Here is a 115,343-nt window from a genome sequence, read left to right on the forward strand (position 1 = left end):
TCTAATATTTCCCCGATCCCGTTTTTTTAATTATAAACAAAAGTACCCTATAGAGTAGACTTTTTTTAAGTGTCTATTCTATAGGGTACATTTTACTCGTGCTGTACTTTTTTTGTATTTATGAAAAAATAAGTTTTATGGTAAAATAAGAAATAGTATGCTTATCGCGAAATAAGTAGGGTAGTTGAAAGGAGCTTTATTTTGAAATCGACTCGCTTTATTACCGAGGGTGCAGTACTTTTAGCTATTTACTCAGTACTACTGTTAATATTTAGATTTGTACCGTTTCTCTCAATATTTATGGCATTCCTTATGCCGCTGCCGTTTATTATTCTAAGTATTAAATACTCAATTAAAGAATCACTTTTACTTTGCTGTGTTGCGCTGGGATTAACGATTGTGATAACCTCATTTAATTTACTTCCAGTTACTTTAATGTACTCAACAGTTGGTATAGCATTTGGTTATCTATTGAAAAATGAGCGAAGTAAAGGCGAGATATTACTTACTAGTACTTTCTTATATTTAATACATACAGTACTATCGTACATACTATTCAAAGCTGTTTTTCATATTGATTTCGTTAAAGAGAATATAGACTTGGCAACTGAGGCTATAGAAAAAAGTAAGGAACTAAGTGCCAGTCTTGGTACAAACGCCAATGAAAAGGCATTAGATAGTCTTACAGATGCTATTAAATTAATCCCTACATTAATTCCTTCATTATTGTTAATGGTTAGTTTTATACTTGCTTTTATAACACAACTAGTAACTTTTCCATTAATAAGGAGATTAGGTTATAAAACTCCGAAATTTAAGCCATTTAGAGAGTTTAGACTCCCATTAGGATTCATGTGGTTCTTTTTAATTGTAATGCTCTTTTCATTCTTCAATTTGAAACAAAATAGTTTCCTAAGTACAGCAGTGATTAACTTAACATATGTACTTCAAATTTTACTGCTCGTTCAAGGTTACGCATCGATCTTTTATTTTAGTTATTTAAAACATTTTTCTAAAGCGGTACCAATTATTATATTGATCGCAAGTTTTATCATTCAACCATTAATTTATATTGTTTTACTAATTGGAATTGTCTCGATTGGAATATTTAATAGAAGAAAAATTTAAACTTAAAAACATATTTGTTACTAATTTGTTTAGAAAAAGTGAATAAACTTTAATATGTAAGTTAGATTTTATTTGGCTTAGGGGTTGAACATATGCAAGATTTTCATAAGAAACAGATGTTTCTTATACCCGTCTATCTTTTAACTGCTCTTTCAGTGTTTCTGATCGGAACTGTGGTCTATATTCAACCTAAAATAGGGGTAATTTTTATCGTTATCTTTTTATGCGTTATTTTTCTAGTTGTAAAGTTAGAAATTAAGTATCGCTATGTTTTAGATATGTATATAGAATCAGTTATGTCGAGAGTGAAGAATTTAAGTAACGAAGCAATTACAGAAATGCCAATTGGAGTATTACTTTATGATAGAGAGTACCATATTGAATGGGGCAATCAATATATTTTAAATATTTTAGACGATCGTTCATTAATTGGTAAACACATATATGACCTATCTGAAGGGTTAATGGCTTTAATTTCGAAAAAAGAGAAAAAAGAAGATGTATTGAATATAAGTAAAAGAACATATCGCGTAGTTATTAAAAGGGAAGAGCGATACATTTATTTATTTGATGTGACAGAACAGGCACAATTAGAGAAGTTATACGAAGATCAAAGAACAGTAATCGGAACTATTTTATTAGATAATTACGATGAAATGACACAGGGCTTAGATGACCAGGAGCGTTCTAGTGTAAATGGTGCAGTAACAACCATGTTAAATAGTTGGGCTAATAGCCATGGTATGTTCTTGAAACGTGTTTCATCCGATCGATATAGTGTAGTTTTAAATGAAGGAATTCTGGCAGCATTAGAAAATAACAAATTCTCTATACTAGACCAAGTAAGGGAAGAGACTACAAAGCGTAATTTACCTCTTACTCTAAGCGTTGGTGTCGGAGTAGGCAGTTTGAATTTAACCGAACTTGGCCAACTAGCACAATCTGGTTTAGATTTAGCACTAGGGCGTGGGGGAGATCAAGTAACTGTTAAAAATATTAACGGTAAAGTGAAGTTTTTTGGTGGAAAAACAAACCCTGTAGAAAAAAGGACGAGAGTTAGAGCGAGGGTAATCTCGCATGCATTAAGAGATTTAATGAAGAGTAGCACCAATGTTATGATAATGGGTCATAAGTTACCTGACATGGATGCTCTTGGTTCAGCAGTCGGTATCTTAAAAATGGTAATGCATAATGAAGTGGATGGTTATGTAGTAATTGAAAAAGATGAAGTAGATAAAAGTGTTAATCGTTTGATGAGGGAAATGTCTAAAAATGAACAATTTATGTCTTGTTTTATTACACCCGACAAAGCAAAAGAACTTATTTCTGAAGATACATTAATAATTGTAGTAGATACTCATAGACCTACAATGGTTGAAGAAGAGTCACTTTTAAATGAGACAGATAAAATTGTTGTGATAGACCATCATCGAAGAGGAGAGGACTTCATTAAGGATGCAATTCTCGTTTATATGGAGCCGTACGCTTCCTCTACTGCAGAATTAGTAACTGAGTTATTGGAGTACCAACCTAAGAAAATAAAATTAAGCATGCTTGAGGCAACAGCCTTACTTGCAGGTATCATTGTTGATACAAAGAGTTTTACTTTCCGAACAGGAGCACGAACTTTTGACGCAGCGTCTTACTTGCGTTCTAACGGCGCAGATACGATCCTCGTTCAAAATTTACTAAAACAAGATATGAATGAATATATTCGCAAAGCAGAATTGATAGAGGAAGCCTATATGTACAAAGAGGGCTTTGCGATTAGCTTTGGGAAAGACAATGTAAACTATGATCAAGTTTTAATCGCCAAGGCTGCAGATACATTATTAACGATGACTGATGTTATTGCATCTTTTGTTATTGCGAAAAGGTCAGATAATGTTGTTAGCATCAGCAGTCGTTCATTAGGGAATATAAATGTTCAATTAATAATGGAAGAGCTTGGCGGTGGCGGTCACTTAACAAATGCTGCTGCGCAAATTGAATCTTCTTCAATTAGAGAAGTTGAACAACATTTATTAAGAATAATCGATGAATATATTGAAGGGAGAACAAACAAATGAAAGTAATTTTCTTAAAAGATGTAAAAGGAAAAGGTAAAAAAGGAGAAACTAAAAATATCGCAGATGGCTATGCAAGCTTCTTAATCAAAAATGGAGATGCTATTGAAGCTACTGCAGGTAATATGAAAACTCTTGAAGCGAAAAAAAATAAAGAATTAAAAGATGCACAAATCGAATTAGAAAACTGTAAAAAGCTAAAAGAAACAATTGAAACTTTAACAGTAGAACTAAAAGCTAAATCAGGTGAGGGCGGTCGTCTTTTCGGGTCAATCACAAGCAAGCAAATTGCAGATGAGCTTAATAAAGTACATGGTATTAAACTAGATAAGCGTAAATTCGAAATGAATGATGCGATTAGAGGACTAGGTGTAACAAATATTAAAGTAAAATTGCATCCTGAAGTAAGTGCAACTTTAAAAGTACACGTTAAAGAACAATAAGAAAAACAAGCATCTGGAGGACTAGAAATGAGTGATTTGCTAAATGATCGTACTCCACCACAGAATATAGAAGCTGAACAGGCTGTATTAGGAGCCATACTGTTAGATTCAGAGGCGCTGATATCAACTTCAGAACGGCTTTTACCAGATGACTTTTATCGAGCTGCCCATCAAAAATTATTTGAAGCAATGCTTAAGATTGCTTCAAGGAATGAGCCTCTGGATGTTATCACGCTAACTTCTGAACTAGCTAATCAAGGAGTGTTAGAAGAAGTAGGAGGAGTATCATACTTAAATGATTTGCTGGCTTCAGTACCAACGGCATCTAACGTTGAATACTATGCGAAGAGCGTTGAAGAAAAATCTACTTTAAGAAGATTAATAAGAACCGCTACAAATATTGTAACGGAAAGCTATGCACCAGATACTCCAGTGGATGTTGTACTAAACGAGGCTGAAAAAAGTATCTTAAAAGTAGCTCAGCGCACAAACGTTTCTGGTTTTCAAAGTATTAAAGATGTAGTATTTACTACATTTAGTAAAATTGAGACTTTATTTAATCAACGTGGCGAAATCACAGGTGTACCGACAGGATTTACTGATTTAGATCGTATGACAGCGGGATTTCAGCCCAATGATTTAATTATAGTAGCTGCCCGTCCTTCAGTAGGTAAAACAGCTTTTGCGTTGAATATCGCACAAAACGTAGCGACTAAGACAGATGAAAACGTAGCAATTTTCAGTCTCGAGATGGGATCAGATCAGCTTGTTATGCGTATGCTTTGTGCAGAAGGGAATATTAACGCACAGGCACTACGTACAGGTAATCTTGAACAAGAGGATTGGAATAAGCTTACGATGGCTGCTAGTAGCTTAGCTGGTACAGGTATATATATAGATGATACACCTGGTATTAGAGTAAATGATATACGTGCTAAGTGTAGAAGGCTGAAGCAAGAGCATGGCTTAGGAATGATCCTAATTGATTACTTGCAGCTTATTCAAGGTAACGGTAAAAGTGGAGAAAATCGTCAACAAGAAGTATCGGAAATTTCACGATCTCTTAAAGGATTAGCGAGGGAATTAAAAGTACCTCTAATAGCCTTATCTCAGCTATCACGAAGCGTTGAGTCAAGACAGGATAAACGTCCAATGATGTCTGATATACGTGAATCAGGAAGTATTGAGCAAGATGCGGATATTGTTGCGTTCTTATACCGAGACGATTACTATGATAAAGAATCAGAGAATAAAAATATTATTGAAATCATTATTGCTAAACAAAGGAATGGTCCAGTAGGTACTGTTTCATTAGCATTCGTAAAAGAATATAACAAGTTCGTAAACTTAGAACGAAGGTTTGATGAGCAAGCACCAGGTGCTTAAAAATAGTTTGGAATAAGACAGGCGCAAATATCTTCAATCGTCTGATTGGGATCTCATCTAAAAAATAATCACATAGTGAATCTATGTGATTATTTTTTTTTGTTAGGGCAAACTATTTTTATCAAATTCTTTAGTTTGTATTTACGAACAAAAAAAACTTAGAATGGAATTATTTAAAGAGATTTATTGACAAATTCCGTAAGTTTGATATACTAGTTTTGGTTTTAGTTCGGAAATAGCGTAATTTAATCGGAGGTGCAGTACATTGTCATCAGTAGTAGTAGTTGGTTCTCAATGGGGAGACGAAGGAAAAGGAAAAATTACTGACTTTTTATCACAACAGGCAGAAGTAGTTGCTAGATATCAAGGTGGTAACAATGCAGGTCATACAATCGTATTTAATGGTGAAAAGTACAAACTTCATTTAATTCCATCAGGTATTTTCTTCTCAGATAAAATTTGTGTTATTGGAAATGGTATGGTTGTAGATCCTAAAGCTTTAGTTCAAGAGCTAGCATACCTACATGATAAAGGTGTTTCAACTGACAACTTACGTATTAGTAACCGTGCTCATGTTATCTTACCTTATCATTTAAAACAAGATGAGTTAGAAGAAGAGCGTAAAGGTGATAATAAGATTGGTACTACTAAAAAAGGTATTGGACCAGCTTATATGGACAAAGCTGCACGTGTCGGAATCCGTATGGCAGACCTTTTAGATAAAGAAGAGTTTTACGAAAAATTAAAACGTAATCTTGAAGAGAAAAATAATTTATTTGAAAAAATGTATGATTCAAATTCATTAAATATCGAAGAGATTTTTGAAGAATATTATGAGTTCGGACAACAAATTAAAAAATATGTGTGTGATACTTCTGTTGTATTAAATGATGCAATTGATGGTGGAAGACGCGTATTATTTGAAGGTGCACAAGGTGTAATGTTAGACATTGACCAAGGTACATACCCATTCGTTACTTCTTCTAACCCAGTTGCAGGTGGAGTAACAATTGGATCTGGCGTTGGTCCGACAAAAATTAATCACGTTGTTGGTGTATGTAAAGCTTATACTACTCGTGTTGGTGAAGGTGCATTCCCAACTGAGCTTTTCGACGAAATTGGAAATACAATTCGTGAAGTAGGTCGTGAGTACGGTACAACTACTGGAAGACCAAGACGTGTAGGTTGGTTTGATAGTGTAGTAGTTCGCCACGCTCGTCGCGTTAGTGGTATCACTGATTTATCACTTAATTCAATTGACGTATTAACAGGTCTAGAGACTGTAAAAATTTGCGTTGCTTATAAATTCCGTGGAGAAACAATTACTGAATTCCCTGCTAGCTTAAAACAACTTGCAGAATGTGAGCCAGTTTATGAAGAACTTCCAGGTTGGACAGAAGATATTACAGGAGTAAAAACTCTTAATGAACTACCAGTTAATGCAAGACATTATGTAGAACGTGTGTCTCAATTAGTCGGTATTCCGTTATCTGTATTCTCAGTAGGTCCAGATCGTAACCAAACAAATATCGTACGTAACGTTTACGGAGCTTAATATAATAAGGCCCTTAAATAAAAATTTAGGGGCTTTTATTATTTTTTTAAATAACTATTGCCAAATTATTAGAAAGTATGATAAGATGAATCTTGTCGTCATAACTAGTACATAGCTTATGAAGTTAATCATTTTATGAAGCTAATCATATTATGAGCCATTAGCTCAGTAGGTAGAGCATCTGACTTTTAATCAGAGGGTCGAAGGTTCGAATCCTTCATGGCTCATCTTTTCTTAAATTAATGTGGCCCGTTGGTCAAGCGGTTAAGACACCGCCCTTTCACGGCGGTAACACGGGTTCGAGTCCCGTACGGGTCATCCTTTTTTAATAAAATTATCTTGGTCCCGTGGTGTAGCGGTTAACATGCCTGCCTGTCACGCAGGAGATCGCCGGTTCGATCCCGGTCGGGACCGCCATATAATGGCTCGGTAGCTCAGTCGGTAGAGCAGAGGACTGAAAATCCTCGTGTCGGCGGTTCGATTCCGTCCCGAGCCATCATAAAAACTACTGTATATACAGTAGTTTTTTATTTTATATCAACCTTATTGAAAATAGAATTAAACAGTTCGATTTTACAAAAAAACCTACTTAATTTAAAATAGAAGTAAGTGGAGTAGACCTCTAGCAACAAGCTAGAGGTTTTTTTCAAAAATCTAGTGTTTGTATACAAAAAAAATAACACGTCAGATCGTATTCGTATTATATTTAGAGAGATAGTCCACAAAACGAAATTACTATGATAAGTTTATTTGTTGCCTAATTTAATATGAAATTGCAAAAGATATGTATAGAATTGACGGTAGCAAAAACTGACTAGAAAAGGAGTGCGGGGAATGAATAAAAAAATATTAATAGTCGATGATGAAAAACCAATTGCTGATATATTGAAGTTTAATTTAGAAAAAGAAGGTTTTGATATTGTTTGCGCGTATGATGGAGAGGAAGCATTACAAAAAGTAGATGAGTTTCTTCCTGACCTAGTTTTATTAGATATTATGTTACCAATTAGAGATGGTTTAGAAGTTTGTAGAGAAATTAGAAAGAACCATGATATGCCGATCATTATGATTACAGCAAAAGACTCAGAATTAGATAAAGTACTAGGTTTAGAAATGGGAGCAGATGACTACGTAACAAAACCATTTAGTACACGTGAGTTACTTGCCAGAGTAAAAGCAAATTTACGTAGACACCAAACAGGAGCTCCATCTGAAAAAGAGGAGTCAGTTGAAGTTATTATTGGCTCGCTGGTTATCAATCCAAACGCTTATATCGTAACAAAACGTGGCGAGAAGATCGAATTAACTCACCGCGAATTTGAACTACTATATTATTTAGCGAAGCATATCGGACAGGTTATGACGAGAGAGCATTTACTCCAAACGGTTTGGGGTTATGATTACTTTGGGGATGTACGAACTGTCGATGTAACAATTCGAAGACTTCGAGAAAAAATTGAGGACAATCCAAGTTATCCACTATTCATTGTAACAAGAAGGGGAGTAGGATATTACCTGCGTGATCCGGAGCAAGATTAATGGCAGCTTATAATAAAGTTGGTTTATTTAAATCAATTGTATTTAAATTTGTACTTGTTTATATTTTACTCATCTTGGTAGCTATGCAAATTATTAGTGTTTATTTTTCAAGAGAGCTTGAAAAGCAGCTCGTAAACAGTTTTACAGTTGCGATAAACGAACGTGCTAAACTACTGGCTTATAATATAAAAATAGAGTATGAAAAAAAGAAAACTCTGGACGACCCAGAAGTAAAAGCTAATATCCAAAAAATAGTTTCAGACTTCGGAAAGAATATTGGAATATCAGACGTAAGTGTTATTAACCAAAATAGTGAAGTCATTGCTACTTCGGATTCTAGTAATCGGTCTATTGTTGGTAAAAGAACTACTAATATTTTAGTAAAAAGAGCTCTTTTAGTAGGTACTAGAACTGAGAAAGTGTTAATTGATCCTAAAAATGGTCATCGAATGAAAACGATTGTTATCCCAGTAATGGAAGGTGACGAAATTGTTTCAGCCATTTACACAAGTGCTTCAATGGAAAGCACTTATGAAAGAATGGAATTAATTAACCGTATTTTTTCAACTGGTACACTTATAGCAGTCGCGATTACATCCATTTTAGGTATATTGTTGGCTAAAGCAATTACGAAGCCAATCTCTGAAATAAGAAGACAGGCCCAAGAAATGGCGAAAGGAAACTTCTCTCGCAAATTAAAGGCCTATAGTGAAGATGAGATTGGTGAATTAACGATATCATTTAATAATCTATCACGTAATCTACAGCAAGCCAGAGCTTCAACGGATGGAGAAAGAAGAAAGCTTCAATCAGTACTAGAACATATGTCAGATGGGGTTATTGCGACTGACCGTAGAGGGAAAATTATTCTCTTAAACGATCCGGCTGAAACGATGCTTAATGTTTCACGTGAAACAGTATTAAATAAATCGATCTTAGAAGTATTGGGAATCGAAAAGATTAATACTTTAGATGATTTATACGATGAGCCAGATTCAATCATGTTAGATTATAGTAATAATAAGAGACCAATGATTATACGAGCTAGTCTTTCAACTATTCAAAAAGAATCCGGTAAAGTTAACGGCCTAATCGCTGTCCTTTATGATGTAACTGAACAGGAAAAAATAGAGCAAGAACGTAGAGATTTTGTCTCAAATGTATCACATGAATTAAGAACGCCGTTAACAACAATGAGAAGCTATCTAGAAGCATTATCAGATGGAGCTTGGGAGAATAAAGAAATTGCACCTAAGTTTTTACAAGTAACTCAAGATGAAACAGAACGAATGATTCGATTAGTAAATGACTTATTACAATTATCTAAGTTAGATAGTACAGAATATCGTTTAATGAAAGATTGGGTTAACTTTACAGAGTTATTTAATCGTATAATTGATCGACATGAAATGAGTAAGTCACAAGAAGTATCGTTCAAACGCGAGTTCATAAGTAAGACAAGATTTGTATTTATAGATGAAGATAAAATTACACAAGTGTTAGATAATATTATTTCAAATGCACTAAAGTATTCACCAGAGGGTGGGACTGTAACTTATCGTATTAAAGAGTCTAGAGATCAAATATTAGTTAGTATTACTGACGAAGGTATGGGAATACCAAAAGAAAATCTATCAAAGATATTTGATCGTTTCTATCGAGTAGATAAAGCTAGATCGAGACAAGTTGGGGGCACTGGACTAGGGCTTGCTTTGGCAAAAGAAATGATTTATGCGCACGATGGTCATATATGGGCTAAGAGTGAAGAAGGAAAGGGTACAACAGTCTATTTCACACTTCCAGTGGCTGATGACCAAGAGGATGAGTGGGAATGAGAAGAGAACATATAAAATCAGTTATATTAACTACTCTTGTTATAGTAAGCTTAGTACTTTCATATAGCTTATGGTCATATCAACCAACATACGATGTACTTCAAAATCAAGACTATGTCCAAAAAGTTTCGATTGGTGCAAAGAGAGACTTTAAGGACATAGTAATTCCGAATTTATTAGTTGTGCATGAATCAAATAAAAATTATGAAACAACTAAACAGGGGAATATATCACCAATTTATAGATCATTGCAGAAATCTGAAATCACAAATTTTGAAAACCTGACAAATAAAACATCTGAAGTTGCCTATCAATCAATTACAAAAGGAAAAAATAAATTAGAAATTATTTTTCCAACTGTAGTACCAGTAGAGACATTAGGTAAAGTTCTTAATCTAGATGCAAAACGATTACAAAATGTTTTATTTGACCGAATAATCATCAATTTATCTACTAAACAGGATTCTTCAGCAAGGATCTATTTTTCAAATGAAGCACAAAATATTCTCTATGGAGCAACCTTTGATAACTCTTCAATTATTGCTTCAGTTGAAAAGATTAGAGACAATTACGAAAGCTTTACTGAAAGCTTAAGATATAAGCTAGATTCAGGTAAAATAATTTATTTACCTAAAAAACCAATTAAATTAACTACGATGGAGTTTCTTACAACGGATATAGATGTTGATAAATTAAAAGATGCAATATTTAGTGATCCTTCAAATGTCCGAAAAGAAAGTACTGATTCAGGAGATACATTCACAGACGGTACTAGATTAATGTCAGTTTCACCATTAAATCGTTCGATTTCCTTTGTTAACCCGACAACACCTGAAAACAATAATAATCAAAGTCCTAATTTATTAGTCCAAAGAAGTGTTGATTTTATTAATGCTCATGGTGGTTGGACTGATGGATATATTTTGTCTGGGGTTAAACCTGAGAATAATGAAGTTTCATTTAGACTTTTTGTAAATAATTTACCTGTGTTTAATAATTCAACAATTACGACGAGTTGGGGAGTAGACGATATAGAAACCTTTAAACGTCCATTGTATAAATTTAGAATTCAGGTGGACAAGAAGGAAAGTGAAATGGAACTAATGGCTGGTCCTCAAATTATGGAGATCATCTCTAATAATAAGTCGATTAATAAATCCCTTATTAAGGATATTAGCTTAGGGTACGAGACGATATTTGATGAAGATAAATCAACCATCAATCAGCCGTACTATAATAGAGCAATCCAGCTAAAACCTGTTTGGATTATAAATTACGATGACACATATAAAAAGATTGATCAAGATTTGCTAAGTAGAACTGGGGTGAATATTGTTGGATTGGAGTAGGATCAAAACAATATTTATTTTAACTTTCTTAGTATTAGATTTATTTTTAGCGATTCAATATTATCAAAAGCGAAGTAGCGATCAGTTTGATACAATGGCAGAATCGAGTATTGAGGAGCAATTAAAGGAAAATGATATCACGTATGTGACATTACCTAAAAATTCTTTAAAGGAATCTTATATATCAGGTAATAGTAAGGATTTCTCCAAGAAAACTATTGCTGATAGAAAAGGACAGAATATACAAATCTACAAAGATGTATTACAAAGTCAATTGAAAAAACCAGTTCCAATTGCAGAGACAAATAAAATACTCTTCTTAGAAAACTTTGTGAAGGAGTATGTTTGGAATGGTGGTAACTATCGTTATTGTCAAATTGATCCAACATCAAAAACGATATACTTCTGTCAAACCTATAAAGATCGCCTAATTTATAATATCGAAAGCTCAGTAGTTGAAATAAAGTATAACGATAATAATGAGATTTACGGGTATCGCCAAAGATATTTAGAAAACTTAAAAGAAATGATCGATAAAAAGAATGTGCAAGAAGCTTTACCGGCAATTAAAGCCATTGAAAATTTATTTGTAAAAGATGAATTAAAACCGAGTGATCGTATTACAAAAGTTGATTTTGGCTATTATACAGTAATCCCGTTATCGAATGGAGTTAAATTCATAGCACCAGCGTGGCATATCGTTGTCAATGAACAGCAGGATTACTTTGTTAATGCCATTGAGGGACAAATAATTAAGATAGATAATGAACAATGGAGTGAATAGCGATGAGTCTGCATTTTAGTGTACTTGCAAGTGGAAGTACCGGAAATGCGTTATACGTTGGGACGGAGAAAACTAAGCTTTTAGTTGATACAGGACTAAGCGGTAAAGCGATGGAGTCTTTATTTAAAGAAATCAACAGGGATATAAAAGAAGTTTCCGGTATTCTAGTCACGCATGAGCATAGTGATCATATTAAAGGACTTGGAGTTCTTGCCAGAAGATATCAAATCCCAATTTACGCGAATGAAAAAACATGGAAAGCAATGAACCATTTAATTGGAGAAATTCCAACAGAGCAAAAGTTCATTTTTAACATGGAAACGACGATTCAGTTTGGGGATATACAAGTTGAATCATTTGGTGTATCACATGATGCTGCTGAACCAATGTTTTACGTATTTCATCATAATGAGAAAAAATTTGTTACAATTACGGATACAGGCTATGTAAGTGACCGAATGAAGGGGATCATTTCTAACGCAGATATGTACATTTTTGAAAGTAACCATGATGTCGAAATGCTACGCATGGGTAGATATCCATGGAGCATTAAACGCCGTATTTTAAGCGATGTTGGTCACGTATCAAATGAAGATGCTGCACTTGCAATGTCAGATGTAATTGGAGATAAAACAAAACGTATTTATCTTGCTCATTTAAGCCAAGATAATAATATGAAAGAGCTTGCCAGAATGTCTGTTACACAAACATTAGAGGGAAAAGGATTTGAAGTTGGGATGCAATTTGAAATTCATGATACGGACCCTCAAAAACCAACAGATATAGTGTATGTATAAAACAAAGCGCATACTTAAGGGGAGAGTTTACTTTCTCCTCTTTTTTTTTACGTTAAAACATGATAATTTGGGCAGCAGAGAGTGGTACTCGACGTAGTCGCCAATTTTAGGAATTAAGTATAAGTGCAACTACGCCTCTGACTTCGCCTAAAAGGCTCGTCAATCGACGAGTTTTCTTTATGTGCTAAAAAAAGGAGCTGTGTATAAGTGGAAAAAATAATTTTAAGCTGTGATGAGCATATAGAATGGGCTCTTGACGATTTTGTGGATAAGTATAGTGAAACACCCCTGTTGAATAAAGTCGAAAAAACACATAATATATCCACAACCTGTGAATATTGTCAAAATGATGCCATATATATTGTGTCGAACATAGATTCCCCCACTAAATGTGGATAGAAAATGTGGATATGTGGATAACTTTTGTGCATAACTTGTTCGTAAAGTGAGGATATAGTGTGAATATCTCAATTATCAGTGTTGGAAAGTTAAAAGAGAAGTATTTAAAGATGGGAATCGATGAATACATAAAGCGATTATCTAGTTATGCAAAAATGGATATGATTGAAGTCCCAGATGAAAAGGCACCAGAGAATTTAAGCGATGCAGACATGCTAATTGTAAAGGAAAAAGAAGGCGAAAGAATTTTAAGTAAAATAGCAGAAGATGCTTATGTAATTGCATTAGCAATTAAGGGGAAAGAACATACATCTGAATCACTAGCCAAAAAAATAGATCAACTTGCCACATATGGAAACAGCAAAGTAGCATTTGTGATTGGTGGATCATTAGGTCTAAGTGATGCGGTAATGAAAAGAGCGGATGATACATTGTCATTTTCAAAAATGACTTTTCCACATCAATTAATGAAATTGGTTTTAGTTGAGCAAATCTATCGTTCATTTAGAATTAATAGGAATGAACCGTATCATAAATAGAGATAGTTTATTTTAAAATAGAAAAGGGAATGTGCTACCAAAAGTTTTTTGGATCACATTCCCTTTTCTATGTATTTAGTCTAATTTCCCATCATAAGTGAAGAAACTATTCTCTGGACTTAATTTGTAGGACCGTTGTCAATGCTAGCTTCGATGGCGTTTTGAACGTTTGCCGGCACCGATGATAGGAAGTCATAACCGGTCATAGACTCAATTGAATCTACACTTACCCTATAATAGCTCCAAGCATGGCTAGAAGTTGTTTGATCATTTGGTAGAACTACTGCTATTACCCTCGTAGAAGTTGTAACACGACTTATATCATTATTCCCATTAGGTAGTACTACAATTACTTTCCATGTTTTTGCTGGTACGACAACGCCATTCCCAACAGTAGTTTTATATCCATTAGACCCAGTGCCCCCGGATCCATAGCCCCCAGATATTACATATAATTCGTTTCCAGCTGATACAAGTGAACGACTATATTCCTCTAAATTTGCCCAAGTAATTTCGTTGTTATTTGGAGCTTGAGGAATCATATTGCTCATTAGAAAAGTTGCTGAATTATTAGCAACAGTAGATGTACGATCAGCGGATGGACACATGTGACCTCGATCAAATCCGCTTCCTGAAAATTCACTAGCAGTACCTTGATACCACCCTGATGGCAATGTAGTATCAGCACGGAAGTCATCTTGACGAGCCGTACTTCCAAGATCAGATGAACCTACATGCCAGCTAACCCAGTTAGGCTCGTGTTTGCTATTATTGTAAGATAAATCGTACTGAGGTTTAACCATGAAATAATTATTAGAATTAGAGATATTATTTGTAGCATCACTTGGATTTCCCAATCCGATATGATCATTATCAGTGCCCGTCTGTGTTTCTGTTGAAGGTTCCGCTGTAGAAGACAAATTTTGAGGAACTAGGCTGCTCGTAATCACAAAGTCATTAGCATTATTATTCGTGTCCCAACCATTGCCTTGGCCTTGGGCAGTTCCACCATTGTTATCCTTACGTTCTACACTTGTCGTAGCAGAAAGAGTACCTACTGGTGTAGTTTCAGAATCATTTGCAGAGCCGAAACCAACAAAATCTACCACATTTGCATTTGTTGAACCTGATACCGCTGTAGTCACTTTCGCTAGTGCAACTTTTCCACTGCTTGCACTTAAATTTATTGTACCTGTAACATCTGTAGTCGGTAGATCAACAGTTCCTCCACCACCACTTGCTTCTTTAATTAAATAATACTGGTGTGCCCCAATACTACCTGTCAAATTTGTAATGCTACTGAACGTACCAGTTGAAGAAGCATATTGGACAGACCATCCAGAAAGACCAACACTTGTATCTGTAGGATTATAAAGTTCAATATAGTCATTTTTGTAGGAAGTACCACTATTACCTCCACCACCATAGACTTCACTGATCACAACATGAGTTCCAACAGCAGCCTGTGCAGGTTTCGTAAATAAGTTTCCTAAAGCACTACTAAAAAAAACTAAACTAGAACAAACGAGGTAGGCTGTCTTTCTTTTTAAATTTTTCTTATTTTTTTCAGAAAATATTGTGTTTTGTTCCATTCGACTTTCTAACATAAAATAAAAACCTCCTACTAAGTTTTGAAAAAACATTGATAGAGTAATTGAAACAACCCAAAAATAAGAACTTGATCCATTCATCGTGTATGCTTGGGGGGAAATAAAATAGTAGGTGTCCTAAAGATAGTGTACTGGTTGAGGATTCTTGTGGTACCGTGGACCCTGGATTATAGAGAAAATGGGCTAATATGATAATTTGTACAGAAAAATAAAAAAACATGTTTATTAGAGCAAAAAAACTATTACTTAATCTAGACTAGAGTGTTTACATAAAAATACCAATAAAAACGTTAGGCACCTCCTAATAGTATCTTCCACGAATTCAATTGATCAAAGGCAGATGGGCCAACTATTTCGTATTCACATAAAACACCAAGAATGACTTTTAAGAAGGGTGGAGTTTTAAACATTTTGGTTGGCCAAGGTTCGGATGGGGATTATAACGGGAATAGTAGCGAACTTTATCAATCAGAAGATAAAGGGCAAACCTGGAAATTTATAAAAGAGGTTAAAAAATAGGTACTCATAGTCAAACAGTTGATTCTATAAAGAAGATAAAGAAAGATCTCTCGAATTTTTTGAGAGGTCTTTCTTTGTCTTCTTTACTTGAGTTATTAGGTTAAGAATTTCTAATTTATCCCAAAAAATTAAAATCGTTAAAATTTATGGAATGACAAACTGCAAATTCCCCCAAGTCCATTTCTATAAAATACCCATATAAAACAATGAAAAAAGGAAGATTACTCCAAATATATAACAAAATATGACAAATTTCTTTCTGCATCTTACGCTAAAATTCCCCAATTTACTGTCCCTATAACCCAACTTATAATGAAGAATGGCGACTTAATTGTCGTAAAATTTTTAACAATAATAAAATTCTGTCATTAAAGGGGGAAAATGGTTAGGGGGGAATAGAGCTTTTGTTCTATCTATTAAATTAAAGAAGGGAAATGAGAAAGGTATGGGCCATCGTAAAATGAAAAAGATGGTCATGTCAACGTTTCTTGCAACTTCAACACTGCTAGGCTACACAGCTCAGGCTTTTGCCATGACAGGTGGAACATCTGCAAGTAATAGCCAACCTGTTCAGTTAGACAGTAATAGCAAACTTGACTTGACTCAAGCACAACAATTGCAAAATTTATATTTAGAGAAGCTTCAATTTAATCCAAAGCTATTAAATTCTTCGGACCAACTAGATTTAATTATTCAATTTAATGTTGATCCAGCCGCAATTCAAATGCAAAATCAACAGAAGAATGCATCTTCTGGAAAACTTTCTGTTAATCAAGAAAGCACACCGTCTATTACGTTAGAAAGTGCTCAAACAGAAGTAAATCAAACACACAGTGCTTTTAAGAGCTTCATTAGCAACGAGTCTAAAAAATTAAAAGCTACAGGCGAATCTTCTAGCTCTATTCATATAGGAAGAGAGTATACTCAAGTATTTAACGGTTTAGCTGTCAAAATTCCGAAAAGTTCACTTAATGATCTATTGGCATTACCTTACGTAAAGAGTGTTTATCAAAACGTTAAATATGCTCCAATTCCAGCTTCTCAGTCAATCGATGTCCCAGCAGAGGTAACAGGTGACGGAAAGGTTTCTGATCAAAAAACAAATCCAAATGTATTACCTACTATTCGTTCAAATCGTTCTAACACACAATCAGCAAGTAGTACTTTAGATAGCTCTTCCGTATCAGAAAAAGCAGTTAATACGCAGTCTGGAACAGTTCCACCTCCGGGTCCAGAAGGCCCGCAATCTGGTGAAACAGCAGTTCTCGACTGGTTGAAAATACATGATCTACAAAATGAAAACATCACAGGTAAAGGCGTAAAAGTTGGTGTTATTGACACAGGTCTTGACTATAATCATCCAGATCTTGCTGGAGAATATCAAGGCGGTAAGGATTTTGTAGACAATGACAATGATCCAATGGAAACGGTCTATTCTGATTGGTTGGCTGCAAAGAATGCTAATGATTCACTTCCATCTAATCAGCAAGATCCAAACTTTCCAACAGATTACCATAATTACATTACATCACATGGAACTCACGTAGCTGGAACAATTGCAGGACAATCAAGAAATAATTCTCCATATGCAGTTAGAGGAGTTGCTCCTGAAGTTGAGTTGTATGCTTACCGTGTATTAGGTCCTCATGGTGGTACAGATGAGGCAGTAATAGCAGGGATTGAGCAATCTTATAAGGATGGGTGTAAAGTAATTAACTTATCACTTGGTGCACCTTCTAATGATTCATTGTCTCCTAATGCTGTTGCAATTAACAATATTTCTGACCTTGGAGTAACTGCAGTTATTGCTGCTGGTAATTCTGGTCCGGGGGCTGGAACAGTGGGAACACCGGGGGCTGCAGCAAAGGCAATAACTGTCGGCGCAATCGCTACACCTACCCAAGTTCCAACGTTTGACATCCATTCATATGGAGCATCAGGGGAAGATTCATTTGCGATTACAAATACTCGTTTAATCGGAAAGGATTTCACGGAATCGGATTCAAAGCTTAGTGGATCGACTCAGTATGATTTCGTAGATGCTGGATACGGCACACCTGCTTGGTACGATGATCTTCGTAATAAAAATATTGATGTGAAAGATAAGGTTGTTCTTATCAAGCGCGGTGCTGCATCTATGGACCAGCTAATGATGTACGCGACTAATGAACATGCTAAGGCATTGATTGTGTGGAACCCATCAGACAATGCTAATCTTCTATTTGATGATCAAGGGTATTATCCATTTTATTTTGGTTCTAAGGGTAGTACAGTTTACACTTTGCAAATAAGCAAGAATGATGGAACAAAATTCTATAATGCTTTTAAGGCCGGTACGATTAAGAAAATATCTGTATCGAATGCTGGAAATTTCACAATGCCAGGGAATTCACTTGCTAGTTTTAGTTCTACTGGTCCTGTTACAGGTTCATTAGCAATTAAACCTGATGTTGTTGCCCCAGGTGTAGATATTTTCTCAACAGCTCCTTATGATATATGGGAGCCAAATAACAAAGATTATTCTTATACTTACCAATCAATGTCAGGTACATCAATGGCTACTCCTCATGTTGCTGGTATGGCAGCATTGATTTTATCAGCTCATCCAAACTATAAGCCTGAGGACGTCAAAGTAGCATTGATGCAAACTGCTGATCCGATAGACTCACAAAAAAGTTTATTCCAAATCGGCTCTGGTAAAGCCGATCCATATCAAGCAGTCCATTCTGATATGCAATTTAAGGTAAAAGATTTTATTCAATCACGTTCTTCAACTGATGATTCATCAAGTTCAAATATCATTAATATTGCAAATACAACAGGTTCATTTTCGTTTGGTTATACAGCTCGTTCAGTAGATGGATCAATTACGAAAACAGGAGATTTATATATTACGAATAATGGGAATGCTGCTAAGACTTTTGACGCATCGAGCGCTTTCTTTAAGGATGCGTTCATGACAAATGGACAAGCTGGGGTAGAACAAGGAGCTAAAATTAGCATAAGTAATGCAACATCCCCTGATACTGAATTAAAGTCAATTACAGTTCCAGCAGGAGGAACAATTCATCTAACAGTAAAATTTACTGCTCCTGCTTCAGCTGCAAGTGGATATTACGAGGCATATATTAACTTTGTTAATTCAGCTAATCCTGATGAAACTTACCGTATGCCACTTGCTATTAACGTTCAAAGTAGAGGACTAGATTTTAGAATCCAAAGAAAAGCTTTTACGCTAAGTGGTAATAAAAACTTTAATCCTAATACATTCGCTGTTACTCCTCAATCTTGGGCAGAGGTTCGAGTGAAAAGCACACTGGATCCTTCATTTGGTTTTAAGCTTTATCTTATGGATGTAACAGGTAGTAAATATATAGGATATATTGCTACATTTAATCTTTCTGCTTTTACTCTTGGTAATTTAGTTTATGCACCGTTATTAATAAATGGTAGTTATTACCCTTATAAAGATCCTATTTCCAAGGATGACCCTAATTTATCAGTTAAACTGACACAACAACAATCAACTCAAAAGCAACTTGGAGAAGGCGGCTATACAATTCAAGCTCGTGCTTTAGATGCTTCTAGTGGTCAGTTATATGAAAAAAATAGCACAGTTTATGTTGATAACACTCCACCTACAGTGCAAATGGATGAAGGAAGTAAACCAGGTATTTATGAGATTGATCCAAACGGTCCTATGACTGATGGAGCGCTAAAGTGGTTCTCAGGTAAAGCTTACGATTCAAATGTTGATTATATGAAAAACGTTGGCCATGAAACGCAAGTTCCTGCACCGCCGAACTATGGTAATGATACAGATGTAAGTCAATCTTTAGGTAGAATCGACGGAATGCTTGGTGATTCAAACTCTGCACCGTACGTCAACTATTTCCTTACCCCTAGTGGTGATGGACAATTTAAATTTGGTATTAGTAAAGAAGACCTTGTGAATACTGATGCTGACCCACTAAAAGAAAATTACGGTACACAGTTCAGAATATATCCTGAAGATTATTCATTTGCAGGTAATCTTGAAACACAAGGACAATTTTATTATTTTGTTAAAAAAGGTAATGAGTATGTAGTTAATCGCTTTGCGCGACTAGATTCGCCTGGTTCGACTACATTAAATGGAGTAGATCCTAACTTCCTTACTGATAAAACATTAGTCTCTAAAGGAGATAATTTTAAATCAACATTATCTATTAAGTATCCGAAAAAACTTGTAGGAGCAAAGTTCTATATTGATAGTCTTTATTTTGCTGATATTCAGGATATTGATTTTAGTACAGAATACAAAGCATTCTTAACATCAAAAGGAATTACAGCTGATAAGTCTTGGATTCATCAAGACACAGATGTAAATGGAGATTTTATATTCAATTTCAATCTTCCAAAAGATGTACAAGCTCAAGGTGTATTAAATACAGCAGACACAATGAGCGGGGGTGTTGCCCAAGAAATGCCTCTTCTTGATATTAAATACAATGTGACAAATGATGCTGGATTAGATACATTATGGCTTCAAGGATCTGCGAATATCCCGGAAATCACAACATATGACGGTGGGGAAAATGGGATGGATCGAGTCCCTACATTCCTAGATAAAAAACTTTACATTAAAGGCTCAGCATATATTAGTGGAAGTATTAGACCGGAAGGATTCCAAAACTATGCGACCTCTAATACATTCGGTAGATCAACGCCAATTACAGCTGATGGTTCTGGTATCGAGGTTAAGTTTGAAGATCCTAATACGGGTGGTATCACGTCTAAATTGCCAATTGCTCAAGATACTACAGCTGGCGCATCAAGTGAAAATCCAGGGATTACTCAGAATGGTTTATTCACAACTGACCTTCCAATGCAAGCAGGAGATAAACCATACAATTTTGAAATGAAAATGCCAGGTCATTTAACATACTATGGTACATTAGCTGTTAATACTGCGGGACAATATAATTACGCAGCAGGAGGAAATTATTCTGTTCCAAATGCAATCATGCTTGCAGGTGACGTGAATGGTGACGATGTAATCGATATGAAAGACATTGAGGCTGAAAGCACAGCTTACAATAGCTTTGTTGACACATCTTCAACTTACACAAGAAATGCTGATTTTAACTTCGACGGTACAATTGATTATAGTGACTTTGAATACATCATCAAAAACATTGGAAAATACAATACGACTGCTCAAAATGCATCAACTTTAGCAGGAAAAATCGTTTTAACCACAAGTAAAGCTATAACGATTACTGGATTTGGCACAGTACCAAGCGGTTCGGATCTTACTGCCTTTAATACGGTTATTAAACCAGTGCCATTTATTAAAACAAGTGATATCAACGCCTTTGTATATTATGGAAAAGTCAATCCGTTTCAATTGTTTTCTGTAGGCTATAAAACACCAGACGTTGTAAATGGCGCTACAACACTTACACAAATTGAAGATACAACTTGGAGAGCTGCTGTAGACGGAGCTGGTGGACAAATTCTGATTGATGGAGTCGACCGAAAAGCAGCAACGAATATATATAATGGCGTTTCAACAAATTCGATTATTGAAAAAGTAGTATCTAACAAAGGACAATATGAATTTGATCCGTCAGTATTCAAAAAAGCGGGAGTCCACACAATCGTGTTCAAGGCTCCAGGTTATATGGATCGCTCATTAAAATTTAAAATGCAAAATGGTGGAGGAACTGGCTTTTCACTTTTATCACCAAACAACGTTGCAACAATTGGAAAAGCGTTGACATACACTCGATCAGATACGACAGGCTCAACGGCTGCGCACTATCGTGATATTTGGCAGCCAAATATTAATTCAATAACAGTAACTAACCCAAATAATAGTGTTGTTAAAAACTATACAGGGGACGAATTAGCAGGACTCTTTAACCAATTGACGCCGGCAAACGCAACAACATTTAACTTTACGATCCCAGCAGGTGTTTTCTCGACACCATCGTTGAATGGAACAGATTGGAAGATTACAATCTCAGCTGACAATTATGATTCGTACTCATTTACACAAAGAATTAGTGCGTTTCCGTCTCCAACATTGACTGCTGAAGCAAATCGATACTTTAATGATAGCAATCCAAACCCAATTTCAATTGGAGTTGGAGCTACAAACGATACACAAGCTTGGAGAGATGCGATTACAGCCGTACAAGTTGGCGGTACTACAATTAATAGAGCGGATTTTGAAGCTAATAAAATTACATTAGGTGCTCCTGGAACGCCAATTAAGATTGATGAAGCGCTAGTTCCAGCTCCAGGAAGTATAAAAATCAATATTATCGCATCAAATTACCAAACTGCGTCTGTTGATCAGCCTTTCTACAAACAAGGGGTAACACTTACAAGTCCGGCAGGTACGATTTATGCTGGAAAAGACCTTGTAATGACATTTAACCCAGGATCAGCTGCATCTGATTGGATATCTGTTATGAAGGCTAGCGGTGATGTTAAATTTGGTGGAAATTCAATCAAAACTAGAGCTGTGATTGATGAAACAGCAGGAACATTAACGATTCCATATGATTTAGTAAGAACAAATGGTGGTGCTGCAGTTTCAAGGAGCTTAGTTGTTTCAGCTCCGGGTTATGCTGACGTTAATGTAAATACAACTGTTACACCACAAACTGCACCTGTCATTACACTTTCGTCAACTACAGGAACACCTCAGTTTGGTGATACCGTTACTTACTCTATTAATGGAAATGATAATGCGTTATGGAGAAGTTCAATTTTACTTGCACCGACGTCAGATCAATCGATAGATAATGGCGATGTCACAATACAATTATCATCAGTTACATCAGTAAAACCTTATGTCATAACATCTGTAAAAAATGGTACAGGATCAGTAACGATTGACGGAAATGCAACACAATCTAATAGTGCTGCGGGTAATAAGAACGTTAAGTTTATATCGCCTTACTTTACGCCAATCACAATCGCTCAACCATTTGCTCAAAGAACGGCACCAACACCGAGCTTGACGCCAAGTGGAGTTAATAAACCAGTGATTATTACAGTACCTAATAATACTGAAAATATGAGATGGGCAAATGGAGCTAAGGCAGTTTCTGGTGATATTACAGTAGATGGAGTATCAGTTAAATCTGATGCGACAATCTCATCGGATAACAGTAATATCACAATTACACTTCCTGGAACAGCATTTACAACAACAGGCAATAAAGAAATAAAGTTTACAGCATATTGCTACCCAGACACGAAGGTTACTCAAGTAGTTAAGAGCAATGCACCAGTATTTGCTTCAAAAATTACTTATATTCAAGAAGATACACCAATCACTACTAGCTACAATCAAGATTCAAATTGGCTTGCAGCTTCACCAGTCGTTTCACTAAATGGCAAAGTAGTTGATTCTAGCAAGTACACTCTTACAGCTAATGAACTGACATTTGTTGATCGATCTTTATTTAAAGACCTAGGTGAATATAACTTTACAGTTTCTGCAACTGGTTATATGGACACTTCATTTACAATTATCATAAGTGATGATTTGTCACACTTGATTTCGGCAACAGCAGACAGCAACGGTAAAATTGATCCAGACGGCTTCACTTCAGTCAAACATGGATCTAATCTAACGTATAAAATTACGCCAAATACCGGTTTTGAGATTGGAAGCGTTAAGGTTGATGGCCAAGAAGTAACAGTAACAAACGGCGAGTACACTTTTACAAACGTAACGAAAAATCATTCGATCGATGTAACGTTCAAACAAATCGTTCACATCATTACTGCGACAGCTGGTACTAACGGAACGATTAGTCCGAATGGTAGAATTACTACGAATCACGGAACAAACCAAATATTTGCAGTCACACCTTATGAAGGTTTTGAGGTTGCAACGTTTAAAGTAGACGGAGTAGATGCACAGTTAACAAACAATACGTACACGTTTACGAATGTAACAAAAGATCATACGATTAATGTAACGTTTAAACAAATCGTACACACAATCGCAGCATCTGCTGGTAGCAATGGTACGATCAGTCCGAGCGGCAATGTAACTGTAAATCATGGAAAAGATCAAACGTTTACGGTTACACCGAATAAAGGTTATGAGGTTGCAACATTTACTGTTGATGGTGTGAATGCAAATCTTACAAATAACTCTTACACGTTTACGAATGTAACAAAAGACCACACGATTAACGTAACGTTCAAGAAGATTATTTACACAATCGTAGCATCAGCTGAAGGCAATGGAACGATTAGTCCGAGTGGTGTACTTTCAGTAGATGAAGGAGCAAATCAAACGTACAAGATTGCGCCTGATAAGGGTAATTATGAGGTTGAATCGTTTAAAGTAGACGGAGTAGAAACAAAGTTAACAAATAATACGTACACGTTTACGAATATAACAAAGAATCATACAATCAGTGTTACGTTTAAACATAAAGGTAACAGTGGAAAGTAATGAATCAGAAGTAATTGACAGAGAAAGTAAGACGTTCAAAAAATAAAATTCGTTATATATATAGAAAATATATTTTTTCGAATGAGGAATTAAAGGCTCACTTTGAGTCGAACTAGGCTGTTGGGACCTTCTCGACAGTCTCTTTTTTGTGTATAAATCATTTAAGTCAGAGTAATTTTAGACTAAAATTTGGTTCAATTAAATAATTTTAAAATAATAAGCAAATCTTTCCTTAAGTTATTTTATATTGTTCACGAGACAAACTTAAAATAAGCGCTTACTATATAAAGGTAGGGTACATTAAATTATAGTGGGTCAGAATTTATTTTTCTAAAATAAGGACCTTAATGATAGATTTTTAACTTTTGTACATTGTTTAAATAGTTTATAATTATCAGATAAAGAAAAAAATTTTTTTAGGGGTGTTAATAATAGAAGTACACTATTAATTGGATATAATTAAATAGTGATATACTATTATTAAAATGTAGTTTAAATGTGTTATACTATTAATAAGATATAATTGAGACAGAAAAGGTGTGTTCCTAGGTGGTGCCTTGCTTTTTGTGACACCTAAGCAGGAAAACCTACTTTTTTGCAAAAAAAGGGGAAAAGGAAGGTTATTATGAGCAACAGACAAACTAGAACAGACATTATCTTAATTGGTGCCGGAGTCATGAGTGCGACTTTGGGATCATTACTAAAAGAATTAGCACCGGAAATGGAAATTAAAGTATTTGAGAAATTAGAAAAAGCAGGAGAAGAAAGCTCTAATGAGTGGAATAATGCAGGTACGGGACATGCTGCATTATGTGAGCTTAACTATACATCAGAAAAAGCTGATGGATCAATTGATATTAGCAAAGCAATAAAAATTAATGAACAGTTTCAACTTTCAAGACAATTTTGGTCATATCTTGTAAACAACAACTTAATTGGTAATCCACAAGACTTTATCATGCCAATTCCTCATATGAGTTTAGTGCAAGGTAAAGAAAACGTGGAATTTTTGAATAAACGATTTGAAGCGCTTTCTAAAAATCCTCTATTTAAAGGGATGGAATACTCAGAAGACGCTAAAAAGTTGAAAGAATGGATCCCGCTAATCATGGAAGGACGCACATCTAATGAACCAATAGCGGCAACAAAAATAGACTCAGGAACAGACGTAAACTTTGGCGCTTTAACGCGTATGATGTTTGAGCACTTAGAGAGTAAAAATGTAGAGATAAACTATAGACATAGTGTTGAAGACATTAAACGCACTAGTGATGGCGAGTGGGAAGTAAAAGTGTATAATATGAGCACTGGTAATATCGATTCCCACATTGCTAAATTCGTTTTTATTGGAAGTGGAGGAGCTAGTCTACCTTTACTGCAAAAAACTGGTATCCCTGAGTCAAAACATATTGGTGGGTTCCCTGTAAGTGGACTATTCTTAGTATGTAAAAATCCAGAGGTTGCCAAGCAGCACCATGCAAAAGTATACGGAAAAGCCAAAGTTGGTGCACCACCAATGTCTGTTCCGCATCTTGATACAAGATATATCGATAACCAAAAGTCGTTATTATTTGGACCGTTTGCTGGGTTTTCACCAAAGTTCTTAAAAACAGGTTCAAATATGGATTTGATTAGTTCTGTAAAACCAAATAATGTTATGACTATGTTAGCAGCAGGCGTAAAAGAGATGTCATTAACTAAATATTTAATCCAACAAGTCTTATTATCAAATGAAAAGCGTATGGAAGAATTACGTGAATTTATTCCAAGTGCTAAGAGTGAAGATTGGGATATCGTAGTTGCTGGTCAACGTGTACAAGTTATTAAAGACACGCCAGCTGGAAAAGGAACGCTTCAATTCGGTACTGAAGTAGTAAGTGCAGCTGATGGCTCGATTGCGGCATTACTTGGAGCATCTCCAGGTGCTTCGACAGCTGTTCACGTAATGCTTGAAGTTTTAGAGAAATGCTTCCCCGGGCATATGATGGAGTGGGCTCCAAAAATTAGAGAAATGATCCCTTCATTTGGTTTATCTCTAGAAGAACACCCAGAACTTTTACAAGAAATTCAAGCTTCAACTTCAAATACGCTTGGATTAAACGAAAAAGAGCTAGCTTATAGTTAATTTTTTTCAAATAACATTAAAGTAAAGAACCTTCAGTTGAAATTGGATTGGAGGTTCTTTTTGTTATGGTAGGAAATAAGTTATTAGGGCTAAAAAACGAAGATCATGATGAATCATGTCGATTTAAATTTTTTGAAAAATTGAAAAAAAGTGTTCATGATTTAAAAAAGAGGTGATATACTACATACAACTGGTAATGACATCATTACTAATATGATTTTATAAAAGTTATAACTGGGGGTGAATGTTTTCTTAGAAATTAAACATTTTTGTAAGCCTTTTCAAATTAACTGGTAATAACATCATGACAACATGTTGATGGAGCACAATATTCCATATCATGACTTTTAGAGAAACTACTGGATTAACAGGCTATTAAACTTTTAAGAGAAAGAAGGGGAATGGGATGAAAAAGTGGCTTGTTTTGCTACTAACCTTGGCTTTAGGCTTACTAGGATTAGCTGGATGTGGCATCAGTGACACATCAGGGGATGCGAAAGATGGAAAGGTTGAAATTACTTACGGTTTTTGGGATAAGAAGCAAGTTCCCGCAGTTGATGAAATTATAAAATTATTTAATGAAAAGTACCCTAATATAAAAGTGAAAACTGAGCTTACTCCATATGCACAGTATTTCCAAAAGCTAGAAACGGCTGCAACTGGGGGAGCGTTACCGGACGTTTTATGGATGAATGGTCCACATATAGTTCAGTACGCGGAAGGTAAGGTAATTGTTCCACTTAGTGACTTAGCAGCAAAGGACAATTATAGCCTAGACAATTATCCTAAGTCATTGGTCGATCTTTATACAGTAGATGGAAAGCTTTATGGTATTCCAAAAGACTTTGATACAACTGGACTTTGGTATAACAAAAAGATTTTTGATGAAGCAGGTGTACCTTATCCAGATAATACTTGGGATTGGAATAAGTTAAAAGAAGTAGCTAAGAAGCTGACAAATAAAGATAAGGGAGTTTATGGCTTTGCAGCTTTAATGGGTAACCAAGGCGGATATTATGATTTCATTTGGCAAAATGGTGGTCATATTATTTCCGAAGATGGCAAATCAGTCGGATTTGATCAACCTGAGGCAATTGAAGCACTTAAATATAATATTAGTTTTATAAAAGAAGGACTGTCTCCAACACAAGCTCAAATGACGGAAACAGCACCATCAGAGTTATTCTCTTCTGGAAAAATTGCAATGATGTTTGATGGACCTTGGATGGTTCCAGAATATAAGAAAAATCCAGATTTAAATGTAGCTGTTGTACCAAAAGGAAAACAACGAGCAGTTTCTATTCATGGATTAGCAAACGTGATTGCGGCAAACACGAAGCATAAAGATGCCGCTTGGAAGTTTGTTCAATTCCTAGGTTCTAAAGAAGCGGCAGAAGTATATGCGAAAACAGGCACGGTAATCCCTGCTTACAATGGTACACAAGATGCTTGGCTAAAAGCTGTTCCAAATTTAAATCTTCAAGCTTTTATTGATGGAGTTGATTATTCAGTTCCATTACCAAGTGTGAAAAATACCGGAGAAATTTGGCAGTATGAAACAGATATCTTGAAAAAGGCATGGAGCAATGAAGAAAGTGTTGAAGATGCTGCAAAAGAATTAACGAAAAAGGCAGACGAGGCACTAGCTAAGAACTAAAAAAATGAAGAGAAGAAGCTTTCTAAAGCTAAAATTACTTCTTCTCTTTATTTCCCTTAAAAGGAGTGAATATAGTGAAAGAAATGCCTCTACAAGTTGAAGTGAAACCAAAAAGTAAACTAAAAATACCAAGCTTATCAAAGACGAGAAAACGATCAGATTATTTTTGGGCGTATTGTATGATTGCACCAACAATGATTGGTTTAACTATTTTCTATTTGTGGCCAATCATTCAAACGATTTACTTCAGTTTTACAGAATGGGGAGCATTTGGACAATATGAATGGACAGGATTAGACAATTATAGACGAATGTTAGAAGACTCTAACTTATTACAGTCGTTTAAAAACACAGGCATTTATATCGTTTTTACGGTTCCGATTGGTATTTTTTTATCGATTCTTATAGCAGTTCTCTTAAACCAAAAAATTAAGGGCAAATCTGTTTATCGAACCTTGTATTTTTTACCTGTTATTACCATGCCAGCAGCAATCGCTATGGTTTGGAGATGGTTATATAATTCTGATTATGGGCTCCTAAATTATCTTTTATCCATCTTTGGAATAAAAGGTCCACAATGGGTAAGTGATCCAAAAATTGCACTGTATTCAATTATTGTAGTAGCAATTTGGAGTGGACTTGGTTACAACATGGTTATTTTTCTTTCAGGACTACAAGGGATTCCAAGATCATATTACGAAGCAGCGGAGATAGATGGTGCAGGGCCAGTCAAGGTCTTCTTTAAAATAACACTACCGTTACTTTCCCCAGTTATATTCTTCGTAACAATCATGTCCTTTATTGGAGCGTTCCAAGTGTTTGATTTAATATTTATGATGATTGGGAAAAGCAGTACAGCACTCGAAAATACGCAATCAATTGTGTACTTATTTTATCAGCATGCATTCGTGTTAAATGATAAAGGTTATGCTGCTGCAATTGCAGTTTTACTATTAATCATTATTTTAATTATTACAGCGATTCAAATGGTTTTACAAAAGAAATGGGTTCATTATGATTGAAGGAGGAGTAACCATTGGAGAAAGCAAGACATCATATTACAAGTAAAACAATCTTAATTCATTTAATTCTAATTGTCGGCGCCTTGGCGATGGTCTTCCCTTTTATATGGATGTTACTAACTTCATTAAAAACTTATGCTGAGTCGATTCATGTCCCACCTGTTATTGTTCCAAAACACTTCCAGTGGGTGAATTATAAAGATGTTTTTGCTTTACTACCGTTCTTTAAATTTATGTTTAATACGCTTATCATTACAGTGATTCGCACAATTGGACAATTATTATTATGTTCTTTAGCCGCGTATGCTTTTGCAAGAATCGAATTTCCAGGAAGAAACATTCTTTTTTTAATCGCATTATCGGTTTTAATGGTACCTGGGCAAGTCTTTTTATTGCCACAATATATGATCATGGTGAAATTAGGCTGGTTAAACACTTTACAAGCGGTAGTCGTTCCAGGTTTATTTAGCGCATTTGGTACATTCTTATTAAGACAATTTTTTATGGGGTTACCAAAGGAGTTAGAAGAAGCAGCTAGATTAGATGGCTGTAATCATTTCCAAATTTATTGGAAAATCATGCTTCCTTTAGCAAAGCCAGGTTTAGTTGCTTTAGGTATATTTACAACGCTTTGGAGCTGGAATGAATTAATGTGGCCAATGATTGTTAATAGCTCACCAGAATCAATGACGTTGTCTGTCGGTTTGTCATCATTACAGGGACAATATTTAACCAACTATCCAGTTTTAATGGCAGGATCATTTTTAGCCATTTTACCAATGCTTATTTTATTTATGATCTTACAAAAACAATTTATTGAAGGTATTGCAGTTACAGGAAGTAAATAAAAATATTACAATGCTTGGAGGAAACTAATTATGAAAGCAGCTTTAATAGGAGCGGGAAGTAGAGGATTTTATGCATACGGATCATATGCTTTACAGTATCCACACGAAATTCAATTCATTGCTGTAGCGGAACCAAATAAAGAAAAAAGAGAAAAGTTTGCGGAAGCTCACAATATCCCTGAGAATATGAGATTTGAAGACTGGACTGAGCTATTAGAAATAGAACAGCTATGTGAGGCTTTATTAATTTGTAGTCCAGACCGGAACCATTATAAGCCCGTTATGAAGGCAATTGAAAAAGGATATAGTATTTTATTAGAGAAACCGATGTCACCAGAACCAATTGAGACGTTAGAAATAGCGGAAGCGGCAGAAAAGCATAATACATTATTAACAGTTTGCCATGTTATGAGATATGCGCCATTTTATCAAGCATTAAAAGAAGTTGTTGATCGAAAAGTAATCGGCGACATCATATCGATCCAGTGGAATGAGAATGTAGGTTACTTTCATCAAGCTCATAGTTTTGTACGTGGTAACTGGCGTAATTCATCTGAATCTAGCTCAATGCTCTTACAAAAAAGCTGCCACGATATGGATATGCTTGCGTGGCTGATTGGTACAGAGTGCAAGAGTGTATCTTCATATGGAAGTTTAACTTACTTTAAAAAAGAAAATGCACCAGAAGGTTCAACACATCGCTGTTTGGATGGTTGTAAGGTAGAAAAGGAATGTCCTTATTCAGCAGCAAAATGGTATTTACATGATCGTGATGTTTGGCCAGCAAATGTTATTTCAGCAAGTTCAAGTCTTGATAGTAGACTTAAGGCAATTCAAGAGGGACCATATGGTCGCTGCGTATATCACTGTGACAATGATGTTGTTGACCATCAAGTAGTCAATTTATTATTTGAAAATGACGTAACAGTTGCATTTACGATGACAGCATTTACAAATGAAACATTCCGCAACTTCAAAATTATGGGAACAAAAGGCGAAATAATTGGAAATGATGCTAAAAATGAAATTGAAATTAATTATTTTTCAGGTAAGAAAGAGTTAATTAAGCCATCAACTGTAGATGGTGGGCATATGGGAGCCGACACAAGTATTATGGCCGATTTTATTCAACGTGTTACTAAGAAGGACAAAGGCAGCTTAACATCAGCTATCGTATCAGCTAAAAGTCATATGATCGCTTATGCTGCAGAAGAATCAAGAGTTTCAGGAACAATGGTTTCACTAGATGATTATGAGAAAAAATTAAGAATGACAGAAGAGAGAGTTTTGTAGTAAATTCCGTTGCGACATAAGGTGGTATCTTTTTCAATATTATGTATAATAGATGTATATTGAACTGGTTATGACAAAGATACCACTAAAGGAGCTAATCATGGTAGAAAAGGATTTCCGACTTCCTCTTTATTATCAATTAATGGATATTTTATTAGAAAAAATCGAATCAAGCGAACTTGCTGAAAACGATCAGCTACCATCTGAACGAGAATTATGTGACACGTATAAAGTTAGCCGTACAACGGTAAGACAGACGATGCAAGAGCTTGAAAAACAAGGCTATATTTATAAAGTTCATGGCAAGGGGACATATGTTTCTCCAAGAACGTATAACCAAAGTCTTGTAAAGTTCTATAGTTTTACGGAAGAAATGAAAAAAGCGGGGAAAATCCCAACGACAACGGTCGTTTCTTTTGAAAAAATCAATTGTGACAGTAAAGTAGCAAAGGTCATGGATCTATTAGTAGAAGAAGAGGTATTTAAGATTGTTCGGTTAAGACTTGCAGATCAAGAACCGATGTTATACGAAACCTCTTATGTACCTGTAAAGGATTTTAAAAATCTTTCGAGTGAAGAATTGCAACATACACCGATGTATGAAATCTTCAGAACTCAATATAATGTGAATATTTCTAGCGCTTTAGAAAGCTTTATGGCTGTTAGTGCAAATAAAGTGGAGTCAGAAATGTTAAACATAATCGAAGGTGCACCATGTCTAATGCTTAAACGAGTAACTTACGATCAAAGCAAAGTAATTGAATATACAATCTCTATTGCAAGAGGGGATAAATTTACTTATACAGTAGAGCTGAAGTAGACACTTCAGGCTGGCCGCCAAAGCTCGCTGGCAATCAGTCTGAAAACCAGCTTTTATGGTTTTTTCTACACCTAAAAATAGATACAGAAGTATCTATTTAATCCAACTGGTAATGATGACATTAACAGTTAAAAATAGGAGGAAATAGTATGGAGCTATTAAAATCGAGTGAATATGAAAGAATGAATGTTGGCGCGAGCCATACAGCAAAAGAAATAGCCCAGCAACCTAGATTATGGAACGAAACAAAGGATATTCTTTTATTTAATAGAGACCGAATTCTTACATTTTTAAAGAGCGTTGAAAATAAACACGATCAGCTACGAATTATTTTAACTGGTGCGGGTACATCTGCATTTGTTGGTGACACAGTCCTTCCTTATTTAAAACAAACCGTTAACAACAAAAAAATAGTAGTAGAGAGTATTGCTACGACAAATATTGTGTCAAATCCATATTCTTATTTAAGCAAGGAACATCCGACAATTATGATTTCATTTGCTCGTTCAGGAAATAGTCCAGAGAGCTTGGCTGCTATTCATTTAGGTGAACAAGTTATAGATGATTTTTATGGAATCGTTTTTACATGTAACCAAGATGGGCTACTGGCTCAAAAGAAGAAAAATGATCACAATCATTTAGTCATCTATATGCCAGAAGAAGCAAATGACCAAGGATTTGCAATGACGAGTAGTTTTACGACGATGCTTTTCTCAGCTTTACTGCTTTTCAATATTGATCAGATTCATACGTGGGAGAAGAAAGTTGATGAGCTTATACAAGCTGGCCATTCAATTATTAGCGGGAGCGAGCAAAGTATTAAACAGTTGGCGAATTCGTCTTTTCAAAAAGTAGTTTATTTAGGCTCAGGAGTTTTTGAAGGATTGGCACGAGAAGCATCATTAAAATTGTTGGAGTTAACAGGCGGGACAATACCTTCTACTTTTGATACTTCATTAGGTTTTAGACATGGCCCTAAGTCTATTTTAGATAAAGATACTGTTGTATTTGTATTTTTATCTTGTAACCCTTATACAAGACAGTACGATCTCGACATTTTAGAAGAGATTTACAAAGAAACCAATCGAGGGAAAGTAGTAGCAATTTCATCTTTAAAGGATCAGGTTGCTGAAGAATATAGTGATCTTTTCTATTATGTAGATCTTCCTAAAATTAGTGAGGATATTTTTCTAACCTTCCCTTTTATCTTATACGCACAAACTTTTGCTATGTATAAATCTATTAATCTCGGCTTTTCTCCAGATAACCCTTCTCCATTAGGGGTAGTTAACAGAGTTGTTAAAGGAGTTACGATTCACCCTTTTGCAAATGAGATGAAGAATGGAGGAGATTTATCTTGATTACATCAAGAAGTACGATTCTTTTAGATGCACAAACAAATGGCTACGCAGTTCCAGCATTTAATATTCATAACTTAGAAACAATGAAAACAGTTTTAGAAACAGCTCAGGAGCTGCGTTCACCGGTTTTGATCGCAGCTACACCAAGTACAGTTAGTTATATGGGGGAAGAGTTTCTAATTAGTATGATGGAGGCAACAAAGAAAAGATACGATATTCCAATTTGTTTTCATTTAGATCATCATGAAAAAGTTAAGGATATTAAAGCTTTAATTGATAGTGGAATTCACTCAGTCATGATTGATGCTTCTCACCATGACTTTGAAGAAAATATTCGAATCGTGCGTGAAGTAGTCGATTATGCTTCTTCATTTGGAGTTTCTGTGGAGGCGGAGCTTGGCCGACTAAGTGGCGTAGAAGATGATCTTGAAGTAGATGAAAAGGATCAAATTTACACAAATCCAGCGCAAGCTCAAGAGTTCGTTTCTAGAACAGGAATCGATTCGTTAGCTGTTGCCATTGGGACCGCCCATGGTCTCTATAAAGGAGAACCCAAACTAGATATTGAACGATTAAGTGCAATCCAAAAAGAGGTTGATATTCCACTAGTACTACATGGAGCTTCGGGCTTACCAGATGAATTAGTACAAAAAACGATTAAAAATGGCATATGTAAAGTAAATATTGCTACTGAATTAAAAATAGCTTTTGCTAATGGATTACGTGGTTACTTAAATGAACATCCAGATGCCAATGACCCTAGATATTATTTTAAAGATGCAGTAAGCGAAATGAAAATAGTCGTTGCTGATAAAATTAAAATGTGCGGTAGTGTGAATCGGGGTTAGAAAAATGATTGCTACAATTACATTAAACCCAGCTATTGATATTCGGTATAATCTTCCCGTCTTTCAATTAGATGGCGTAAATCGTGTTACAGCTATAGATAAAACAGCTGGTGGTAAAGGACTTAATGTTTCACGTGTATTATCTCAACTAGGGGCTAAGGTTACTTGTACCGGATTTTTAGGTGGAAAAAGTGGCGAGTGGATAGCTGGTCAACTCCAAAATTACAATTTAATTAATCGTTTTGTAGGAATAAAAGGAGAGACAAGATTTTGTATAGCAATTGAATCTAAAGAAGGTCATACAGAAATTCTTGAACAAGGGCCAGCGATATTGGAGAATGAAAGAGAAGAATTTTTGAAAAATTTTGATGCGATTCTAGAATCGAATAACTATATTGTAGGTTCTGGCAGCTTACCACATGGAATCAACTCTGATTTTTATAGAGACCTAATAGAAAAAACAAAACAAAAAGAGAAGTATTTTCTTTTAGATTCAAGTGGAGAATCACTAGCCCATGGCATAAAGGGTAAGCCTTTTTTAATTAAGCCGAACAGAGAAGAGTTTTGCAAGTTGATCGGGTTAAACCAATTATCAATAGAGGATATGATCTGGCACGCCCGAGAAATATGCCAAAAGGGTACCCAATACGTTTTACTTTCTTTAGGAAAAGAAGGTGCTCTTTTAATTAGCAAAAGCATCACACTGCAGGCGGTTATTCCAACTTTGACAGATGTGCACCAAGTTGGATCAGGAGATAGCATGCTTGCAGGCTTTGCCTTTGCTCATTCGAAAGGTTATTCAATTGAAGATATTTTAAAGTGGTCATGTGCTTGCGGAATATCTAATGCTGCCTCAGAGCGGACTGGATCAGTTGAATTAACAAAAGTTCAACATTATTTTAATCTAATTAAGGTGAAGGAGTTAACAGGGGGTGATTAAGGTGGAAAATATAGTTTGTTTTGATATCGGGGGTACATTTATCAAATTTGGACTAATAAATCGTAATGGGCAAATCGTTTACAAAGATAAAGTACCGACACCTAAATGTAATATACAAAAGCTGCTTCCTGAACTTTTAGCTGAGAAAATAAAAAAGCTCCAAAATGATTTTTTAATAGCAGGAATCGGAATCTCCTCATGTGGTCTTGTAAATCATGAAACAGGTGAAATTTTATTCTCCAACAATATACCCGACTATTCAGGAATGAAGCTGGGCGAAATACTTTTCAACTTATTTAAATTACCCGTTAGTGTAGAAAATGATGTGAAAAGTGCTTGTATCGGTGAAATGTGGAAAGGTGCAATTCAAGGGAAGAAAGATGTAGTTTTTCTGACATTAGGAACAGGTATTGGAAGCACCATTATCATTGATGGGAAGATTGTAAGCGGATCTCGTCATTTAGCTGGTGAACTAGGTCATATCGTCATCATTAATAACGGACGTACTTGTGGTTGCGGACGGAGAGGATGCTTTGAAAGATACGCTGCTACTTCAGCCTTAGTAAGTGATTTTATTGATGAAAAGAACAAAAATGGTGAGGCTATGGAGAAAATCTCTGGAGAAGAAATCTTGGCTCTAGTAGAAGAAGGAGATCCAATTGCTACTGGTGTATATAAAAAGTTTATCTATTATATAAGCATTGGTCTATCAAATATAGTCCATCTTCTGAACCCAGAGGCAATTATTATCGGGGGAGGAATAGCTGAGCAGGGAGACCGATTTATTCAAGACATCAACTCTGAGATTAAAAAGGAAACCATGCCGATTTATCATCAAGAAACAATCGTATTTCCTTCGATTCTTGGGAATGATGCCGGGCTGTATGGAGCATGTTATTTAACTTTAAAAAAATTAAACGACTTACACGTATAAGTTTTAAACAAACTGGCAGCATCCTATTTTGGTGTTGCCTATTGTTCTTTAAGAAAAAGTATTCCTGCGAACAATAGAGGGGGAAGAGTTATGAAAGCAATTAAGGTAGAAAAAGTTTATACACCCAATAAAGTAATTGAAGCTGGCTATATACTGATTAATAACGGAAAAATAAATGGAGTAACAACGAACAGACCTTCCTGCGAAATTTTGGACTATTCTAGTTTTGTAGCCATTCCAGGCATGATTGATTTACATATACATGGAATTGCTGGAAATGACACAATGGATGGTAGTATCCATTCATTACAAGAAATGTCTATGTCGCTTGCACGTCATGGAGTTACGGGATTTTTGCCAACTACACTGACTCATGATTTCGAAAAAATTAAAAAAGCTGTAATGACCGTAAGTGAGGCGATAGGACAGACAGAAGGAGCGGAGATCATTGGATCGTATGTTGAGGGCCCATATATTACAACTGAGCATCGTGGTGCTCATCCGGTCAAGTATATTCGTGAACTAAATACCGATGAGTTAATTGAACTCATAAAGGTTTCCAATAATACAGTTAAAATGATCACAATAGCTCCAGAAAAAGAACATGCAGTTGAAGTTATTAAATTGCTAACAGATAAAGGAATCCACGTGTCTATGGGGCATACAAATGCAGACTATGACACAACGAATAACGCAATTGAACATGGGGCAAGAATTTCTGTTCACACTTTTAACGGCATGAGAGGATTCAATCATCGTGATCCTGGGTGTCTTGGTGCCGTTCTAACAAATGATCAATGTTATTGTGAATGTATAGCAGATTTACAGCATGTCCACCCGGGAGCAATTAAGCTACTATACAAATCAAAAGGAACAGAACGGACATTTTTAATAAGTGATTCAATGGCAGCTGCTGATTTACCAGATGGATCCTATACGCTTGGTACATTAGATGTTAAAGTGGAAAATAAAATTGCTCGAACAGTAGAAACAGGCTCATTAGCTGGCAGCACGACTAATTTAATGGAGTGTTTAAAAAATGTAAAAGACGTTTTAGAGGAGCCTTTAGAAACTATTTTACCGATGGTCAGTCTTAATCAAGCAAAATTACTTAATATTGATCATGAAGTTGGAAGCATAGAGTGTGGAAAAAAAGCAAATATCGTCTTAATTGATCGTCAGTTTAATGTTCAAGCTACTATTGTGAATGGAGTATTTGTATTTAGGAATGTCCATAAATAATATGAGGTTTCTTAATAAAGAAGTAAAATTTAATAAAAGGTAACTAATTGAAGTATGTACAGAAGAAATTAATAAATAATAAGGATGACCTTACTATAAGTGATTAAATGATCATTTTTGGGTAGGTCATTTTGCTTTTTTGAGTATGCGAAAATTAGTAATTGAGATGAAATAATGATGTTTTCAAACGAGGACTATTGCCTAAAAGATAAAAACGTGGTAGATTAATACAGTATATATATTAGAAAAAACATAGAGGTCATATTTTCCCTACTTTAATTTTACTATACAAATCCTCTTGAGTCAACCCCCATTTTTATCTTTTAAAGGAGTGCATAAAATGAACAACGAACTTCAAAAAGAACAAGTAAGAGTAAATGCTGTACTAAATCTAATTACGGACAAAATTAGTAAATTAACTGACGAAACAGCCCAACGAAGAAATGAAGTCATCAATGTTCGTAAAAACTTTTGGGATGAGGTTAAAGTTAATACGGATAGCTTTGATGACTATTTAGAGACGGTTATTAGTTTAAGACAACAATCTCAACTTTTGGCGATCGGCCAAATTAATCATAAGCAATCTTCAAACCGATTATCAGCACTTCGTCGAATGAAAGAAGTCCCTTATTTTGGTCGCATTAACTTTACAGAAGAAGGTATGTCTGAAACGGAGCGTATTTATATTGGCGTTTCAACTCTAATGGATGAAACTGGAGAGAATATTTTAGTTTATGATTGGAGGGCCCCAGTTTCGAGCGTTTACTATGATTATCCACCAGGTCCTGCTGAGTATGATACACCTGGGGGAAAAGTGAGTGGCGTATTAGACCAAAAATGGCAATACATTATACGGAACGGTGTAATTGAATCAATGTTCGATACAAGTCTCACGATAGGTGATGAGATTCTGCAGCATGTGCTAGGCAAAGGTACAAATAAGCATATGAGAAGCATAGTAGCCAGCATTCAAAAAGAACAAAATCAGATTATTCGTTATGACAAAGGTAGATTACTGATTGTTCAAGGGGCGGCTGGTAGCGGAAAGACATCTGCAGCTTTACAAAGGATCGCATATTTGCTCTATAAATATAGAAATTGGATAAAAGCAGATCAAATTATCTTATTTTCTCCTAACGCAATGTTTAATAACTACGTATCGAGGGTTTTACCTGAACTAGGTGAAGAAAATATGCAACAAGTTACATTCCAAGAGTATTTAGTTCATAGGCTTAGTGATGCGTTCCAAGTTGAGGATAATTATGAGCAACTAGAATATGTGCTAACTGCTATAGATGATCCTTCCTATAAGACTAGGACTTCAAGCATTCGATTTAAAGCTTCAACTCATTTCTTTGAGACGATTAAGGCATACAGACAATCATTGGAATTATCCGGCATGGTTTTTAGGGGATTTAAATTTAGAGGCAAACCAGTCGTTACAGCTAAACAAATATATGAAAGATTTTATAGCACTGACACTTCTTTAAAATTTAACAACCGATTAGAGAAGTTGACGGAATGGTTAAACAAACAAATCAATGAAATGGAAAAGCAAGAATTGAAAAAAACATGGGTACAGGACGAAATCGAGTTACTCAGCAAAGATGATTATCAAAAAGCATATAAGTACTTACAGAAAAAACAATCTAAAGAGGACTCATTCGATGACTACGAACAAGAAACTAAAGTATTAGGTCGAATGGTCGTTCGTAAAAAACTAAAGCCACTACGTGAATGGGTTAGAGGATTGCGTTTCATTGACATAAAGGGTGTTTATAAACAGTTATTTTCCAATCCAACTCAAATTGAACAATGGATCGAAGGCGATACTCCTGAGAATTGGGAGGACATATGTCAGTTAACATTAAATATGTTAGATGAAGGTAAATTGTTTTATGAGGATGCTACACCGTATTTACTTTTAAAAGAATTGGTTCAAGGCTTCCAATCAAATGTTACGATTAAATTTGTACTCGTAGATGAAGCTCAAGATTATTCTCCTTTCCAATTTGAGTTTTTGAAGAGATTGTTTCCTTCTGCAAAGATGACTGTTTTAGGTGACTTTAATCAGGCGATCTTTGCGCATGCCAGTGAAATGGGAGATTTTAATGTCCTTAAAGGCCTATATGGGCCAGATGAAACAAAAGTGATTAATCTGACACGCAGTTACAGATCGACAAAACCAATTGTAGAGTTCACACGTAGACTCATACCTGGAGGTGATTTAATTACACCTTTTGAACGAGTTGGGGATAAGCCAGTGTTAACACAGTTATCTAATCGTGAAGATTTGCATAGTCATATTGCATCTAAAATCGAAGACTTAAAGAAAAGTGAATTTAATACAATTGCTGTCATTTGCAAATCTGCTGAAGAAAGTTTAGCGGCATATGAAGCATTGAAAGATGTAGAAGGAATCAAGCATGTGAAGAGAAACTCAGTTGAATATGAACAAGGTGTAGTCATTATTCCTGCGTATTTGGCAAAAGGAATTGAATTCGATGCAGTGATTATTTATGATGCATCAGCTCAAGTTTATGGAGATGAGCGTCTCCGAAGACTATTCTATACTGCATGTACAAGAGCAATGCATCAGTTACATTTATATAGCTTAGGCGAAGCGACTCCTTTTTTACATGATATAGATTCAGAGTTTCTACTATTAAATCAGACGATCGCTCACGATTAACTTTAAAAACTTCCCTTACGTAAATTAAGGGAAGTTTTTTGTTTTTTGAGTGAAGGCTAGTTTCTCTATCTTGTAACTATTCGTAAAGAAAATTTTTATTTAAAGTTCATACTTAATTCATAATTAGTCGATATATTCAACTTGTAATAAGTCGTAAAGGAGGAAGTAAATTGGAATATTTAAATAAAAAAATAATTACCCCAAATAACGGAGATTTAGCTGTTGAAGCGAGTGGTTTAGTGAAAATATTTGGTGAAAATCGTGCGGTTGATGGAGTGGATTTAAACGTTCGTGCAGGAAGTATTTACGGTGTACTTGGTCCAAATGGTGCAGGGAAAACAACGACAATTAGAATGCTAGCTACACTACTTAGACAAGATGCAGGTACTGCACGCATATTCGGACATGATGTTTTAAAAGAAGCTCAAATTGTGCGTCAATTAATTGGTGTTACTGGTCAGTACGCTTCCGTTGATGAGTCACTAAGTGCTACAGAGAATCTTATTATATTCTCCAGATTACTAGGTCTAAGTAGAGCGGAATCGCGAAAGAAAGCAGCAGATTTATTAGAGGAGTTTGGCTTAACGGAAGCAGCAAAGCGCCCATTAAAAAACTTCTCAGGTGGAATGCGTCGAAGATTAGATTTGGCTGCAAGTTTAATTGCTCAGCCACCACTTATCTTCTTAGATGAGCCGACAACTGGTTTAGACCCTCGTACTAGAAATCAAATGTGGGATACCATTCGTCGTTTAGTAAAAGAAGGTTCAACAGTTCTATTAACAACACAATATCTTCAAGAGGCGGATGAACTAGCTGATCGAATTGCAGTAATAGATCGCGGTCATGTAGTTGCGGAAGGTACTGTTGATGAATTGAAGGCTTCAGTCGGTAGTTCATCGTTACAATTAAAAATTCAAAATATAAAAGATGTTCAAAAGGCGCGTCAGACAGTAGAACATGTACTAAAAGTAAAATCCAATATCACATTAGTAGAAGGAAAGATTACTGCACCTATGGCGGATGCTGACCGAGTAACCGACCTACTAATCGCCTTACGTGATGAAGGGATTCATTTAGCTGAAATGAGTGTACAAAAGCCGACTCTTGATGAAGTATTCCTTACGATTACTGGTAACAGCGTAGATGATGATGGATCAAAGGAGTCAGCTAAAACAAAAGAAATGGAGGGAGTAAGGGTATGAGCACTTCAATAAAACGAGCTGCTTATCGTGAATTAAAAAATAAAACTAGCTTTAGTCAATCAGTAAAAAATTCATTTACGATGGCTTATCGTGGTCTACTAAAAATAAAACGTACACCAGAACAATTATTTGATGTTACGTTACAACCTATTATTTTTACACTTATGTTTACTTATATCTTTGGTGGAGCAATCTCTGGGGATGTTAAGAGTTATTTACCGGTAATCATACCAGGAATCTTAGTACAGACGGTCATTACTACTTCGATTGTTACAGGTGTCCAATTGCGTGAAGATATGGATAAAGGTGTATTCGATCGATTCAAGTCGCTGCCGATTGCACGAATTGCACCACTGGCTGGAGCCTTATTGGCGGATACGATACGTTATACGATTGCTACTGTTCTTACTTTCACTATGGGGTATATAATGGGATATCGCCCTGAAGGTGGCTTGGGCTTTGTCATCTTAGCTGGACTACTTGTAATTGTATGTTCATGGGCGATTAGCTGGATTTTTGCCTTTTTTGGAGTAATTGCACGTACAGCGTCAAGTGTACAAGGGATTTCTATGCTAGCACTATTTCCATTAACATTCCTTTCAAATGCCTTTGTACCAGTCGATACAATGCCAAATTGGCTTCAATGGTTTGTAAAAATAAACCCTATTTCACATCTGATTACTGCTGTAAGAAATCTTACGAACACAGGAACTGCAGGTTCAGATCTAATTATTTCGCTTATTGGAGCTGCTGTAATTGTAGCCATTTTTGCACCGCTAACTGTAAAAGCTTATATGCGTAGAACATAATAGAAGGTGTTCCATTAGTATTTTTCTAATGGAGCACCTTTTCCTAGCATTTTCTACTTGAAAATATTGAATAGCATGTGTAACATAATCAAGGTACAAATATATAAATAACTCATATAATCATGGGGATATGGCCCATAAGTTTCTACCGGACGACCAATATAATCGACCGACTATGAGTGAAAGCACATCTAGGGTTCCGCATTATTGTATAAGTAAAATGGCTGGTCCGAGCGATGTGGGCACTACACGTGCTACACCATTAGGGATAAAAACCCAGAAGGACAGGTTTCACTTGAGAGAAACATACTCAAGTGGAACCTGTCCTTTTTTGTTTTATAAAGAGGAATAACTGTACGTAATCAATTTAGATAAATTCAGCAATGACAAGGGAGAGAATCAGATTGTTAAGTAAACAAAAAGCATTTACATTAGGTTTTCAACACGTCATGGCTATGTATGCAGGTGCAGTTGTTGTACCTCTTATAATAGGTGGCGCGCTTAAACTTACGCCAACTCAGATCGCTTATCTAATAGCAGCAGATTTATTTACTTGCGGTATCGCAACAATCCTGCAAAGCATGGGGACTAAATACATTGGTAGCAGATTGCCAGTCGTTTTAGGATGTACCTTTACAGCGGTAGGTCCGATTATTGCAATTGCATCATCTTCAAACTTACCAACAGCATACGGTGCAATCATTATTTCTGGGATCTTTGTTGTATTAGCTGCTCCTTTTTATGGCAAACTTTTAAAATTTTTCCCTACAATTGTTACAGGATCAGTAGTAACGATAATTGGGCTTTCTCTAATTCCAGTAGCTATGAATAATGCAGCAGGTGGACAAGGGAGTCCAGACTTCGGGCAAATACACAATTTATTACTAGCCCTTCTTACACTTATCGTAATTTTAGTTGTTAACAGATGGGCTAAAGGATTTTTACGTACAATTTCCGTACTTGTTGGTTTGGTTGTAGGAACAGTTGCAGGTTATGCAATGGGAATCGTTCACTTTTCAAGCGTATCGGAAGCATCATGGTTTAGTATCGCTCAACCATTCTATTTCGGAGCACCAAAAATCAGTATTACAGCTATTATCACAATGATTATCGTATGTATCGTTAGTATGGTTGAGTCTACTGGAGTCTATTTCGCAGTCGGAAAAGCGACTAACCAAAAGGTTAAACAAGATCAGATCGTAAATGGGTTGCGTTCAGAAGGTCTTGCGATTATGCTTGGTGGTATTTTTAATGCATTTCCGTACACAGCGTTTTCACAAAATGTTGGTTTAATCTCACTTACAAAAGTTAAGTCTAGGGAAGTTATTTATGCTGCGGGAAGTATCATGGTTGTTCTTGGGTTATTACCTAAACTAGCAGCTTTAACGACTGTTATTCCAAATGCCGTTCTTGGAGGCGCAATGATTGTTATGTTCGGATCTGTCGCAGCTGCCGGGATATCAATTCTTTCAGAAGTCGATTTAGGTAAAGGCGAAAACCTATTAATCGCGGCTTGTAGTATAGCAGTAGGGTTAGGTTCAGCAACCCTTCCACAAATGTTCGACCAACTACCTGACTTTTTAAAAATGTTAATGCAAAATGGAATTGTGACAGGTTCATTAACTGCAATTATATTAAATTTATTCTTAACAAAACAAAATGTGGCAGTAGAAGTGCAAGTTACGAAAAAAATATCATAAGTTAACAAAAGAGACCCCTATCTGTCATAGGGGTCTCTTTAGTACTTATTACTAATAAACTTCGATTTTAAATAATGCAAAATCATGTACGAACTGACAACTAACCTTGCCGTGCTCCCATAAACGCTTATAAATTTGCCTTGAACTGCTGAAATCTCAATATTAAATTGCATACGTTTCGAATATCGATCCCAACACCCAAGCAGTATGACTGTGAGGAAGCCGATTTGTGGAGAGAACACTGGCTCATCAAATACCCCTGTAAACAAAATAATTGGTAGGCCGAGTAAAAAACTGTTGAAAAAACATTTTTTGCTGCGCTCAAAAAAGAATAAGTGAATGCATTTTATAATATTTATACTAATTAATGTTATAAAAGCCAATCCTCCTAATGTTCCGTATTCCGCAAACATACCCAGCAATAGATTATGTGCATGGGGGATAAAATGACCATATTGTATAACATATTCTTGACCAAATCCGATCGGTGTCACACCAAAGAATGGGTGATTCTGCCATATAGTATATGCGTTTTTCCAAATGTCCAACCTTTTATGCCCTGCTTGAATAACTGAATCGGCTCTTGGCATTATATAAAGCAACCATTTCAAAAAGAATAGTCCGATTATTGTACAAACAAAGAAAAAGATTCGATTAAGTCGGAAGATAAAAAGTAAGTAAATCAGAATCATCGTCGCAAAGCCAGCTCTTGAACCCGTAAGGTAAATTCCATAACTTAGTAGAAGTTGGATTGGAAGCTGCCATGCTAAGTTAATAAAGTGTTTTCTCTCTAAACTAGAAAGTAGACTGGCAAAGAGAAAGGAAATAGCGATTAATAAAATAAAAACAGTAAAATTGGGATTATATGCACAACCAATTAGACGGTTAAAATTCTTAGGTTCCACTTCACCAAAAAGCACTGTTCCTAATAAATAACCAACAATTCTAGGAAAAACAAACCATTTAGATATCCATCCAATTACACAACTATATACGCCTCCAAAGATTATGATCATGCGAAATCTCTGAAATAATTGACCTTTCTCAGTTACTAAAATCCTACAATAGATTCCCCAGTAACCAAGAATCATGATACCGACCAATAAAAATAATATATTTCTAAATAAAAGGGCAGCACCAATAGTAGATATAAATAGGCATAAGAAAAAGTACGAACTAAACGAATAAATAAACCGTTTATTAATAAACCATTGAGTATAGAGTGTGCGAAGTCCGATGATCAATAGCAATGAAATACCTACTGGAGGTAAGAGGAAGCAGAGAAGTGCGCTTTTCTCCACTAACGAGAAATTTTTATAAAACTGTATAAACTTTGTCATTGTATACACCTAGTTAAGTGACATAAATATCCTTAATCATACGGAGGATGTTGTCTTTTCATCTGTAAAATGAACTGTATTTTAGTTAAGTTGTCATCAAATTAACAAACATATTTTAAATACATAGGTTTAAAATACCACAATAGTTTATTAATTATGTTTTGAAATTGTAAATTGAGCTTAAACTTTTTTGCCAGACAAATTAATGTATAAATTATAGTTTTATGCTTCTTTAAAAGAAAAATTGTTAGTAATGGTTTTGTAAATATGTCGTCTATTTGAACAAAAATACGAATTAATAATATGAAATTTCTTCCTTATGAATTTTAGTATTGAAATTTTATTTCAAAAATAGTTATAATAAGTATGAAATTAAATTTACTTTTAAAAAATTACTTGAGGTGAAGCAAACATGCTTGAGAATTTAACAACCGAAACAAGAAATGAAAAAACAATGAATTTAGATGAGATGTCTATAGAAGAATTTTTAACCGTAATGAACGAAGAGGATGCTAAAGTTGCCGCTGCGGTTCGAAATGAAATCCCTAATATTTCTAAAGCTGTTGAAAAAATTGTAACTGCTTTCAAAAGTGGGGGGCGTCTGATTTATATAGGTGCAGGCACAAGTGGCCGCATAGGACTTTTAGATGCAGTTGAATGTCCTCCTACATTTGGAACAAGCCCAGAAGAGGTAGTAGGGTTAATTGCAGGTGGAGAAAAAGCTTTTATAAAAGCAGTTGAAGGTGCTGAGGATAGCGAAGAACTTGCAATTGAAGATTTAAAGGAAATTAAGTTAAGTAAAAATGATATTGTAGTTGGAATTGCAGCTAGTGGTCGTACACCTTATGTTATTGGTGGTTTAAAATATGCCAAAGAAATTGGTGCTTCTACTATAGCGGTTAGTTGTAACAAGGGCTCAAAGATTGGCCAAGAGGCAGAAATAGCAATTGAAGTTGTTAACGGACCTGAAGTATTAACTGGTTCAACTAGATTAAAGGCAGGTACTTCTCAAAAGTTAGTATGCAATATGTTATCTACAGCATCAATGGTTGGTATTGGAAAAGTATACGGTAACCTAATGGTTGATGTTCAATCAACAAATGAAAAACTAGTTGAGCGTTCAAAGCGTATTGTAATGGAAGCAACTTCTTGTACGTATGAAATAGCAGAAGAGTATTTAACGAAGTCGGATCAAAGTCCAAAAGTAGCAATCGTTATGATTCTTACTGGATTTAGTTATGAGCAAGCAATTGAGCAATTGAAAAAATCAGAAGGATTTGTTCGAAAAGCAATACAAAAATAAATATTGTTGGGGGAGTAGAAGATGGATAAATATCAAAGATTAGCTTCTGAAATCGCTGATGCAATTGGCGGTACTGATAACGTAGTTTCATTTACAAACTGTATGACAAGACTTCGTGTTAACGTTGCTGATCCTAGTTTAATTAATGAAGAACAAGTTAAAAAAATTAACGGGGTTTTGGGAACGGTTGATGATGAGACTTACCAAATCATTTTAGGCCCTGGTACAGTAACTAAAGTTGCAGAACAATTTGGTCATCTGAAAAACAGCTCATCAGGAAAACAAGGTACTTCATCAGCGGCTTTAAATGAAAAAGGTTCAGATCTTAAAGCCGAATTAAAAAAGAAAAATAACACACCTTTTAAAAATTTCTTACGAAAAGTCGGTAATATCTTTATTCCATTAATTCCAGCATTCGTTGGTGCAGGTTTAATTGCTGGTATAGCTTCGATTTTGTCAAACAATATCACTGCTCAAAACCTAGATGCAGCAACTTGGTCACAATTTGTTACAGTTTTAAATGTAATTAAAAACGCAATTTTTGGTTATTTAGCAATTTATGTTGGTATTAACGCAGCGAAGGAATTCGGGGCGACACCATCCCTTGGTGGAGTAATAGGTGGGGTAACACTTTTAACAGGTATGCTTCCGGATCAACCAATTAAAAATATCTTTAATGGTGATCCATTAGCTCCAGGTCAAGGTGGTATTATTGGAGTACTACTTGCAGTCTATTTATTATCAATTTTAGAAAAACAATTACGTAAAGTTATTCCAGATTCGATAGATATTATAATTACGCCTATGATTGCTTTATTAGTAGTAGGTTTGCTTACAATTTTCTTCATCATGCCATTCGCAGGATTTATTTCTGATAACTTAATTGGCTCAATTAACTGGATTATTTCAAAAGGCGGTATTTTAGCAGGGTTTATTTTAGGTATGGGATTCTTACCATTAGTAATGTTAGGTTTACATCAAGTTTTAACACCAATTCATATCGAATTAATTAATACAACTGGTGCGACTGAATTATTACCAATGCTTGCAATGGCAGGTGCTGGACAAGTTGGAGCAGCATTAGCATTATGGTTACGTTGCAAAAAGAATAAATCATTATCAAATATGATTAAAGGTGCTCTTCCAGTAGGTATTTTAGGTATTGGTGAACCATTAATTTATGGAGTTACATTACCTCTAGGTCGTCCATTTATCACTGCATGTATCGGTGGTGGTATTGGAGGTGCAGTAATTGGAATGTTTGGTAATGTTGGAGCAATTGCTATTGGTCCTTCAGGCGCAGCGTTAGTTCCACTTATTGCGCACGGAATGTGGCTTCAATATGTGATCGGATTACTTGCTGGTTATGCCGGTGGTTTCGTCCTAACGTATTTATTCGGTACTCCAAAAGATGCAATGGCTGAACAAGAATAAATAAAAAGTAAAACCCGAATAATTAGACCTCTCAAGTCTATTATTCGGGTTTTTTATTTAATCTACATTAGAATCAATATATTGAACGATTCTTTCGCAAATTTCATGTGTGATTAAGGAATCATTTATTGAAGGGTCTGGGGTTTTATTCTGTTCTATACAGTCAAGAAAGTGATCAACAATTTGGTAAAACCCACGTTTATATAGTGTTGGTTCCCAATCACCAAATTTTGTAATATTGATTTCTTTATTATGATAATGGGTGGTTTCGACTAAACTACTCACTAAATATTTATTTTGTGGTGTCATATATTCAATAATTTCTTCCGTAACACCGTTGTTTCTGTTCATTATTCCAATTGCCGTGCATCCCTCACCTATAAGTTGAATGATTAGGTGATCGAGCATATTATCTTTTTTTAAGAAATTGACATTTAAATCAACTACATTAGTGGACATTAAATACCTAAGTGTATCCACCACATGAATAAAATCCTCTACAACAAATCTTCTAGTATATTCAGGAAAGTTAAATCTATTTTTTTGCATGATTATTAAACTAGCCTTTCCATGCAAAGTAAGCTCTTTTACTCTAGGGGTAAACCGTCTATTAAATCCAACCATCGCTATTTTTCCTTGTTCTCTAGCTAGATTTACAATTTGTTCAGTCTCTTTGAAATTCATTGAAATAGGTTTATCAATATAAACATTTATACCATTTAATAATAACTTTTTCGTTATCATATAATGAGCTTCCGTGGCAGTACTAATAAATGCTGCATCAATATTCTTTTCTAACAATTCATCTACTGTATTAACCGTTTCATTGATTCGATATTTGTTTGATAAATGGTCTAGTGTCTCATTATTTCTTGTACATAGCACCAACTCGATCTTTTCTCTTTCAGAAAGAACAGGTAGATAGGCCTTCGCAGCTATATCTCCTAAACCGATTATTCCAATTCTCATATACTAACACCTCACTTGTTATTAATTGAAACATAGAAAAGCCGTAAAGTAAGTAATTGTATGTAATTTTACTTAAAAAATTTTCGCTACTCAAATCAAATACCTCGGTTAAATCGAATAGTTTTTTTAATTTTCAAAAAACTATTTATTCATTTAAGCTTTTCCATTATAATAAGGTCTAAAGTTGATTTTTATAATGATTTACTATTCCATTTTCCCTTTCCACACTAAACTTAGCAATTGCCCCGTTTTGCAATTTACTTTTAATTAATTTTAAAGATACTGTTTTAAACGAATAATTTGTAAGTGTTTTCTGGTAGAGCGATATTCATTAATTAGGCAATGTATATGAATAATTGCCCTAAATTTTTTATGCTTTCATACATACAAGAACGAGCAGTCAGTATTAAAACTTAATATAATAAAGGTTCATAAGCGGAGGGAAAAATTATGAGTACTTCACATTTTGCGTATTGGCCAAAAAGAGTTTTTAAATCTTTAACTATACCTGAGACAACACTTTATGATAATTTAGTCGTTTCGGCAAAAAGGTATCCAAATAAAACTGCAATCGAGTATTATGGTGCTTCAAAAACGTACAAGCAGCTTCTTGAAGAGGTTGATCATTTGGCAGGTTATCTTGAGCATAGGTTAGAAATATCCCCTGGTGAACGTGTAATGCTTTATATGCAAAACTCACCCCAATATGTTATCGCCTTTTATGCAATATTAAGAGTAAGAGGAATTGTAGTACCAATTAACCCGATGAACACCACAGATGAACTTGAATTTTACATAAATGATTGTGAAATTAAAACCGCAATCATTGGCCAAGAACTATCCCCTCAAATTGAACCTTTACAAGCTACAACTGGATTAGAGAATTTAGTAGTTGCAGTTTACTCTGAATACTTACCAACCATTCCTTTAGTTTCCGATTTAACAGCTGAAATAACTGAATCAAAGAAAATCTATCAAAACGAAAATTTATTTTATTGGGAGGATGCAATACAAACACAGCTCACCCCATCACTATATGAAGGTAACTCAGATGATGTTGCAGTCCTTCCATATACTTCAGGAACAACCGGTTTACCAAAAGGCTGTATTCACACACATAAAACTGTACAAGCAAATGTAGTAGGATCTGCCGTTTGGATGAATATTTCTGCAAATGCCGTTAGCTTTTCAACTTTACCTCTATTCCATGTAACAGGAATGGTTCATGGCATGCATACACCAATTTTTACCGGTTCAAGTATGGTATTGCTAACGAGATGGAATCGAAACCATGCATGCAATCTTATTGAAAATTATCAATGTACCCATTGGGTAAATATTAGTACAATGCTAATCGACTTTTTAGCAAATCCAAATTTAAATACAGATGACATTAAGTCTCTTGTAAATATTGCAGGTGGTGGGGCTCCTCTTCCAGAAGCAGTTGGAGAGCAACTATTCCAATTAACAGGGTTAAAGTTCGTAGAAGGGTATGGATTATCCGAAACAATTGCACAGACACATTTTAATCCGCCAGATCGACCAAAACTACAATGTCTTGGAATTCCATCATTTGACGTAGACGCCAGAATTATCGAGCCGGTAACGATGAAACAGTTAGGTGTTGGTGAAGTTGGTGAGATTGTTGTTAATGGGCCACAAGTATTTAAAGGATACTTTAACCGACAAGAAGAAACAAATGACGCCTTCATTGAAATAGACGGGAAACAATTTTTCCGTACAGGAGATATTGGTCGGTTTGATGATGAAGGGTACTATTTTATCGTTGATCGTGTTAAAAGGATGATTAACGCGTCAGGCTTTAAAGTGTGGCCAACTGAAGTGGAAAACCTACTCTATAAACATCCGGCCATTCAACAAGCTTGTGTTGTTAGTAAGCCTGATGAAAAAAGGGGCGAAACAGTAAAGGCATATGTGATCCTAAATCCTATTTATTCAGGCAAAGTAAGTGAGGATGACATTATCGATTGGTCAAAAGAGCATATGGCTAACTATAAATATCCGAGATACGTCGAATTTATTGATAAATTACCGACTACTGCAAGTGGGAAAATTTTATGGCGAACTCTTCAGGAAGCAGAATGGAGTAAAGTTGAACAAGTTAATGAGCGAGAAAAGTCAAAAGTTCAGGGAAAAGGTAAATAAATAGTAACTAAATGAAAAGTGGAGCCTCGACATCATATGTTTAGGTTCCTCTTTTTCGTGTTGTTTTTTATTTAAACTAATTACAATTATCCCAATATTGCCCTTAAACTACCTGGTAGTTATTACTAGACAGGTATTTTTAATATTCAGACTAATGATAAATATAGTATGATAATTTCTAAAGAAAGCCCTTACACTAACTTATTACTGAAAAGGTGATTACAATCGTCAAATTTAGATTACGGTTAAGAAAATTAAACACTTTACGAAATCAAATATTGGGTGTCTTCTTGATTGTTATGGTGATTGTTTTATCCATTGTATCCATTATGGTATATAACCAAGTTGGAACTTTAATGAAAGATACAACAGAAAAGCAAATCAAACAAACGGCTATTGAAGCAAATGGAAGAATGGAAACCTTGTATAAGCAAATTGACACTTTATCAAATCAATTAATGACCAACGAGACGGTTCAACAAATATTACTCGGATTGAAAAACGGAGAAAGTGTTGATTTTGCAAGAAGACAATCACTAATCAGAGTCATAAATAACTTTTTAGCTTATTCAAATGGAATCTCTTCTTTTGAGCTATATTCTTCAGAAGGTAATCGTATTTTTCCATTCGGTGATAAAAATTTATCTAGTGTAATCGATGAAAAATGGGTAAAGGAAGCAGAAGCCGAGAAAGGAAGGTTAGTGTGGGTAGGGAAAGATCCTAAAAATAGTAACTATTCTTATGCAATAAGAAGGGTTAGTTTAATGGATCGTTGGTTTTCAAATGGAGGATATTTAGTCGTAAGAATTCTTAATAGTTATTTTCAGGTTGAAGAAAGTAAATTATCTCCTGGAGAGAAGGACTATATGATGCTGCTTGATAGGGATTTAACTCCGATAACGGATAACTACGGCATTGATATTCAAAAGTTTTTATTAGAAGGATACGAATCGATAAAAGTAAATAAAAAACAATATATGATTGTTACGCAACCATCTACAAAAACGGGCTGGACACTTGTTATTTTAAAACCTACAAGCTTTTTAAATGAGCGGGTAACACCGGTAAGAAAAGCGACCCTATTATCTGGTGCGATTGGATTGATCATTTTTGTTATATCATCAATTATTCTAGCAACAATGATCACAAGACCGATAAAGAAACTTACAAATACAATGAAGAACGCGAAAATGGACGAGTTGAAAATTAACAAGGAAAGCGCAGCTTCATTAGAAATTATTGAATTAAATAGAACGTATAACCAGATGGTAGAAAATACTAATCATTTAATACAGGTCGTTTATGAAAAAGAATTACTTCGTAGTCAAACGGAGTTGAAGGCACTACAAGCCCAAATCGATCCGCACTTCCTTTATAATACGCTAAATGCACTTTACTGGTCTTTAGATGATCGAGGTGAGGAGGATTTAGCAGAAATAGTGATTGCAATGTCGGGATTATTTCGCTATACAATCGGCAATGCAAATAGTAGTGAATGGGTAACTATACAAGCTGCTCTCGACCAAATTGAACGATATTTACAGATTATGAAAATGAGGTTAGGAGAACGGTTGTTTTGGGAGATATCTGTTGAGCCAAATCTATTAGCTATTAAAATACCTAAACTGCTAATCCAACCTTTAGTTGAGAACGCCATTATGCATGGTATTGAAAGTAGTCGAGAACAAGGGAGTGTTTTAGTGAAGATTAAAAGGATTAATGACTCATCTAATTTATTAGTGGCTGTTAAGGACAATGGACCGGGTATTGATAGAGAAGCTCTTAATGCCCTTAATCTAGCAATTAAAAATGATAATGTTTCATCCTTTAAAGGGATGGGTATGGCGCTTACGAATGTAAATAAAAGAATCAAATTATATTACGAAGGATATGATTTAGGTGGCCTTCGTTTAGAAAGTGAAATCGGTAAAGGTACAACTGTATTATTCGAAGTTCCAGACAAAGGTGGAGAATAATTTGGATACAAAAACGATTCTAATTGTTGATGATGAACAAGCGACTAGACAAGGATTTAAAAAAACATTAGAGAAATGGTCAAACGGTAAATTTGAAATTCTTAGTGCGGCAAATGGTCAAGAAACAGTTGAACAGATGAGCAGAACAAGAATTCATCTTTTAGTAACTGATATTTGTATGCCTGAAATGAATGGTTTAGAGCTTCTAAATAACCTAAAGGATAAAGGACATAGGTTTGTTTCAATCATAATTTCTGGACACCCTGACTTTGAATATGCCCAGGAGGCTATTCGTCTAGGAGTTGTAAATTACTTATTAAAACCAGTAAGTAAACAAAAATTAATTGAAGCTATTGAGCAAGCGCTTGAAAAGGAAGCAAATATTGAACGGATTGAATATATGGAAAAAGTGACTGATCAGAAATTATTAAAACTAGATCAGGTTAATAACCGCTCTAACTCAATTAACGGAGCAAAGACCTTTATTAATGAAAATATAAGCAATCAAATTTCCTTAAAGGATGTAGCAGAAGCGGTACATCTAAATGCGAGCTATTTTAGTGTGTTATTTAAAGAGCAAGTAGGATTAACATTTAGTGAGTACTTGACTAGAAAGAGATTACAAATTGCAAAAAATCGCCTACTGACAACAGATTTGCAAATTGAAGAAATTGCACTAGAAGTAGGCTATCAGACAGCTAAATATTTCATTAAGATCTTTAAGGATTACGAGGGTATTACCCCTAGTAAATTTAGAAAAGTATCGGAACTTGATGATTCACTAATCCAAAAATAGTGGAATTTTATCCAATCGTGGTTACCTTACCGCGTTTTTTTTTTAGTGCTAGAATTTACTTGTAACGAAAAATTCAAAAAAATGGGGGTTAGACATGTTTAAGAAAGCGTCTTCATTAATGTTAGCACTAGTTCTTATTCTAATGGTTGCTTTAACTGGCTGTGGTAAATCTAATAACGCGTCAACTGAAAGCGGTTCCAAAAAAGTGATCAAGTTTATGCACCTTTGGCCAGCTGGAAGTTCCAAGCAACAAAACTTAATTGTATCTGACATTATTAAACAATATGAGGCTGAACATAAGGATGTAAAAATTGAAGTAGAAGTTCTTGAAAATGAGCAATACAAGAATAAGATTAAAGTTCTTTCTTCTTCTAATGAACTTCCAGATGTTGGGTTTACGTGGGCAGCAGGATATATGAAACCATTTGTAAAGGGTGGCCTTTTTGCTGATTTAGATGATGTGTTAAATAACGGATTAAAAGATTCTTTTGTAAGCGGAACAACAGAAGCATATGCAATCGATGGAAAAACTTATGGATTACCTCTAGAACTAAACATCGCTCCAATTTATTACAATAAAGCAATTTTTGAAAAATATAACCTTCAAGTACCACAAACTTATAGCGAATTCCAAAACGTTGTTAAAACACTTGCTAAAAATGGAGTTGCTCCAATCGCTTTAGGAAATAAAGATCGTTGGACAGGTTCACTTTGGTATATGTATTTGGCAGACAGAATTGGTGGAGCTGATGTACTTAATAAAGCAATTAACCATACAGGAACATTCGAAGATCCTGCACTTGTATCAGCGGCATCAGAGGTTCAAAACCTAGTTAAAGAAAATGCATTTAATAAAGGTTTTAATGGATTATCGAATGATGAAGGTAAATCTGAATTCTTAAATGGAAATGCAGCTATGTACTTAATGGGAACATGGGAGCTTCCAAACTTTACGACAAACGAAGAAATTTCAAAAGATTTCCGTGACAATGTAGGTTTCTTTAAATTCCCTACTTATGAAGGTGGAAAAGGAAATATTAACAGCTGGGTTGGTGGCCCAGGAGTAGGTTTATTCGTAGCAGAGCATTCAAAAGTGAAAGCTGAAGCTAAAGACTTTGTTAAATTCTTTGTAGAGAAGTGGGGAGAGCAATCTGTTGAAAAAGCGGGTGTAATTCCAGCGACTAAGGTTGATACTTCAAAAGTAAATTTACCACCATTATATATTGATGTGTTAAATGAATTAAATAAAGCTAGCAACTTAACATTATTTGCTGACGTTCAAATGAGTGCTTCTGTAGCAGAAACTCACTTAAACTTAATCCAATCTTTATTTGGAAATGAAGTAAAACCAAAAGACTTTGCTAAACAACATGAAGAAGCTTTAAAGGCAGAAGATAAATAAATTCTGATGTACTAAAGAAAAGGGCATATGGATTCATTTTAATATGCCCTTGATTTTTAAACATAGGGAAGGAGTTGAATCGAAGTGAATAAAGCTATGTCAAATAAAAAAATAATCGCCTTGTATATTACACCAGCTCTTTTTCTGATCCTTGCTTTGATTTACGTTCCAATCGTACAAACTGGATACTTTGGCTTAATGAAATGGAATGGAATTGGGGAAAAGGAGTTCATAGGTTTAAAGAATTATTCCCACTTATTACATGATCCTCTATTTTGGAAAAGTGCTTTCCACTCCTTTTTATTAGCAGTATTTTCAGCAGTTAGTTTAATTGGTTACTTGTTCATCTCATTTGTACTTGCAGGAAAAATTAAAGGTGCAGACCTTCTTAGAAAAATATATCTTATTCCAATGCTACTTGCTTCTGTTGCAATTGCTCAGCTTTGGCTTAAAATTTATCATCCTACTAACGGTATTCTAAATAGCTTACTTGTTTCTCTAGGAGTTCATAATCCACCAGCCTGGTTAGCTGAAACAAACTTAGCATTATATGCGATTATTATTCCAATTATTTGGCAGTACGCCGGTTTTTATATTTTGATTTACTATGCAGCTCTTAAAAATATTCCAGACTCACTAATTGAAGCTGCAAGAATCGATGGGGCAACACCAATTCAAATCGCATTAAAAATAAAATTACCATTAATCATGAATGTTGTGAAAGTAACGATTGTTCTTGCCGTCGTTGGGTCACTTAAATACTTTGATTTAATTTATGTTATGACAGGTGGTGGCCCCAATGGTTCAAGTGAAGTAATGGCTTCCTATATGTATCAAAAAGCATTCAAAGGTTTTGATTTTGGATATGCAAGTGCAATTGGATTTTTCTTATTAGTTATTTGTTTAGTAGTTACTTGGATTATTCGTAAGTTTACTGAAGCAAATAATGACATTTACTAAAAGAAAGGGGGATTTTAAGTGGATACGGTAAGAGTTACAGGATCTCAAGCCATTGTAACTGAAAAGAAAACTGACCGTAGCAAGAATAGTGTTTTTAGTAGAATTGCTTACGGATTTATGTATCTTTTCCTTATAATCGTAGCGATTTTTCAATTATTTCCGATCATATGGCTATTTCTTTTTTCATTAAAAAATAACCAAGAAGTTTTCAATATGTCACCTTTTTCTTTACCTGAAAGCCCAAAGTGGGAGAATTATACGAAAGTTTGGACTGAGGGAAACATTAGTCAATATTTCTTTAACAGTGTAACTTATACAATCGCTGCCGTTATTTTAACGGTTGTACTAGCAAGTATGGTAACCTTCGCAATTACAAGAATGAATTGGAAAGCAAGTAAATGGGTATTGGGATTATTTATGGTAGGTTTAATGATTCCAGTCCATTCTACATTGATTCCTTTATTTAATACTTTTACAAAAATAAATTTAATTGATAATCCACTCTCGGTAATCCTTACGTACACAGCTTTTAACTTGCCAATAACGATTATGATTTTAATTGGTTTTTATGAAGCTCTACCTAGAGAGGTAGAAGAAGCAGCGATTATGGACGGGGCATCAATTAACCATATCTTTTTTAAGATTACTTTACCAATGACATCACCAGTAATTGCTACAGCGGCAATTATTAATATGATTTACAACTGGAATGAGTTTGTCTTCGTTAATACATTTATTAGTTCAGATCAATTTAAAACACTCACGGTTGGTATTCAAAATTTTATTGGGCAGTATACGACTGATTGGGGAGCAATTGGAGCTACGTTAGTTATTAGTATTCTACCAATCCTAATTGCCTTCCTTATATTAAGTAATCGAATTGTAGAAGGAATTGCTTCTGGGTCAGTAAAAGGTTAAATACATTAGATAAGCTTTAGATGAATTTGTAAAGGAGGGTGATTAAATGATATTCGGAAAAACGATGGGTAAATTGTTTACGCTATGTGAGTGGGTTATGAAATTAGCATATGTCAATCTACTATGGTTCCTCTTTACAATTGGAGGACTAGTCATATTTGGTTTTTTCCCTGCTACAGTAGCCCTTTTTACAATTGTTCGTAAATGGATAGGAAAAGAAACAGATCTTCCGATTTGGAGAACATTTCTAACTGTTTTCCTGAAGGAATTTAAACGTTCCAATAAACTTGGTTTTGTATTCATTTGTAGTGGCATCTTCCTAGCGTTTGATGCATTTTACATTCGAACGATTGAAGGGATGCTCCAATTTATTTTAATCATTCCTTTATTAGTCATTGCAGCAGTTTATTTAATGGTTTTCCTTTATATTTTTCCACTATATGTACATTACGAATTTAAACTAAAAGACTATTTTAAAAATGCATTCTTTTTAAGTGTTTTTCATTTTCACATTACTTTAATAATGCTAGTTAGTCTAATCGCTATACTACTTCTGTTGCTCTATCAGCCAGGGCTAATTCCATTCTTTAGTGTCGTGTCAATTGCTTGGATTTTCATGTTCTGTGGTATGTATAGCTTTAATCGAATAGACCAAAGACAAGGTAAGATTAGCAAAGTCTAAGTGTAGAAATTATGACAGAACGGGGAATCTAGATGAATACTTATGCTGAGGAAATCTCTTTTTTAAATGAACCAGCAATTAAAGCAGGTAATAGTGAATTGGAGATTATCATTATTCCCGGATGGGGATCAAACTTGATTTCCATGGTTCATAAAAAATCAAATACTGAGCTTTTAAGGGTGCCTAACTCAACCGAGGAGTATTCGAATAACCCAGTTCTTTACGGTACCCCAATCCTGTTCCCTCCAAATCGTATCGATCAAGGTAAGTTTCGATTTGGCAAAAGAACGTATCAATTTGAAATTAATGAAATGGACAAGCAGAACCATATTCATGGTTTTGTTCACACAAGGGAGTGGAATATCTCGAGTGTAGAAGTTAATGAGCAAACGGTGAAAATTATTACTGAGTTTGATTCAAGTAAGCACGAAGATGTAATGGCTCAATTCCCGCATCACTTTGTAATTAGGATGAGCTTTATTCTAAATGATAACTTATTCGCTAAAAGAGCAGAAGTTATTAATAAAAGTAATGAAGTTTTACCGTTTGGCTTTGGATATCATACTAGTTTCGTATTCCCAGAAGAAACTTCAATCTTCAAGCTTCCAGTCGATAAACGTTGGAAACTAAATGATCGATTTTTACCAACGGGGGAATTAGAAGATATTGAGTACAAATATGAGTTGAGTGAAGGAATGAGCCTGTACGGGCTAGAGTTAGATGATGTTTTTCTATCTAACCCCAATAACAGTAGTCTACAGACGGCACAAATATCGAACAAATCAACAGGAATTGAGATTAATTATACCGTTGACCAAAGTTTTAAGCATTGGGTTGTTTATAACAAAGATGGGAGAAGCGGCTTTTTATGCCCCGAGCCCTACACGTGGGTAACTAACGCTCCTAATCTTGAAGTAAGTGGAGAACTGACTGGCTTACAAGGAATTGAGCCAGATGATATGAAAGTATTGCGCACTTGGATTGTCATTTTACATAAGTCATAAAATACAAAACTACTATTTTAGGAGGAATTAAACATGAGTTACTTTACTAATATTAACAAAATTAAATTCGAAGGTCCTAAATCAAAAAATCCATTTTCATTTAAATATTATGATCCTCAAAGAATAATTAATGGCCAAAAAATGGAGGATTTACTTCGTTTTTCAGTTGCTTACTGGCATACATTTACCGCAGATGGTTCAGATCCATTTGGAGCAGGTACAATGCAACGTCCTTGGAACCACTTAACGGGAATGAATCTTGCAAAAGCACGTGTAGAAGCATCATTTGAGTTCTATGAAAAGTTGGATGTTCCTTTCTTCTGTTTCCACGATTCAGATGTTGCCCCTGAAGGAAATACATTAGGTGAAACGTATAAAAACTTAGATGTCATTGTAGAAATGATAAAAGAATATATGAAAACAAGTAAAACAAAATTGCTTTGGAATACGGCAAATATGTTTACTCATCCTCGCTATGTGAATGGAGCTGCTACTTCTAATAACGCGGACGTATTTGCCTATTCAGCTGCAAAAGTGAAAAAAGGATTAGAAATTGCAAAAGAGCTTGGTGCAATTAACTATGTATTCTGGGGTGGGCGTGAAGGTTATGACACGCTAATGAATACAGATATGAAGCTTGAACAAGACAATCTTGCGCGTTTCTTCCATATGGCTGTAGATTACGCAAAAGAAATCGGATTCGATGGTCAGTTCTTAATCGAACCAAAACCAAAAGAACCAACGAAGCATCAATATGACTTTGATGTGGCAACTGGATTAGCGTTCTTACAAGCAAATGGTTTAGACAAACAGTTTAAATTCAACATTGAAGCGAATCATGCAACACTTGCTGGTCATACATTTGAGCATGAATTACGCGTTGCTCGAATTAATGGAATGCTTGGTTCAGTTGATGCAAACCAAGGTGATAAGTTAATTGGTTGGGATACAGATGAGTTCCCTACAGATCTTTACTCTACTACATTAGCAATGTATGAAATCTTAAAAAATGGTGGCTTAGGAAAAGGCGGCCTGAACTTTGATGCAAAAGTAAGAAGGGGATCATTTGATGTAGAAGATTTATTCCATGCACATATAGCTGGAATGGATAGCTTTGCAATTGGCACATTAGTAGCTAATAAACTAATTGAAGATAAAGTATTTGAAAGCTTTATTGAAGATCGTTATAGCAGCTTCACTTATGGTATTGGTAAAGAAATCGTAGAGAATAAAGCAAGTTTCCATACACTTGAAGCATACGCATTAAGTTTAGGTGATATCCAAAATAAATCAGGTCGTGAAGAACGTCTTAAATCAGTGCTAAACCAATACTTATTAGAAGCGATTGCTGAATTCGCAACAGTTTAAAAATCTTTTGACCATAAAATGTGCTGGGAAATTCATTGTTTCCAGCACATTTTTCTCATCGATACGCTAAAAAAACAATAAAAGGATGATTGTTATGAAATATGTAGTCGGTATTGACCTTGGTACAAGTGCCGTAAAAATTTTGTTAGTTAATCAGTCAGGAGAGGTATGCCAAGAAGTATCTCGTGCCTATCCATTAATACAAGAGAAATCCGGATATAGTGAACAAAACCCAGAAGAATGGGTTGAAAAAACCATCGATGGACTTGCCGAACTAGTTAGAGAATTTGATGGTCATCCGAATGATATACAAGGGATTAGCTTCTCAGGTCAAATGCATGGTCTAGTGCTATTGAATAAAGAAAATGAAAGCCTTCGTAATGCAATTTTATGGAATGACACAAGAACGACTAAGCAATGTGAAAAGATCAATGAAATAGTAGGCAAAGAACGTTTACTGGAAATAACGAAAAATCCAGCACTTGAAGGATTTACTCTACCGAAGCTTTTATGGGTAAAGGAATTTGAACCTGAGATTTATCATCAGTCAGCAGTGTTTTTATTACCTAAAGACTATCTTCGTTATCGTCTGACTGGAAAAATTCATACTGAATACTCAGATGCTGCTGGAACATTACTTTTAAACGTAAAAGATAAGCAGTGGAGTGAAGAATTATGTACTAAATTCGATATTCCTTTGGATCTTTGCCCACCAATTGTCGAGTCTCAGACTTGCGTTGGAACTATTACAAAAGAGGTTTCTAATTTGACAGGACTTAGTCGAGAAGTGAAAGTATTTGCAGGCGGAGCCGACAATGCATGTGGCGCTATCGGCTCAGGTATTTTAAAAGAAGGCAATACGCTATGTAGTATTGGTACTTCAGGAGTTGTTCTTTCTTATGAAGAGCACGGAGAACACGACTTCAAAGGCAAAGTTCATTATTTTAACCATAGTAAAGAAGATGCTTTCTATTCAATGGGTGTAACGCTAGCCGCAGGATTTTCATTAAGCTGGTTTAAGGATACCTTTGCTGAGAGTGTGAATTTCGAACAACTATTAGATGATGTTGATACTGTTTCAATTGGATCAAATGGTTTAATGTTTACTCCGTATTTGGTTGGTGAAAGAACACCACATGCGGATTCAGTTATTAGAGGATGTTTTATCGGCATGGATGCCGCACATAAGAGAAGTGATTTTACGAGGGCTGTCATGGAAGGCATTACTTTTTCGTTGAATGAGTCAATTGAAATTTTCCGAAATAACGGTAAAAATATTGATTCAATTATTTCAATGGGTGGCGGTGCTAAAAATCCTATTTGGCTTCAAATGCAAGCAGATATTTTTAATGCGACAATTATTAAGCTTTCAAGCGAGCAAGGTCCTGGGATGGGTGCGGCGATGATTGCTGCTTATGGATGTAATTGGTTTGAATCATTAGAGGCTTGTGCCGAAGAGTTCATAAAGCCAATCACTTCATATAAACCAGTTAGTGAAAATGTTAAACAATATGAGAAGCTTTATTCAATTTATAAGCAAGTTTATTCCAACACGAAGGAATTAAATAGAATGTTATCTGAATTTAGAAATTAGTATAAGACGCTAAAAATAGCACTAGAGGGGGAGTTTTACTTGAATTATCGAGAACTTGGTAATACAGGTTTAATGATTAGTGAGGTAAGTTTTGGAACTTGGGCAATTGGTGGAGCATGGGGAAAAACAGATGATACGGAAGCTTTAAAATCATTACAACACGCAATCGACCAAGGTGTAAATTTTTTTGATACTGCAGATGTTTATGGTGATGGACATAGCGAAGAACTATTGGCTAAAGCCACAAAAGGACTTGAAGATAAAATTTATATAGGCACAAAATTTTGCCGAAAAGGTGATATCTTTTCACCGGAAAATTACTCATATGAAGTGGTTAAGTCAAATTGCGAGGATAGTCTAAAACGCTTAAATCGAGATGTAATCGATTTATATCAAGTTCATTGCCCAGCAACTGAAATTTTAAAGGATGGACAAGTATTTGATGTACTTGACCGTTTAAAAAGTGAAGGGAAAATCCGCCATTACGGTGTTAGTGTTGAAACGATTGAAGAAGGATTGATTTGTTTAGAAAACCCAAATGTGAAAAGCTTACAGATTATCTTTAATATTTTTAGACAAAAGCCATTAGAAGAATTACTTCCCGAGGCTTATAAGCGTGGGGTTGGTGTTCTTGTAAGATTACCGCTAGCCAGTGGACTCTTATCTGGAAAGTATAAGGCTGATCATATTTTTGAGGAAGATGATCACCGAAACTTTAATGAAAATGGAGCGGCCTTTAATATCGGAGAAACATTTGCAGGTTTGGGCTTTAAAAAAGGAGTAGAATTGGCAAATCGAATTAACTGGATTGCTGAAGGAAGGTCATCGATGGCAAGTGGAGCACTTAGATGGATTTTAGATCAAAAAGAAATTACATGTGTAATTCCTGGCTTTAGAAATCAAAGCCAAGTGGATGGCAACTTAGAAGCAATGAATATACAATCTTTTTCGAAAGCGGAATTAGATCAATTAGAGCTTTTCTATCAAAAAAATGTTTCGGACTTTATCAAAGGTGCTTACTAAAAAAAGTAATGTATGAACTAGATAGATGCATATGGAGGAGTATAAAATGGCTAAAATCAGTAATCCAATTTTACCGGGTTTTAATCCGGATCCAAGTATTTGCCGAGTTGGGGAAGATTATTACATTGCAGTTTCAACTTTTGAATGGTTTCCAGGAGTAGGAATCTATCATTCAAAGGATTTAAAGAACTGGCGCTTAGCATCAAGACCTTTGAACCGTTTAAGTCAATTAAACATGACAGGTAATCCGGATTCGGGTGGAATTTGGGCTCCCGCATTATCTTATCGTGACGGACAGTTTTGGTTAATTTACACGGATGTAAAGGTAGTTGAAGGTCAATGGAAAGATTGCCACAACTATCTCGCAACTTGTGAAACGATTAACGGAGAATGGTCAGATCCAATTTATTTAAATAGTACTGGATTTGATCCGTCTCTATTCCACGATGAGGATGGAAAAAAATATTTAGTGAATATGGTTTGGGATCATCGCGTAGGAAATCATCATTTTTATGGCATTTCATTACAAGAATACAGTGTAGAAGAACAGAAACTGATCGGAAAAGCAGAGGTTATCTTTAAAGGAACTGATATTAAACTGACGGAAGCACCACATCTATATAAAAAAAATGAATACTATTACTTATTAACGGCAGAAGGTGGTACGAAATATGATCACCAAGCTACAATTGCTAGGTCAAAACAGTTAAAGGGTCCATATGAAGTGCACCCAGAAAACCCGTTAATTTCGTCATTCCATGCACCAAGAATTCCCCTTCAAAAAGCAGGACATGCATCAATTGTTCAAACGCATACAGATGAATGGTTCCTTGTGCATTTAACAGGAAGACCATTACCAAGAGAAGGTCAACCGTTGTTAGACCCAAGAGGTTTCTGTCCATTAGGAAGAGAAACTGCTATTCAAAGGCTTGAGTGGAAAAATGATTGGCCGTATGTCGTAGGAGGGAATAGTCCATCACTTGAAATAGAGGGTCCAAAAATAGATGAAGTAAAATGGAAAAGCGACTACCCAGAGATGGATGACTTTAACTCAGAAATCTTAAATCCTCACTTTCAAAACTTGAGAATTCCATTAGGAGAGAATATCGTATCATTAAAAGACAATCCAGGGCATCTACGTCTTTACGGAAGAGAATCCCTAACATCTAAATTTACTCAGTCATTTATAGCAAGACGTTGGCAAGATTTTAACTTTACTGCAGAAACAAAAATAGCATTTAATCCAAAGACATTCCATCAATCAGCTGGTTTAGTAAATTACTATAACACTCAAAACTGGACTTCATGTCAAATCACTTGGAATGAAGAAAAGGGCAGAATTCTTGAGTTAGTAACATGTGATAATTTTAAGTTCGATCAACCCCTACAAGGTAACGAAATTATCATTCCAAAACATGTTGAATATGTGCATCTTCGAGTAGATGTGAAAACGAATGTTTACAAGTACTTTTACTCATTTGATGGAGAGGACTGGACAGAAATACCTGTAGCACTTTATTCATATAAACTGTCTGATGATTATATTCAAGGCGGGGGATTCTTTACAGGTGCATTCGTTGGAATGCAATGTCAGGATACGACTGGTCAAGGGCTCCATGCGGATTTTGACTATTTTATTTATAAGAGATAACAAAAAATGTCCCTGAAGGTTGTTTTAACTAATCTTAGGGACATTTTCTTTTCTTCATTATTTAAGATAATCTGCAGTGATGTCTTTTAATTATTGATACTAAATGGATAGTAAAGTTTTTATTCATAGTAAATTCTTACGGCTTCATCGTCTAAGTGCATTAAACGTAGTTGTTTTGAAAGATAATTTTTTACTTCTTCATCATCATAGAATAATGCCTTTGATTGTGCTTCGCGTAAAAATACTAATTTAGCCTCGAGTGATGAGGTCTCAAAAAAGTGTACTACTTCATCAGTGTCTAAAGTAAGAATATTTTCTTCAAACTTAAATAAGTTTTGATTTTTTGTTTCTTCCGTTTTCGTCACAATCTTATTTAGTATTCCAAGGCTGTCCTCAGTCGGTAAGACGATTTGATTTTCTCGCTCATTTTTGACTCCGATTAAGTAATCTTCTAATGATTTAAACGGTTCAAGTGAAAATTTTTGCTGAAGCACCTTTCTTTCCGCAGCGTCATATCCTTCTATAGTTCGAGTCGCTTTTATTTCAGGGATCTTTTGAAAAGTATCCTTATTAGTAGTGACATCTACAACCTCCACAGCACCTGGTGCATAGCATATTAACCTTAGGAAATCATTTAAATTTTTAGCAACAATTTGTACCGGATCATCGGAGTCCATTGGTGAAACACGTACAATATAAGCATCTTCTAAATCACCAACTTGGCCAAAATCAGTTAAAAAACCAAAATGAACTCCATCTGAACCAGTTCTTGCAAATTGGATAACATCAAGGGGAGTGTTTAAATAACGAGTATCGATATTTTCATAAGAGAAATATAAACCACCCAAAGACCCAGACTCACGATCTAATTGATTTTGTAAGTTAATTACATTAACTAGTGTTTTAGGGATTTCGTACTTTCCGTAATTCAACTTAACTTTATCCATTTCGAAATTCTCCTTTGTAGACTTACTCCCTGTGAAAAATAGTAGAAAAGCGATTAATAGACATATAATAATTTTTCTTAGCATTTTAAACCATCCGATAAGTATGCATTAAGTAGTGGTGAGTTTTTTTAATGATTTGTTAATTAAATTATAGCCTTTAATAATCAGGGATTAAATAGAATGTTTTATAACAAAAAGGACGCTATACACTTTAATATCACGTTTTGTTTAACAGATCGTAACAAAAAAAGTTCAACCAATTTTGGTTGAACTTTTTTTAGTCTAAGAACTTACTTTATTAATTCTCTGCTAACTTTTTCTTAAAGTTAGTACTAGTATTAGTATTTTCTTTCACTACAGGTTCCTCTGCAGCTGTTGAACGTTTGATAAAGAATGCAAGAACTAGTGCAACTGCGGCAACGAATACCGTTACATAAAATGAGAAGTTAATTCCCTCTAACATTGCCTTCATTGTGATCTCTTGCTTAATTTGAGCAAGCATTTCAGGTGTAGGTTTACTAGTCACATGCTTCATTGCTTCAGCAGCAAGCTCTTTAGCTTTTGATTCTGTACGATTCGACATTACTGTTATGAGTAAAGCTGTACCAATCGCACCAGATACTTGTTGTAAAGTATTATTCATCGCAGTACCATGTGGATAGAATCGTTTTGGTAATTGATTTAAACCATTTGTCGATACTGGCATCATTACCATCGACATACCGAACATACGTAATGAGTATAAAATAATAATATGCGTATAAGTTGTATCCATTGTTAACTTACTTAAGAAATAAGTAGTAACAGTCATAATCGCTAAACCTGTTACTGCAAGTATTCTTCCACCAATTTTATCAAATAATTTACCCGTAATTGGTGACATAATTGCCATTAATAAAGCACCCGGTAACAGCATTAAGCCTGCATCAAAAGGTTTAATGCCTCGAAGCGTTTGAGTGTAAATAGGTAAAAGCATCATTGCTGAGAACATAGCCATTGTAACTACAATTGAAATCGCTGATGATAAAGCAAACATTGGGTAGCGATAAATTCTAAAGTTTAACATTGGCGTATCAAGTTTTAATTGACGTAAGATAAATAGTACTAATGAAACAACCCCTACTATTAAAGTAACGTAAGCTTCTGGACTATCCCATCCTTTTGTTCCCGCAGTACTAAAACCATACAATAATCCACCAAAACCTATACTTGATAAAAGAACTGAGAAAAGGTCGATCGTACTGTTTGATTTCTCTTTTTTATCTTTAAGTAAGAAAAAGCCGATAATTAAAATCGTTAATGCAATCGGTGAAACAACATGGAAAAGCATTCTCCAGTCATAATGTTCAATAATCCATCCTGATAAAGTTGGTCCGATTGCTGGTGCACCCATCATTACTAAACCAAAGAAGCCCATTGCAGTTCCTCGTTTTTCAACAGGGAAGCTAGTTAGCATAACATTCATTAATAATGGCATTAAAATAGCCGAACCGGAAGCTTGAATCATACGGCCCGCTAATAATAAAGGAAATACATGTGCAAATCCTGCTGTTAAAGTACCGATATTAAATAAAAGTAGTGCAGTTAAAAATAAATGTCTAACAGAATATTTTTGGATTAAGAATGCAGTAGTCGGAATTAAAATTCCATTTACTAGCATATATCCAGTAGAAAGCCATTGAACAGTCGAAGGCTCAACGTCTAAATCCTTCATAATAGAAGGTAATGCAATATTAAGTAAAGTATTGTTTAAGAAAGCAATAAAAGCACCAATCATTAGGATTGTAAGAATCCCGTATGGCGGATTAACTGATTTATTCATGGAATGATCCATGATTTCCCCTCCTTTGTACATCTAGTTCAATTTTTTGAACTGCGTTTCCATCTTCTATATAAGATAATATGATATACCATTCAATCATTAGATGCAATTATAATAACCATTAGAAATCTTTAATAATCTAATCTGATATTTACTAGTTAAAAATGTTAAAATAATGTACTATGTTTTTTAAGCAGTAATTAACTAGAACCAAGGTGATTATATGAATGATCGTAAACAGCATGTTGTAAAAATAGCTCATGAATTGTTTATTGAAAAAGGATTTCAAGCAACGTCAATTCAAGACATATTAGACTATAGCGGAATTTCTAAAGGTACATTTTATAATTATTTTTCGTCTAAAAGTGATTTAGTAGTCGCATTATTTAATATGATTTATAAAAAACTTGAACATGAAAGAAATGAGTTGTTGATCGGACAAAGCCCTTCAAATATTGAAATTTTCATTAAACAAATAACTTTATTAATGGAGGCAAATAGAGATAATAAATTGATTTCTCTATTTGAAGAAGTAATTTATATAAATGACTTAGATATTAAACAGTTCATAAGGGAAGGTAATTTTAAGACATTAAATTGGGTGTATACACGTTTCTTAGACATTTTTGGCATTGAAAAGAAAGATTTTTTATTAGATAGTGCCATTATGTTTTTAGGAATTATTCACCATAATGTGAGATACTATGACCTTGCAAAAGATATGAATATTAGTATGGATCAAGTCGTCCGATATAGTGTAAATCGTATGATTAAGATTGTTGAGGATGTGGAGGAGTCTGGTGAGCAATTATTCAATTTGGAACTATTAGATAGATGGTTACCAGTAAGAAAGACCGAAGAAAATCTTCAACAAAAGCTTTGTAGTATTATTTATACAATGAAAAAATCAGCATTAAATAGTAATGACCAACAAAAGTACAATGAGTTACTAGATTTTTTACAAAACGAATTGTTGCAGTCGAAAACACCGCGAAAATTTTTAATTGAGAGTGCTCTAGTATCCTTAAACGAAGGGAAGACGTTACTAGGAGAAAAAGAACTACAAAGGCTGAATGAACTAATCGACATTAATTTTATACAACATGTAAAATAACTTAATTAATATGAAAGAAAACCATCCTTTAGCTTTTAACGCTTAGGATGGTATTTTCTTTTGTTTAAAAATGATTAGTTCTAATGTTGCGAAAGTTAAAGTTGTATTTTCCCTTGAAATTCTTTAATTAGATAAGTTCAATACAACTTTCGTCTACTTTTATGAAGAAAAAACAGCTTGAAATCAGTATAAATGTCGTTATTATACTTTTTTTACCATTAATTGACAAAAAATTCTGAATTAATGATATACTTTCTTTTATAAATGAAAAAGGAGGTAACTTGGTTTGAAATCTTTAAAATCAATAGTAGTTTGGGGATTAATTTCAATACTTGGAGCTTTCTGTTTTTCTGTATTAGCTTTAAAAAGAGGGGAAACAATAAATGCAATTTGGCTCCTCACGGCGGCAGTTTGTACATATGCAGTGGCTTATCGTTTTTATAGTAAGTTTATTGCAGAAAAAGTATTTAAACTAGACGAAGATCGTAAAACACCTGCTGAAATTAATAACGATGGTAAAGACTTTGTACCAACGAATAAGTGGGTACTATTTGGTCATCATTTTGCAGCGATCGCAGGGGCTGGCCCACTGGTAGGACCAATTTTAGCTGCGCAAATGGGTTATTTACCCGGAACGATATGGATTATAGTGGGAGTTGTATTTGCAGGGGCAGTACAGGATTTTGTCATATTAGCTGCTTCGACACGTAGAAACGGTAAATCGCTTGGAGAAATGATTAAAGAAGAGATTGGTCCTATAACAGGAGTCATCGCGTTAATCGGTATATTAGGAATTATGATTATTTTATTAGCTGTATTAGCACTTGTTGTAGTTAAAGCGCTTGCAGGAAGTCCATGGGGAATGTTTACGATTGCAGCAACTATTCCGATCGCAATTTTCATGGGTATTTATATGCGATACATACGTCCAGGTCGAGTAGGAGAAGGGTCTTTTATTGGTGTAATTTTATTACTACTTTCTTTATTTGCAGGACAATATGTAGCAGAAAGTCCAACTTTAGCGGCAATGTTTACGTTTAAGGGAGAAACGATTGCTCTTATGTTGATTGGTTATGGGTTTATAGCATCTGTACTTCCAGTTTGGCTATTATTAGCTCCACGTGATTATTTAAGTACATTTTTAAAAGTTGGAACGATTTTAGCTTTAGCAATTGGCATTATTATAGTAGCACCAGACTTACAAATGCCGGCCATTACAAAGTTTATTGACGGAACGGGACCAGTATTTGCGGGTAATCTATTTCCATTTTTATTTATAACAATTGCTTGTGGATCTGTTTCTGGATTCCATGCATTAGTTGCTTCAGGCACTACCCCTAAAATGATTGAGCGTGAAACGCATGCACGTGCTATTGGTTATGGTGCTATGTTAACGGAGTCTTTTGTAGCAGTAATGGCTATGATTGCCGCTTGTTTATTAACTCCAGGAGCATATTTTGCTATAAATAGCCCGCCTGCCATAATTGGAACTGATGTAAACCAAGTGGCTCAAGTAGTTTCAAGCTGGGGCTTTACAATAGCTCCAAATGATTTGAGCACACTAGCAAAAGACGTAGGGGAACAAACAATTCTTTCTCGTACTGGTGGGGCACCAACTTTAGCAATCGGCATGGCGGCTCTTTTTTCTAAAGTAATTGGTGGTAAGGCATTAATGGCTTTTTGGTATCATTTTGCTATTCTATTTGAGGCGTTATTTATTTTAACAACAATTGATGCTGGAACAAGGATTGGACGTTATATGACGCAAGACATTTTAGGCAATGTGTACAAGCCATTTGGAAAGACGGATTCACTTCCTGCAAATTTAATTGCGACAGCATTTTGTGTTTTCGGCTGGGGCTATTTCCTTTATCAAGGAGTTATTGATCCACTTGGAGGCATTAATACTTTATGGCCATTATTCGGTATCGCAAATCAAATGCTTGCCGCCATTGCATTATTGCTAGGCACAACTATCTTGTTGAAAATGGGGAAAAAGGCATATGCATGGATTACATTAGTGCCAACAATCTGGATCTTAATCGTCACAATGACAGCTGGTTGGCAAAAGCTGTTTCATGCATTACCAAAAATAGGGTTTTTAGCGCATGCGAAAGTTTTTAAAGATGGTTTAGATGCTGGCAAAATTCTTGCACCAGCAGCTAGTAAAGCACAAATGAATCAAATTATTTTAAATGACTATATTGATGCAACAATTTGTGGATTGTTTATGGTGATTGTCCTTTTAGTTCTAATTGCTTCGATTCGAAATTGGATCAATATAATATCTAATAAACCGATAAAATTACATGAAACTCCGTACATTAAACGCGAAGAAAGTGAACCGAAAAATTATGCACTATAAAGTGAAGGAGTTCAAAAAATATTATAAGCAGTTTATTAGTTTATTAGTAGGTGTACCTAGCTATGAAAAATATGTTGAACATATGAAAACACAACACCCTGATCAACCAATTCAAACTAGAAAAGAGTTCTTTATCGAAGCGCAAGAGTCACGTTTTAATTCTAAAGGCGGTAAAGTTACTCGTTGTTGTTAAAAAATCCAAACAGACAGGCTGCACATCTAAAAAATCTAATAAGTGAAGAAAATCCACAAGTAATCTTGTGGATTTTTTGTTTCATTTTTTATCTCTACGATATAAATCAAGCGTTTTGTATCCAGCAGCTAAGACCATTTTCATTTCTTCACGTCTTTTTGCTTTCGTTGCTTCTTGCTTAGCGCTAAAGACGTGTCGTGCCCAATCTTTACGATACCCAGGAGTTAGAGACTTATAGATCGTAAGTAATTCAGGAGAATCTTCTAAATCCTTTTCCACATTTGGAATCATATCGATATAATCATCTACACATTGGCTTGCTTTGGATGAATTCGCAGCTTTTGTTTTTGATTCGTCTTTTAATCCAACAACTGTAAAGACGTCATCCAAACCAACCATACGAGAAAATTTAATTGTACTTGAACCAATATAGCCGCTCTCATCCGCACCTAATCCTTCGAATAAATCATCACGATGAATATAAGTCGGATATACTTTGTTTCCTTTTTTAGGATAGGCGATAAAAATATAGCCATTTTTATCTAAATAATGATTCTGGATAATCTTTGTGACTAGTTCTTTTAGCGAGTCCATATCAAGTACAAAAGCAAATATCAGATCGTAAGGATGGTTTTGTAGATCCGTATCAAAATGTGGTAGATCTGCAAAATAATTTACATCACTTGGTTGATTTAAAACAGTAGCTTTTTTATATTTTTTTAAGTTTAGCTTTTCAACAATGGTTTTAGTCATTCCGATCCACCTTTAAAGTAGTATGTATAAGGCTATTATAAATCAAAATAAGTAAAAAAATAATAGAAGCTAAAGTTCGAGCTTCTATTATTTATTAGGTAGTAATGTTAGTCTAAAGAGCTTCTTTAATTACTTTTTTATAATAAAGAACCGATAAAAGACCAAAGACAGAGTATAAAACAGCATATAAAACCATGACGATAATCATTGGAGTCCAGACTTCAGTACCGAATAAGAACCATCCAGATTGAACGGCAAAATAGCTATGAACTAGTCCGACTACTAATGGGATACCGAAATTAAATAATTGCTTAGAACGTATTCCTCTTAATAAGTCTCTACGGGAGAAACCTAGTTTACGTAAAATAGTATAGTTTGGTTTTTCGTCAACACTCTCATCCATTTGTTTAAAGTATAAAATACATCCTGATGTCATTAAGAATGTAAGTCCTAAAAATCCGACGATGAACATAATAAGTCCCATATTTGCTTTTTGACTTTTAACGATTTCAAGTCGAGAATCATTAGGATAATTCTTATCAAGTTGATGGTCCTCATAAATATTATTTGCTTTTTCGATTAGTTTTTCATCACTTATATTAATGCCATTGTAGACAGTAGAATCTTTTTGAATTGATGAATCAAGATTCTGTTTTAATGTTTTAAATACTTGATCGTCTACAATAACAGTAGGAAATCCCCCATTTGTGAAGTAGGAAGGTATAATCTTTTCACGTTTTAAACCTAAATAATTTAGATTAAATTTTTTCTTACTGCTAGTTAATTCAATATGCCCTGAATCCTTTAAGGTCATAAATTTCTGAAGCATATCGTCGTATCCAGTAAATAAGGCTTCATTTGAAGCAAGGTTTATTTTAACTGACTTTTCGCTTACTACCGCTAGTGGGAATTTATCAGCATCCTTCATCATACCTTTTAACTCTGTATCTAGTATTTTCTTTATATTTGCATTAACTTGAATAACCTCGGTGTGTTTTTCTGTATAATTAATACCATTTTCATCTAGTGCAGATTTGAAAGTTTGTAAATCTTTCTTATTATTTAAGAAAAAATCAGCAGGGACATGGCTCTCAGCTGTCTTTTCTGCAGAATAATAAGATATATAGCTTAAAGATAATAAGCCAATCGCTAGTGCTGAAACGGTAGTAATAATTGTTAGAAGCAAGGCATTAGACTTCATTCTAAACATAATTGAAGATAAAGATAGGACATCATTAATATTTAAATAGCCATTTTTCTTTTTACGAATGATATTTAAAATAAAACGAACCGAACTTTTATACACTAAATAAGTTCCAATAATGACTGACGCTAAAATATAGATCATTACCGAAAAAAGTGCAGTCATAGTAGTAAAATCGCCATCAAATAATTTTGATGATAGAAAATAACCTGAGATTATTAATAAAATACCTAAAATTCCAATAGAAATCTCGAAGACAGACATTTTTTTAAGCTTTCCTTCAGTCGATGAGACTACTCGGAACAAAGATAAAATAGTTTGTCTTTTAATAAAAGTATAATTCATTAACATAATGAACGCGTAAATTACGATAAATACAATTAATGTTTGCACTAATGCTTGTGAAGAAAAATGTAAAGTAGCAATCGCTTTTACTCCGACGATTTTATATAAAATCATAATGATCAGCCTTGAAATCGAAAAACCTACTAAAATCCCAAGAACCAATGAACTAAAATATAGAATACAATTTTCAACTGTTAAAATACCGAAAATCCTATTTTTAGTCATTCCTATTAATTGAAACAAACCAATTTCTTTACTTCTTCTTTTTATAAAAATCATATTTGCATATAAAAGGAAAATCGAAACGATTGCGACAAGTAAAATCGACGCTGAGCGAATTGCTGCTGCTCCTTTAATCGAACCCTTTGTTGCTTCCATTGATGGGTCATACTGCAATGTAACAAATGAGAAGTATAAGGCAGCACTAAAAATTAATGCAAAAACATATAGATAATAGTTTTTTAAATTCTTTTTTAAATTTCGGAATATCAAATGATTAATGCTCATGGTGAACACCACCTAATACACCTTGGGTTTTCATAATATCTTTAAAGAAATTCTGTCTCGTTTCATCGCCTTTGTGAAGTTGTGAATAGATTTGTCCATCTTTAATAAAGACAACGCGATTGCAAAAACTTGCTGCTACTGGATCATGTGTAACCATTACAATTGTCGCGTTTCTTTTCTCATTTAGTTCACTTAGTTTATTTAATAAATCTGAAGCAGATTTTGAATCCAATGCGCCTGTAGGTTCATCTGCGAAAATAATACTAGGTTCATGAATAAACGCTCTAGCGGCTGAAGTACGCTGTTTTTGTCCCCCAGAGATTTCGTTAGGATACTTATCTTTTAATTCATAAATGCCAAGCTCTTTCGCAATAACATCAAACTTTTGATTGGCTTCACTTGGTGACGTTTTTGTTATTGATAAAGGTAGAAGTATATTTTCTTTTACAGTTAATGTGTCTAGTAAGTTGTATTCCTGGAAAATAAAGCCTAAGTAGTATTTACGAAATTCTGCTAATTGTTTTTCTTTCATATCCGTTATGTCTTTACCTTCAATTGCAATCGTTCCACTATTAATCTTATCGATCGAGGAAAGAACGTTTAGTAAAGTAGTTTTACCAGATCCAGAAGGACCCATGATGCTAACAAATTCACCTTTTTCGATGTTTATATTAATGCCACTTAACACTTCTTGTTTATTAAATTTATTTCCGTAACTTTTATGAATTTTATTTGCTTCTAAAATATTCATTTCTTACACTCCTTTATTTTCATTCGATAAAATTAGTATAAATGGTTACCAAGACCGTTTCCTTTGATTAACCGAACAATAAACAAAAGCATGTGACAATTTTGTCACATGCCTGTTATTTTTACAAATTCATTTTGTTTTGGGAAGGTTAGAGTGAAAATCGACCCTTTATCTAACTCAGACTTTACTTGGAACGTAATATGTAGGGACTGGGCAGCTTTCTTTGCTAAATATAATCCCATCCCTGTAGAGGCATTATCTTGATGCTGAATCGTTGAAGTAAATCCTTTTTCGAAAATTCGCGGCAAATCTTTTGAATGAATACCTCGACCGAAGTCTTCAATTTCAAGAATCACTTGCTCATTTTTTTGCCTACTTATAATCCGAATGTCTGAAGATGGACTATATTTCACTGCATTTGTTAATAGTTGTCGTAGTATATATGATAGCCATTTAGCATCACTGAATACTTCTAGCTCCTCTAGTTCAATCTCAAATCCAATCCCTTTATGTATACACCATGATTGCAAAGTTTTAATCTCTGGATAAATGACATCTTCCAGTTGAATTTTTTCGATGTAAAGATCATTTTCAATAAAAGGTATTCTTTTTTGGTGAAGCTGTTGATCTAATAATAGGTGAATACGTAGCCATTCATATGTTAAATTTGATTTCAACTTTTCATCCTTCATACGATCAATCATTAAGTGCATTGCTGTTAAAGGAGTTTTTACTTCATGGATCCATGATAGGAGCTCATCTTTTTCTTGCTCTAAATAAGTTTGATTTTGAATCGCTATTTTTTTTAATAAGCTCGTTTGATTGGTGAAGCTGTTTTCAACAATTTCTTCAAATGGACTATTTGATTCTTCAATTCCCGTCAAATCAAGGTTATCTTCACGTTCAACAAGACTTTTATAAAATTTTATTTCTTTAGGATATCGAATGACTAAAAAAATGATAAACAATAACAGTGAAAGAAAGACTATGTAAAGTAGTGATTTTAAAGGAATTGACGAATCAATAAATGAGACAAATACAACGAGTACTTGTGTTAGTAGAAAAAAAAGAATCCAACTAAATCGCTCAATTAGGAATGTTTTTATCATTAGATGACCTCTTCTAAAGCAATATATCCTTGACCAACCTTTGTTTCAATAAATTGTCCTAATCCTATTTCATCTAGTCTTTTCCGCAATCGATTTACGTTTACTGTTAAGGTGTTATCACTAATAAATCGTTTATCATCCCATAGGGCATTTATTAATTCCTCACGACTTACGATTTTATTTTTTTGTTCAATTAGTAGTTTTAAAATATAGATCTCATTCTTTGTAAGTTCAATTGCACCGGTTTCATTTGATACAGTATTTTTTTCATAGTCGACGGTTGCACCACACCAAGTTTTAAGAGCGATTTTTTCGGTATTGTAATTATATACGCGTCTAAGAGTAGCCTGGATTTTCGCAATTAGTACATCAAAATGGAATGGCTTTTGTATAAAATCATCTGCTCCAAGCTGCATCGACATGACCATATCTGAGGGGTGATCTCTTGAAGATAGAAAAATAATTGGTACATTTGAATGGGAACGAATCATACGACACCAATGGAAACCATCGTATTTTGGTAGTTGTATATCAATGATGACTAAATCTGGTTTTATCTCTGTAAACTCTTGAATTACCTTACTAAAATCTGTTATCCCATATACTTCATAGGACCATCCAGATAAGCGATCTTTAATCTCAGTGAATAGAGAAGAATCATCTTCAATGAGTAATAGTTTAAACAAATGGTTTCACCACACTTTTTATTTACTTTCCATTAATTGTAAAATAAAAACAAATTAAGTGCTATAAACGAATATAGTATTTACCTGAATAAAAAAAGTACACTGTATTTTATACAGTGCACTTTTAGTTCTTATCGGTTATCAATCTTCTCAGGATATAAATCATGGTTCATCATACGATGTTCAGCCATTTTTTCGTATTTTGTACCTGGTCGACCATAATTACAATATGGGTCAATTGAAATTCCGCCACGTGGAGTGAATTTCCCCCAAACCTCAATATAACGAGGATCCATTAATTTGATTAGGTCATCCATAATAATATTCATGCAATCCTCATGGAAGTCACCATGATTACGGAAGCTAAAGAAGTATAATTTTAATGATTTACTTTCAACCATTTTTTTCTCAGGAATATAGCTTATATAAATTGTCGCAAAATCAGGTTGACCTGTTTTTGGACAAAGTGAAGTAAATTCAGGGAAATTAAATTTTACGAAATAATCACGATCTGGGTGAGTATTATCAAATGTTTCTAATATTCCTGGATCGTATTCAAATAAATATTTTGTGTTGTTGCTTCCAAGTAATGATACATCTTCTAGTGAACCTTTTGATCTTCCTACCATTTTGGTTAAACTCCTCTCTTATTTCCCCAAACAAATGCATGTAATTGAGGTAAAACTTTTACATTTTTAAAGACTTTTGATTTCATTGCTTCATCTATAAGCCATTCGTAACGATTTAACATGTATTGTAATAAAGTGCGATCATCTGCATTTAGCCAACTATTTCCGACTTGTAAAAAGAACGGAACATGTGGGAATTTTTGATGAACAGTTTCCGCATAAGCTAAATCTTTTTCATCAAAAATAACAACTTTTAAGCAAAACTTTGGATGATTTTCTAAATTTTGAATAATACTTCCTAGCATATCAAAATCAGTATTCATGCCACTGCTAGGAGGTTTGGGCGATAAAGTAACTTCATCAATAGAAGGTAACCATGGTTGCCACTTACTACCTTGAGTTTCAAGAGCTAAAGTCATATTCTTTTCCTTTAAAAACTCAACTACAGGGCCTAAAGATGGAAGTAAGGCAGGGTTTCCACCAGAAATCGTAATATGAGAGAATGTATCGCCGCCTAAGTTGGTTAAATTCTTCCAAACTTCTTCCGCGGTCATCCACTTTATATTTTCTTTTTCACTACCATCCCAAGTGAACGAAGAATCGCACCAACTACAAGAGTAATCACAACCCGCAGTACGAATAAACATCGTTTTTTGACCGATGGCCATTCCTTCACCTTGTACAGTAGGTCCGAATATTTCAAGTACTGGAATTTTACTCATTGATCATCCACTCCCTACGAGCTTCTGCGTAGCAAGTAGGCGTTTCAAATAAACGAACAAACTCTACTCGAATATCTTGCGCAGGATTTGTGTGATCTTTAAGTGCATTTTCCATTTGCTCATAAATCCAAACAACCATATTTTCGGCTGTTGTATTCATCGGTGGTAGCATCTCATTTAAATAACGGTGATCTAAATAGATTTCAATTTTTTCCTTCCAAATCTGTTTAATATCACCAAAATCGATTACTAAGCCAATTTCATCAACAAAACCACTAATTCCAAAAATAACTTTATATGTGTGTCCATGTAAATTCTTACATTTACCTTCGTAGCAATGTAAGTGATGTGCAGCATCAAAGGTAAATTCTTTATTAACAAGAACACGTTTATGGTGATATTTTAAGTCTTCTTTTTTAATATGCTCATCAATTTTATGAAGTCTTTCTACGATGCGAAAATCAAACATGCTTTGTGTCTCCCTTCGATTGTAGGTAACGATCTAAGCCAGCCTGACGAAGCTCACAAGCCGGACATTCTCCACAACCATCAGAAATAATGCCGTTATAGCAAGTTAATGTTTTATTTTTTACGTATTCAAATGCTCCTAAATCATCAGCTAATTTCCATGTGTCAGCCTTATCGATCCACATAAGTGGAGTATGAATAACAAAAGGATAATCCATTGATAGATTAAGAGTTACATTTAATGATTTAACAAAGATATCTCGGCAGTCAGGGTATCCGCTAAAGTCAGTCTCACAAACACCAGTAATAATGTGCTTTGCTCCTTTTTGTTTAGCAAGTACTGCTGCAAAAGATAGGAATAACAAGTTACGTCCATCGACGAATGTAGAAGGAAGTTCGCCTTCTTCGTGAGTTATATCAATATCTGATCTTGTTAAAGCATTTGGTGCAAGCTGATTTAACAAGGACATATCAAGGATATGGTGAGGAATATTTAATTCCTTACAAATATCTGCAGCTACATCTAATTCTAGTTTATGGCGCTGATTGTAATTAAACGTAACAGCTTCAACCTCACCAAATTGTTGCATAGCCCAGAATAAACAAGTAGTACTGTCTTGGCCACCGCTAAATACAACGATTGCTTTTTCATTTTTCATATTTCTTCTCTCCTTTACATGATTAAAAAGAAGAGGGCATCCCGAATAACAAAAATAAAAACAATACGACAAATATTGTTTTTCGCCTTATTTTTTTGTAGAGGGGAGTTTGCGACCTCTACCACAAGCAATAAAGCTTATGGATTTATTTTTCTATTAAATTTTCTATCTATTAAATTGTACTAGAGAAGTACAATCATCATTCCCATTATAATCGTTTCATGTTAAAAGAACAAAAACTTTTGTAAGAAAGTAAAAAATTACTATATGGGTTAGAAAAACACTGTTAATTTATTTGTATTTGCTGATACTAGTTTTTATATGGAAGGTACATTTTTGAATTTAGTAAATTAGGTGATTAAATTTGAACAAATTCATAAGTTTTTTGTCGGAGTTTGTATTTTGGTATCCATTGGTTATGTCTTTATTTTGGGTAGCCGGATCCAGTCTATTTTTCCGATACAGAGAAAAAGGAAAAGATGTAAATTTTGAAGGGATTGAGTGGCCATTAATTAGCATCTTAATACCTTGTTATAACGAAGAAGAAACAATTGAAGAGACGATTCAATATTTAGTGGAACTAGATTATCCATTAAAAGAAATCATTGCTGTAAACGATGGCAGCAATGATTCAACCTTTAAAATTTTAGAAAAAATGGCAAAGAAATATCACGAAGTTAAAGCTATTGATTGTAGAGAAAATAGAGGAAAAGCAAATGCCTTACATATTGCTTGCTATGCATCAAAAGGGGAGTTTTTAGTTTGTATTGATTCGGATGCCATTTTAGCGCCTAAAGCTGCACAGTATCTCATTTATCATTTTCTACATAGTGGGGAAAGATTAGGTGCTGTAACGGGAAATCCAAGAATTCGAAATCGTGATACGCTACTGAGTAGATTACAAATAGTAGAATATTCTTCTATTATTGGGGCCATAAAAAGAACCCAAAGAATGCTAGGTAAAATAATGACTGTATCAGGCGTAGTCGTTGCATTTCGCAAAAAAGCACTTGTAGATGTAGGATTATGGGACCGAGATATGATTACAGAAGATATCGCAGTATCCTGGAAGCTACAAGAAAGATTTTGGGATATTCGCTATGAACCTCGTGCTCTTTGTTGGATGTTAGTTCCAGAAACATTAAAAGGAATTTGGAATCAGAGAATTCGTTGGGCACAGGGTGGACAAGAGGTAATTATGCGGTATTGGCGTTTATTATTGGACTATCGGCATAGAAGGATCTGGCCAATTTATCTTGAACAATGGGTTAGTTTAATATGGTCATTTTCTTGGGTATTCGTGACAATTTACTATTTATTAACTGCTAACAGTGTACAACAGTTAATAATATGGATGACTTTTTCTTCTTTCTCACTTGTTTTTATGAGTCTTATACAGCTTTGGATGTCGATAAGAGTGGATTCCACATACGATAACATAAAAAAATATTACTTGTGGGCTGCATGGTATCCAGTTATTTATTGGGTTTTAAATGCAATGATTGTAATGTTTGCATTACCTAAAGCAATTAAATCAAGAATAAAAGGTGGTTATGCAACATGGACAAGTCCAGACAGGGGAAACAGGAAGGTGGAGTAATCGTTCATTCAAAGAAAAATTGGCTAAGTGAAGTGATGATAACCATTACAACATTAGTAGTTTGGATCTATTGCATGATTGTAATTGCTTTTTTCATTACTTCGCTAATAAATTACAATAATCGATATATAAATATAGTAAAGTCCTATTTCAAAATGACAAATCATGACATACGTTTTTTTATTTTATTTGTAATCCTTTTGTGGATTGTTTTTTATTTTGGTCTTTTAGGTTGGAAATTTTATAATCTAAAAAGATTTGGATCATTACGGAGAAGGTCATATCCAAAATTTACAACAAAGGAGGACCTATTAAATTTAAAGCTTATGTCTGAAGAGGATTATAATAAATTACAGGATTCAAAAATAATAATTTTTGAAAATAATCCTATTCAAGAGTTAGTTAATCATAATAAAAATAAGTAATCCACATGTGGATATGTTTATTTAAGGTACTTATCCACACACATATAGACAGGTAGAAGCCATCTACCTGTTTTTTAATTTTTAGAGGAAAACCGATCTATAGAAGTTGTACACATATTTGTACACAAGAATACATTATGTAAACGATTGTACACGATAGAGTATACTTGTACACAAAAACGTATACTTTTTATTTGCAGGTAGGAGACAGTTGTTTTGAAATTAATTCTAGAATGAAAAAGGAATGTATACACTTTTGTATACAAGTAAACGTTTTTGTAAACATTTGTATACATTTTTGTACACATGTACACAGAAATGTATACAAGTTTATGTGTTTACAATTTTGTATACAAGATGACAATTCAGTTACATTTTTATAATAGTTCAGCATGGGACATTGACCGGATGACTAAAGTTAGATAATCTTAAATCAGAATTATCTATTAATATGTAAACCTATTAACGAAAGGGATGATTTAAGTGGTAAATGCTCGTATAGCTGCTATTGATGTAGGAAACGATTCACTCAAAGGAATTTTTGGGAAGATGGAATCTGAGATTAATATTCCTAATATTATTGCAAGGGATACAGAAGATCGTCCAATCATTGGGATAGAAGAATTAGACAACCAAGATCCAGTTGATGGAATACATATTCGCGTTCACTCCCCTACTTTAAAAGAGAATAATACTGTTTATCGTGTAGGAAATTTAGCAACTAAAAGTGGTAATGCAACAGAACTAGATCCTGGGAGTAATAAGTCTGAAGAGGATCAAACACTTATTATGTTATTTGCAGCTTTAGCGTTAGATGCGGCTAGAGAAGATAATAAGCAGATTGTAAAGAACTCTAATAATGTAATTGAGGCAACATACGTATTAGGAACTGGTCTTCCGCTTAGAGAAGTAAAGGAAGGAAAGGACGTTGGTTATCGTTCGCGATTACTAGGCTCAGTTCACCAAGTAGAGTTTTTAGTAACACCAAGACATCAAGGATTAAAAGTTAATATTAAGTTTGAAGAAGTTAAAGTCTATCCTGAAGGATTTGCAGCTTTTATTAACTTAGTTATGGACAATCATTTAAACATAATTAATAAAGACCTTATAGATAAAAAAATCCTTATTCAAGACATCGGAGGGTTATCAACTGATATTGCGGTCATTAGGAATCGAAAGGTAGATGACGATAAAGCTCAAGGTTTTAATCTTGGTGTGGCAGAGTCCCTAGAAGCAATTCGTGAAGAGATTCGTTCAAGACATGGAGTGGAACTTGATAGTCGAAGAGACGTTGTAGAGATCATTACTAAGAAAAGTGATCGAAATCATATTATGGTTAAGGGTAGTCGGACAAGCGTTCATGATATAGTAGACCGAATTCTGTTAGAATTAGCAAAAAAACAATATCGCCATTTAAGAAATATTTGGCAGAAGAACTCTCAAACTGAAATATGCTATTTCATTGGTGGAGGGTCGCTGATCTTAAAAGAGTATCTTAAAACACTTAATAATAACCTAGATGGTTATAATATTGATTTCTTTGAGGATGAGAAGGAAAGTATCTGGATGATGGCGAATGCTTATTATAAGCTAATCGCTGATTTTGAACTAAAAAGAGTAAGAGAATCTAGAAGAGAAGCACAACAAATTGGAAAAGAAGAACAAAAAATGTCTAAAGCAAAATAAGGTGATTCCATGAAGGAAAAAGAATTGACGAGGGGACAACCTATTACATTTCGTATCCCTTCCGATACGCCTGATCAGATAATTAAACATTTGCAGCAGCTTAAACAAAGCGAAAGACGGAACTTTTCAAGTAAGATTGCTGAGTACGTAATAAGCGGAGTTAATGACTCATTATCAAAGCAAAGGCAAACAATAACAATTCCACTACCAAAAAGCCTAGATAAAGTTCAAAGAGATTGGTTAAAACATGAGCATTCTGAGGCACTATTAGGTAGTATTGTGTACCAACTATTATCTAACCCGATTCGAACTGCTTCTCTTATTACATCGCTAAATAGTAATAGTCTAGCAATTGAAGAAGCTCTATATCTTCAAGAAGAAATGAATGAATTAGAGCCAGAATTGGAACCCGTTCAATCAAAAATTCGCACAAGCGAACCGAATGTAACGAATTTAGATAATATTGTAAGAAAAGCCGATCATGATGATGATTTAGATAACTTTAATTGGGAAGCTGCAAGTAAAAGCGAAATCTCTGCAGCCAAAGAAGAAATTGAAGAGGAAGATATGGATAGTCTACTCGGAGATTTTCTTGCACAAATGAATAAATAAAAAATAAAAATGGGACCAAATACCATATAAAGCGGTCCCATTTTTCTAGTTATTGAATATCGTTTTGAGAGATTTGAGACAATGCTTCCCCAGCACTTTCATCTGACTGCTCTTGTACTGCTAAGTCACCAAGTGAAAGTATTCCAACGAGGTTACCATTTTCTACGACTGGCAATCTTCTTATTTGATGCTGTGCCATTAAATTTGATGCTTCTTGAAGACTTGCGTTACAATCAATCGTCACAATATTATTAGACATTACTTGGGAAGCATTTGCATTTCCCCCTTGACTAATACCACGTAAAGCTAAATCTCGATCTGTAATCATTCCAACTACTTGTCCATTGTTAACAACTGGAATTGCTCCAACATTTAAGGTTTCCATTTTACTTGCCACTGATTGTAAAGAATCCTGGTTTGAACAACACTCAACATCACTCGACATAACGTCTTTTACTCTCATAAAAACACCTCCAAAAAAATAACAAAGATATTACTTTGAATATCTTTGTTTTTAAACAAAGTCCAAAAAAATTGTTGATTTTCAGACTGATTGCTAGCGCTCTGCTTGCAATCTAATATATTATTTGGAATATCTATTTAATTATTCGGAGTATTAACAGATTGTATCTTTACGAGTTTAATTTGCTGATTGAAGTGACTTTCTTTTAAGGAATTCAGGTAAAACGATACCGACTAAAATTAAAATGATACCAAAATATTGTTGAGCTCCAACCGCTTCCTTTAATACAATCGCTGACATTAACGTAGCTGTCGGTAACTCTGCCGCTCCTAAAATAGAAGCAAGACCAGAACCTGTTAAAGGAACGCCTTTTGAAAACATTAAAGTAGAGAAAAATGGACCTAGAAAGCCAAGGATCAGCCCGTACTTTAATGAAAGTTTTGCAAACAAGTGCCAATTTGTGAAAAATGTAGGTGGGAGGAAAATCGCACAAATTAGAAAACCACCTGTAATCATTAATGCCGTTTTGGTTATTGGGTTTGCTTTTAAAGCGATCCTACCGCTAAGTAATATAAAAGTACTGTACGAAACCGCGGACAACGCCCCAAATAAAACTCCTAACCAATTCAATGAACCAATACCATCTGTTAGAACATTTGTTGCAAAAATCGTGCCGATAACGAGCGGAATCAATGAGAGCAATTTACTTTTTTCAGGAAGCTTTCGATTGACTACTGATTCTAATAAAACGCCAATCCAAGTGAATTGGAATAACAGCACAATTGCTAATGACGCAGTAATATATTGCAAAGCCAAATAATAAAACATCCCTGTTAAGCCAGTCGTAGAACCTAATACAACAAGAAATAAAACATCCTTCTTAGTAGGCTTTAAATATTGTTGATTATTTGACTTAGCGGATCTACTTTTATTAAAAAGTACGATCGACCATAACAATATAGCCCCGACAAACATTTGCATACCGACTACATCATTTACAATAAAACCATCACCATAAGCCAATTTTACAAAGGTAGACAAAACGCCATAACAAACAGATCCGATAATGATATATAGTATACCTTTCAAAATAACACCCCGTTTAATAAAAAGAAGTAAAGAGGGAAAACCAAAACCTCTTTACTAATCTCTAATTTCATATTTTGTTACTGTCTAGTTGAGCAAGATATTTCTCCGGTAATACTTCTTCCAGAGCTACTCAAACGCTTTTTCGCATTGTCTAGCTCCAGGCGTTAGCCCCTCGAGGTCATAAGCCGAAGCTCAATAAAGGTAAAAAGCAACCTTTATCGTTCTTCGGCTTATGCTTGTCGGGGCTGATCAAACGCCTTTTCGCATTTCGTATTTCGTATTTCGAATTACATTTCTTCTAAAATGCCCTTAACTAAGTTAACGAATTTCGTTCTAACCATGCTTGCTACTTCAATTACTTCTTCGTGGTTTAATGGTTGGTCTAGGATGCCACAAGCCATGTTTGTTAGGCAAGAGATACCTAAAACTTTCATACTTCCGTGAACAGCAACGATTGCTTCAGGAACCGTTGACATCCCAACAGAGTCAGCACCAAGCGTACGGATCATACGGATTTCAGCAGGTGTTTCGTATGAAGGGCCACTCCACCAAGCATAAACACCTTGTTGTAATTTAAGATCTTGTTTTGCAGCAACATTTAATGCAATGCTACGTAATTCTTTGTTATATACTTCAGAAACGTCAGGGAAACGAGTTCCTAGTTCTGGATTATTTGGTCCAATTAAAGGATTTGTTCCAACTAAATTAATATGATCAGTAATTAACATTAAATCGCCTGGATTAAAGCTAGTGTTAACAGCGCCACAAGCATTTGTTACGATTAATTTTTCTACTCCAAGAGCTTTCATTACACGTACAGGGAACGTTACTTCATCTAAAGTAAAGCCTTCATAATAATGGAAACGGCCTTTCATTGCTACAACAGCTTGGCCTTTTAATTTACCGATTACTAATTCATTTGCGTGTCCAACTGCTTCAGACTTTGCAAAATGAGGAATTTCACTGTAAGGGATTACAACAGAGTTTTCGATTTCATCTGCAAGAGTACCTAAGCCAGAACCTAATATTAATCCAACCGTTGGACGGTAGTTTGTTTTACTTAATATAAAATCTCTTGTTTCTAAAATATGTTCAGTTTTATGCATTTATTTTTCCTCCTAAAATGAGCGATAGGGATTGTAATAAGAATTCTAATAAATAATAATGCTTACACCATAAGTCTAATGGATAACTCCCTACTTGTAAACAGACTAAAAATCATTTTGGTAAAAAGTTTATTCATTTTTACTTAAAATGCTGTAAAATAGTGTATGAATAGCTATACTTAATTCATAAAATATAAAAAGTTAAATAGATAAAAAATAAGATAAGAGTTTTGGAGGAGTCAATGATCAAGCAATTTATAGGCTATCAGTCGCCTAAAATCAAAAGTTTAAAGCTTTTATATAGCTTAATACGAAAATTAGGGCCAATTAAAGTTAATACATTAACTGAAATGACGGGGTATAAGCATACTACTTGTGTTCGGTTATTAGATGAATTAGTGCAGGAAGGACTTATATACGACAGTGGTTTAGGGGTTTCTAGTGGTGGAAGGAGACCAGCAATGTATGTGATTAACCCAACTGCTTTCTACTTAGTCGGTGTCGAAATCACAAATTTATTTACAACAGTACTATTGCTTGACTTAAATCTAACAATAGTCGAATCAAAAAAATTAAAAATGAGCAACGTGAGTACTGGAGAATACACTTTAAATTTTGTAACCAAAAGTGTAAGTGAATTATTAAATCAAAATAAGATTAATAGAAAACAATTATTAGGTATTGGTATTGGAGTGTTAGACCAAATTGATCAAGAAAAGGGCGTAATGATTAAATCTGGATCATTTTTAGCAGATGGATGGGACGATTTAAATATTGTTAGGCACTTAGAAGAAGCTAATCAGTGTCCTGTATTATTAAATAACGGTACAAATTTAGCTGCCCTAGCAGAGTACAGACTAAATTTCAGCAAAGAAAACGAAAATATTGTTTTTGTTTCGAGTGATATGGGAATCCGTTGTGGAATTATTCAACAAGGTAAATTAATAAGTAATAAGAACGAAATGGATGATGCTTTTGGACATATGATCGTTGATATTCATGGAAAACTTTGTTCATGTGGTTCATATGGTTGTCTTCAAGCGTACAGTAGTTTACCTGCGATTCGAGAAGAGGTAATCAAACGAGTTAAGCGCGGTGAGATTACTTCTTTGATGGTTGAAGTAAATGATGTCGAAAATATTAGCTATCATCAAATTCTTGAAGCTTTAGAGATGGAAGATCCACTTTGTTTAGAGGTCATAAAAGAGGCGGCTAATTACTTTGGAATTGGACTGACTAATCTTATTTACATCGTACGCCCTGATATTGTAATTTGTGGAGGTACATTAGTTCCAAAGCCATTATTCTTTGATGTGGCATCCGAAACAGCACAAGGAAGATTGAAAAATTATCCAAACAGTCCTGTTCAAATCATTAAATCATCAACAGCGTATAACATCGTTGCACAAGGAGCTGGATGTATCGTATTTGATCACTTTACAGAGGAAACTATTTAATAAAAACTAAAAACCGTTTAATGCTCTACCTGGGAACAGATAGAGGTTAACGGTTTTTTTCAATTTTTATATGTTTAAATAAATGTAATATTAATAAATATGGGTTAGCAATCATACCGTTTCTTCGTGGTGAAACTTGTATGGTAAATAATTAAAGCAAAACTGCAGGAATTAATAAAGCTCCCTCCTAGTGATTAACTAAGTGAGTTTTCTTTTTATCTAAGTGTTCTTCTAAAGCCTGCTTTTTCAGCTTCTTCTTCTGAACAGAACCATTTCTCACCATAACGCTCATCGATCTTCGTGACATCATAGTATTCGTCTCCTGGTTCATGATAGATTTTTTCACCTGAATAAAAGCTAACATTCCCCTTAATATCACAGTCAGTACCTTCACCTACTGCTTTACTACAAGCTGATAATACAAACAAAAATAATAATACGAATGGTATTAAAATTCCCTTTTTCATTGTACGAAATGTCCTGTAATCATTTTTGTTTTGTAGTCAATTTTCCCAGTATACTGGTATCGCATGACTCCACCAAAACCATTTTTCGCTCTGAAATTAACTAGGAATTTAAATCCCTTTTGAAATCCTAAATCTTCATAAGTTGTTTCATCATGTTTAAATGAATCTGGATCGTTCAGACTTTGCTTAATCATTTTATTTACTTGAGGAACTGAACCGTCCCATAATGAGAAATGACTTTCAATCCAATCTTGGTATTCCTTATGCGCTTTTTTATCAGCGGCTTCTTTCTTTTTAATTACATCCGCTTTAGCTTTTGCTTCTCTTTCCGCCTTCACTTTTGCGATATTTTTTGCTCTTTCTACTTCTTCAGCTTTTTTCTTAGCTGCGTCTGCTTTTGCTTTCGCTTCTGCATCAGCTTTTTGTTTTGCGATTTGTTCAGGTGTTAACTTTACCTTTTCTTTCTTAGGTGCTGCACTTTCTTTCTTAACTGTCGTGCTTGCTTTATCTGTGTCAGGGCTATTTGCTCCAAGAATCATCAAGCTAACAAACATTAAAACAAATGAAACACCAACAATCTTAAGATTGAGTTTGAACATGCCGTCCCTCTTAAAGATGGACTTTACCATTAAAAATAAAAAAACAATAAATGCAACAAAGCTTATAAATAATAAGATTCCTCCAAAAACTCCCACTACGCGTTCCTCCTGTAGTTCTCTATTAAGAATGATACTTTTCTATTCTACAATTAATACGTTAAAAAATGTTAATCTTTTTTTCTTTAAAAAATTAAATCACTGCTTCTTTCGGCTTTTTAATATCCACTTATGCTTCCTTAGCAATGCTTAGTCTTACACCAACTTGCTAATGCAACGCTCTTCTAAAGATAATAGTAAAATCAACATTATGTTTTTTATAAGGTAATTCCTCCGGAAAAATCGTAACTACTACGTAATATTCAAACGGGCCAGCTTCTCAGGTAAGACTTGTTATTAAAACTCATTTCCACTAAATGATTATCAACTTTAATTCCACTAGCTTACTCGCCGGTTTTGGAGAAACTAGCATGAGAAGCGAGCCATGTATTTACTGAGATTGAGACGTTATACTGCTTATTCAGAAAAAATGCGCTACTAGTCTAATAAGTTTATTAGTAATTTGATTAGCAATTTCCATGGAAATTAATAAGGATTGAGAACGTTTACAAAAAACGCTTGCATTCCTGTACGTACAAGAATATACTAATCTTGTACGTACAGGGTGAATTTAAACATTATTAAATAAAGAATAGATTGCTCGAGGAGGGGATATCATGAGCCGATTTAGTGATGAAGCAAAACAATTACTTCAGTACATTGGTGGTAAAGAAAACATAGCTACAGTAACTCATTGTGCAACACGAATGCGTTTTGTGCTGAAAGACGTTAAAAAAGCTGATGAAAAAATGATTCAAGAAATTAAAATAGTTAAAGGTACTTTTACGCAAGCCGGGCAATTTCAAGTAATTATCGGTAATGAAGTATCTATTTTTTATAATGAATTTGTAAAATTAGCTGGGGTAGAGGAAACTTCAAAAGATGAAGCTAAAATAGCTGCAAGGCAAAATATGACATGGATTCAAAGAATACTTGCTCACTTAGCGGAAATCTTCTCACCATTAATTCCAGCTATTGTTGTAGGGGGTCTAATCTTAGGATTCCGTAACATAATTGGGGATATTAAACTACTAGATCATGGTACTAAAACACTTGTCGAAACCTCTCAATTTTGGGCAGGTACACATTCTTTTTTATGGTTGATTGGTGAAGCCATTTTTCATTTCTTACCAGTTGGTATTACATGGTCAATTACAAAGAAAATGGGTACGACTCAAATTCTAGGGATTGTTTTAGGTATTACACTTGTTTCACCACAACTACTAAATGCATACGCAGTAGCAGGTGGGGCTGTACCACCAGTTTGGGACTTTGGTTTTGCTAAAATCGATATGATTGGTTATCAAGCGCAAGTTATTCCAGCGATTTTAGCCGGTTTCACTTTAGCGATTTTAGAGACAAATATTCGAAAAATCGTGCCAAGTGCAATTTCAATGATTGTGGTACCGTTCTTTGCACTAGTACCAACAGTGTTAATTGCACATGTAGTATTAGGTCCGATTGGTTGGAAAATCGGTTCAGTTATCTCACATTTAGTCTATTCAGGATTAACGTCTTCATTTGGATGGCTATTTGCCTTAGTTTTTGGATTCTTCTATGCACCACTAGTTATAACTGGATTGCATCATATGACAAACGCAATCGATCTTCAACTAATGAGTCAGCTTCACGGAACGAATCTGTGGCCGATGATCGCTTTATCAAATATCGCACAAGGCTCAGCTGTTTTAGCAATCATTTATTTGAATAGAAAGAATGAAGAAGAAAAGCAGGTATCAATTCCTGCTGCGATCTCTTGTTTCTTAGGGGTAACAGAGCCAGCAATGTTTGGTATTAACTTAAAGTATGCTTATCCATTCGTAGCTGCTATGATCGGCTCTGGTATAGCTGCTATTGTTTCAGTTGGTTCAGGTGTAATGGCGAATTCAATTGGTGTTGGAGGTCTTCCTGCAATTTTATCTATTCAGCCTAAGCATATTGGTATGTTTTCAATCGCTATGCTAGTTGCAGTCGTTGTACCATTCATTTTAACGATTATCTTTAACAAGAAAAAACTGCTAGTGAAAAACTCATAATTATTTAAGGGGAAGGAAATTTATTTTCCTTCCTTTCGAATTTATTTATAAATCAAGGAGATTATCAAAATGAAGGATTTTAAGAACAGTGTCGTATACCAAATTTATCCTAAGTCTTTTTATGATTCGAATGGAGATGGCTTTGGGGACTTAAGAGGAGTTACAAAAAAGCTTGATTATTTAAAAGAATTAGGTGTTGACTACATTTGGCTTACTCCATTTTATGTATCTCCTCAAAATGATAATGGTTATGATGTCGCGGACTACCGAAATATTGATCCAGCATACGGAACAATGGAAGATTTTGATGAACTGGTGAAGGCTGCAAAACGTTGTGATATAGAAATAATGCTGGATATGGTATTTAATCATACTTCATCAGAACATGAGTGGTTTAAGAAAGCCCTCGATGGAAATGAAAAATATAAAAATTATTATATTTTTAGAGAAGAAAAGGACGGAAAAGAGCCAACGAATTGGATCTCCAAATTTGGTGGTTCAACTTGGGCAAAAGTTGAGAATTCAAATGAATATTATCTGCATCTCTTTGATAAAACCCAACCAGATTTAAACTGGGAAAATGTTGAGGTACAAAACGAAATATTCGATATCGTTAATTTCTGGATTGATAAGGGAGTAAAAGGATTTCGTTTGGATGTAATTAATCTGATTTCTAAGCCAGAAGTTATGGTTGATGACGAAACAGGTGACGGCAGAAAATATTATACAGACGGACCTCGAATTCATGAGTATTTAAAGAAATTAAATAATGAGACGTTTGGTAGGAACGAAGAAATCATTACTGTCGGTGAAATGTCTTCAACTTCAATCGACCATTGTATTCGATATTCAAATCCGTCTGAGAATGAGTTATCGATGGTTTTTAGCTTTCATCATTTAAAAATTGACTATAAAGATGGGCAAAAATGGTCATTAATGGATTTTGATTTTATGTCACTTAAGTCAATTCTGGATTCGTGGCAAAAAGGTATGCAATCAGGAACTGGATGGAACGCCTTATTTTGGTGTAACCATGACCAACCGCGTATTGTTTCACGAATTGGAAACGATCAAAAATATCATAAAGAATCAGCCAAAATGCTTGCTACTTCAATGCATTTATTAAGGGGAACTCCATATATTTACCAAGGTGAAGAAATTGGAATGCCTAATCCTAAATTTGACTCAATTGAAGACTATCGAGATGTAGAAAGTTTAAATTATTATAAAATATTAAAAGAAAATGGGGTTCCAGAAAGAGAAATATTAGCCATTTTAAAGAGCAAATCAAGGGATAATTCTCGTACGCCTATGCAATGGAATGATTCAATACATGCAGGATTCACAACTGGAACACCTTGGATTTCAACAGGAAAAGATTACGAACAAATAAATGTCGAAAAGTCTCTAATTGATGAAGATTCAGTGTTTCATCATTATAAAAAACTAATTAATTTAAGAAAAGAATTCGACATTATTTCGAGAGGTATGTATGATTCTATATTACTAAATCATGAACAAATCTTTGCATACACTCGTAAGCTGGATAATCAAATGTTGTTAGTCGTTAATAATTTTTATGGTGAAGATACTCTTTTTAAATTACCAGAAGATATTGCTATTGAGGAATATAACAAGCAAATATTAATTTCAAATTATAATGATTCAAGTCAGAATTTAACCGAATTAACGTTGCGCCCATATGAGTCTATTTGTTATCTTCTTGAGAAAAATGAGAGAATATAATAAAATTTTTCTAGGTGATGAAAATGAACGCAAAGTATATTTCAATCTATCATAAGTTAATTGAACAGATTGAAAAAGGGGCTTTTACTGTTGGTAGTAAAATACCTTCTGAAAAGTCATTAATGGAGCAATTTGATGTTTCTAGAGATACAATTAGAAAATCATTACAAATGCTTGAGCAAAACGGTTATATAAATAAAGTCAAAGGTAAAGGTTCGTTTATTTTAGACACTGCAAAATTAAATTTCCCAGTAACAGGTTTAATTAGTTTTAAAGAATTATCAAACCAAATTGGTAGAGAAGCAGAAACGATTGTAGAAATTCTTGAAAAGAAGTGGCCTAGTAAATTTATAAAAGAACAACTAGAAATAGATGACCAAACAGCTATTTGGAAAGTAGTTAGGGCTCGAAAAATCGACGGGAAAAAAATAATTTTAGACAAAGAGTATTACAATAGTTCATATGTCGAAAAACTTTCAAGATCAATCTGCGAAGGGTCAATTTTTGACTATATAGAAAATACTCTACACTTAAATATTGGCTTTGCGAAAAAAGAAATTGTAGTACAAGCTTGTACAGAAGATGACCAAAAATATTTAGATTTAGATGGCTATGATATGGTAGTAGTTGTAAATACTTTCGTCTATTTAGATGATGGTTCTCTATTACAATACGGTCAATCTAGACATCGCCCTGATAAGTTCAAATTTGTTGATTTTGCTAGGAGAATTCAACAGGTTAATGAGTGAATTTAAAGACTTATTAAATTTAGACTGCACCCCTTAAAGTTGATGTAGAAGAAATCCTGTGTTTTGGATACATCGACTTTAAGGGTGTTTTTTAAGGGGAAAAAATATTCTTATGTGGTTAGTTCCATATAATTATGTAAAAAGAAATAAAGAAAAATTGGTTGATAGATTAACATGAAGGAAAGAGCTATTTCCAAGAAAATAACTCTGTATTTTACATTTCTATTTTGAGGTTCCTGACTGTTGTGATCTTTACTTTTCTCTTATTAAACGAAGCATTCGACTTTACTTCTTTAACGTTAAATACTTATATATATTCTCTTTAATTCTTTCTATAAAACTCTGCTTAGCAATAGGTTTTCCGATGAAAAAGCGGTTTTTGTTTCGGTTCATCTGCAAATTCTCTTTTATAAAATCAAGTTTTTCTGAGACCCTTGTTAATTCTGTTAGTGATTTTTCGATTGAAGGGAATGGGAATATCTCAGTCTGATTATATGAATAAATATATTCGTCACTCTCAAAAACATCATGACTTTGTGTTTCTGATTCTGTAAACGCATGTACACTGTCACTAGTATAAAAAATCGAATGGCCAATTTTTCTTACCGGATTGCCCGCATATGAAGAATTAGATTCAATCTTTTTCCCACTAACTAATGACATGCCTCCGATAATACTGCCTGAACCAATTTGAGTTCCTTTTAAAATAAATGCATGTTGACCAATCCAAACATGATCGCCAATATAAATGCTTTTACTTGGATTAACTCTTTTCTTCGTGAAAGAATCATAAATTAGATGAGGGTCTGCTGTTCTAAACCAACAGTCAAATGAAATTAAACACCCTTCTCCTACGATAACATTTTTTTGTTCTGAAATAATTACATTTAATTTGTTGTTAAAATAATTATCTCTTCCAAAAAATAATACAGAATTATTGTAAACAATTGCATTGAGTATATAATTAAACCTGTTTTTACAAAGAAAAATAATTGTGTCATTTCCATTAAACTCAATATTACTATTTACTAAATGAACATTATCATTATCACAATATAGAAGATTTCCTTTTCCTCTAAATATTATTTTTGAATTTGTTAGTTTCGGTTTCCCTATTATCTTATTCTCTTTTAAGTCCTCTATTTGTATAGTTTCATTAATAATTTCCATCATGTATTCCCTTTCACTTTGAACAAGAATTTGTTCTAACCCAGATAATTTGGCGCTTACTTTAGTATTGCCACTTTTACAACTACATCAAAAGGTATTCATGATATTAATATTAAAATAACTAGTAGAGTAAATCACTAATTCTTTTAACTGAAAGAGATTATTTTATGCATCAAATTTAAAGAATATTATCATGCTTGCTTAGAAAGAGAGAATAAGTAATTTGTTTGTTTGTCATGTTATAATAAAATACTTGATAGTGCGTTGTGCGCGAAATGGTATCAGCTGTTATTTCATCGAAAAAGATTATATATTACCAAAATCTGCAGTTTTGCCTAACAGGTCACACTATAATAATAGATTATGGAAATAATGAGTAAAAAAGAGAATGAATGGATGGGCTTATGGATAAAGAAATGAATCTGAAAATTAAACAAAAGTTTGTAAAAGATTATAAAAACGGGTATCCACTAATTTCAAAAGAATCGATCGTGAATAGTAAAGATTTCAGTAATGAAGGAACAATGATTAAACTAGTTGATGAACGCAATGGTTTTATTGGAAAGGGTTACTATGGAAAGCAAAATAAAGGTTTAGGTTGGATTCTTAGCCTGAAGGAGCATGAAAAGATTGGACCTAAGTTCTTTGAAGATAAAATTAAACAAGCAATTGAAGACCGCCAACATTTTTACAATAGCTCTGATACGACAGCATTTAGAGTATTTAATGGAGAAGGCGATGGGATTGGTGGGTTAACAATTGATTTTTTTGATGGATTTTATTTGATTAGTTGGTATAGCGAAGGAATCTATCAATTCAAAGATTGGGTTATTCAAGCAATAAAGAATATTGTCGAATTCAAAGGGATTTATCAGAAAAAGCGCTTTGATACAAAAGGTCAGTATATTGAAGAAGATGATTTTGTGATGGGGGAAAGAGGTCAATTTCCTATTATCGTAAAGGAAAATGGAGTTAATTTCGCTATTTATTTAAATGATGGCGCAATGGTAGGCGTATTTTTGGATCAACGTGAAGTTAGAAAACTAATTAGAGATAAATATGCTTACGATAAAACAGTTTTAAATACTTTCTCTTATACAGGGGCATTCTCAGTCTTTGCAGCTGTTGGAGGGGCAAGTAAGACTACTAGTGTTGACTTAGCAAATCGGAGCCTAGATAAAACAAAAGAACAATTTAAAATTAATGGAATTGACCCTGCTACACAGAGCATAGTCGTTGAGGATGTATTTCATTACTTTAAATATGCAGTTAAAAAGAACCTTTCATTTGATATGGTTATTTTAGATCCACCTAGCTTTGCAAGATCTAAAAAACATACTTTTAGTGCCGAAAAAGACTATAAGAACCTGTTGAAAGAAGCGATTACGATTACAGAAAATGATGGTGTAATTGTTGCTTCAACAAACTGTAGTACTTTTGGAATGAATAAATTTAAAGGGTTTATTGACACAGCATTTAAAGAATTAGGCGGGCAATATAAATTAATGGAAGAATTCAGCCTACCTAATGATTTTAAAACAACTAAACAGTTTAAAGAGGGTAACTATTTAAAGGTCGTATTCATTCGTAAAATTAAGTAAAAAAATGGACTGACAGATAGATGTCAGTCCTACTTTTTTACTTTGAAGTTGCTTTTTGTTCATATAATTTAATCAATTCAATCATAACATTCGTTGCTTTAACCATATTGTCGGTTGAAATGTATTCAAATTTGCCGTGGTAGTTTTCTCCACCTGTAAAAATATTTGGAGTAGGTAGTCCCATATATGAAAGCTGAGAGCCATCTGTACCCCCACGAATTGGTTCTACAATTGGTGTAATTTCTAGGTTTGTCATTGCTTCGTGAGCAATATCAACAACCTCTTTAACAGGTAAGATTTTCTCACCCATATTATAGTATTGGTCTTTTAACTCTAAAATAATGCTGTTTTCACCATGTGTTTCTTTTAATTGATTTACAATATTCGACAATGTCTCTTTTCGATTAGCAAATTTTGTTTTATCATGATCTCTAATAATGTAATGCATTTTTGTTAGTTCTACATCACCTTCAATTGATACTAGATGATAAAAGCCTTCGTAACCTTCAGTTGATTCTGGCGCTTCTTCTACAGGTAATAAATTATTTATTTCCATGGCAATTTTCATAGAATTTATCATTTTACCTTTAGCAGTACCTGGGTGCACATTTTTACCTTTTACTGTAATCATTGCACCTGCAGCATTAAAGCTCTCGTATTGAAGCTCTCCTAGTGGACCACCGTCCATTGTGTATGCATATTTAGCATCAAATGCTTTTACATCAAATTTATGTGGGCCTCTACCGATCTCTTCATCTGGTGTAAATGCAACTCTTATTTTGCCGTGTTTGATTTCAGGGTGTTGAACTAAATACTCCATCGCAGTCATAATTTCAGCGATTCCAGCCTTATTATCTGCACCAAGTAATGTTGTCCCATCAGTAGTCATTAATGTATGACCTACATATTTAGTTAACTCTGGCGAATGACTTGGAGATAATACAACATTTAAACTTTCATTTAAAACGATGTCATTTCCATCATAGTTTTCAACTAGCTGAGGGTTAACATTTTTTCCCGTAAAGTCTGTCGCCGTGTCTAAATGTGCTAAAAATCCAATTGTCGGAATATCTTTGTCAGAATTTGCCGGAAGTGTAGCCATTACATAACCATTGTCATCCATTGTTACGTCAACTAATCCAATTTTGTTTAACTCTTCCACTAGCATGCGGCCCAAAGTTAATTGGCCAGGTGTAGAAGGGCATGTTTCACTACTTGCATTTGATTGTGTATCAACTTTTGCATAACTAATTAAACGATTAATTAACTCATTTTTCATATGAAAATCTCCTTTTTTACATTTCATAATCCGTATGTAATGCGCTTTCATTTTTGTTTTTAGTGAAAAGAGGCTATATTTATATTGTAGTTCTTTCTTTGCACATTAGGAAAGTATAAATTTGCAGCGACGAAGAGGGCTCGACGTAGTTGCAAATTTTAGGAATTATGTATAAGTGCAACTACACCTCTGTCTTCACTTTAAAGCTCGCCAATCGGTGAGTTTTCTTTATTTGAAAGTAAAATATTACGCAACTCTATTTCTATTTAAAATGCTTTTAGCGATTAAAAACTGTGCTGAGTAATAGGTGATCATGATTAATTCGTGACCAAATTTAACGCTTTCTACAAATAGGTCCCACGATAAGATCGAATCTGAGATGATAAATAATAGGCTCCCCAAAATACCCCATTTGTTTCCAGTCATTATGGCTGTAAATACCATCATTGAAATGGCTACTGAATAGGCTATTACCGGAATAACTAAATTTTCCTGACCACTTTCGTTTAAAGAGCTTACTAAATTAGAGCATAGAAAAAACGCATAAATTGCAATTGGAATAATTGATAGTACACGATAAATTGAAAATCTCCATCCTGATATAAAACCAGCTGCGTAAAACAAATGCCCAATTAGAAAAGCACTTAAACCGACAACAAACCAAATTAACGTTCCGTCACCAATCATACAAAAAATAAGTCCTAAAAGTATAAGAGCGCGATATTTAGTTGATTGATAAGGAATTTGTGAAAAGGCATAACTAATAATCAACACCATTGGAATAAGCTTAAATAGTATTTTTATGCTTACAGGCTCTGAAGGAATAAAAAAGATATAGAGAATACCAAAAAACAAAATAAGTATAGGTAGATACCTCTTCAAAATAAAATTACCCCTTTCTAACTATTTCCTTTTTACTAAATATTATCAGTGAAAAGTGAAAAGAATGCTATTAGAAAAACGAAAGAACAATCTATTAAACTATAAAAAAAGCAAACCGGGAAGGTTTGCTTTTTACGCGATCGCTATTCCATATGAGTGAGCAATCTGCCCATTTGTACTAGAAGATTTTGCAATTATAACTGTCGTCCCAACATTTATTTGATCGAATAACCATTCAATCTCACTGTTATGCATTCGAATACAGCCGTGACTAACTGATTTACCAATTGAGCTCTCATTAGCATTTCCGTGTATTCCATATGAGTTTCCAGGGGAACTACCCATACTTAAGCCCATCCATCTTTTACCTAGTGGATTATTTGGAGCTCCGCCAGGAATATTTTCCTTATACCAAGGTCTATTTTTAATCTTGTTTAAGATTTTAAACTTTCCAGTAGGTGTAGGCGAGGAGGCTTTTCCTGTTGCTACACTAAATGTTTTTACTAGTTTTCCCTTGTTATAATATGAAAGTTTATTTGTTTTTGTATTAACAATAATTAGCTGCCCATTCGAAAGAGGTTGGGAGCTCTTTGCCTCAGTAAATGAAGGCTTACTTTGATTTCCAGCAGCATCAATTGATTGTACCTTTATAGGAGTAAATACTTTTAATTTACTGACCTTAAAAGTATAACTACCATTCTTTGTTGCAGCCGTTTTAGCTGTATATTTACCGCCTAGATATAGTTTAACGGAAGCATTAGGTTCTGTTTTTCCACTAATGACAGTGGCATTTTCTTTAACCGTTTGGATTGTAGGTACTGATGGTGCAGTACGATCTAACACACGAATTGAAACAGGTTTACTTTGGTTTTTACTCTTATCAACTGCAACGACTTGAAGAACTGTGTTTGCCTTTTGCTTCGCCATTTTAATAGTAAACTTACCTGCTGAGTTAACTTTACCTTTTGCTAATACTTTCTTGTTTAAGTAAACGAGAATATCAGCATTCGGTTCCGATTTACCTGATATGCTTTGTGATTGATCTGATATTGAAGGTATGGAAGTGATGGAAGGTGCGATTACATCTGAAACATATGATGTAGCAGTTTTACTTTTTAATCCAATTGAAACACCAACTGCATTTATTTTAGTAAATTCTTTTAGAGGTTTAGTATTGAATTGAAAATTACCTTTTGCATCCGTTTGTACAGTGATTACAAGTTTATTATTGTTGAAAATTTGGACGCTACTGTTTGCTAAAAAGGCTCCTGTAATGGATGTAGATTTATTTGTAATTGGGTTAATTTTTGGAGTTGGTAAATCTTTAATCATAAATTTAATCGTCTGGTCTGAAACGGTTAGAGTTTGATCATCTAGAGTAACTGAACTTAGTTGATAAGTACCTTTTATAAAAGAAGCTGTAACACCAATTTTTCCAGCATAGTAAAGATCTGAAGACGATAGGTTTTTTAGTAAAACTTCCGTCAAATTAGTCCCGTTTTTAAATGTGAGAGTTACATTGTTGAAATGTTCTTTAGTCGTTAATCCAACTTCAATAGATTGTCCAAATGTGGCTTCAGTAGTGTTTAAATTTAGATTATCTATATAATTTGATAATTCATCATCACTAAAACTTTGTGAAAAAGAAGTCGCGTTGGCTGTGGGTAATAGTACTAAAAATACCCCTAAAATTACAGATACAATCTTATTAATCATTGTCTCTCTCCTTATATATGGAATTAATTACTAAATTTGCCATATGGAGAGTGAATACCTTTGTTTTCTTAGTAAAATAAAACGTCAATTTTCAGCAAAAAAAGAACATTTGTTGAAAAAACAGGAAGAACAGGGAATATAGTAAAATTAGGTAGAATAAAAGAGAAAATAGAAAATTTTGTAGAATTAATGTAATATTAAAATGTTATATTAATATAGCTTGTTCTCACTCTCTAATCCTGTAATTTAGGTTTTCCTTGATTATATTCAGTTCACTTCCCTTTCCCCTGTTCTTAATGTTAAAGTTAGTTAATAAGAAAATTGTAAATAAACTAAGGAGTATGATATGAGCAAAACAGTAGTATTAGCGGAAAAGCCTTCAGTTGCTAGAGATATAGCTAAAGTGCTAGGGTGCAATCAAAAGGGTAACGGTTTTTTAGAAGGTAAAAAGTATATTGTGACCTGGGCATTAGGGCATCTTGTGACTTTGGCTGATCCAGAGGGATATGATAATAAATATAAGTCATGGAATTTAGAAGATTTACCAATGATTCCAGATAAATTAAAGCTTGTTGTTATTAAAAAGACAGGCAAGCAGTTTCAAGCTGTAAAAACTCAATTATTAAGAAAAGATGTTTCAGATATCGTTATTGCAACAGATGCAGGGCGAGAAGGTGAGCTTGTTGCGAGATGGATACTTCAATTGGCAAAGGTTAATAAACCAATTAAAAGACTGTGGATTTCTTCTGCAACTGATCAGGCAGTAAAAAAAGGCTTTGAAAATTTACGTAGTGGTAAGGAATATGAAAATCTATATCTTTCTGCTGTAGCAAGAGCTGAGGCAGATTGGATCGTGGGGATTAATGCAACAAGAGCACTTACTTGTAAGCATAATGCTCAACTTTCATGCGGTAGGGTTCAAACTCCGACACTTTCGATGATTTTAGAGCGTGAAAAGGAAATAAAAGAATTTAAGCAACAAACTTATTATGGGTTACAAGTATTAGCAAATAATGTAACTTTTACGTGGCAAAATCGTAAGTCGAATGACCAAAAAATTAAAACGACTGGTGAATTACAAAAAATTATTGGAGCGATAAAAGGAAAACAGCTAAAGATTAAGGAAGTTTCGACTGCTGAAAAAAAATCTTTTGCTCCGCAGCTTTATGATTTAACTGAACTCCAAAGAGAAGCGAATAAAAGATTCAACTTTTCACCTAAAGAGACATTATCCATCATGCAAAAGCTATATGAGCACCATAAAGTTGTTACGTATCCACGAACTGATTCTAGATACTTATCATCAGATTTAGTTGATACATTAAAAGAACGTTTATTAGCATGTAACATAAAACCTTATGGAAAAATCATTATGAAGTTAACGAATCAACCGATTAAAGTAAATAAGTCATTTGTAGATGACAATAAGGTTTCAGATCATCATGCGATTATACCAACAGAGCAGGCACCTATAATAAATGAACTTTCTTCAAAAGAATTTAAAATATATGATCTTATCGTAAGAAGATTTTTAGCAGTCTTACTACCTCCGTACGTATATGAACAAGAAAAAGTTATCGCAGAAATTGATAACGAGGTATTTGTTGCGAAAGGTAAAAGGGTTATTTCACTGGGTTGGAAAGAAGTCTTTAAAGACGAAGATGATCTTGAGAGTACAGAGGATCAACGATTACCAATTATTAAAGAAAATGAGCGTTTTGAAATAGCTAAAGTTATTGAAACTAAAGGGCATACGAAACCACCAGCATACTTTAATGAAGCAACACTTTTAAGTGCAATGGAAAACCCAGTCCATTTTATGTCTGGTAATAGTAATGATTTAAAGAAGACAATAGGCGAAACAGGCGGATTGGGAACAGTTGCAACAAGAGCGGATATTATTGAAAAACTTTTCAGTAGCTTTTTAATTGAAAAAAAGGCAAAAGATATTTTCATCACAAATAAAGGCAAACAATTATTAAACCTTGTTCCAGAAGCCTTGAAGTCACCAGCCCTAACAGCCGAGTGGGAGCAGAAGCTTCAAGCCATCTCCAAAGGTAAATTAGCTAAATCAAAATTTATGAGTGAAATGATTAGTTTTTCTTCAGATGCTGTGAAAGAAATAAAACAAACTGAACAAAAATTTAAGCATGATAACATGACTAGCACTAAATGTCCCGACTGCGGAAAGCTTATGTTAGAAGTAAACGGTAAACGTGGAAAAATGTTAGTTTGCCAGGACAGGGAATGTGGTCATCGTAAAACAATTTCTCAATCTACTAACGCGAGATGTCCTAATTGCTTCAAACGTTTAGAGCTAAGAGGCGAAGGAGAAGGTCAAATTTTTGCATGTGCATGTGGACATAGAGAAAAACTTTCTACTTTTAAAGATCGACGTTCGAAAGAAAAAAATAGTAAAGTTTCTAAAAAAGACGTTCAAAAATATTTGAAGCAACAGAACAAACAAGATGATGAACCATTTAATAACCCATTTGCAGAAGCCTTAGCAAAGCTGAAAAAACAATAAAGGCTAAAGACCCTGCACTTCTAACCAGTCATATGAGTTTACTCTATGACTGGTTTTTTTCGTTCAATAGCATATTCGTCCACGACATTACTATAATGATCGTCAAAATAAGTGTCCAGTTCCTTTTTTATCTTTTTGGATAGGACTGGACTTTTACCTGAAGTTGAGACTGACACAATAAGGTCTCCTCTACGAACCACTGCCGGTGTATGGAAATCACTATTATTTTGATCACTTACATCATTAAACCATTGGAAATCTGATGTACAATCTTTGACGAATTTATTTATATTTTTATCGTCAGTAGCTGCAATAACAATGTGAGCTCCAGTTAGATCAGCTTTTTCAAAATACTTATTTAGCCATTTTATTGTAGGTAACTGTTTAAATTCATCACATAGTTGAGGGCTAATAATCGTAATCGTAGCACCACTTCTTATAAATGCTTTTGCTTTTCGAAAAGCGATTTTTCCTCCGCCGATGATCGTAATTTTTTTGTTTTGAAGTGAGAAAACTAATGGAACCATTTCAGTCATCTAATCGCTCCTATCTATTAATTTGTATCGCACAAATATTTATGCAACATCATTTTATCATATGTATAACCAATTTTTAGAACTAACTAATTAATGAACCATTAGAGGTTTTTTATGTCTATTATTGTAAAAATGATACAGTTTTGTTAATAATTCAATAAAAGTTCATCTTTTCTTTAGCATAAAAGTATTTTTTCTGTTAGGATAATTAGTATTATTTTTTCTGAAAAGATAATGATAAGACTGGAATCTAAATTAAAGAAAAGGTGAGTATTATGTTTAACAAATTAAAAAAAATGTTCGGTTTAGAGGAAGAACAACAACAAGGATCTGCTCCTGTAGCAACTAAGGATGTTGTCATTAAAGCGCCATTAACTGGAGAAATACATCCACTATCTGAAGTACCAGATCCTGTATTTGCAGAAAAAATGATGGGTGATGGATTTGCTATTACACCTTCAGAAGGTGTTGTAGTAGCTCCTTTTGATGGAGAAATCGTACAAGTATTTCATACGAAACACGCTATTGGAATCCGTTCAAATGAAGGTGTTGAAATCTTAATTCATGTTGGACTAGAAACAGTTAAACTAAATGGTGAAGGTTTCGATGCTCACATAACAGAAGGACAAAAAGTTAATGCTGGAGATCATTTATTAACATTCAACATTGACTATATAAAAGAAAATGCAAAAAGCACAATTACTCCAGTTATTTTTACAAATGGAGGAGATGCGCTAGAAAATATTAAAGTTACAGCAACTGGCTCAATTCAAAGAGGTTCAGATGCAGCTGTTGCTACATTAAAATAAAAAAATAGCCCCTAGGGCTATTTTTTTTATGCAGTTCTTACTTTTAAATGTTGCTTTCGCTTTACATTTAAACCAATGAACAATGGTTTTATAGTAGGTTGTGATTCAATAATAAATTTCTTCGCAATCATAGGCACAGTTAAACCAATCAATGTGTACAATAACGGTCCATAATCGAAAAACTGTGAAAAAACAGCATTCGCAAAAATGTGGATGTACATGATTGTTAATGATTCTTTACCAAAAATTGTGCAAGGCTGGATAAATTGTAGTTTTGCTAACTTTTGACATAAATAAAGTACGGCAATCGTCATTGTTATTGGAATTAAGGCATCTAAAAATAAATGGTTATATCTTAAATATTTAAGGCTTAGATGGTAGTCTAATTTATTCATTTCATATAAGGTCATATAAAAGATGCTAAGCGCAATACAAAATATTCCAAGGAAGTTAGAAATGGATGCTATCAATTTTTTTGTAAAGAATCCTAACCCTAAAAAGAAAATAGCTAGTAGAGCAACATCCATATTCCACGGAATCGAAATTTGATTAAAGGTATTTTTACCAATTTGTGGAATTAATTTAATTGTTTCAAAATGTGCAAGCAAGTAGCAAGCAATTACGATGAATAGACGGGTACTATTCTTTTTAAAGTATAAACAGATTAACGTAAATAATATTTGAGTAATAAATAAACATGTAACATACCAAAATACGCCATGGACTCCAGTAATAAATCTACCACCAATTAACAATGAAAGGACTTCTTTTGATAAATTTGATTGGTTAATGGTTCCGTCTATTATCTCAATTGTCATGTTATATAAACTAAATAAAACCAAATACGTACAGTAAGGTACAAGCAATCTACATGTTAGTTTTTTTATAAAAAATTTGAGTTCATTAATTGAATTGACCGGTTTAAATAAGTAGCCACTAATCATAAAAAATAGAGGCATATGGAACCAGTAAATAAATGTAATAGAATTCGGACCTTCTGTAGAATGACCATAAACAACCAAAAAGATGCCGATCATTTTGGCAACATCCAACCATTTTTCACGTTCTATTTTCATTTTATCACCTTGTTTTTATGGCTCGCTTAAAGAGAAAAAACTTCAAACCATAGCCAATTTTTTAAAAATAATGTCCAACATATTGTAACCGATGAGTATTACAAAGTGACAACATGGACGTTACAAACAAGTTATAAAATGTAAATGAATATTTCATAAATGCAACAAATTAATTTTGATATTAGGTGTAGTATTGAATAATATGCGTTGGTAAAAAATGTAAATTTTTATTAAAAATTATTAATAACCAGTTCTTTCGACAAATATAGTAAGTTTTACATTATATACTTAGCAGGCTGAATTAAAAATGATAGTAAACTTTTTAAATAATCATTTCATTAGTCGAGGTGAAGGAAAAACAATGGGTTCAATTATTAAAGTTGAAAATCTTAAAAAGAGATATGGAGATTTTTACGCTGTAAATGGAATTAGTTTTGAAGTTGAAAAAGGTGAAGTATTTGGATTACTCGGACCAAATGGAGCTGGTAAATCAACGACAATGGAAATGCTTGTAGGATTAAGAAAACCAGATGAAGGTACGGCTACAATTGCAGGGCATGTAATTGGTAAAGACTCGTATAAAATCAAACAAGAGATTGGAATTCAACTCCAATCAACATCATTATTTGAACTGTTAAAAGTAAAAGAAATCATTGAAATGTACGCAAGCTTTTATCCAAGTCATATCCCGATTCAACCGTTGATCGATGAAATGCTTTTATCTGAAAAACAAAATAGTCTAGTAAAAGGATTATCAGGAGGACAAAAGCAGCGATTAGCGATTGCATTAGCATTAATTCATGATCCTCAAATCATATTTTTAGATGAGCCAACTACAGGACTTGACCCACAAGCTCGTAGAACGTTGTGGGATATCATCTTAAAACTAAAAGAACGAGGTAAAACAGTCGTTTTATCAACCCACTATATGGATGAGGCTCATGTACTAGCAGATCGCATTGGTATCATGGATAAAGGTAAATTAATTGCATTAGATACACCAAATAATCTAGTTAGTTCAATTTCTGCAGAGAGTGCGATTGAATTTAGGACAAAAGTACCAGAGCAAGAAGAAAAATTCGCACACTTAGACAATGTAATGAATGTCGTGATTAACCATGATTTCGTAACATTGTATACACGTAACTTACAAGCTTCATTAATGGCTTTACTTGAGTATACAAAAGAACAAGATATGACGATTTCGGATTTATCGACTAGATCTGCGACTCTTGAGGACGTATTCTTACATATGACTGGAAGGGGGTTACGTGAAGAATGAAGGCTTATTATCAATTGACTTTAGCGCAACTCCGGATTTATGTACGTAATCGTCAAGCACTAATTTGGACACTATTATTTCCTTTTTTCTTTATGATTATTTTCGGTTTAATGTTTAACGATGGGAATACAACTAGTTATTCAGTAAACCTAATTGATTATGACAACACTCAAGTTAGTAAACAAATTACAACTGTTTTAGAGAAACAAAAGTCACTTAAAATTCATAAAAAAACAAATGAATTAAAATCTAAGAAATTATTATCTGATGGTAAAACCGATTTTGTAATCGTCATTAAAAAAGGATTTCAAAATCAAGTTACAACTAAACAACAATCCGCTCCTGCACAAATAAAAGTACTTTATAATGAAAGTAATGCAGGCCAGCTTCAAGGTGGAATAGCAACAATCACAGCATATGTTGATGCCGCTAGTAAACAAATGGCAGGATATACACCTAAAATCGTAACAGACTTTAAAGGTGTAGCTGGTATTACTCTTTCATATTTAGACTTTTTAGTGCCTGGAATTATTGCAATGCAAATCATGAATAATAATATGAATGGTGTCGCTGGCCAAATCGCCTCTTGGAGAGAACGAGGCGTTCTAAGACGAATGCAAGGCACCACATTAAGAGCTTCAACCTTTATTGCCGCGCAAATTACAGCAAGGCTAATATTGAATAGTTTACAAGCCATCTTAACAATTTTAATTGGCTACTTCGGATTCGACGTAAGTATTCGAGGATCATTCCTATTAGTAGTATTGTTAGTAGTATTAGGTACATTAACATTTATGAGCATTGGATTTATTATAGCAAGTTTAGCGAAAAGTCCAGAAAGTGCTGGACCAATTGCAGGCTTCATATCGTTCCCACTAATGTTTTTAGGTGGAGTATTTTTCCCTGTAAATAATATGCCCGAATATTTACAACCGATTATAAAGACAATTCCAATTACGCATTTATCAACCGCAATGCGTGACATCATGAATGTCGGAGCATCATTTGGTGATTTACTTCCAGATTTCGGTTGGTTATGTGTCTGGATGGTCGTAAGCTTCTTAATCGCTGCACGTACATTTAGATGGGAGTAAGGGCAGAAACTAGAAAATGAATAATGTAGATGAAATAAAGTAAAATAAAGTATTTGATCAGAAAAGACTTTCGCTAATTTTAGTGAAAGTCTTTTTTATTTTACCTTTTCTTATCCCGACTCCCATTCTTGCCTTTAAGAATAGTTAGGCATTATTTATTGCATACTATTTAAAAATTAAGATTAGGTGAGTTATAGGTGACTTCAATATTTGAAATCTATTTTCGTGATGTAAAGCGAGTTGTAACAAATTGGGCTGCATTGATGATTATCATTGGTTTAATTATCATGCCCTCAATGTATGCATGGTTTAACATAAAGTCTTCTTGGGATCCGTACGGCAATACAAAGGGTTTAAAAATTGCAATAGTAAATGAGGATCGTGGTGCTACTGTTTTAAACAATAAAATTAATATCGGTAACGAAGTAATACATTCTTTAAAACAAAATCCTTCTTTAGGCTGGAGATTTACAAGTAAAAAAGTCGCAAATGAAGGCGTTAAACAAGGAAAATATTACGCTAGTATTTTAATTCCGAATGATTTTTCAACTAAAATTAGCACAGTTTTAACAGATCATCCTCAAAAACCTGTACTAGTTTATCAAGTTAACGAAAAACTAAATATTGTTGCGCCTAAATATACTGAAAAAGGTGCAACCGGTATTGCGAGTGAGATTACAAAGAAATTTGAAAAGACCGTAAGTAAGGAAGTATTGCAGGAATTTAATAAAATAGGAATAGATTTACAAGCAAATTTACCTGAAATAAAAAAATTTGAGCAAATGGTTTTTAAGCTTGAAAAAGATTTACCCGAAATAAAGACAACTGTGAATACAGCCTTAAATGACTATAAAAAAGTACAAAGTATTATTCAAACTACAAAAAAAGATATGGAATTGATTAATAACATCGTAGCAAATGGTGAAAAATTAACTGCTAGCTTAAGTGGGTTTTTTAATCAAATTAACAAAGCAATTCAAGATTCAACTCCTTTTATTAAAGAGACACTTAACCTACTCCAGAACCAGTCTGTTGTTATACAAAGTACTTTATCACAATTACAGAATCAAACGATTAGTCAAGACGAATCCATGAGGCTATCGAATGATATCGGAAAGGTACTACCGAATTCAAGAAATATGGTTACTTCTTTAAATCAAGTTCTTCAATCGTTTAATAGCTTAGGTACTAAATCAGATTTTACTAAAGATGTAAGTTCATTAAAAGATTTAGAATCAGATTTAATGATGATTCAGAATGAGAATGCTCAATTAAAAAGTGCAATACAAAGTGGAAACGGTGTACCGAATGATTTACTTCAAAAAATGAATGAGAGAGCGGCAAGTATAAATAACAAAATAAACAATCTAACTGGAAATTTTGATCAAGATTTAGCGCCAAAAATAAGGGAAGCTTCAAGATTAGTGAATGAATCATTAAAAAATACCCAGACTGTTTTGGCTGATGCAAAAACGAGTATACCTACAATAAAAGGTGTACTCCAGGACACATCAAATTTATTAGCTACCAAAAAGGGTGATATACAACAATTAGTAAATGAGTTACCAATGATTGAAGCGAAAATAAAAAAAATAGCGAATGAGATTAGAAAGGCTAAAGAAAAAGGAAGCATCGAGGATTTAATAAATTTTCTACGAACAGATATCGAAAAGGTAAGCGACTTTTATTCCAGCCCAATCGCAATAAAAAAGGAGCGAATGTTTCCGATACCGAATTATGGCACAGGCTTGACTCCTTTTTATACAACCTTGTCGTTATGGGTAGGAGCTTTATTAATGGTATCGTTATTAACTACTGAAGTTCATGAAGAAAAACCATATAAAAGTAGAGAAGTTTATTTTGGAAGACTATTGACCTTTATAACTATTGGAGTATTACAGACATTAGTAGTGACTACCGGTAACTTCCTAATACTAGGAACTTATGCAGCAAGTAAAGGTTATTTTATCTTATTTGCACTATTGATTAGCATTGTATTTACGTTTATTGTTTATACGCTTGTTTCAGTTTTCGGTAATATCGGGAAAGGCATCGGTATTATCTTTTTGGTTCTCCAAATATCTGGAGCGGGAGGAGTTTATCCGATTCAAGTAACTCCACCATTTTTCCAAAAAATAAATCCGTTTCTACCTTTTACCTATGCATTAAGCTTATTAAGGGAGGCGACTGGTGGGATCGTTTGGGAAACCATTTATAAGGACCTTCCAATACTAGTTCTTTTTGTCATTATTGCAATCATAGTGGGGGTAGTTCTTAAAGCAACTATTAATAAAAGAGCAAGTAAAATTGCGGATCTTTCCAAGAAGAGTAGACTCATCCATTAGTCATTTGAAAAAATAAATTCATATAAAAATCATTGAACTGTTTTGCCAAGTGCTATAACATAGATAAAAGTTATATCTTAATAGCTTTAGGAGAAGTAGGTGTTTTGTATGATATTATCAGTTGTTGTATATTGCTATAACAATGGAGAAAATTTTGAGAGATTTCACGTTAATTTATCAAATACAGTAAAGTTACTTAAAGAAGATTATGAAATTATTTATATAAACGACGGAAGTGATGATGATACACTACTAGCACTTCAAGTCGTTGCAAATCATAGCAGTCATTTAAAATATATCTCGTTTACTCGCCGTTTTGGAAGAGAGGGAGCAATTTGTGCTGGACTTGAACATGCAAAAGGCGATGTAGTCATCCTAATGGATGGAAACTTTGTACATCCACCGAATGTTATTTTAGAGATGATGGATGAATACAAAAAGGGATATAACCATGTAGTTGCATCGAAAAAAATAGAGAATTCAGTTCTAAAAAAAGCAAAAAAAGGCATTTTTGAGAAGTTTATTAAAAAATTTGTGGACCCTGATATTTTGCATAACGAATCAGACTTTCGTTTGTTAAGCAGAAAAGTAGTAAATGCAATTTTAAGCATGCCTGAATCAAACCGCTATTCAAAAGGTATTTTTAACTGGATTGGTTACAAAATAAAAACGATTGAGTATGAAATAACATCAAGAATCATTAACAAAGAGTCAGAAGTAAAAAGACTAGATTCGATAAAAAGATCCATTGAATATATACTGTGCTTTAATACAAGACCATTGAGGTTGTTAACGAAAGTCGGATTACTATTAATTGGTATAAGTATTGTAATCTTTTTTATGATGAGCTTTAAAGTTCTTTTAGTTGGGATTAGAATTCCTGGTTTATATACCATTTCCAATTTCATTATGTTATTTGGCGGAGTTCAAATCTTGATGATTGGAGTTTTAGGCGAATATTTAGGAAAGATCTATTACGAAACCAAAAGAAGACCCCAATACATTATTGAGGCTTCAAGCTATGATGAAAATTAAATTTTACGATTTGATAAATTTGGAAATTCGACAAGAATCTTGTCGAATTTCTTTTTTCGTTACATAATATTCATAGATAGAATATTATTTTTATGAAAGCTTGGAGAATAAAATGGGGAATATTTATAAAGCTATTCCGGGGGTAGTTCTTTGCCTTTTAATTGCACTTATTAGTGAATCACTTTCTTATATATTGCCGGTTGGAGCAGCAACATTTTCAATATTAATCGGGTTGATTGTCGGTAATACAGTACACTTAAATTCTTATTTTGAAGTCGGTAGAAAGTTTGCAGAAAGTAAATTATTAGAGGTCTCAATATTTTTATTAGGAGCAACGATCAGCATTCAAATGATTAGCCTACTAGGATTAAAAGGAATTTTGTTAATCGTGACACAAATGTGTTTAGTCATCATTTTTACGATTTGGTTAGGCGAAAAATTAGGTTTTGGTTTGAATTTTAGCTATTTAATGGCAAGTGGAAATGCAGTTTGCGGTTCATCAGCAATTGGCGCAACAGCCCCAGCTATACAAGCCACGCAAGAAGAAAAGGGACTGGCTGTCACACTTGTAAATATGATGGGAACAATCTTAATGTTTATTATGCCTTTAATAGCATCTGTATTATATCACTCAGAAACATTGCCGACCTCTGCACTTATCGGAAGTACATTACAATCAGTGGGACAAGTAGTTGCTAGTGGTAGTTTAGTGAATGATGAAGTAAAGAATTATGCCACTTTATTTAAACTGATTCGAGTAGTTTTTTTAGTTTTTGTAGTTTTTAGCTTATCTACTATAAAAAGAAGACACATAGAAGAGGAATCTATTGAAAAAGTAAAAATCCAATTTCCTTGGTATGTAATTGGATTTGTCATACTTTGTGTCTTTTATAGTTTAGGATTGCTACCAGGTTGGGCTGCGAATATTTCAAATAAGACCAGTCACTTATTTGAAATTATTGCACTTGCCGCAATAGGTTTAAATGTAAATCTAAAAATGATCATTAAACAAGGGAAGTCCCTTTCACTTTATGCATTAAGCATCGTAGGTTTTCAAATCATCATCGCAATTTTGCTAATTCAAGTAATCTATTAAAACCCGCGAACAACGACAAGAAACAACAAAATAGAGCTATTTCTCGGGAAATTTCGTCAGGAAAGGTGGTATTTCATTGCTTCAACTATCATCAAATTGGAGAGAAAAATTAAAACCAGAGTTTGAAAAACCGTATTTTAAAGATTTATTGCAATTTCTTGAAAAAGAATACAAGGAACAAACAATATACCCTGCCAAAGAGCATTTATTTCAGGCTTTAAACGAGTGTTCATATGAAGATTGTAAAGTTGTGATTATTGGACAAGATCCTTATCATCAGCCAGGTCAAGCGCATGGGTTAAGTTTTTCAGTATTACCGGGAGTAAAAATACCTCCTTCTTTAAGAAATATTTATAAAGAGTTAAATAGCGATTTAGGGTTAGAAATACCAACGAGCGGTTATTTAATTAAGTGGGCGAAGCAGGGGATCTTATTATTAAATACTGTTTTAACTGTTCGGGAAGGGGAACCAAATTCCCACAAAAATAAAGGATGGGAACTTTTTACGAATACGATCTTATCCGAGTTAAATAAGCAAGATCGTCCGATTATTTTTGTTTTATGGGGTAAAAATGCTCAAGCTAAAGAAGAATTGATTACGAGTAACCAACACGTAATATTAAAATCACATCATCCAAGTCCATTGTCAGCTAGTAGAGGATTCTTTGGAAGTAAACCATTTTCACAAATTAACCAAAAACTAGTAGAACTTCAAACTGAACCGATTGACTGGACAGTAGAGTAATCAATAAATGAGATTTAAAGAAGGGTTGTCCGAATAGACAGCCCTTTCGTGTTTATTAATTATTACTCAATATAAACTTTTCAACAACTTTAGCGACACCATCTTCATTATTTGTAGAAGTGACATAATCTGCCTGTTGCTTAATTTCTTCAGGAGCATTTCCCATCGCAACGCCTAGCCCAGCAAATTTAATCATCGGTAGGTCATTATATCCATCTCCTACAGCGATTACTTCGTCTTGTCGAATTCCTAAAATTTGAATTAAGTGATTTAGACTTTTCCCTTTATCTACTTCACTGTTCGTTAGTTCTAAAAAGAATGGCTTTGAGCGCATGACACTAATTTTACCTTCCAGCTCTTTTTGAAGTATTTTTTCAACTTGAGCTAATTTTTCTGGATCCTCCAACATTAACAATTTTACAACGTCATTTTGAACATGCTCAGTAAAGCTACTTACTTCTTTAATAGGCATGCCTGTGAGCTGGCCTTCGATATCAGTATATTGATTCCCTTTTTCTGTAATAATATCATTTTCAACATATGTATGAACGAAGACATTATGTTTCTTACTAATCTCATAAAGTTCATGTGCTTGCTCTTTTGTTAGCGTACATTCATAAACATTATTTTTTGTTCGATAGTCAGTAATGATTCCTCCGTTAAATGATAGGACATAGCTACCATAATCATGTAGTAATAGTTCCTCAGCTAACTTATGCATAGCAAAGGTTGGTCTACCGGAAGCTAACACTACTTTTACACCCATATCTTGAGCTTTGAGTAAAGCTTCCTTCGTTTTTTGCGAAATAACATGTTGATCCGTTAAAAGGGTGTCATCGATATCCAAAACAATCATTTTATAGTTCAAATTATATTACCTCCTAAAAATTAACTTTTTTAGTATACCACCGTTCGATTAAAATAGTGCTTAATTTGGTTGGTATTCGCTTTCAGAAAAAAGCCATAGTATAATAGGGTTTATTGGATTGTGTTAATAAAGTTTGGTGGTGATTTATCTGAATATCAGTGTAGAAAAAGTAATCCAGCAAATTGAAAATGAGTTACATAAGGCAAAAGTAAGTACGCAAAAACCTGGACAGCTTCGAGAAAGAATTGCCAGTATTCGTTCTTTATGTGAGTTACTTCTTGAAGACGAGAGCAATGTTGAGGTTCCAAAGAATATAGTAACTAGTAGTATCGTTCAATCAATACCAAGTCAGCCTATTATGTCCAGACCTTCTGCTATGCCTAAATTGGATGACTCGGAACAAAGTGGATCATTATTAGATTTTTAAGATAAAGGGGGAGAAGAAGTGAAACTATTTTTCTTATTTGGTAGTATTTTTGCATTTTTAGCAATCGCATTGGGTGCATTTGGAGCACATGGACTTGAGGGGAAAATTTCCGAAAGATCACTTCAAATTTGGCAAAAAGCTGTTCAATATCAAATGTTCCAAACAGGTGGACTATTTATCATTGCATTTTTAATTGATAAATTTGGTTCAACAACTCAATTAATGTGGGCGGGATGGTTATCTATAATTGGAATCATCTTATTCTCAGGAAGCTTGTACATATTAAGTGTATCTGGAATTAAAATACTAGGTGCGATTACTCCACTAGGTGGTTTAGCATTTTTAGTAGCTTGGATATTAGTAGGAATTTCAGTAATGAAATAAGAAAAGTGTTCAATAAAAGTGCAATTATTGCACTATATTGAACACTTTTTTTTAAAGTTGATAAGGCAATGCTATTTCTTCGTCAAATGTGACGTAATCTAAGTAAATTGTCAACAGTATGAAAGTTTTGGTTGTATTTACATCTCTGAGTACAATATGATCACGTCCAGCTCCCATAATATATCCTACAAATACTTGTTGTTGGTGACCAGAGAAAGTCATATAAACCGTAGCAATTTTCCCGCGATTGGCTCTAAGTATATTTTCAACATAGGATTGTTCAAACATACTAGCCGAGGCGGTAACTTGCCCTTGTTGGGTAATCATACCGCCTGATGGGGCTGCATATCCTTGCCCCTGTCCGGTTTGTTGTCCTTGCCCTTGCCCTTGCCCTTGGGCAGGTTGCGCCGCACGATAAAGATTTGGATAATATTCGTAAGGATTACTCAAAGAAAAAACCTCCCTTAGTTAAATCAAATTAAACACTGTAAACTTTAGGACAATCTTCAGCAGTTGGTTGATAAAAGCAATGCGACTTAAATCTTCCCGCTAGTTTTTGGTTAAACCAAGTTCCTGGGCATGAACCTGCAGGTCTGAAGAACCATAGGCCATAAGTTGCTGGCCAAAAACGCTGTCCTGCTATTACTTTTCTAGATAGCTCAATATCTTGGTCCCTGGCACGTTGATAAAAGTAAGATTTTTGAACAGCTTCGAATCCACCTGGATTCTGATAAACCATATCTTTTATACTTCGAATGTCTCTAAAATCTAAGCAATCACATAAAACCCTATTAACACATACATTACCAACCATTAACATACCTTCTACACCTTCGCCTTCAGCTTCAGCACGCATTAATCTAGCAAGCAAAGCAACCTCAGCGTCAGTATAACGAATTACAGCCATAAAAAAGCCTCCTCATCCGAATTAAATATTCTGCATGAATCCCATTGGTGATCGGAAAGCGAGGACTAATTAGTTCGTTCACTACTGTAACTATATTAAAATTGAAAGGAACATATGACTTCTTTTCCAACAGGAAAATAAAAAAACTTCTCAAAAAAGAGAAGTCTTTTAATTTATATACTATGACTGTTCGTATTCAGTGGATACTCTTAAGTATTCAATTATACGTAAAGATATTTTGAGAATGCATCTTCTTTTAGAATTGTTCCAACAAAGAATGAACCAAAGACTCCATAACGAGCACTTACTTCATCAAAGCGCATTTCATAGATTAATTTTTTGAATTGAAGTACGTCTTCAGAGAATAAAGTAACGCCCCATTCATAATCATCAAAACCTACAGAACCAGTAATAATTTGTTTAACTTTACCAGCGTAAGTGCGACCAATTTTTCCATGGCTGTACATCATTTCTTTACGAGCACCTGAAGGAAGCATGTACCAATTATCTTCGCCTTCACGCTTTTTATCCATTGGATAGAAGCATACGTATTGAGATTTTGGTAAAGCAGGGTAAAGTCTAGCGCGAACATGCGGATTTTGATATGGATCGCCATCTTCTTCGCTTAAGTAATTACTTAATTCAACTACAGAAACGTATG

93 protein-coding genes, 4 tRNA genes and 1 riboswitch (1 of these 98 running past the window's edge) are annotated in these 115,343 nt (G+C 34.2%); of the genes, 68 read left to right on the forward strand and 29 right to left on the reverse strand.

Annotated elements, in window-relative coordinates; all coding sequences use genetic code 11:
- The first annotated feature begins 201 nt into the window (after positions 1 to 201).
- The 16 genes from ACFVRR_RS04035 (at position 202) to rlmH (ending at position 13,820) form a co-directional block, all read left to right on the forward strand.
- Positions 202 to 1,128 (forward strand): YybS family protein, encoded by a 927-nt coding sequence (locus ACFVRR_RS04035; RefSeq protein ID WP_387325000.1) that lies wholly within the window; start codon positions 202 to 204, stop codon positions 1,126 to 1,128.
- Between the two features lie 92 nt (positions 1,129 to 1,220).
- Positions 1,221 to 3,197: a DHH family phosphoesterase gene (locus ACFVRR_RS04040; protein ID WP_387325003.1), complete on the forward strand. Its 1,977-nt coding sequence runs from the start codon at positions 1,221 to 1,223 to the stop codon at positions 3,195 to 3,197.
- A complete protein-coding gene (gene rplI / locus ACFVRR_RS04045) occupies positions 3,194 to 3,637 on the forward strand; it encodes a 50S ribosomal protein L9 (RefSeq protein WP_097976432.1) in 444 nt (147 codons plus the stop codon). The genes ACFVRR_RS04040 and rplI overlap by 4 nt, the downstream gene beginning before the upstream one ends.
- Before the next feature lie 27 nt (positions 3,638 to 3,664).
- Positions 3,665 to 5,023, forward strand: a complete 1,359-nt coding sequence (gene dnaB / locus ACFVRR_RS04050; protein ID WP_387325007.1) for a replicative DNA helicase — start codon at positions 3,665 to 3,667, stop codon at positions 5,021 to 5,023.
- A 265-nt stretch (positions 5,024 to 5,288) separates the two neighbouring features.
- Entirely contained in the window at positions 5,289 to 6,578 is a 1,290-nt protein-coding gene (locus tag ACFVRR_RS04055; RefSeq protein ID WP_387325009.1) for an adenylosuccinate synthase, read from the forward strand.
- A gap of 154 nt (positions 6,579 to 6,732) precedes the next feature.
- A tRNA-Lys gene (locus tag ACFVRR_RS04060) sits at positions 6,733 to 6,805 on the forward strand.
- A 19-nt stretch (positions 6,806 to 6,824) separates the two neighbouring features.
- A tRNA-Glu gene (locus ACFVRR_RS04065) sits at positions 6,825 to 6,896 on the forward strand.
- A 23-nt stretch (positions 6,897 to 6,919) separates the two neighbouring features.
- Positions 6,920 to 6,995 (forward strand) — tRNA-Asp (locus ACFVRR_RS04070).
- A gap of 6 nt (positions 6,996 to 7,001) precedes the next feature.
- Positions 7,002 to 7,074 (forward strand) — tRNA-Phe (locus ACFVRR_RS04075).
- Between the two features lie 338 nt (positions 7,075 to 7,412).
- Positions 7,413 to 8,117 carry a response regulator YycF gene (gene yycF / locus ACFVRR_RS04080; protein ID WP_387325012.1) on the forward strand — a complete coding sequence of 235 codons (705 nt, stop codon included), beginning with the start codon at positions 7,413 to 7,415 and terminating at the stop codon, positions 8,115 to 8,117.
- A complete protein-coding gene (gene walK / locus ACFVRR_RS04085; RefSeq protein WP_387325015.1) occupies positions 8,117 to 9,952 on the forward strand; it encodes a cell wall metabolism sensor histidine kinase WalK in 1,836 nt (611 codons plus the stop codon). Before yycF ends, walK begins: the two co-directional genes overlap by 1 nt.
- Complete coding sequence (locus tag ACFVRR_RS04090) at positions 9,949 to 11,301, forward strand: YycH family regulatory protein (RefSeq protein WP_387325017.1); 1,353 nt, start codon at positions 9,949 to 9,951, stop codon at positions 11,299 to 11,301. Before walK ends, ACFVRR_RS04090 begins: the two co-directional genes overlap by 4 nt.
- Positions 11,288 to 12,085 carry a two-component system regulatory protein YycI gene (locus ACFVRR_RS04095; RefSeq protein WP_097976441.1) on the forward strand — a complete coding sequence of 266 codons (798 nt, stop codon included), beginning with the start codon at positions 11,288 to 11,290 and terminating at the stop codon, positions 12,083 to 12,085. The genes ACFVRR_RS04090 and ACFVRR_RS04095 overlap by 14 nt, the downstream gene beginning before the upstream one ends.
- A gap of 2 nt (positions 12,086 to 12,087) precedes the next feature.
- Complete coding sequence (locus tag ACFVRR_RS04100) at positions 12,088 to 12,882, forward strand: MBL fold metallo-hydrolase (protein ID WP_097976443.1); 795 nt, start codon at positions 12,088 to 12,090, stop codon at positions 12,880 to 12,882.
- A gap of 207 nt (positions 12,883 to 13,089) precedes the next feature.
- Positions 13,090 to 13,281, forward strand: coding sequence for a CxxH/CxxC protein (locus tag ACFVRR_RS04105; RefSeq protein WP_387325021.1), 192 nt, complete (start codon positions 13,090 to 13,092; stop codon positions 13,279 to 13,281).
- Positions 13,282 to 13,340: 59 nt separating this feature from the next.
- Entirely contained in the window at positions 13,341 to 13,820 is a 480-nt protein-coding gene (gene rlmH, locus ACFVRR_RS04110; protein WP_387325023.1) for a 23S rRNA (pseudouridine(1915)-N(3))-methyltransferase RlmH, read from the forward strand.
- A 119-nt stretch (positions 13,821 to 13,939) separates the two neighbouring features.
- Here the strand turns inward: rlmH and ACFVRR_RS04115 are convergent, their stop codons facing one another.
- Positions 13,940 to 15,427 carry a DNA/RNA non-specific endonuclease gene (locus ACFVRR_RS04115; protein ID WP_387325026.1) on the reverse strand — a complete coding sequence of 496 codons (1,488 nt, stop codon included), beginning with the start codon at positions 15,425 to 15,427 and terminating at the stop codon, positions 13,940 to 13,942.
- A gap of 967 nt (positions 15,428 to 16,394) precedes the next feature.
- Here ACFVRR_RS04115 and ACFVRR_RS04120 point away from each other — a divergent pair.
- The 16 genes from ACFVRR_RS04120 (at position 16,395) to ACFVRR_RS04195 (ending at position 43,912) form a co-directional block, all read left to right on the forward strand.
- A complete protein-coding gene (locus ACFVRR_RS04120; protein ID WP_387325029.1) occupies positions 16,395 to 24,419 on the forward strand; it encodes a S8 family serine peptidase in 8,025 nt (2,674 codons plus the stop codon).
- 625 nt (positions 24,420 to 25,044) lie between these two features.
- Complete coding sequence (locus tag ACFVRR_RS04125; RefSeq protein ID WP_387325031.1) at positions 25,045 to 26,544, forward strand: malate:quinone oxidoreductase; 1,500 nt, start codon at positions 25,045 to 25,047, stop codon at positions 26,542 to 26,544.
- 406 nt (positions 26,545 to 26,950) lie between these two features.
- A complete protein-coding gene (locus ACFVRR_RS04130; RefSeq protein ID WP_387325034.1) occupies positions 26,951 to 28,201 on the forward strand; it encodes an ABC transporter substrate-binding protein in 1,251 nt (416 codons plus the stop codon).
- A gap of 83 nt (positions 28,202 to 28,284) precedes the next feature.
- Positions 28,285 to 29,223, forward strand: a complete 939-nt coding sequence (locus ACFVRR_RS04135) for a carbohydrate ABC transporter permease (RefSeq protein WP_176525769.1) — start codon at positions 28,285 to 28,287, stop codon at positions 29,221 to 29,223.
- Between the two features lie 89 nt (positions 29,224 to 29,312).
- Positions 29,313 to 30,071: a carbohydrate ABC transporter permease gene (locus tag ACFVRR_RS04140; RefSeq protein WP_387326034.1), complete on the forward strand. Its 759-nt coding sequence runs from the start codon at positions 29,313 to 29,315 to the stop codon at positions 30,069 to 30,071.
- A gap of 27 nt (positions 30,072 to 30,098) precedes the next feature.
- On the forward strand, positions 30,099 to 31,364 hold the full coding sequence (locus ACFVRR_RS04145; RefSeq protein WP_387326036.1) for a Gfo/Idh/MocA family protein: 1,266 nt from the start codon (positions 30,099 to 30,101) through the stop codon (positions 31,362 to 31,364).
- Between the two features lie 100 nt (positions 31,365 to 31,464).
- Positions 31,465 to 32,184: a GntR family transcriptional regulator gene (locus tag ACFVRR_RS04150; protein ID WP_387325037.1), complete on the forward strand. Its 720-nt coding sequence runs from the start codon at positions 31,465 to 31,467 to the stop codon at positions 32,182 to 32,184.
- 149 nt (positions 32,185 to 32,333) lie between these two features.
- Positions 32,334 to 33,545 carry an SIS domain-containing protein gene (locus tag ACFVRR_RS04155; protein WP_387325040.1) on the forward strand — a complete coding sequence of 404 codons (1,212 nt, stop codon included), beginning with the start codon at positions 32,334 to 32,336 and terminating at the stop codon, positions 33,543 to 33,545.
- Complete coding sequence (gene gatY, locus ACFVRR_RS04160) at positions 33,542 to 34,393, forward strand: tagatose-bisphosphate aldolase subunit GatY (RefSeq protein ID WP_387325043.1); 852 nt, start codon at positions 33,542 to 33,544, stop codon at positions 34,391 to 34,393. Before ACFVRR_RS04155 ends, gatY begins: the two co-directional genes overlap by 4 nt.
- Before the next feature lie 4 nt (positions 34,394 to 34,397).
- A complete protein-coding gene (locus ACFVRR_RS04165) occupies positions 34,398 to 35,333 on the forward strand; it encodes a 1-phosphofructokinase family hexose kinase (protein ID WP_387325046.1) in 936 nt (311 codons plus the stop codon).
- A 1-nt stretch (position 35,334) separates the two neighbouring features.
- The gene (locus ACFVRR_RS04170; RefSeq protein ID WP_387325049.1) at positions 35,335 to 36,267 is read left to right on the forward strand and encodes an ROK family protein; all 933 of its coding nucleotides are present in this window, start codon (positions 35,335 to 35,337) and stop codon (positions 36,265 to 36,267) included.
- Positions 36,268 to 36,357: 90 nt separating this feature from the next.
- Positions 36,358 to 37,509 (forward strand): N-acetylglucosamine-6-phosphate deacetylase, encoded by a 1,152-nt coding sequence (gene nagA / locus ACFVRR_RS04175; protein ID WP_387325052.1) that lies wholly within the window; start codon positions 36,358 to 36,360, stop codon positions 37,507 to 37,509.
- A 340-nt stretch (positions 37,510 to 37,849) separates the two neighbouring features.
- Positions 37,850 to 40,201, forward strand: coding sequence for an RNA polymerase recycling motor HelD (gene helD, locus ACFVRR_RS04180; RefSeq protein WP_387325055.1), 2,352 nt, complete (start codon positions 37,850 to 37,852; stop codon positions 40,199 to 40,201).
- Between the two features lie 170 nt (positions 40,202 to 40,371).
- Positions 40,372 to 41,403 (forward strand): ATP-binding cassette domain-containing protein, encoded by a 1,032-nt coding sequence (locus ACFVRR_RS04185; RefSeq protein ID WP_387325058.1) that lies wholly within the window; start codon positions 40,372 to 40,374, stop codon positions 41,401 to 41,403.
- Entirely contained in the window at positions 41,400 to 42,212 is an 813-nt protein-coding gene (locus ACFVRR_RS04190) for an ABC transporter permease (RefSeq protein WP_097976473.1), read from the forward strand. The genes ACFVRR_RS04185 and ACFVRR_RS04190 overlap by 4 nt, the downstream gene beginning before the upstream one ends.
- Positions 42,213 to 42,304: 92 nt before the next feature.
- Positions 42,305 to 42,408: riboswitch (purine riboswitch) on the forward strand.
- 208 nt (positions 42,409 to 42,616) lie between these two features.
- Positions 42,617 to 43,912 (forward strand): nucleobase:cation symporter-2 family protein, encoded by a 1,296-nt coding sequence (locus tag ACFVRR_RS04195; protein ID WP_387325062.1) that lies wholly within the window; start codon positions 42,617 to 42,619, stop codon positions 43,910 to 43,912.
- Positions 43,913 to 43,950: 38 nt separating this feature from the next.
- Here the strand turns inward: ACFVRR_RS04195 and ACFVRR_RS04200 are convergent, their stop codons facing one another.
- Entirely contained in the window at positions 43,951 to 45,252 is a 1,302-nt protein-coding gene (locus ACFVRR_RS04200) for an O-antigen ligase family protein (RefSeq protein ID WP_387325065.1), read from the reverse strand.
- Between the two features lie 412 nt (positions 45,253 to 45,664).
- On the opposite strand from ACFVRR_RS04200, the gene murQ reads away from it, so the two are divergent.
- Both murQ and ACFVRR_RS04210 read left to right on the forward strand, forming a co-directional pair.
- Complete coding sequence (gene murQ, locus ACFVRR_RS04205; RefSeq protein ID WP_387325068.1) at positions 45,665 to 46,555, forward strand: N-acetylmuramic acid 6-phosphate etherase; 891 nt, start codon at positions 45,665 to 45,667, stop codon at positions 46,553 to 46,555.
- A 21-nt stretch (positions 46,556 to 46,576) separates the two neighbouring features.
- Positions 46,577 to 47,989 (forward strand): PTS transporter subunit EIIC, encoded by a 1,413-nt coding sequence (locus tag ACFVRR_RS04210; protein WP_387325070.1) that lies wholly within the window; start codon positions 46,577 to 46,579, stop codon positions 47,987 to 47,989.
- A gap of 57 nt (positions 47,990 to 48,046) precedes the next feature.
- Here the strand turns inward: ACFVRR_RS04210 and ACFVRR_RS04215 are convergent, their stop codons facing one another.
- Positions 48,047 to 48,958 carry a Gfo/Idh/MocA family protein gene (locus tag ACFVRR_RS04215; protein ID WP_387325073.1) on the reverse strand — a complete coding sequence of 304 codons (912 nt, stop codon included), beginning with the start codon at positions 48,956 to 48,958 and terminating at the stop codon, positions 48,047 to 48,049.
- A 450-nt stretch (positions 48,959 to 49,408) separates the two neighbouring features.
- Here ACFVRR_RS04215 and ACFVRR_RS04220 point away from each other — a divergent pair, with 450 nt between their 5' ends.
- From ACFVRR_RS04220 to ACFVRR_RS04275, 12 genes are all read left to right on the forward strand, one after another.
- Entirely contained in the window at positions 49,409 to 51,124 is a 1,716-nt protein-coding gene (locus tag ACFVRR_RS04220; protein WP_387325076.1) for a long-chain fatty acid--CoA ligase, read from the forward strand.
- Between the two features lie 299 nt (positions 51,125 to 51,423).
- Complete coding sequence (locus tag ACFVRR_RS04225) at positions 51,424 to 53,100, forward strand: sensor histidine kinase (protein WP_387326038.1); 1,677 nt, start codon at positions 51,424 to 51,426, stop codon at positions 53,098 to 53,100.
- 1 nt (position 53,101) lies between these two features.
- Complete coding sequence (locus ACFVRR_RS04230) at positions 53,102 to 53,896, forward strand: response regulator transcription factor (protein ID WP_387325079.1); 795 nt, start codon at positions 53,102 to 53,104, stop codon at positions 53,894 to 53,896.
- Positions 53,897 to 53,990: 94 nt separating this feature from the next.
- A complete protein-coding gene (locus ACFVRR_RS04235) occupies positions 53,991 to 55,298 on the forward strand; it encodes an extracellular solute-binding protein (RefSeq protein ID WP_387325082.1) in 1,308 nt (435 codons plus the stop codon).
- 84 nt (positions 55,299 to 55,382) lie between these two features.
- The gene (locus ACFVRR_RS04240) at positions 55,383 to 56,258 is read left to right on the forward strand and encodes a carbohydrate ABC transporter permease (protein ID WP_387325085.1); all 876 of its coding nucleotides are present in this window, start codon (positions 55,383 to 55,385) and stop codon (positions 56,256 to 56,258) included.
- A gap of 102 nt (positions 56,259 to 56,360) precedes the next feature.
- The gene (locus ACFVRR_RS04245; protein ID WP_387326040.1) at positions 56,361 to 57,176 is read left to right on the forward strand and encodes a carbohydrate ABC transporter permease; all 816 of its coding nucleotides are present in this window, start codon (positions 56,361 to 56,363) and stop codon (positions 57,174 to 57,176) included.
- A 46-nt stretch (positions 57,177 to 57,222) separates the two neighbouring features.
- Positions 57,223 to 57,858 carry a YesL family protein gene (locus ACFVRR_RS04250; protein ID WP_387325088.1) on the forward strand — a complete coding sequence of 212 codons (636 nt, stop codon included), beginning with the start codon at positions 57,223 to 57,225 and terminating at the stop codon, positions 57,856 to 57,858.
- Positions 57,859 to 57,890: 32 nt separating this feature from the next.
- The gene (locus tag ACFVRR_RS04255) at positions 57,891 to 58,862 is read left to right on the forward strand and encodes an aldose 1-epimerase (protein WP_387325090.1); all 972 of its coding nucleotides are present in this window, start codon (positions 57,891 to 57,893) and stop codon (positions 58,860 to 58,862) included.
- Positions 58,863 to 58,895: 33 nt separating this feature from the next.
- Positions 58,896 to 60,230, forward strand: a complete 1,335-nt coding sequence (gene xylA, locus ACFVRR_RS04260) for a xylose isomerase (RefSeq protein ID WP_387325093.1) — start codon at positions 58,896 to 58,898, stop codon at positions 60,228 to 60,230.
- A gap of 94 nt (positions 60,231 to 60,324) precedes the next feature.
- Entirely contained in the window at positions 60,325 to 61,824 is a 1,500-nt protein-coding gene (gene xylB / locus ACFVRR_RS04265) for a xylulokinase (protein WP_387325096.1), read from the forward strand.
- 39 nt (positions 61,825 to 61,863) lie between these two features.
- Complete coding sequence (locus ACFVRR_RS04270; RefSeq protein ID WP_387325099.1) at positions 61,864 to 62,847, forward strand: aldo/keto reductase; 984 nt, start codon at positions 61,864 to 61,866, stop codon at positions 62,845 to 62,847.
- A 46-nt stretch (positions 62,848 to 62,893) separates the two neighbouring features.
- Positions 62,894 to 64,498 carry a glycoside hydrolase family 43 protein gene (locus tag ACFVRR_RS04275; protein WP_387325102.1) on the forward strand — a complete coding sequence of 535 codons (1,605 nt, stop codon included), beginning with the start codon at positions 62,894 to 62,896 and terminating at the stop codon, positions 64,496 to 64,498.
- Between the two features lie 119 nt (positions 64,499 to 64,617).
- Here ACFVRR_RS04275 and ACFVRR_RS04280 read toward each other — a convergent pair whose 3' ends face one another.
- Both ACFVRR_RS04280 and ACFVRR_RS04285 read right to left on the reverse strand, forming a co-directional pair.
- Positions 64,618 to 65,445, reverse strand: a complete 828-nt coding sequence (locus tag ACFVRR_RS04280; RefSeq protein WP_387325105.1) for a hypothetical protein — start codon at positions 65,443 to 65,445, stop codon at positions 64,618 to 64,620.
- A 298-nt stretch (positions 65,446 to 65,743) separates the two neighbouring features.
- Positions 65,744 to 67,279, reverse strand: coding sequence for a DHA2 family efflux MFS transporter permease subunit (locus tag ACFVRR_RS04285; RefSeq protein WP_387325108.1), 1,536 nt, complete (start codon positions 67,277 to 67,279; stop codon positions 65,744 to 65,746).
- A 211-nt stretch (positions 67,280 to 67,490) separates the two neighbouring features.
- On the opposite strand from ACFVRR_RS04285, the gene ACFVRR_RS04290 reads away from it, so the two are divergent.
- From ACFVRR_RS04290 to ACFVRR_RS04300, 3 genes are all read left to right on the forward strand, one after another.
- Positions 67,491 to 68,381, forward strand: a complete 891-nt coding sequence (locus ACFVRR_RS04290; protein ID WP_387325111.1) for a TetR/AcrR family transcriptional regulator — start codon at positions 67,491 to 67,493, stop codon at positions 68,379 to 68,381.
- Between the two features lie 286 nt (positions 68,382 to 68,667).
- Positions 68,668 to 70,746: a carbon starvation CstA family protein gene (locus ACFVRR_RS04295; protein WP_387325114.1), complete on the forward strand. Its 2,079-nt coding sequence runs from the start codon at positions 68,668 to 68,670 to the stop codon at positions 70,744 to 70,746.
- A complete protein-coding gene (locus tag ACFVRR_RS04300) occupies positions 70,736 to 70,939 on the forward strand; it encodes a YbdD/YjiX family protein (protein WP_387325117.1) in 204 nt (67 codons plus the stop codon). The genes ACFVRR_RS04295 and ACFVRR_RS04300 overlap by 11 nt, the downstream gene beginning before the upstream one ends.
- Before the next feature lie 81 nt (positions 70,940 to 71,020).
- On the opposite strand, the gene ACFVRR_RS04305 is transcribed toward ACFVRR_RS04300, so the two are convergent.
- The 9 genes from ACFVRR_RS04305 to queC all read right to left on the reverse strand — a co-directional run bounded on the left by ACFVRR_RS04305 (position 71,021) and on the right by queC (position 78,772).
- Positions 71,021 to 71,692 (reverse strand): YdeI/OmpD-associated family protein, encoded by a 672-nt coding sequence (locus ACFVRR_RS04305; RefSeq protein ID WP_387325120.1) that lies wholly within the window; start codon positions 71,690 to 71,692, stop codon positions 71,021 to 71,023.
- Positions 71,693 to 71,804: 112 nt separating this feature from the next.
- Positions 71,805 to 73,748, reverse strand: coding sequence for an FtsX-like permease family protein (locus ACFVRR_RS04310; RefSeq protein WP_387325123.1), 1,944 nt, complete (start codon positions 73,746 to 73,748; stop codon positions 71,805 to 71,807).
- Positions 73,738 to 74,499, reverse strand: a complete 762-nt coding sequence (locus ACFVRR_RS04315; RefSeq protein WP_025568323.1) for an ABC transporter ATP-binding protein — start codon at positions 74,497 to 74,499, stop codon at positions 73,738 to 73,740. Before ACFVRR_RS04315 ends, ACFVRR_RS04310 begins: the two co-directional genes overlap by 11 nt.
- 104 nt (positions 74,500 to 74,603) lie before the next feature.
- Positions 74,604 to 75,608 (reverse strand): sensor histidine kinase, encoded by a 1,005-nt coding sequence (locus ACFVRR_RS04320; protein WP_387325127.1) that lies wholly within the window; start codon positions 75,606 to 75,608, stop codon positions 74,604 to 74,606.
- Positions 75,608 to 76,294 (reverse strand): response regulator transcription factor, encoded by a 687-nt coding sequence (locus ACFVRR_RS04325; protein ID WP_387325130.1) that lies wholly within the window; start codon positions 76,292 to 76,294, stop codon positions 75,608 to 75,610. The genes ACFVRR_RS04320 and ACFVRR_RS04325 overlap by 1 nt, the downstream gene beginning before the upstream one ends.
- A gap of 131 nt (positions 76,295 to 76,425) precedes the next feature.
- Positions 76,426 to 76,923, reverse strand: a complete 498-nt coding sequence (queF, locus tag ACFVRR_RS04330; RefSeq protein ID WP_088012612.1) for a preQ(1) synthase — start codon at positions 76,921 to 76,923, stop codon at positions 76,426 to 76,428.
- Between the two features lie 5 nt (positions 76,924 to 76,928).
- Positions 76,929 to 77,645, reverse strand: coding sequence for a 7-carboxy-7-deazaguanine synthase QueE (gene queE, locus ACFVRR_RS04335; RefSeq protein WP_097974770.1), 717 nt, complete (start codon positions 77,643 to 77,645; stop codon positions 76,929 to 76,931).
- Complete coding sequence (gene queD, locus ACFVRR_RS04340) at positions 77,638 to 78,114, reverse strand: 6-carboxytetrahydropterin synthase QueD (protein ID WP_331224286.1); 477 nt, start codon at positions 78,112 to 78,114, stop codon at positions 77,638 to 77,640. The genes queE and queD overlap by 8 nt, the downstream gene beginning before the upstream one ends.
- Positions 78,107 to 78,772 carry a 7-cyano-7-deazaguanine synthase QueC gene (queC, locus tag ACFVRR_RS04345; protein ID WP_387325135.1) on the reverse strand — a complete coding sequence of 222 codons (666 nt, stop codon included), beginning with the start codon at positions 78,770 to 78,772 and terminating at the stop codon, positions 78,107 to 78,109. The genes queD and queC overlap by 8 nt, the downstream gene beginning before the upstream one ends.
- Positions 78,773 to 79,136: 364 nt before the next feature.
- On the opposite strand from queC, the gene pgaC reads away from it, so the two are divergent.
- The 4 genes from pgaC (at position 79,137) to ACFVRR_RS04365 (ending at position 83,095) form a co-directional block, all read left to right on the forward strand.
- Positions 79,137 to 80,372 carry a poly-beta-1,6-N-acetyl-D-glucosamine synthase gene (gene pgaC / locus ACFVRR_RS04350; RefSeq protein ID WP_387325138.1) on the forward strand — a complete coding sequence of 412 codons (1,236 nt, stop codon included), beginning with the start codon at positions 79,137 to 79,139 and terminating at the stop codon, positions 80,370 to 80,372.
- Positions 80,333 to 80,797 (forward strand): poly-beta-1,6-N-acetyl-D-glucosamine biosynthesis protein PgaD, encoded by a 465-nt coding sequence (gene pgaD / locus ACFVRR_RS04355; RefSeq protein ID WP_387325141.1) that lies wholly within the window; start codon positions 80,333 to 80,335, stop codon positions 80,795 to 80,797. Before pgaC ends, pgaD begins: the two co-directional genes overlap by 40 nt.
- 483 nt (positions 80,798 to 81,280) lie before the next feature.
- Positions 81,281 to 82,483 (forward strand): Alp7A family actin-like protein, encoded by a 1,203-nt coding sequence (locus tag ACFVRR_RS04360; protein WP_387325144.1) that lies wholly within the window; start codon positions 81,281 to 81,283, stop codon positions 82,481 to 82,483.
- Positions 82,484 to 82,492: 9 nt separating this feature from the next.
- Positions 82,493 to 83,095, forward strand: coding sequence for a hypothetical protein (locus tag ACFVRR_RS04365; protein WP_387325147.1), 603 nt, complete (start codon positions 82,493 to 82,495; stop codon positions 83,093 to 83,095).
- A gap of 49 nt (positions 83,096 to 83,144) precedes the next feature.
- Here the strand turns inward: ACFVRR_RS04365 and ACFVRR_RS04370 are convergent, their stop codons facing one another.
- The 3 genes from ACFVRR_RS04370 to ACFVRR_RS04380 all read right to left on the reverse strand — a co-directional run bounded on the left by ACFVRR_RS04370 (position 83,145) and on the right by ACFVRR_RS04380 (position 85,753).
- On the reverse strand, positions 83,145 to 83,558 hold the full coding sequence (locus ACFVRR_RS04370; RefSeq protein ID WP_387325149.1) for a CBS domain-containing protein: 414 nt from the start codon (positions 83,556 to 83,558) through the stop codon (positions 83,145 to 83,147).
- 177 nt (positions 83,559 to 83,735) lie between these two features.
- The gene (locus ACFVRR_RS04375) at positions 83,736 to 84,647 is read right to left on the reverse strand and encodes an EamA family transporter (RefSeq protein WP_387325152.1); all 912 of its coding nucleotides are present in this window, start codon (positions 84,645 to 84,647) and stop codon (positions 83,736 to 83,738) included.
- A 287-nt stretch (positions 84,648 to 84,934) separates the two neighbouring features.
- Entirely contained in the window at positions 84,935 to 85,753 is an 819-nt protein-coding gene (locus tag ACFVRR_RS04380; RefSeq protein WP_387325154.1) for a purine-nucleoside phosphorylase, read from the reverse strand.
- Between the two features lie 242 nt (positions 85,754 to 85,995).
- Between ACFVRR_RS04380 and ACFVRR_RS04385 the strand changes: the two genes are divergently transcribed.
- Positions 85,996 to 87,210 carry an ROK family protein gene (locus tag ACFVRR_RS04385; RefSeq protein ID WP_387325157.1) on the forward strand — a complete coding sequence of 405 codons (1,215 nt, stop codon included), beginning with the start codon at positions 85,996 to 85,998 and terminating at the stop codon, positions 87,208 to 87,210.
- 215 nt (positions 87,211 to 87,425) lie between these two features.
- Here ACFVRR_RS04385 and ACFVRR_RS04390 read toward each other — a convergent pair whose 3' ends face one another.
- Together ACFVRR_RS04390 and ACFVRR_RS04395 are read right to left on the reverse strand one after the other, a co-directional pair.
- Positions 87,426 to 87,677 (reverse strand): sunset domain-containing protein, encoded by a 252-nt coding sequence (locus ACFVRR_RS04390; protein ID WP_387325160.1) that lies wholly within the window; start codon positions 87,675 to 87,677, stop codon positions 87,426 to 87,428.
- Entirely contained in the window at positions 87,674 to 88,372 is a 699-nt protein-coding gene (locus tag ACFVRR_RS04395; protein ID WP_387325162.1) for a cytochrome c family protein, read from the reverse strand. The genes ACFVRR_RS04390 and ACFVRR_RS04395 overlap by 4 nt, the downstream gene beginning before the upstream one ends.
- A gap of 617 nt (positions 88,373 to 88,989) precedes the next feature.
- Between ACFVRR_RS04395 and treP the strand changes: the two genes are divergently transcribed.
- The 3 genes from treP (at position 88,990) to treR (ending at position 92,903) form a co-directional block, all read left to right on the forward strand.
- Positions 88,990 to 90,408, forward strand: coding sequence for a PTS system trehalose-specific EIIBC component (gene treP, locus ACFVRR_RS04400; RefSeq protein ID WP_387325165.1), 1,419 nt, complete (start codon positions 88,990 to 88,992; stop codon positions 90,406 to 90,408).
- A gap of 69 nt (positions 90,409 to 90,477) precedes the next feature.
- Positions 90,478 to 92,154 (forward strand): alpha,alpha-phosphotrehalase, encoded by a 1,677-nt coding sequence (gene treC / locus ACFVRR_RS04405; RefSeq protein ID WP_387325169.1) that lies wholly within the window; start codon positions 90,478 to 90,480, stop codon positions 92,152 to 92,154.
- 17 nt (positions 92,155 to 92,171) lie between these two features.
- Positions 92,172 to 92,903, forward strand: a complete 732-nt coding sequence (gene treR / locus ACFVRR_RS04410) for a trehalose operon repressor (protein WP_438825687.1) — start codon at positions 92,172 to 92,174, stop codon at positions 92,901 to 92,903.
- Positions 92,904 to 93,188: 285 nt separating this feature from the next.
- Here the strand turns inward: treR and ACFVRR_RS04415 are convergent, their stop codons facing one another.
- A complete protein-coding gene (locus ACFVRR_RS04415) occupies positions 93,189 to 94,073 on the reverse strand; it encodes an acyltransferase (protein WP_387325173.1) in 885 nt (294 codons plus the stop codon).
- Positions 94,074 to 94,477: 404 nt separating this feature from the next.
- On the opposite strand from ACFVRR_RS04415, the gene ACFVRR_RS04420 reads away from it, so the two are divergent.
- Positions 94,478 to 95,674, forward strand: a complete 1,197-nt coding sequence (locus tag ACFVRR_RS04420; RefSeq protein WP_387325176.1) for a class I SAM-dependent rRNA methyltransferase — start codon at positions 94,478 to 94,480, stop codon at positions 95,672 to 95,674.
- Between the two features lie 37 nt (positions 95,675 to 95,711).
- On the opposite strand, the gene pepT is transcribed toward ACFVRR_RS04420, so the two are convergent.
- The 3 genes from pepT to ACFVRR_RS04435 form a co-directional block, all read right to left on the reverse strand.
- Positions 95,712 to 96,953: a peptidase T gene (pepT, locus tag ACFVRR_RS04425; protein ID WP_387325179.1), complete on the reverse strand. Its 1,242-nt coding sequence runs from the start codon at positions 96,951 to 96,953 to the stop codon at positions 95,712 to 95,714.
- Between the two features lie 246 nt (positions 96,954 to 97,199).
- Positions 97,200 to 97,835, reverse strand: a complete 636-nt coding sequence (locus ACFVRR_RS04430; protein ID WP_387325182.1) for a lysoplasmalogenase — start codon at positions 97,833 to 97,835, stop codon at positions 97,200 to 97,202.
- 132 nt (positions 97,836 to 97,967) lie between these two features.
- Complete coding sequence (locus ACFVRR_RS04435) at positions 97,968 to 99,551, reverse strand: L,D-transpeptidase (protein WP_387325185.1); 1,584 nt, start codon at positions 99,549 to 99,551, stop codon at positions 97,968 to 97,970.
- A 346-nt stretch (positions 99,552 to 99,897) separates the two neighbouring features.
- Between ACFVRR_RS04435 and ACFVRR_RS04440 the strand changes: the two genes are divergently transcribed.
- Positions 99,898 to 102,078 (forward strand): DNA topoisomerase III, encoded by a 2,181-nt coding sequence (locus ACFVRR_RS04440; protein WP_387325187.1) that lies wholly within the window; start codon positions 99,898 to 99,900, stop codon positions 102,076 to 102,078.
- Between the two features lie 38 nt (positions 102,079 to 102,116).
- On the opposite strand, the gene ACFVRR_RS04445 is transcribed toward ACFVRR_RS04440, so the two are convergent.
- On the reverse strand, positions 102,117 to 102,614 hold the full coding sequence (locus tag ACFVRR_RS04445) for a precorrin-2 dehydrogenase/sirohydrochlorin ferrochelatase family protein (RefSeq protein ID WP_387325191.1): 498 nt from the start codon (positions 102,612 to 102,614) through the stop codon (positions 102,117 to 102,119).
- A gap of 275 nt (positions 102,615 to 102,889) precedes the next feature.
- On the opposite strand from ACFVRR_RS04445, the gene ACFVRR_RS04450 reads away from it, so the two are divergent.
- A complete protein-coding gene (locus tag ACFVRR_RS04450; protein WP_387325194.1) occupies positions 102,890 to 103,423 on the forward strand; it encodes a PTS sugar transporter subunit IIA in 534 nt (177 codons plus the stop codon).
- A 26-nt stretch (positions 103,424 to 103,449) separates the two neighbouring features.
- Here the strand turns inward: ACFVRR_RS04450 and ACFVRR_RS04455 are convergent, their stop codons facing one another.
- Positions 103,450 to 104,499 (reverse strand): acyltransferase family protein, encoded by a 1,050-nt coding sequence (locus ACFVRR_RS04455; RefSeq protein ID WP_387325197.1) that lies wholly within the window; start codon positions 104,497 to 104,499, stop codon positions 103,450 to 103,452.
- A 361-nt stretch (positions 104,500 to 104,860) separates the two neighbouring features.
- Between ACFVRR_RS04455 and ACFVRR_RS04460 the strand changes: the two genes are divergently transcribed.
- The 6 genes from ACFVRR_RS04460 to ACFVRR_RS04485 all read left to right on the forward strand — a co-directional run bounded on the left by ACFVRR_RS04460 (position 104,861) and on the right by ACFVRR_RS04485 (position 112,096).
- Positions 104,861 to 105,781, forward strand: a complete 921-nt coding sequence (locus ACFVRR_RS04460; protein ID WP_387325199.1) for an ABC transporter ATP-binding protein — start codon at positions 104,861 to 104,863, stop codon at positions 105,779 to 105,781.
- Complete coding sequence (locus ACFVRR_RS04465) at positions 105,778 to 106,875, forward strand: ABC transporter permease (RefSeq protein ID WP_387325202.1); 1,098 nt, start codon at positions 105,778 to 105,780, stop codon at positions 106,873 to 106,875. Before ACFVRR_RS04460 ends, ACFVRR_RS04465 begins: the two co-directional genes overlap by 4 nt.
- 197 nt (positions 106,876 to 107,072) lie before the next feature.
- Entirely contained in the window at positions 107,073 to 109,220 is a 2,148-nt protein-coding gene (locus tag ACFVRR_RS04470; protein ID WP_387325205.1) for a YhgE/Pip family protein, read from the forward strand.
- 108 nt (positions 109,221 to 109,328) lie between these two features.
- Positions 109,329 to 110,255, forward strand: coding sequence for a glycosyltransferase family 2 protein (locus tag ACFVRR_RS04475; protein ID WP_387325207.1), 927 nt, complete (start codon positions 109,329 to 109,331; stop codon positions 110,253 to 110,255).
- A gap of 112 nt (positions 110,256 to 110,367) precedes the next feature.
- The gene (locus ACFVRR_RS04480; RefSeq protein ID WP_387325209.1) at positions 110,368 to 111,351 is read left to right on the forward strand and encodes a YeiH family protein; all 984 of its coding nucleotides are present in this window, start codon (positions 110,368 to 110,370) and stop codon (positions 111,349 to 111,351) included.
- Between the two features lie 76 nt (positions 111,352 to 111,427).
- Positions 111,428 to 112,096 (forward strand): uracil-DNA glycosylase, encoded by a 669-nt coding sequence (locus ACFVRR_RS04485; protein ID WP_387325211.1) that lies wholly within the window; start codon positions 111,428 to 111,430, stop codon positions 112,094 to 112,096.
- Positions 112,097 to 112,151: 55 nt separating this feature from the next.
- On the opposite strand, the gene ACFVRR_RS04490 is transcribed toward ACFVRR_RS04485, so the two are convergent.
- Entirely contained in the window at positions 112,152 to 112,964 is an 813-nt protein-coding gene (locus tag ACFVRR_RS04490) for a Cof-type HAD-IIB family hydrolase (protein ID WP_097974810.1), read from the reverse strand.
- Positions 112,965 to 113,103: 139 nt separating this feature from the next.
- On the opposite strand from ACFVRR_RS04490, the gene ACFVRR_RS04495 reads away from it, so the two are divergent.
- A complete protein-coding gene (locus ACFVRR_RS04495) occupies positions 113,104 to 113,391 on the forward strand; it encodes a YwdI family protein (RefSeq protein ID WP_141437768.1) in 288 nt (95 codons plus the stop codon).
- 18 nt (positions 113,392 to 113,409) lie between these two features.
- Positions 113,410 to 113,775, forward strand: a complete 366-nt coding sequence (locus ACFVRR_RS04500) for a DUF423 domain-containing protein (RefSeq protein ID WP_097974814.1) — start codon at positions 113,410 to 113,412, stop codon at positions 113,773 to 113,775.
- A 51-nt stretch (positions 113,776 to 113,826) separates the two neighbouring features.
- Here ACFVRR_RS04500 and gerQ read toward each other — a convergent pair whose 3' ends face one another.
- The 3 genes from gerQ to hemQ all read right to left on the reverse strand — a co-directional run.
- Positions 113,827 to 114,225, reverse strand: a complete 399-nt coding sequence (gene gerQ / locus ACFVRR_RS04505) for a spore coat protein GerQ (protein ID WP_387325214.1) — start codon at positions 114,223 to 114,225, stop codon at positions 113,827 to 113,829.
- Positions 114,226 to 114,253: 28 nt separating this feature from the next.
- Entirely contained in the window at positions 114,254 to 114,682 is a 429-nt protein-coding gene (locus tag ACFVRR_RS04510) for a cell wall hydrolase (protein WP_387325217.1), read from the reverse strand.
- Positions 114,683 to 114,903: 221 nt separating this feature from the next.
- On the reverse strand, positions 114,904 to 115,343 hold the 3' portion of the coding sequence (hemQ, locus tag ACFVRR_RS04515) for a hydrogen peroxide-dependent heme synthase (RefSeq protein WP_129689652.1). The gene runs 307 nt beyond the window's last position; the window shows 440 of its 747 coding nt (coding positions 308-747); its start codon lies beyond the right edge, outside the window; it ends in the stop codon at positions 114,904 to 114,906.

It is taken from the genome of Gottfriedia sp. NPDC057948, assembly GCF_042887255.1.
In the GTDB taxonomy this organism is placed as follows: Bacteria; Bacillota; Bacilli; order Bacillales; family Bacillaceae_G; genus Gottfriedia.

Coding starts and splice junctions, on each gene's coding strand:
- ACFVRR_RS04040 (WP_387325003.1), top strand. CDS start 1,221: ATGCAAGATTTTCATAAGAAACAGATGTTTCTTATACCCGTCTATCTT.
- rplI (WP_097976432.1), top strand. CDS start 3,194: ATGAAAGTAATTTTCTTAAAAGATGTAAAAGGAAAAGGTAAAAAAGGA.
- dnaB (WP_387325007.1), top strand. CDS start 3,665: ATGAGTGATTTGCTAAATGATCGTACTCCACCACAGAATATAGAAGCT.
- yycF (WP_387325012.1), top strand. CDS start 7,413: ATGAATAAAAAAATATTAATAGTCGATGATGAAAAACCAATTGCTGAT.
- walK (WP_387325015.1), top strand. CDS start 8,117: ATGGCAGCTTATAATAAAGTTGGTTTATTTAAATCAATTGTATTTAAA.
- ACFVRR_RS04090 (WP_387325017.1), top strand. CDS start 9,949: ATGAGAAGAGAACATATAAAATCAGTTATATTAACTACTCTTGTTATA.
- ACFVRR_RS04100 (WP_097976443.1), top strand. CDS start 12,088: ATGAGTCTGCATTTTAGTGTACTTGCAAGTGGAAGTACCGGAAATGCG.
- ACFVRR_RS04115 (WP_387325026.1), bottom strand. CDS start 15,427: ATGTTAGAAAGTCGAATGGAACAAAACACAATATTTTCTGAAAAAAAT.
- ACFVRR_RS04120 (WP_387325029.1), top strand. CDS start 16,395: ATGGGCCATCGTAAAATGAAAAAGATGGTCATGTCAACGTTTCTTGCA.
- ACFVRR_RS04125 (WP_387325031.1), top strand. CDS start 25,045: ATGAGCAACAGACAAACTAGAACAGACATTATCTTAATTGGTGCCGGA.
- ACFVRR_RS04130 (WP_387325034.1), top strand. CDS start 26,951: ATGAAAAAGTGGCTTGTTTTGCTACTAACCTTGGCTTTAGGCTTACTA.
- ACFVRR_RS04135 (WP_176525769.1), top strand. CDS start 28,285: ATGCCTCTACAAGTTGAAGTGAAACCAAAAAGTAAACTAAAAATACCA.
- ACFVRR_RS04140 (WP_387326034.1), top strand. CDS start 29,313: ATGGTCTTCCCTTTTATATGGATGTTACTAACTTCATTAAAAACTTAT.
- ACFVRR_RS04150 (WP_387325037.1), top strand. CDS start 31,465: ATGGTAGAAAAGGATTTCCGACTTCCTCTTTATTATCAATTAATGGAT.
- ACFVRR_RS04155 (WP_387325040.1), top strand. CDS start 32,334: ATGGAGCTATTAAAATCGAGTGAATATGAAAGAATGAATGTTGGCGCG.
- ACFVRR_RS04165 (WP_387325046.1), top strand. CDS start 34,398: ATGATTGCTACAATTACATTAAACCCAGCTATTGATATTCGGTATAAT.
- nagA (WP_387325052.1), top strand. CDS start 36,358: ATGAAAGCAATTAAGGTAGAAAAAGTTTATACACCCAATAAAGTAATT.
- helD (WP_387325055.1), top strand. CDS start 37,850: ATGAACAACGAACTTCAAAAAGAACAAGTAAGAGTAAATGCTGTACTA.
- ACFVRR_RS04190 (WP_097976473.1), top strand. CDS start 41,400: ATGAGCACTTCAATAAAACGAGCTGCTTATCGTGAATTAAAAAATAAA.
- ACFVRR_RS04200 (WP_387325065.1), bottom strand. CDS start 45,252: ATGACAAAGTTTATACAGTTTTATAAAAATTTCTCGTTAGTGGAGAAA.
- murQ (WP_387325068.1), top strand. CDS start 45,665: ATGCTTGAGAATTTAACAACCGAAACAAGAAATGAAAAAACAATGAAT.
- ACFVRR_RS04210 (WP_387325070.1), top strand. CDS start 46,577: ATGGATAAATATCAAAGATTAGCTTCTGAAATCGCTGATGCAATTGGC.
- ACFVRR_RS04215 (WP_387325073.1), bottom strand. CDS start 48,958: ATGAGAATTGGAATAATCGGTTTAGGAGATATAGCTGCGAAGGCCTAT.
- ACFVRR_RS04220 (WP_387325076.1), top strand. CDS start 49,409: ATGAGTACTTCACATTTTGCGTATTGGCCAAAAAGAGTTTTTAAATCT.
- ACFVRR_RS04225 (WP_387326038.1), top strand. CDS start 51,424: ATGGTGATTGTTTTATCCATTGTATCCATTATGGTATATAACCAAGTT.
- ACFVRR_RS04235 (WP_387325082.1), top strand. CDS start 53,991: ATGTTTAAGAAAGCGTCTTCATTAATGTTAGCACTAGTTCTTATTCTA.
- ACFVRR_RS04250 (WP_387325088.1), top strand. CDS start 57,223: ATGATATTCGGAAAAACGATGGGTAAATTGTTTACGCTATGTGAGTGG.
- ACFVRR_RS04255 (WP_387325090.1), top strand. CDS start 57,891: ATGAATACTTATGCTGAGGAAATCTCTTTTTTAAATGAACCAGCAATT.
- xylA (WP_387325093.1), top strand. CDS start 58,896: ATGAGTTACTTTACTAATATTAACAAAATTAAATTCGAAGGTCCTAAA.
- xylB (WP_387325096.1), top strand. CDS start 60,325: ATGAAATATGTAGTCGGTATTGACCTTGGTACAAGTGCCGTAAAAATT.
- ACFVRR_RS04275 (WP_387325102.1), top strand. CDS start 62,894: ATGGCTAAAATCAGTAATCCAATTTTACCGGGTTTTAATCCGGATCCA.
- ACFVRR_RS04280 (WP_387325105.1), bottom strand. CDS start 65,445: ATGGATAAAGTTAAGTTGAATTACGGAAAGTACGAAATCCCTAAAACA.
- ACFVRR_RS04285 (WP_387325108.1), bottom strand. CDS start 67,279: ATGGATCATTCCATGAATAAATCAGTTAATCCGCCATACGGGATTCTT.
- ACFVRR_RS04290 (WP_387325111.1), top strand. CDS start 67,491: ATGAATGATCGTAAACAGCATGTTGTAAAAATAGCTCATGAATTGTTT.
- ACFVRR_RS04300 (WP_387325117.1), top strand. CDS start 70,736: ATGCACTATAAAGTGAAGGAGTTCAAAAAATATTATAAGCAGTTTATT.
- ACFVRR_RS04305 (WP_387325120.1), bottom strand. CDS start 71,692: ATGACTAAAACCATTGTTGAAAAGCTAAACTTAAAAAAATATAAAAAA.
- ACFVRR_RS04310 (WP_387325123.1), bottom strand. CDS start 73,748: ATGAGCATTAATCATTTGATATTCCGAAATTTAAAAAAGAATTTAAAA.
- ACFVRR_RS04315 (WP_025568323.1), bottom strand. CDS start 74,499: ATGAATATTTTAGAAGCAAATAAAATTCATAAAAGTTACGGAAATAAA.
- ACFVRR_RS04320 (WP_387325127.1), bottom strand. CDS start 75,608: ATGATAAAAACATTCCTAATTGAGCGATTTAGTTGGATTCTTTTTTTT.
- queF (WP_088012612.1), bottom strand. CDS start 76,923: ATGGTAGGAAGATCAAAAGGTTCACTAGAAGATGTATCATTACTTGGA.
- queE (WP_097974770.1), bottom strand. CDS start 77,645: ATGAGTAAAATTCCAGTACTTGAAATATTCGGACCTACTGTACAAGGT.
- queD (WP_331224286.1), bottom strand. CDS start 78,114: ATGTTTGATTTTCGCATCGTAGAAAGACTTCATAAAATTGATGAGCAT.
- queC (WP_387325135.1), bottom strand. CDS start 78,772: ATGAAAAATGAAAAAGCAATCGTTGTATTTAGCGGTGGCCAAGACAGT.
- pgaD (WP_387325141.1), top strand. CDS start 80,333: ATGGACAAGTCCAGACAGGGGAAACAGGAAGGTGGAGTAATCGTTCAT.
- ACFVRR_RS04365 (WP_387325147.1), top strand. CDS start 82,493: ATGAAGGAAAAAGAATTGACGAGGGGACAACCTATTACATTTCGTATC.
- ACFVRR_RS04370 (WP_387325149.1), bottom strand. CDS start 83,558: ATGAGAGTAAAAGACGTTATGTCGAGTGATGTTGAGTGTTGTTCAAAC.
- ACFVRR_RS04380 (WP_387325154.1), bottom strand. CDS start 85,753: ATGCATAAAACTGAACATATTTTAGAAACAAGAGATTTTATATTAAGT.
- ACFVRR_RS04385 (WP_387325157.1), top strand. CDS start 85,996: ATGATCAAGCAATTTATAGGCTATCAGTCGCCTAAAATCAAAAGTTTA.
- ACFVRR_RS04390 (WP_387325160.1), bottom strand. CDS start 87,677: ATGAAAAAGGGAATTTTAATACCATTCGTATTATTATTTTTGTTTGTA.
- treP (WP_387325165.1), top strand. CDS start 88,990: ATGAGCCGATTTAGTGATGAAGCAAAACAATTACTTCAGTACATTGGT.
- treC (WP_387325169.1), top strand. CDS start 90,478: ATGAAGGATTTTAAGAACAGTGTCGTATACCAAATTTATCCTAAGTCT.
- treR (WP_438825687.1), top strand. CDS start 92,172: ATGAAAATGAACGCAAAGTATATTTCAATCTATCATAAGTTAATTGAA.
- ACFVRR_RS04415 (WP_387325173.1), bottom strand. CDS start 94,073: ATGGAAATTATTAATGAAACTATACAAATAGAGGACTTAAAAGAGAAT.
- ACFVRR_RS04420 (WP_387325176.1), top strand. CDS start 94,478: ATGGATAAAGAAATGAATCTGAAAATTAAACAAAAGTTTGTAAAAGAT.
- pepT (WP_387325179.1), bottom strand. CDS start 96,953: ATGAAAAATGAGTTAATTAATCGTTTAATTAGTTATGCAAAAGTTGAT.
- ACFVRR_RS04435 (WP_387325185.1), bottom strand. CDS start 99,551: ATGATTAATAAGATTGTATCTGTAATTTTAGGGGTATTTTTAGTACTA.
- ACFVRR_RS04440 (WP_387325187.1), top strand. CDS start 99,898: ATGAGCAAAACAGTAGTATTAGCGGAAAAGCCTTCAGTTGCTAGAGAT.
- ACFVRR_RS04445 (WP_387325191.1), bottom strand. CDS start 102,614: ATGACTGAAATGGTTCCATTAGTTTTCTCACTTCAAAACAAAAAAATT.
- ACFVRR_RS04450 (WP_387325194.1), top strand. CDS start 102,890: ATGTTTAACAAATTAAAAAAAATGTTCGGTTTAGAGGAAGAACAACAA.
- ACFVRR_RS04455 (WP_387325197.1), bottom strand. CDS start 104,499: ATGAAAATAGAACGTGAAAAATGGTTGGATGTTGCCAAAATGATCGGC.
- ACFVRR_RS04460 (WP_387325199.1), top strand. CDS start 104,861: ATGGGTTCAATTATTAAAGTTGAAAATCTTAAAAAGAGATATGGAGAT.
- ACFVRR_RS04465 (WP_387325202.1), top strand. CDS start 105,778: ATGAAGGCTTATTATCAATTGACTTTAGCGCAACTCCGGATTTATGTA.
- ACFVRR_RS04475 (WP_387325207.1), top strand. CDS start 109,329: ATGATATTATCAGTTGTTGTATATTGCTATAACAATGGAGAAAATTTT.
- ACFVRR_RS04480 (WP_387325209.1), top strand. CDS start 110,368: ATGGGGAATATTTATAAAGCTATTCCGGGGGTAGTTCTTTGCCTTTTA.
- ACFVRR_RS04510 (WP_387325217.1), bottom strand. CDS start 114,682: ATGGCTGTAATTCGTTATACTGACGCTGAGGTTGCTTTGCTTGCTAGA.